The organism is Streptomyces sp. NPDC039736, assembly GCF_055596485.1.
This window is the reverse complement of sequence record NZ_JBVIUQ010000006.1, coordinates 92,190-204,832: the sequence shown is the minus strand read 5'-3', so window position 1 is coordinate 204,832 and position 112,643 is coordinate 92,190. Positions and strand designations below refer to the sequence as shown.

The following is a 112,643-nucleotide window of genomic DNA, read 5'->3' as shown; positions in this document are numbered from 1 at the left end:
GGTGCAGCGGGCGGTGGGCGTCCCCGAGCAGGTGCTCGCCTCGGACCGGGTCCGGGCGGCGCAGACGCTCCTGGACGAGTTGCAGAAGGACCCCTCGGCCGCCGAGGGGCAGGCCGGGTTCACCACGGACGTACGGGGGTCCCTGACCGTGGCGGGGCCCCGGCCGGGGGACGCCCGGCGGGCGCTCCGGCTCAACCGGCAGCCCGACGACCTGCCGACGCACGCGCTGGCCCAGATCGTCTGCACGTACTCCGGCAGCGCGGCCGACGGCGACGGCGGGGCGGTGGAGCTGGGCGGCCCCTCCGAGGACGCGCCCCGCGCCTACCAGTGCACGGCCGCCCTGAAGGCCCGACCGGAGGCGGTGCCGACCCTGGGCGACGTGCGGAGTTCCGCGCCGGCGCCGGGCGCGTCGGCGTCGGGCGCGGAGGTGCCGGGCGCGGCGGCTTCGGGCTGAGCGGACACCCGTGCGGGAGCGGTGCTCCGCGGGGGAGGTGCGGGCCGCCTTCCGGGGAGTCCTGGGCGTACTTCGGAACCGATCCGGACGGGGGGCGCGTCTAGGGGGGCGTGCGTCCAGGTCCGAGCGTCAGCAGTGCCGTCATCCGCTTCCGCGTGGCGGGGAGTGTTCTCCTCCTCGCGCATCTTCTGTTCGTGGCGTGGGTCTGCCTGCGCCCGCTCGACGACGTGCAGTGGGTGACCGCCCCCAACCTCCAGCCGCTGGCCGGCCTGCGGGCCGATCTGGCGCTGGGGCCCGTCGAGGCGGCCCGCCGGATCGGCTCGGGGCTGCTGCTCCTGGCCCCGCTGGGCGTGCTGCTGCCGATGGCGGGCGGGCGGCTGCGGGTCTCGCCGTTCGTGTCCCTGCTGCGGACCGCGGCGGCCGGGGCGCTGCTCTCCCTGGGGATCGAGCTGTGGCAGACCGGGGTGCCAGGCCAGGTCGTGGACGTGGACGCCGTCCTGCTGAACACCGTGGGGGTGGTGCTGGCCCACCTGCTGGTCGTACCGCTCACCCGGGCACGGCTGCGGCGCAGGTGGGAGCGGACTCGTACCCGGGTAGGGGGTGCGACCCCGCCGAAGGAGGAGACGCCCCTGGGGTCGACCCCGAGGATTTCCAGGGTCGGGGTCGCCCCGTAGGGCGATGCCCGGTTCGAGGGGGAGCGCGAGTATTGAGTACATCGGGAGCACATCGGAAGCTCCCCCACCAGAGCCCGTTTGAGCTCGCGAAGGAGCCCGCCATGACCGCACTTGTCCGCCCCCGCGACGGCCGTGTGATCGGCGGAGTGTGCGCAGCGCTGGCCCGGCGCTTCGGCACCTCCGCGACCACGATGCGCGTGATCTTCCTGGCCTCGTGCCTGCTGCCGGGGCCGCAGTTCCTGATCTACCTCGGCCTGTGGATCTTCCTGCCGGGCGAGAAGACGTCCAAGACCGCCTGGTAGCCCGCGGGGCCTTCGCGGTCGCACGCCGGTCCTTTCCCGTCGGTACGACGAAGGGGCGCGCCTCCCGAGGGAGGCGCGCCCCTTGTCGTGTGCCCGGGTGCGGCGGATCAGGCGCCGAGGCCCGGGAGGGCGCCGGTCGGCAGGCCCTGGGTGGGCAGGCCGCCCAGGAGGCCCTTGACCGGGTCCTGGCCCTCGCCGTTCGGCATGACCTGCGGGAGGGCCTTGTCGGCGGTCTGGGGGGCGGTCATCGCGCTCTTGCCGAGCGCTTCCTGGCCTGCCTTCAGAGCCTCGGGGCCGCCGGCCGGGAGCTTGCTGGCCACCTGGTCGACCGGCAGGGCCTGGGTGACGGCGCCCAGCGCGGCGGCCACGTCCGGGGCGGCCGGAACGGCGGCGCCGGCGGTACCGGCGGCAGCGGCGACGAAGGCGGCGCCGAGAGCGGCGGCACCGAGGGTCTTGGCAGCAGACTGCTTCATGGAAAAACGTCCTCAGAAAGGGGGGAATGAGCGGCCCTGCAAGCTAGTCAGAGCTTTCCGCACCCCGCAAACACCTCCAATCGGCCGAGGCTTGATGTTCCCGGCCGATTGTGAAAGGCGTGAGATCGGTTCTTTCCGATGACAGAACCGCTGGTCAGACGGGCTTACCGAAAGAGCCACTCCGACTTCAGTTCGGCATAACCGGGCTTGATGACCTCGCTGATCATGGCGAGTCGTTCATCGAAAGGAATGAAAGCGCTCTTCATCGCATTGACGGTCGTCCACTGCATGTCGTCGAGCGTGTAGCCGAAAGCGTCGATCAGGTGCTCGAACTCGCGGCTCATGCTGGTGCCGGACATCAGACGGTTGTCGGTGTTCACCGTGACCCGGAACTGGAGCTTGCGCAGCAGGCCGAACGGGTGCTCGGCGTACGAGTCGGCCGCCCCGGTCTGGAGGTTGGAGGTGGGGCACATCTCCAGCGGGATGCGCATGTCCCGTACGTACGCGGCCAGCCGTCCGAGCTTCACCGCGCCGGTGGCCGCGTCGACCTCGATGTCGTCGATGATGCGGACGCCGTGGCCCAGGCGGTCGGCGCCGCACCACTGGATGGCCTGCCAGATGGAGGGGAGCCCGAAGGCCTCGCCGGCGTGGATGGTGAAGTGGTTGTTCTCGCGCTTGAGGTACTCGAAGGCGTCGAGGTGGCGGGTGGGGGGGAAGCCCGCCTCGGCGCCCGCGATGTCGAAGCCGACGACGCCGAGGTCCCGGTAGCGGTTGGCGAGTTCGGCGATCTCCAGGGCGCGGGCGGCGTGCCGCATGGCGGTGAGGAGGGCGCCGACGCGGATGCGGTGGCCGTTCTCGCGGGCGCGCTTCTCGCCTTCGCGGAAGCCGTCGTTGACCGCTTCGACGACCTCTTCGAGGGTGAGGCCGGCTTCGAGGTGCTGCTCGGGGGCGTACCGGATCTCCGCGTACACCACGCCGTCCTCGGCGAGGTCCTCGGCGCACTCGGCGGCCACCCGGAAGAGCGCTTCGCGGGTCTGCATGACGGCGCAGGTGTGGGCGAAGGTCTCCAGGTAGCGCTCCAGGGAGCCGGAGTCGGCGGCCTCGCGGAACCAGATGCCGAGCTTGTCGGCCTCGGTCTCGGGGAGGCTGTCGTAACCGGCCTCGCGGGCGAGCTCGACGATCGTGCCGGGGCGCAGGCCGCCGTCGAGGTGGTCGTGCAGCAGCACCTTGGGGGCCCGGCGGATCTGGTCCGGGGTGGGCGTGTGGAGCGGCTGGCCGGGGTTGTGCTGAGTGGTCTGGCTCGTCATTGAGGCACTGTAGCCCCTACGCGCGTAGATGGTGCCGGTCGATACGTAACAGTGACCGTGTGGGAGGGTGGCGAGCCCCTCGGGTTCTGCGACTGTTCTGTCATGACACAGCAAGTCGAGCCGGGCCCGACCGCCCGGCTGGGGCGGGCGGTGGGGCCCGGCGGGTCCCGCGGCCGGGTCGCGGGCGTGGCACTCGTACTGCCCGCCGGGGAACCGGAGTCGACGCGCGGCCCCTCGGCACGGGCCCACGCGTCCGTGCGTTCGCTGGCCCGCGAGGTGGCCCTCGCCGGGGCCGCCGACGGCCTCGTCGCCCATGTGGTGCGCTACCGGGGGCGCGGGTGGAACGGCGGCGACGCCCGGCTGGCGGCGGACGCCGAATGGGCCGTCGCGGAGGTCGTGCGCCGGTACGGGGACGTGCCGGTGTGCCTGACCGGGGTCGGCATGGGCGGCCGGGCGGCACTGCGGGCGGCGGGGGCGGCGGCGGTGAACTCCGTTGCGGCGCTGGCCCCCTGGCTGCCGGCCGGGGACGCGGAACCGGTGCGGCAACTGGCGGGGCGCCGGGTGCTGATCGCGCACGGGACCAACGACGAGCGGGCGGACCCCGAGCTGTCGTTCCGTCTTGCGGAACGGGCGAAGAAGTCGAACCGGGACGTGTGCCGGTTCGAGGTGCACTCGGACGGCCACGGGCTGCGGGAGCACCGGGCAGAGGTGCGGGCGCTGGTCGCGGACTTCGTGCTGGGCTCGCTCTTCGGCCGCCCCTACGCCCGTCCGCTGGCGGACGCGTTGGCGGCGCCCCCGCCGCTGGGCCTGCGGATGCCCCTGGCGACGGGCTTCGGCCAGGGGTAGGCCGCGCGCCCCTGCCGAGGGCTCCGGCCGGGGTGGGCCGCGCGGGCCCGGCGACGGGCTTCGGCCAGGGGTGGGCCGCCCGCCCCTGCCGGGCCGCGGTCCGGTGTGTGCGGCAGGGGCGCCGGGGGCGGGACTTTGGTCCCTCTGGCAACCTCGACACCATGAGCACCAGCGTCGATCGTGTCCGCCCGACCCACTGGGCCTCCTTCGTGCCCGTACTCGCCCTCGTCCTGCTCGCGTTCTCGTGGGGACGGGAGATGCCCGGCCCCGTGGTCGCGCTGCTCGCCGTCTTCCTCGGCGGCGCGGTGCTGGCCGCCGTGCACCACGCGGAGGTGGTGGCGCACCGGGTGGGCGAACCGTTCGGGTCGCTGGTGCTCGCGGTGGCCGTCACCATCATCGAGGTGGCGCTCATCGTCACCCTGATGGCCGACGGCGGCGAGAAGAGTGCCTCGCTGGCCCGCGACACCGTCTTCGCCGCCGTGATGATCACCCTGAACGGCATCGTCGGCATCTCGCTGCTGGTCGGCTCGCTCAAGCGGCGGGTGGCGGTGTTCAACCCGGAGGGGTCCGTGGCCGCCTTCGGGGCCGTCGCCACCCTGGCCGGGCTCAGCCTGGCGCTGCCCACGTTCACGACGAGCACGCCGAAGGCCGAGTTCACCCCCACCCAGTTGGTCTTCGCGGCGATCGCGGCTGTCTTCGTGTACGGACTGTTCGTCGTGACGCAGACCGTCCGCCACCGCGACTACTTCCTGCCCGTGACCCAGCAGGGCGAGGTCATCGACGAGGACGAGCACGCCGATCCGCCGCCCGCGAAGGTGGCGCTGATCAGCCTCGCGCTGCTCGCCGTGTCCCTGGTGGCGGTCGTGGGGCTCGCGAAGGGGGTGTCGCCGACCATCGAGAAGGGCGTGGAGGCGGCCGGGCTCCCGGCGTCCGTGGTGGGTGTGATCATCGCGCTGCTGGTGCTGCTGCCGGAGTCCATCGCGGCGGTGCGCGCCGCCAAGCGGGACCGCGTGCAGACGAGTCTCAACCTCGGGCTCGGATCGGCGATGGCCAGCATCGGGCTGACCATTCCCGCCGTGGCGCTGGCGTCGGTCTGGATGGAGGGGCCGCTGCTGCTCGGGCTCGGGGCGACCCACATGGTGCTGCTGGCGCTGACCGTGGCGGTCGGCACCCTGACCTTCGTGCCCGGGCGGGCGACGCCCCTGCAGGGCGGGGTGCACCTGTCGCTGTTCGCCGCGTACCTGGTGCTGGCCGTCAGTCCGTAGCGGTTCCGCCGACCTCCAGCAGGGGGTTCTGCGGGAGGATGTGGCCCCGGCGGGAGAGCAGGAAGCGTTTGAAGGCGGCCACCGGGGGCGTGTCCGGGTGGCCGTCCAGCCAGGCGACGCCGATCTCGCGGGCCGCGCGCGGGGCCGTCACCGTCAGCTCCACGACCCCGGGGCGGGCCACGGCGGGCGGCGGCAGCAGGGCCACGCCCAGACCCGCCGCGACCAGGCCGCGCAGGGTCTCCGCCTCCTCCCCCTCGAAGGCCACCTTCGGGCGGAAGCCCGCCTGCGCGCACAGGTCGTCGGTGATGCGGCGCAGGCCGTAGCCGGGTTCGAGGGTGACGAAGGTTTCCTCCGCCGCCTCCGCGAGGCGGACGCGCTTGCGGGTGGCGAGGCGGTGGTCGTCGGGCACCACCAGGCGCAGGCGCTGTTCGTCGAGGCGGCGGGCGACCAGGTCGGGGGCCTCGGGGACGGGCGAGGTCAGGCAGAGGTCGAGGTCGCCCGCGCGCAGGCGCTCCAGCATCGCCTCGCCGTAGTTCTGGACGAGCTGGAAGCGGATGTGCGGGTGGTCGGCGCGGAAGGCGCGGATCAGGGCGGGCACGGTCTCCGAGCCCATGGTGTGCAGGAAGCCGAAGGCGACCTTGCCGGTGGTGGCGTCCGCGTCCGCCCGTACCGCGTCCGCCGCCTTCTCCACCTCGGCCAGCGCCCGTTCGACGGCGGTCAGGAAGGTGCGGCCGGCCGGGGTGAGGGAGACCGTGCGGCCCTTGCGGGCGAAGAGGGCGACGTCCAGGTCGGCCTCCAGGCGGACCATCGCCCGGGACAGCGACGACTGGGGCACGCCGAGTTCGTGCGCGGCCCGGGTCACGTGCTCGTGGCGGGCGACCGCCGCGAACTGCGCGAGGCGCGGCGCGAGCACCTGCTGGATGTCTTCTTCGTAACTACTCGGTGACAGCCGACCCTGTGAGCTCTGCTTATGCGGCATGGGATGGATTATCGCCGATCTGTGCATTGGACGCATGAGAAGGCCGAGTCTAGGTTTCAGGCATGCCTTCCGCCAGTACCACGGCGCCCATACCTGTCATTGTGGGCGCCGATTCTCCCGCTGCCTCTGATTCCTCAGTAACCCCTGTGGTGAGTGAACCCGCCGACACCCGGCTCGCGCCCTCCTCCCCCGGCTTCCGGCGGATGAGCTTCGCGCTCTTCGCGGCCGGCATGGCGGCCTTCGCCCTCCTCTACTCCACGCAGGCGCTGCTGCCCGCGATCTCCGCCGGGCTCGGCGTCACCGCCGCGCAGGCGAGCTGGACGGTCTCGGCGGCGACCGGGGCGCTGGCCCTGTTCGTGCTGCCGCTGAGCGCGCTGTCCGAGCGGTTCGGGCGGCGCACGGTGATGACGTACTCCCTGGCGGTGGCCGTCGTCGTGGCGCTGCTCGTGCCGCTGGCGCCGAACGTCGGGTGGCTGATCGCGCTGCGCGCCGTGCAGGGCGCGGCGCTGGCCGGGCTGCCCGCGTCGGCGATGGCCTACCTCGCGGAAGAGGTGCGGCCGAAGGCCCTCGTCGCGGCGATCGGGCTGTTCGTGGCGGGCAACTCCATCGGCGGCATGAGCGGACGCATCGTCACCGGGTGGGTCGCGCAGCTCTGGGGATGGCGGGCGGCGCTCGCCTCCGTCGCGCTGATGGCGCTGGTGTGCGCGGTCGTCTTCCGGCTGCTGCTGCCGAGGGCGCGCAACTTCCGCCCCGGGACGCTGAACCCGAGGGCCCTCGCGCGGACGGTCGGCACCCACCTCTCCGATCCGCTGCTGCGCAGGCTGTACGCGATCGGGGCGCTCTTCATGACCGTCTTCGGCGCGGTCTACACGGTCATCGGGTACCGGCTGGTGGAGGCGCCCTTCAACCTGCCGCAGGGCGTGGTGGGTTCGATCTTCCTCGTCTACCTGGTGGGCACGGTCTCCTCCGCGGCGGCGGGCAAGCTGGTGGCCCGCGCCGGGCGGCGCGGCGCGCTGTACCTGGCGGTGTCCACGACCACGCTCGGGCTGCTGCTGTCCCTCTCCGACTCCCTCGCCGGCGTCCTGTCCGGACTGGTCCTGATCACCGCGGGCTTCTTCGCCGGCCACGCCGTCGCCTCCTCGTCGGTCAGCCACACCGCGAAGACCGGCCGGGCGCAGGCCTCCGCGCTGTACCAGTCGGCGTACTACCTGGGCTCCAGCGTCGGCGGCACCCTCGGCGCGGTCGCGTTCCACGCGGGCGGCTGGCAGGCCACGGTCGCACTCGGCCTGCTGGCGGTCGTCGGGGTCGCGGGGATCACGCTGTACGGGACGCGCTGCGCCCGGGTCGAGCGGCGCTCGCTGATCGTGGCGGCGCGGTCCTGAGCCGCGCCGTTCCGGCCCCCTGGGGCGCTGTCACGAAGCCGTGACACTCCAGCTCCCCTCCCGGTACAACGGATTCGCTTCCCCCGTCGTCTACCGGGCAAGAACCGTGCAGTACGGCACGCACGCGCGTGCTGCACGGCAGGGGAAAGGGAGAAGTCCATGGGGGACTCGAAGAGAACGCGTACCGGGCTGCGCGCCCGTACGGGCATAGCCATGGGGATCACCGCGCTGGTGATCCCCGCGGCGCTGACGGTGGGGGCAGCCGCTCCCGCCCAGGCCGCCGCCTCGTGCACGGCCAAGACCGGGCCGTACCAGAAGCAGGCCGAGAAGTTCCTGAAGCTGAAGGTCGACGGCAAGCAGTCGGCGTCCGACTGCAAGGCGATCCGCAGCTTCCAGCAGAAGAACCGCATCACCCCGGCCATCGGCTACGCGGGCCCGGTGACCTGGCGCGCGATGGACGCGATCACCAAGCAGCGAGCCGCCGCGAAGAACCCGAACGCGGCCGGCAAGTGCCCCACCAACAAGGGGCGCATCGCCTGCGTCGACCTCTCCCGGCAGTTGAGCTGGATCCAGGACGGCAAGAAGGTCGCGTACGGCCCGGTGCCGATCCGTTCGGGGCGCAACGGGTACGAGACGCGGACCGGCCTGAAGAAGGTCTACCTGCGCAGCATCAACCACTACTCCACGCTCTACCACGTGCGGATGCCGTACTCGCAGTTCTTCGACGGGGGCATCGCCTTCCACGCGGTCGGCGTCTCGATGTCAGCGCCGCCCGGTTCGCACGGGTGCGTGAACATGCGCACGGGCGACGCGAAGAAGTACTGGGGCCTGCTGAAGAAGGGCAGCAACGTCTTCGTGTACGGGCGCAAGCCGGGAACCTGAGCCGTTCCGGCCCGACGGGGCGCGGGGCGGGGCGAGTTCGCGGCTTTGCCCCTCCCGTTGTCGGACCCCTCCCGTAAAGTCCACAGCACAGTTCGAACGTGGGTGGACGAGCGGGTGGGGTGGACCCTGTGAGTGATGTCGCGACGCCAGGTGTGGACGCACAACTGGAGGACTACCGGACCGAGTTGACCGGCTTCTGTTACCGGATGCTCGGCTCCGCCTTCGAGGCGGAGGACGCCGTGCAGGACACGATGGTGCGCGCGTGGCGCAGCCAGGACCGTTTCGAGGGCCGCTCCTCGCTGCGCTCCTGGCTGTACCGCATCGCGACGAACGTGTGCCTGGACATGCTGGGCAGCAGCAAGAAGCGGGCGAGGCCGATGGACTTCACCGATCCCAAGCCGCTCGCCCAGGCCCAGTTGAACCCGCACGCGGAGGCGGTCTGGCTGGAGCCGGTGCCGGACGGGCGGGTGATCGGCCCGGCCGCCGACCCGGCGGAGACCGCCGTCGCGCGGGAGTCCGTACGACTGGCCTTCGTGGCGGCGCTGCAGCACCTGCCGCCGAAGCAGCGGGCGGTGCTGATCCTGCGCGAGGTGCTGGCCTGGAAGGCGAGCGAGGTCGCCGAGCTCCTGGAGACGAGCGTCGCCTCGGTGAACTCCGCGCTCCAGCGGGCGCGGGCGACGCTGGCGGAGTCCAAGACGGACGGCGGCGACACCGTCAAGCCGATGGACGAGGAGCAGCAGAAGCTCCTGGAGCGGTACGTGGCGGCCTTCGAGGGCTACGACATGAAGGCCCTGACGGCCCTCCTGCACGAGGACGCCGTGCTCTCCATGCCCCCGTTCGACCTGTGGCTGGTCGGGCCGGCGGACATCACCGGCTTCATGCTCACGCACGGCGCGGCGTGCAACGGCTCGCGGATGCTGGCGACGGTGGCCAACGGCACGCCCGCCTTCGCCCAGTACCACCCGACGCCCGAGGGTCACTTCCTGCCCTGGGCGCTCCAGGTCATCGAGATCTCAGAGGGTCGGATCGCGCACATCAACACGTTCCTGGACACGAAGCGGTGGTTCCCGCTCTTCGACCTCCCGGAGCGGATCGAGGCCGACGGCACTCCCGGGCCGGTCGCCGCTCCCGGGGGGATCTCCGGATTCGAAGCGGCCTTCGCCGCCGCCGCGGCTGCCGGGGGAGCTCCCGGCGCCGGGGCCCCCGGAGCCGGTGCCGGTGCCGGTGCCGGTGCCGGTGCCGGTGCCGGTGCCGGTGACAGTGCCGCTGCCGGTGGTCTCGAAGGCGAGGCCGACAAGTCCGAGTAGGTCGAGCAGCTCGGGGCCGGGGTGCCGCAGGACCAGTCGGCACCCCGCCCTGCGGGCGGCCACCCGCATCCGGGCCAGGGCCTCGACGGCGGCGAGCCCGGGTCCGGTGAGCCCGGAGACGTCGCAGATCAGCTCGGTCTCGCCGGTCCGCAGCAGGCGGGCGCTCAGACGCTCGCACAGGAGCGGGACATCGGCCTTGGTGACGGGACCGACAATCGCCATGGGTTCGTACGTCGCATCTTCCACGGGGGTTAGACCCGGCGGCCCCCCGAAACTCATCGGAAGCGGAGATTCCGGCCGGTGGCGGGGGCCGGGCCCGTTCTCAACCCGTCCAGCGTCCGGACAAGTACGACACCGCGAACACCACCATCAGGGGCGCGGCCAGCGCCACGTACGCCGCCTTCACCCGTGGCCTGCGCACGCTCCACGCGGCGAGCAGCGTCCACAGGGGCCACCACAGGAGGGTGGCCCGGGGGACCGAGGTCAGCCAGAAGGAGGTGGCGAGGGCCCACAGGCTCAGGCCGATGTAGACGGCCTCCGGCCAGCGGCGCAGGGCCACCAGCACCACCAGCAGGGCCAGGCCGGCCAGCAGCGCGACCATCTCCGCCTGCCACATGAAGGCGTAACCCGTGCCGTACGTCCCGTCGAAGGCCGCGTGCCAGGTCGTGTTCCAGGCCTCCCACGGCGGGTGGAAGGTGCGGTACCAGCCGCGCGCCTGGGCGTTCTTCCACGCCATCCAGTCGCCGGTCCGGTGGAAGAGGTAGCCGCTGTAGAGGAGGGCGGGGACGGCCGGCAGGAGGGTCCACGGGAGCGGACGCCAGGCACGGGCCTCGCGGGCCCGCCAGGCGGTGATGAGGAAGTGGACGCCGATGGCCGCCGCGAGGAAGAGGCCGGATATGCGGACGGTGGTGGCGAGGGCGGTCAGGCCTCCGGCCAGCAGCCAGCGCTGCTTCTGCGCCGCCAGCCAGGCGGGCAGCGCGAAGGCCAGGAAGAGGGCCTCGGTGTATCCGGCGGCGAGGAAGACCGCGCACGGGGAGAGCAGGAGGAAGAGGGCAGAGCGCTGCCCCACAACGGAAGCAGTGCTCCCGCGGGGACTGGAACGGCGCTCCGGAACGAGAGCGGCGCTCCGGTGGGCGGCGGAGCCGTGCCCCGGGCCGGGAGCAGCGCCCTCGCGGCCGGTGGACCGCTGCTCCGAGGCGAGAGCGGTGCGCTCGCCCGGCATCCCCAGCCGCGCGATGCGCACCAGCGCCAGCACCGCGACCGCGCCCGCCACGAACGAGATCAGCAGCCCGGCGAGCGTCCAGTCCGGGACGACGACGTGCACTGCCCGCAGCACCAGCGGGAAGCCCGGGAAGAAGGCCTCCCGGTTGTCCCAGCCCTCCGAGCCGGGCCCCTCCCCCGGGCCCGTCCCCTCCGGGAAGTAGCCCTCCTGCGCGATGTGCAGGAAGTGCGTCCAGTCCCACCGGGCCCACTGCGACAGGGCCGAGGGCGCGTCCTTCGCCTCGCTGTCGCCCGGGAAGACCCATGCCACCGCGTACGAAGTGATCCACAGCCCGATCCGCGCGCACAGGTACAGCCACAGCACGTCGCGGTCCGTCCCGTCCAGCCGGGACAACGGCCGCAGCGGCTGCCGCGGCAGCCGCTTCCGCAGTCCCGCGCCGAAGCCCGCCCCCGGGTCCGCGGGCTTCCGCTGGGCCGGTACGGCGGGCTGTTGCGCGGTCCGCCGGGGCGGGGGCGCGACGGTCATGGGCGTACTCCTGCGACGGCGGCGTGCGGTTCGATTGCGCGTACCGCAAGGGAACACGCGTACGTGCGAGTATGCGTTGCAGGGCCGTCAGCCTGAAATGCCGGGGAACGCGCGATGGGGCCGACGCGCTTCCGCACCGGCCCCACCCGTCACTCACTCACTCGCTCACCGCGTTCGCGGTCCCGCCTCAGGCGATGCGGTCCAGCACGATCGGCGCCGGGACGAAGTCCGTGCTCTCGTGCGCGGTCAGCACGCCGCCGTCCAGCGCCTCGATGGCGTACGCGAACTTCTCCGGCGTGTCCGTGTGCAGCGTCATCAGCGGCTGGCCCGCGACGACCTTGTCGCCCGGCTTGGCGTGCAGCTCGATGCCGGCGCCCGCCTGGACCTGGTCCTCCTTGCGGGCCCGGCCCGCGCCGAGACGCCAGGCCGCGACACCCACCGCGTACGCGTCCAGCTTGGTCAGGACACCTGTCGCGGAGGCGTTGATCACGTGCTGCTCGCGGGCCACCGGCAGCGCCGCGTCCGGGTCGCCGCCCTGCGCCTGGATCATGCGCCGCCACACGTCCATCGCGGAACCGTCCCGCAGCGCCTTCTCCGGGTCGGCGTCCGGCAGCCCGGCGGCGGTGAGCATCTCGCGGGCGAGCGCGACCGTCAGCTCGACGACGTCCGCCGGGCCACCGCCCGCGAGGACCTCGACGGACTCCCGTACCTCCAGGGCGTTGCCCGCCGTCAGACCCAGCGGCGTCGCCATGTCCGTCAGCAGCGCGACCGTCTTGACGCCGTGGTCGGTGCCCAGTCCCACCATCGTGGACGCCAGCTCGCGCGCGTCCTCGATGTTCTTCATGAAGGCCCCGGAGCCGACCTTCACGTCGAGCACGAGCGAGCCCGTCCCCTCGGCGATCTTCTTCGACATGATCGAGGAGGCGATCAGCGGAATCGCCTCGACCGTCCCGGTCACGTCCCGCAGCGCGTACAGCTTCTTGTCGGCCGGAGCGAGCCCGTCGCCGGCCGCGCAGATGACCGCGCCCGTCGACTCCAGGACGTCGAGCATCTCGGCGTTGGAGAGCAGCGCGCGCCAGCCCGGGATGGACTCCAGCTTGTCGAGCGTGCCGCCCGTGTGGCCGAGGCCCCGGCCGGAGAGCTGCGGCACGGCCGCGCCGCACGCGGCGACCAGCGGGGCGAGCGGCAGCGTGATCTTGTCGCCGACACCGCCCGTGGAGTGCTTGTCGGCGGTCGGGCGCGACAACTGGTCGAAGTTCATGCGCTCGCCGGACGCGATCATGGCGGCGGTCCAGCGGGCGATCTCGGTGCGGTTCATGCCGTTCAGCAGGATCGCCATGGCCAGCGCGGACATCTGCTCGTCGGCGACCGCGCCGCGCGTGTACGCGTCGATGACCCAGTCGATCTGCTCGGGGCTCAGCTCGCCTCGGTCGCGCTTGGTGCGGATGACGGAGATGACGTCCATGGGTTTCCTTCCGGTGATACGGCTGTACGGCCTCAATCTACGCGCGTCACGCCGGGTGGGAAGCCGACGCAGGCAACAAATTGGCCGGTGGGGGCGGAGGGTGACCGATTGGCCCGGATCGGGTGTTGTGGGGGCCGTCCTCTTGTCCGGAGTGTGGCGCTTGCGGGGAGCCCGTCAAGGGCGCTCCTTCGTCGCGTCGGCTTCGCCGATGTCGCGTGCGCTCCACCCTTGACTGTCTCCCCTCCAGCGCTGGTTTCGTGGTGCGGAGGACGGCCCAGAAATGGCCCCGGAGGAGGCCGGGAAGTGGCCGTTCGCCGTTGCCGGGTGCGAGTGGGTGGATGGGGGCGCCGGGAAGTGGTCCGGGTTGCTCGCTGCCCGTCGGTGGGTGGGTGGGGTGTCGGCTAGTGGTGGCGGGTGCGTGCGCCTGATGCCGCCGGTGGGGGTGCGCCGACTTGAATGGGGCTGCCGGTCTGGGTTTCGCGGGTGCGGGCCGTCGTGGGGCCGGTGCACAAGCTGGTGGCTGAGGTGAGTGGGTGGATTCAAAGGAGAAACGACAGGCGTAGGTGTGCTGGGACATATGCATTGGGCGCATATGTCGCCACCCGCTCTGCCCCCTGCATCCTGGCTCCCGCCGCGTGCAATGTCCCGGAGGACTTGGGGACATACGTCAACAGGGAGCAGCGGATGGGCCGGTTCGTGTGTGCATACGGACGGAAGGTGCCTTTACGGTGCCGGGCCTGGTCCGCGTGGGCAGGTCCGGAGGACGCTTGACGGAGTGGGTTCGCGGGGGTGCGCACCAAAAATGGGACACACGGACGCGGAAGTGTCCTACTTCTAGGACACCTACACCGCATGAACGAACAACGGAGCCGGCTTGCGGGCACATTCCGACCGTGATGGACATGGGACAACGCGATGAGAAGTGTTCCACGTCTGCTGCGCTCCGCGCTGCCTGAGCCGTCCGGCCAGTAACAGGGACCAGTCAGTTCATGAGCGGTTTTGTACACGGGCGTGCGAGTGGAATTGCGGGCGCGTGTCGGCCGCGAATAGGACACATGAGCGCAGATGTGTCCCACTTCTGCGATGCCCCACCGCGCCCCGGCCGTTTCCGCACCGCGCCAGGCACCCCATCAACCACTCCCCCGGTCGCCCTTGTTTGGACGAACGTCCTTCTCCCCTTCGGGGCGTCGAGCGCGGTGGAAGCCAGGAGGCAGAGAGACCGGCTGCGGATATGTGCGCCCAATGCATACGTCCCAGCACACCTATGCCTGTCTTTTCTTCTTTGAATCCACCCACTGACCTCAGCCACCAGCTTGTGCATCGGCCCTACGGCGTGCCGCACCCGCGAAACCCAGACCGGCAGCCCCATTCAAGTCGGCGCACCCCCACCGGCAGCATCAGGTGTACGTACCCGTCACCCATAGCCGACACCCCACCCACCCACCGACGGATACACCCAGTACATCGGCCGTCTCCCGGCGCCCCCACCCACCCACTCGCACCCGGCAACGGCGAACGGCCACTTCCCGGCCTCCTCCGGGGCCATTTCTGGGCCGTCCTCCGCACCACGAAACCAGCGCTGAAGGGGAGACAGTCAAGGGTGGAGCGCACGCGACATCGGCGAAGCCGACGCGACGAAGGAGCGCCCTTGACGGGCTCCCCGCAAGCGCCACACTCCGGACAAGAGGACGGCCCCCACAACACCCGATCCGGGCCAATCGGTCACCGCTCCTCACCCCCGGCCTCCCACGTGTGCCCGCCCTGGTGCCGGGCGAAGAGGCAGCACCCGTCACGCGCGGGAGCGGGCTGGGCCACGTCACAGTCCGGCTGCTCCACCAACTCCACGTCACCATCACCCCACTTGGCCCAGAGCGCATGCCCCCGGTGCAGCGAGTCGACGAGCGCGAAGTGGTCGCCGTCCTCGTGCGCGGCCAGGTCGCACCGCACCCAACCGTCGTGCAACGGCTCACCGCAGCGCACGGAGGCCGCCTTCACCAGTACGTCGGGCAGCTCGACCCGTTCCGTGCAGCGCATCAGACTGCCGGCCGCATCGCACGGGCCGGACGCGTACGCCCCGCGAGGCACCGGGCGCACAGACAGTCCGGGTAGCGGACCGGGTTCTCCAGGATCACCACCGGGTCCCCCTCCCGAACGACGGTGGCGGGCGACCACGTCCGACCCGAGTCCCGGGACACCCGGAGGGTCATCAGGGCCCGGGGTTCGCCGTCCGCACTGTCCTCGCCTGAGTCATTCACGCTCCACGCCTTCATTCTGCTTCCTCTCCGTTTCGACCACCCGAGTCACGGGTGTGGCGGGTGCGGCAGCAAGGCCGAAAAGACCCGCCCAATTGCCGCCGCATTGAGGCGACTTCCGGAAAGCGTGGCAGCCGGACCGCTACCGTGGAACGGGATCCGAGGGATTTCACCACTCAAATCCACACGCCAACTCACCTGGTCAGAGCGGTAGTTCTCGCCAATTCGCGAGATGTTCCACGATTTCGCAGAACGTTCCTTGCACCAGCGGGACGTTCCCCCGCAGACTGAACACAACGCAGAGGGGACAGCAGATGCTCACAGACGTGGAGGCGGGAACGCCCACCCTGTGCCGTCTTCAGCTCGGCAACGAACTCCGCTCCCTGCGGATAGCTCTGGACCTCACGGCCCGCCAGGTGTGCAAGAAGCTCATCTGGAGCCCGTCCAAGCTCTCCCGACTGGAGGCGGGCGACAACACGTCGGTCGAACCGGCGGAAGTCATGGCCCTCTGCGAGATCTACGGGGCCGATCCGGAGCTGCGAGCACAACTCGTCGGGTACGCCACCGTGACCAAGACCAAGAAGGACTGGTGGCAGTCGGCCGAGTACCGGCCGATAATCCGCCCTGGCGCAAAGGCCTATTTCGGCCTGGAGTCAACAGCGATCGCGCTCCAGACATATGAGGCCGAGTACGTTCCTGGCCTACTCCAGACCGAGGCGTACATCCGCGCGATCTACAAGCCGGTGCATGGTGGGCTCTCGGCGCAGGACATGGACAAGCTAGTGACTGTCCGCACGGCCCGGCAGGAAGTGCTGCACCGTAAGAGGCCACCACTCAAGTACACGGCGATTCTCAACGAAGCGGTGCTGCGCCGGGTAATCGGTTCGCCAGAGCTGATGCGCACGCAACTTGCGCACATCGCTGCCATGGTGGAGGCCCACCGCCATGTGCGGGTGCAGGTTGTGCCCTTCACTGCCGGCGTACATCTCGGCATGAACGGGAAGTTCACCGTGCTCCACTTCCCGGAGCGCGCGGCACTCAAGCCACTCGTGTATCTGGAGAACCTCGCAGCCGCCTTGGTGATCCGCCAGGATGAGGCCATCGAGCGGTACGAGGACGCGTTCGCAGACCTCAGCGCGCTGGCCGCAGGGCCGCAGGAATCCCTGGACATGATCAAGACAGCCATCGAGGAGCACAGAACGTGACGATCACCAACGCGGAAACCCTGAACGCCGCCCGCTGGTTCAAGTCCAGCTACAGCAATGACCAGGGTGGCAACTGCGTCGAAGGCGCACGCGTCTGCGCCGAAGCCATGCGCGGCATGCGCTGGTTCAAATCCAGCTACAGCGACAACCAGGGCGGCGACTGCGTCGAAGGCTCCTGCCTCCCCGGCGCAATCGCCATCCGCGACTCCAAGACCCCCGACGGCCCCGCCTTCGTCGTCCACGCCGCCGCCTGGACAGCCTTCATCGCGGGCCTCCCCCACACCCGGTAACACAAAGACGACGAGCCCCGTCCGGCCCGCTGACGCAGGTCGGACGGGGCTCGTCGTTCGTCGGCCGCCGCCGCTCAGGCCAAGTGCTGCGGACCGAACGCGTCCGGCAGCATCTCACCGAGCGTGCGGACCCCCGTGGAGGTCTCCAGCAGCAGCTCCGGCCCACCGAACTCGTACAGCAACTGGCGACAGCGCCCGCACGGCATCAGCGTCTGCCCGGCACCGTCGACACAGGTGAAGTGGGTCAGCCGGCCGCCACCGGTGGCGTGCAGGGCGGAGACGAGGCCGCACTCGGCGCACAGGGAGAGGCCGTAGGAGGCGTTCTCCACGTTGCAGCCGGAGACCGTGCGGCCGTCGTCCACGAGGGCCGCCGCGCCCACCGGGTACTTCGAGTACGGGACGTACGCCCGGGACATCGCGTCCCGGGCCGCCTCCCGCAGCGCTTCCCAGTCGACGCCGTCGACGGCCGTCACTTGCCCTGGCCCTTGCGGTAGCGCATGCCGTCGGCCTTGGGCATCCGCAGCCGCTGCGCGGACAGGGACAGGACCAGGAGCGTCACGACGTACGGGGTCGCGCTCACGAACTCGGTCGGGACCGTGTCCGTGCCCAGGTACCAGACCAGCATGCCCGCCGCGATCACGGCGGAGACGGCGGCCGCGATGTACGCCTTCTTGTACGCCTTCCAGAGGGCCAGGCCCGCCAGGAGGACGACCAGGAGGAGCAGCAGCGCGTGGACGGAGGAGCCGCCGTTGCGGAGCTGGAGCGCGTCGGCGAAGCCGAACAGGCCCGCGCCCATGGCGAGGCCGCCCGGACGCCAGTTGCCGAAGATCATGGCGGCGAGGCCGATGTAGCCGCGGCCGCCGGTCTGGCCCTCGTTGTAGATGTGGGAGGTGACCAGGGACAGGAAGGCGCCGCCGAGGCCCGCCATGCCGCCCGAGACGATCACGGCGATGTACTTGTACTTGTAGACGTTCACGCCGAGGGATTCGGCGGCGATCGGGTTCTCGCCGCAGGAGCGCAGGCGCAGGCCGAAGGAGGTCTTCCAGAGGACCCAGAAGGTCAGGGCGAAGAGGAGGACGGCGACGATCGTCAGCAGCGAGACCTTGGTGACCAGGCCGCCGAGGATGCCCGCGAGGTCCGAGACGAAGAACCAGTGGTGCTTCTCGATCGAGGACAGCCAGTCGGAGAGGCCGGGGACGGTCACCGTGTCGATGCTCTCGGCCGGCGGGGACTGCTTGGGGCTGCCGCCCTTGGCCGCCGCTTCGCCGGTGTTGAACCACAGCTTGGCGAAGTAGGTGGTGAAGCCGAGCGCCAGGATGTTGATCGCGATGCCGGAGATGATGTGGTCGACACCGAAGGTGACCGTGGCGACGGCGTGCAGCAGGCCGCCGAGCATGCCGCCGACGACGCCCGCGAGGACGCCGATCCAGGGGCTGGTCTGCCAGCCCGCCCAGGCGCCGAAGAAGGTGCCGAGGATCATCATGCCTTCGAGGCCGATGTTGACGACGCCCGCGCGCTCCGCCCACAGGCCGCCGAGACCGGCCAGGCCGATCGGAACGGCCATCGAGAGCGCCGCGCCGATCTGGCCGGCGGCGGTGATGTCCTGGGCGCCGGTGACGGCGCGGACGGCGGACAGGGCGACGAGCGCGCCCGCGATGATCAGGAGGACCATCGGGAAGGTGAGGCGGGACGCCGCCGCCTTCACCGGGCCCTGCTTCTTGGGCGCCGGGGTGGAAGTCGCCGTACTCACGCCGACACCTCCTGCTTCTGGGAGTTGTTGGCCTGGGCGGCGAGCTTGGCGCCCACCTGGCGCTGCTGGCGCTTGAGGCCGTAGCGGCGGACCACTTCGTACGCGATGACGACGCACAGGACGATGACGCCCTGGATCACGCCGACGATCTCCTTGTCGTACCCCTCGAATTCGAGCTTGCCGGTGCCACGCTCCAGGAAGCCCCAGAGCAGGGCGCCGAGCGCGATGCCCACCGGGTGGTTGCGGCCGAGGAGGGCGATGGCGATGCCGGTGAAGCCGATGCCGGTGGGGAAGTCGCCGCCGTACTCGTAGGAGTCGTTGAGCAGGGTCGGCATGCCGACCAGGCCCGCGACGACGCCGGAGATGACCATCGAGGTGACGACCATCTTCTTGACGTTGACGCCGCTCGCGTCGGCCGCGGACTCCGAGGCGCCGACCGTGCGCAGGTCGTAGCCGAAGCGGGTGCGGGACAGGATGAACCAGTACGCGACGCCTGCGATCGCGGCGATCACGATGAAGCCCCAGATGGGGTCGGCATCGGGCTGCGTCGGGATCGAGAAGAAGTGCGAGGACTCGGGGAGCGGCTTGGTGGCGACCTTCGTGCCCGCGCTGTCCAGGTGGCCGAGGCGGCCCTGCTGGAGGAGGTAGCCGATGATCGCGGTGGCGATCATGTTGAGCATGATCGTGGAGACGACCTCGGAGACGCCGCGGGTGACCTTCAGGACACCGGCGATGCCCGCCCACATCGCGCCGACGATCATCGCGGTGAGGATGATCAGGGGGATTTGGAGGAAGCCGGGGAGGGTCAGCGCGCCGCCGAGGGCGGCGGCGAAGAAGGCGGCCAGGCGGTACTGGCCGTCGACGCCGATGTTGAAGAGGTTCATGCGGAAGCCGACGGCGACCGCGAGACCTGCCAGGTAGTACGTGGTGGCCTTGTTCAGGATGTAGACCTGGCTGTCGGACTTGACGCCGTAGTCGAACATGATCCCGAAGGCGCTGAACGGCTCCTTGCCGGTGGCGAGCAGCACCACGGCGGTGACCAGGAACGCGGCCACGATCGCGAGCAGCGGGGCCGCGATTCCCAGGAGCAACCGCTCCTTGTCGAACTTCTTCATCGGTCCTCTCCCCCAGTCCGGGGGTGGGTGTCGGGGGCGTCTTCGCGCCCTGCGGCCGCCTCGGCCTGGGCCTGTGCCAGGTCCTCGGCGGAGGCCTCCAGGTGGCCGGTGGCCGCGCCGGTCATGGCGGAGCCCAGTTCCTCCGGGGTGACGGTGGCCGGGTCGGCGTCCGCGACCAGGCGGCCGCGGTACATGACCCGCAGGGTGTCGGAGAGGCCGATCAGCTCGTCCAGGTCGGCGGAGATGAGCAGGACGGCCAGACCCTCGCGGCGGGCCTCGCGGATCTGGTCCCAGATCTGGGCCTGCGCGCCGACGTCCACACCGCGGGTGGGGTGGGCGGCGATGAGCAGCTTGGGCTGGTGGCTCATCTCGCGGCCGACGATCAGCTTCTGCTGGTTGCCGCCGGAGAGGGAGGCCGCGGTGACGTCGATACCGGGGGTGCGGACGTCGTACTCGCGCACGATCCGCTGGGTGTCGGCGCGGGCGGCCTTGAGGTCGAGGATGCCCTTGTTGCTGTTGGGCTTCTCGGTGACGTGGCCGAGGATGCGGTTCTCCCACAGCGGGGACTCCAGGAGGAGGCCGTGCTTGTGGCGGTCCTCGGGGATGTACCCGATGCCGTCCTCGCGCCGCTTGCGGGTGGGGGCCTGCGAGATGTCCTGGCCGTCCAGGGTGATCGCGCCCGCGTCCGGGGTGCGCATGCCCATGATGGCCTCGACCAGCTCGGCCTGGCCGTTGCCCTCGACGCCGGCGATGCCGAGGACCTCGCCCTTGTGGATGGTGAAGGCGATGTCGTCGAGGACCGAGCGGGAGACGCCGTCCGGGTCGACGGCGCTGAGCCTGAGGTCGGAGACGGTGAGCATCGGCGTCGTGGTGACGGTCGACTCGCGGGTCTCCGGCGAGGGCAGCTCGCTGCCGACCATCAGCTCGGCGAGCTGCTTGGGCGTGGTGCTCGCCGGGTCGGCGGTGCCGACGGTGGTACCGCGCCGGATGACGGTGATGTCGTCGGCGACGGAGAGCACCTCGCCCAGCTTGTGCGAGATGAAGATGACGGTGAGGCCCTCGGACTTGAGGTCGCGCAGGTTCTCGAAGAGCGCGTCCACTTCCTGGGGGACCAGAACGGCGGTGGGCTCGTCCAGGATCAGGGTGCGGGCGCCGCGGTAGAGGACCTTGAGGATCTCGATGCGCTGGCGGTCGGCGACGCCGAGGTCCTCGACCATCGCGTCGGGCCGTACGTTCAGGCCGTACGCGTCGGAGATCTCCTGGATCTTGGCGCGGGCCCGGTCGCCGATGCCGTACAGCTTCTCCGAGCCGAGCACGACGTTTTCGAGGACCGTGAGGTAGTCCGCGAGCATGAAGTGCTGGTGCACCATGCCGATGCCGCGGGCGATGGCGTCGCCGGGGGTGTTGAAGGACACCTGCTCGCCGTCGATGGCGATGGTGCCCTCGTCCGGCTTCTGCATCCCGTAGAGGATCTTCATCAGGGTGGACTTGCCCGCGCCGTTCTCGCCCACGAGGGCGTGCACGGTGCCGCGGCGCACGGTGATGGCGATGTCGTGGTTGGCGACGACACCGGGGAACCGCTTGGTGATGCCGCGCAGCTCCACAGCGGGGGTGCTGTCGGCGGCTCGGGATGCGGCGTGGGGACTGCTGGACGCTTTGATGGCGCACTCTCCTAGGCAGGAGGCGAAGAAGCTGAGGCGGGGGGTGCGTACGAAGGACGCTGGACGGCGTGAAGGAGTGTGGCGGAAAACTACCGCGCACCGCGTGTGCTACGCGCGTAGCTACGCCGAATTGTGAAGCAGCCTTGCTCAAAAGTGAAGCGCGGCAGGGTGGCTTCTGGTTGCGGCCGGCGGGGGCGGGGCCGCGCCGGGTACAGGAATCGGGGCCTGAGGAGCCGCGTGCGCGACTCCTCGGGCCCCGTCCTCAAACGGTGGCTCAGAGGGTGGACTTGACCGTGATGGCGCCGTCCACGATCTTCTTCTTCGCCTCGTCCAGCTTGGCCTGGACGTCCTTCAGGTGGTCACCGGTGGTGGTGAGGGTGACGCCGTTCTCCGCGAGGGAGTAGGTCGAGGTGCCCGTCTTCGGCTTGCCGTCCTTGATGGACTTGGCCAGCTCGAAGACACCGGCGTCGACGTTCTTCACGACGGAGGTGAGGATCGACGTCTTGTACTTCGACAGCGACGGGTCCAGGGCCTGGTCGGAGTCGACGCCGATCGCCCAGGCGCCCTTGACGCCCGCGACGGCCTCGATGGCGCCGGCGCCGGAGCCGCCCGCGGCCGCGAAGATCACGTCGATCTTCTTGTCGAGCATGCCGTTGGCCGCGGCCTTGCCCTTGTCGGGGCTGCCGAAGCCGGACAGGTCCGTACCGGTGGTCAGGTACTGGATCTGCACCGAGGCGTCCGGCTTGGTGTCCTTGACGCCCTGCTGGAAGCCGGCGGCGAACTTCTTGATCAGCGGGATGTCGACACCGCCGATGAAGCCGATCTTGCCGTCCTTGGACTTGTTGGCGGCCGCGACGCCCGCCAGGTAGGAGCCCTGCTCCTCGGTGAAGACGATGCTGTTGATGTTCTTCGCCTCGGCGATCGAGTCGACCAGGCCGAAGGTGGTCTTCGGGTGCTTCTTGGCGACCTTGTCCAGGGCGTCCTTGTACGCGAAGCCGACGGCGACGACGGGGTTGAAGCCGCCCTCGGCCAGCGAGGCGAGGCGCTGCTCGCGGTCGGCCGGGGTCTCACCGGTCTTGGCGGTGAGCTCCTTGGTCTCGGCGCCCAGGTCCTTCTTGGCCTTGTCCAGGCCGCGCGCGGCGGAGTCGTTGAACGAGTTGTCACCACGGCCGCCGACGTCGTAGGCCATGCCTATCTTGAGCTTGCCGCCCTCGCTGGAGCCGGAGCCCCCGGTGGACGACTCGCCACACGCGGTGGCGGTGAAAGCGAGGGCCGCAGTGGCGATGCTCGCAGCAGCGATCTTGGATACCCGGCGCACGGGACGCTCCTTCAACCTGACCGAAGCGCCTCTGTCCGGCGCTGGTTTCGCGGCGATCGTAACGCGCGTAGATGCCGGTTAAGGACCCGTTCATGAGTCGTTATCGGATCGTCGCGCGTTCGATTCGCCAGGGTGTGTCGTACATAAGCAAGGTACATACTCACAACGGACATTGCGACCGGAGCTGGAGGAAAGCACAAAGGGCGCCCTCGGTGCACCGAAAGGTGTGCCGGGGCGCCCCGCGCTCGCTGACGAAGCCGAGCCCGTTGTGCCGTGCGCGCTAGCCCTTGGCGTCCATCAGCGCGGCCGCCGTGAAGAGCTCGACGCCGACCGTGATCGCGCTCTCGTCCACGTCGAAGTCGCCGCGGTGCAGGTCGCGCTTGACGGTGTCGCCCGGGGTGCGCACGCCCAGGCGGGCCATGGCGCCGGGGACCTCTTCGAGGTACCAGGAGAAGTCCTCGCCGCCGAGGCTCTGCTCGGTGTCCTCGATGGAGTGCGGACCGAGCCGGGCGGTCATGGCGTTGGCCAGGAGCTCGACGACCGCTCCGTCGTTGACCACGGGCGGGACGCCCCGGATGTAGTTGATCTGGGACTTCGCGCCGTGCAGGTCGGCGATGTCGGCGACGGCCGCGTGGATGAGGTCGGGGGCCTCGCGCCAGGTGTTCAGGTCCAGGCAGCGGACCGTGCCGGCGATCTCGGCGTGCATCGGGATGACGTTGCAGGCGTGGCCGGACTCGATGCGGCCCCAAGTGACGGAGAGCCCGGAGCGGGCGTCCACGCGGCGCGCGATGACCGCGGGGACCTCGGTGGCCACCTTCGCCACGGCCGTCACGAGGTCGGTGGTCAGGTGCGGGCGGGCCGTGTGTCCGCCCGGCCCGTCAAGGGCGATTTCCAGCCGGTCGCAGGCCGACGTGATGGGGCCCACCCGCAGGCCGATGCGCCCCGCGTCGACCTTGGGGTCGCAGTGCACGGCGATCATGCGGCCGACGCCCCGGAGCACGCCCGCCTTGATCGCGTCGGCGGCCCCGCCCGGCAGCACTTCCTCGGCGGGCTGGAACAGCAGCCGTACCGCGCGCGGCAGGCGTCCCCTGCGGTCCAGCTCGGCGAGGACCAGGCCCGCGCCGAGGACGACGGTCGTGTGCACGTCGTGCCCGCAGGCGTGCGCCCGGTCCGGAACGGTGGAGCGGTAGGCCACACCGGTCTTGGCGTCCGGAATCGGGAGCGCGTCGATGTCCGCCCGCATCGCGAGCATCGGCGTCACGCCGTCCCACTCGCCGATGTCGCAGATGAGCCCGGTTCCGCCGGGGAGCACGCGCGGCGTCAGGCCCGCCTTCTCCAGGCGCGCCTTGATGGCGGCGGTGGTGCGGAACTCCTGGTTGCCGAGCTCGGGGTGCATGTGCAGGTCCCGGCGGAAGGCGATCAGTTCGGCACGCAGCGCGTCGGGCAGCGTGCCGGGCAGATCGTCTCCGGCGTCGGGACCGGCTTCGGACACGAGGGAGATCAACTGGTTCACCCCGTCAACGGTAGGCGCAATCGACACCCGATTGCCTACCCATCGGGAAAACTTCAGCCCGATCGGCGTAAGAAAAATGGATGACGAAGGTGTGTCCAGGATGTAAGACGGGTATCAAGCGAGGTTACGTCACGGGCAGCACGCGGAGTTTCCGCACGTCACGGGCGGTCTGGCTCACTCCGGCGAGGAATCCCCGGGCGCGCGGCGAGGCGTCGGCCGCCAGCCATCCGGGATCCACGTCACACACCGCAACTCTCACGTCCGTCCCCACGAGTGCCCTGGGGAGCGTGTGTACGACCGTGGAGGGGAAGCTCAGGATCGTACGCCCGATCGGGCCTCGGCGGGCGATGAGTTCGAGGGGCAGATCGGGGCGGACGATCTCCAGGCCGGTCTCCCGGGCGAGCCGGTGCAGTTTGTCGGTGTTCTCGCGGCGGTGGGCGAAGTAACGGGTGGCGCCGTGGTCGAGGGTGAGCGAGCGGACCGCGCCGATGTAGTGCTCCAGGTCGACCACGCCGGTCTCCACCAGCGAGGTGCCGACCAGGTCGGCGGTGCGGGTGAGGCGGGGCGGGCCGAAGCGGGAGCGGGTCCAGGCCAGCTCGTTGGCGGTGACGGTGATGCCGGGCAGGGCCTCGGTGAGGGGCATCGCGGTGAAGAGTTCCACGGTGCGCCGGGGGCCGGGGGCCAGGCGGCGGCGCGCGGAGGTGGTGACGGGGGCGAGGAGGAGTTCACGGGCCCCGCCGCCGGTGCCGCGCCGGTGCCAGCGCACCAGGCGCTCGCCGCGGGCGAGCTGTCCGGCGAACTCCATGGTGGCGGTGCCGTCGTCGACGACGACCAGGTGCGGGGCCTTGACGAGGGTGAGCAGGAGCTGGACGTACCGGGAGAAGGGGTCGCCGATGACGACCGTTCCGGCCCGTCGCAGGGCGGGGGCGAGCCCTGCGACGGTGCGCAGCGGCGCCCCGGCCCCCTCGCGGGCGTCCTCCCAGCGCACCGCGCAGCCCTCGCCGCGGGCGAGCTCGGCCATCCGGCGGAGCTGGCCGCGGGACATGGGGTCGCGGGGGGAGAGGACGACGACGGTCAGGTCCGCCATGTCGAACGGCTCGGCGGCCGCCCGGGAGACCGCCGGGACGGCGGGCCGGGGGGACGCCTGGCCGGTGGCCCGGCCGGTGGCCCGGGGAGCGGCCTGGGCGGTGGCCTGGGCGTGGGCCCATTCCAGGACGTTCAGGAGCTGGACGGGGCTTTCGACGAAGGCGAGCGTGCCGGGGGTGTGCGGGGCGCCGGTGCTGGGGGTCATGGCCGTCAGACTCCTGCGGGTGCGGGCTGGGGGTCGGTTGCCTCCGCCTGGGCGACGACGCCCGGGACGCGGCGGAGCTTGCGCATGGGGGCGAGCTCGGACTCGTAGACCTTCTTGACGCCGTCGCCGAGGGAGGCCTCGATGGTGCGGATGTCGCGCACGAGGCGGGTGAGGCCGCCGGGCTCGACGGAGGCGGCCTGGTCGGAGCCCCACATGGCGCGGTCGAGGGTGATGTGCCGCTCGACGAAGGCGGCGCCGAGGGCGACGGCGGCGAGGGTGGTCTGGAGGCCGGTCTCGTGGCCGCTGTAGCCGATGGGGACGTTGGGGTACTCGGCCTGGAGGGTGTTGATGACGCGGAGGTTCAGCTCGTCGGCGACGGCGGGGTAGGTGGAGGTGGCGTGGCAGAGCAGGATGTTGGCGCTGCCGAGGACCTCCACGGCGTGCCGGATCTGGGCCGGGGTGGACATGCCGGTGGACAGGATGACCGTGCGGCCGGTGGAGCGCAGCGCGCGCAGCAGCTCGTCGTCGGTGAGGGAGGCGGAGGCGACCTTGTGGGCGGGGACGTCGAACTTCTCCAGGAAGGCGACGGCCTCGGTGTCCCACGGGGAGGCGAACCAGTCGATGCCGCGCTTCTCGCAGTGGGCGTCGATGGCGCGGTACTCGTCCTCGCCGAACTCCACGCGGTGGCGGTAGTCGATGTACGTCATGCGGCCCCAGGGGGTGTCGCGCTCGATGTCCCACTGGTCGCGCGGGGTGCAGATCTCGGGGGTGCGCTTCTGGAACTTCACGGCGTCGCAGCCGGCCTCGGCGGCGGCGTCGATCAGGGCGAGGGCCTTGTCGAGGTCGCCGTTGTGGTTGATGCCGATCTCACCGGTGATGTAGACGGGGTGGCCGGGGCCGGCGGTCTTGCTGCCGAGGGTGCGCAGGCGGGTGGTGTCGCTCATGTGGTGCTTCCTTAAGGGGTGGTGGGGGTGGTGCTCTTGCGTGGGGTGCTGAGGCTCGGGCCAAGGAGCCAGGCGGCGATCTCGCGGAGTGCTCCGCGGCCGCCGGGGGTGGTGGTCACGGCGCGGGCGGCGGCCCGCACGTGGTCGTGGGCGTCGGCCACGGCGACGGGCCAGCCGACGAGGGAGAAGCAGGGGAGGTCGTTGACGTCGTTGCCGACGTAGAGGACCCGGGAGGGGTCGATCTCCTGTTCCGCGCACCACTCCTTGAGCGCGACGTCCTTGCGTTCGACGCCGTGCAGGACGGGGATGCGGAGCTTGCGGGCGCGGGCGGCGACGACGGGGTTGACCTCGGTGGAAAGGGTGAGGAGGGGCAGTCCGCCGGCGCGCAGGGCGGCGATGCCGAGCCCGTCCCCGCGGTGCACGGACACCACCTCGTGCCCGTCCGCGTCGATCCACACCCGGTCGTCGGTCTGGGTGCCGTCGAAGTCCATGACGAGGGCGTCGATGTCGCCGAGCGCGGGGCGCCGGGGCGCGTCGAGCAGGGGCGCGAGGGCGCGGGCGCGGGCCAGGTCGTGCGGGTCGTCGATCTCCAGGACCCGGGCCGCGTCGGTACGGACCAGCTCGGTGCGGCCGAAGAAGCGGTGCCGGTGGGTGCGGAAGCCCGCGACGTCCATGGCGTAGGCGGCTCCGGTCTCCAGGAAGTCCTGGGGACGGTCCTGCCGCCGGGGGCGGTGGGCCTTGTCGTGGTTGACCCCGGTCCCGGTGGCGGCTTCCTCCGGCCCGCTCCCGGCGCCTTCCGGACCGCTTCCGGCACCTTCCGGTCCGCTTCCGGTGCCCTCCGGCCCGCTCCCGCTGCCGGACGGACGCTCGGCGTCCTCCGGTCCGCCCTCCTCCCGCCACACGAACCCGTGGAAGGGGGCCACCGTCACCGCGCTGTCCGCGCCCGCGAGGACCGCCGCCGCCACCCCGTCCACGTCGGCCGCGGTCACGAACGGGCTGGTGCACTGCACCAGGAGCACCACGTCCACGGGGGCCGCCTGCGCGTCCAGCGCGTGCAGCACCGCCGCCTCGCTGGAGGCCGTGTCCCCGGACAGCTCGGTCGGCCGGACCACCACCTCCGCCCCGGCGGCCAGCGCCACCCCGGCGATCTCCTCGTCGTCCGTGGAGACCACGACCTCGGTGACGTGGCGCGCCGCGAGGCAGGCCCGTACCGCACGGACCACCAGGGGCACTCCCCCGACCGGAGCCAGGTTCTTGCCGGGCACTCCCTTGGAGCCGCCCCGGGCGGGGATCACGGCCAGCACCGAGCGTTCCATCACAGCTCTCCCATCCGTCGAATGACCGGTGCGACCCTCTGCACCCCGTGCCGGTACGCCCCCCGCGCCGCCTCCCTGACCGCCTCGCGCACCACTCGCCGCACCCCGGTCGCCTCCGCGCGCGGGGTCTCGTCGAGGCGGTGGCGGGCGAGGATGCCGGGGAGGTATCCGGTGGCGGTGGCGGTGCTGTAGTACGGCGACACCGGCGGCAGCACGGGCCGGGCGAGGAGGGCGTCGATCCGTTCCCGTACGGCGTCGTACGGGTCGCCGTGCGCGGACACCCCGTGCTCCCGCAGCCACTCCTGCGACGCCTGCGGGCGCTGCCCCGCGTCCAGCGCGTCCCAGGAGGTCAGGCAGCCGGAGCCGAGGAAGTGGTGGTTGCCGAGGGGTTCGCGGACGCCGAGGTCGGTGAGGATCGCGGTCGGGATGCCCCGGTGCAGGGACTCCAGGGCGGCGGTGGAGCTGACGGTGACCAGCAGGCCCGTGCGGTCCAGCACCTCGCCCATGTGCCCGTACGCGAGACGGAAGTTGGCGGGCGTGTCGAGGTCCCGTACGAGACGCTGGTAGGGCAGTTCCTCGATGTGGGTGGTGTGCTCGCCGGGCTTGCTGCGCAGCTTGAGGACGACCTCCCGCCCGGGGTGCAGCCGTGCGTGCTGCACGAGCCGCCGCAGCAGGTAGGCCCGGTCCGCGCGCCGTTCCGGCACCGAGGGCTGCGCGGCGAAGACCACCGCGTCGGCGGCTCCGGTGTGGGGCGTGCCGCCGAGGAAGGGGAGCGCGGCGCGGGTGACGGCGGACGCGTCGGCGCCCACCCCTTCGTACACCTGCGTGAACCGCCGCTCGTCATACGGGGAGTTGGCGAGGACGACGTCCGCGCCGTGCCGCAGCAGCAGGCCGTCCGCGAGCTTCTCGTAGACGACGCCCACGTACCCGGTGACGAGCACCGGCCGGCGCTCGTGGCCGGGCCACAGCCGTGCCATGCCGTGCAGCAGCGCCTGTACGGAGCCGCCGACGAGGGCGAGCACGACGACGTCGTACGGTCCCCGCTCGACGGCCGTCAGGAATTCCGCCCCGGTCACCTCGCGCGGCTGCCCCCACTCGACTCCGACTTCGGAGAGCTGACGCGCCGTGGGGGTCGCCCGGCCGCGCAGCAGAAAGCCGTGCAGCTCCGCGTCCGCACACCCCTCGGCGATGCGGCGCGCCGTCAGCGCACCCCATTTCCAACGCGTGTCCGAATCCGCAATTACGGCAACTCGCAGGGAATTCCTCGCACGTGCCGTGCCGGTGAATGTCGCTCTGGTGACTGTGGGCACGACGGACAAGTTAGGGACCGGTTCCACTGGGCGGCCCAACTCGGCTGCAACAAAGGGTTAACAGGAGTCGACGGGCGTGACGCACCCAGAATTCGGGGGCGAATACCCGCGCCCTTCACCGCCCGGACACGGCCGGTTCATCCGGCATCCGCCCCCGCGCCCTAATGTCGCGGCCGTGGTCAAGCTCTCCGTCGTCGTGCCGTTCTACAACGTGCAGACATACGCTCCCGATGCCCTGCGAAGTCTGCGCGCGAACACCCGCGCCGACTTCGAATTCCTCCTCGTCGACGACTGTTCGACGGACGCGACCCCGGAGCTCCTGGCCCGGGCGGAGCGCGACCTCCCCGGGGCGGTGCTGCTCAGACACGAGCGCAACGGCGGCCTGGCGACGGCCCGCAACACGGGCCTGGACGCGGCGCGCGGCGAATACCTGACCTTCCTGGACGGCGACGACTGGCTGGCTCCGGGCTACCTGAGCCAACTCGTCGCCGTCGCCGAGGAGTTGGACTGCGACTTCGTACGGACGGACCACGTGCAGTGCACGGGGCGCACGCGCGTGGTGCAGCGCGTTCCGCACGGGCGGCGCGGCGAGTCGCTCTCGCCGCGGGCGGCGATCCTGCCCGCCGACCGCTCCACGTCGGTGGACTACGCGTACGCCTGGGCGGGCGTCTACCACCGGCGGCTGCTGGACCGCGGGCTGCTGCACTTCACGGACGGGCTGCGCACGGCGGAGGACCGGCCGTGGATCTGGCGGCTGCACCGGGAGGCGCGGTCCTTCGGCGTGGTGGGGCTGCTCGGCGTCTTCTACCGGCGCGGCATCGCGTCCTCCCTGACCCAGATCGGAGACGTACGGCAGCTCGATTTCATCCGCGCATTCGACCAGGTCCTGGAAGAAACGGCACGGGACGTGGACGCGCGCACCCTGCTGCCGAAAGCCGTGCGCACCTACTGCGCGATCATTTCCCACCACTTGGGAAGTGCGGACAACTCAAAAAGGTTCGAACCGGCGGTGGCGAGGAAATTGCGGACAATGAGTGCGGCGGCGCTGCGGAGAATGCCGCAGGGAATTCTGGCGGAGGCGCTGAACGCGATGGACGCGGACCGCGCGTCACGGCTGCGCCGGCTGCGCCGCGGGCTGGGGGCGGCGGCGTGAGCACCGTCCAGCTCTTCCTCGCCTCGACCCTGTACGGCACGGCCACCCTGGCCGCCGCCCTGGACGGCGGCCGCTTCCCGCCCGCCGACCGGCGCATCCTGCTGGCCAGCAACAACGCCCCGACTCCGGAGACCACGCCGCCGTTCACGCAGGCCCCGGGCTTCGAGACGCTCCGGACGCGCTTCGACGACGTACTCGACTGGAACGCGACGATCCGGCCGCTGCATCCGTCCGGGTGGACGCCGCGGCCGGACGACGTGCCGTTGTGGGAACGGCAGTTGAGGGACGTCTGGGGCCTCGGGGACTGTTCGGTCACGCTGGTCCTGGAGTCGGTCCAGGTGGCGCCCGCACAGGCGGTGGCGCAGCTCTTCCCGGACGCGCCGATCGAGGTGTACGCGGACGGGCTGATGAGCTACGGCCCCACCCGCAACAAGCTGGACCCGCTGATTGGGGGGCGGGTGCGGCGGCTGCTGCACCTGGATCTGGTGGCGGGGCTGCGGCCGTTGCTGCTGAGCGAGTTCGGGGTGCCGGCGGAGGTCGTGCCGTCGGCCGACTTCCTGCGGGTGCTGGCGGAACTTCCGTACCCGGACGACGACCTGCCGCCGGACCCGGCTCCGGCGCTGCTCCTCGGGCAGTATCTCGCCGCGCTGGACATCCTCACCGTAGCGGAGGAAGAGGCCCTGCACGTACGGATGCTGCGGGGGGCGGTGGCGCGCGGGCACCGGCGGGTGGTCTTCAAGCCGCACCCGTCGGCCCCGGCGGGCTGGTCGCGCCGGCTGGAGGAGGAGGCGGCGGCGCTCGGCGCGGAGCTGACGGTCTTCGGCTCGCCGCTCCTCGCGGAGGTCCTCTTCCGGCGGCTGCGCCCGGCGCTGGTGGTGGGGTGCTTCTCCACGGCGCTGTTCACCGCGCACGCACTGTACGGGATCCCGGTGGCGCGGGTCGGCACGGACGTACTGCTGGAACGCCTGGCACCGTACGAGAACAGCAACCGTGTCCCGGTGACGCTGGCGGACGCGCTCCTGCCGGATCTGGAGGGGCCCGGGACGCCGCCGCTCGCGGCGCCCGCGCTGGTCGCCGCGGTGGGTTACGCGATGCAGCCGCAGGTCCTCGCGGGGCGGCGGGCGGACGCGGAACGCTACCTCCGCACGGGGCTTTCCCCGCGCACCCGCCGCTACTTCAAGCGGCGGCGGCTGACGGCGCTGGGTCTGCCGGGCGGACTGCCGCGACGGCTGGCGTTCGTCCCGCGCAATCCGACGGTGCGGCGGGTGGCCCGGAGGGTGAGGCGGTTGGCGGCTTGAGGGGGGTGGGTCCGGTGGTGGGTGTGGAGGGGTGGTGGGTGTGGAGATCCGGTGGCCAGTGCGGGGCGGGCAGTGCGGGGCGGGCGGGCCCGGTGGCCGGTGCGGGGCGGCGGGCCCGGTCAGCCCCGTGGCGAGCCCGGGCCTCGGGGTGCGTGTCGCGTCGCGGGGTGCCCCTCCTGGTACCCAGGTACTACGCGGGAATTGGACCCACGGGTTGACGTCCCGGGGGCTGCCGTCGGCCTACCTTCGAATCACTGGCAGCCGGCCCCACCAGCACCCGGACCACCGAAGGGAGTCCCCATGGCCACCCGTATCCCACGCCGCCACCTCGTCATCGCCTTCCTCGCCCTCGCCCTGCACATTCCGCTGACGCAGGCCCTGGACGCCCCGGCCGGTCCGGAAGCGGCGGTGGTCGGCCTCACTCCCTGACGAGCACCCTCCGCCCGTGGGGGTTCGAAACCCCCGAACTATCTGGTCACCGCCGCCCGGCCCCACCGGGCCAGCCGAGCGCGGGCGTCTTGTCCGGCTGACGTCCTGCCCGGCTGAGGGCCGACTCGCCCGGGGCCGGTGCCCCCCCCCGGGGGGCGGTCAGCCCCGGGCCGTCCCGGCCGCGTACCGCTTGAGGTCTTCCTTGCGTACGGCGGCCACCTTGAAGACGCGCTCGTCCGTCGCCGCCCCCGGCCCCTCCAGGACGAGTTCGCGCTCCGCCACCCGGACGTTCGCCGTGCAGCTCCCGGCCGGTGCGGACCAGAGGGGGCGGGCGTCGGGGACGTCCAGGAGGCGGCGGTACGCGAAGAGCACCACGCGACGGTCGGTGAACACCAGGAACCTCCCCCGGACGGACCTGCGCCACAGGGACGCCCGGGACCAGCGCACCGGGACGGCGACCTTGAGCCGCTCCCCCTCCCCCAGCAGCGACCGCACCCGGTCCTCGTCCTTCCAGGACTGTCCGCTCTGCATGGCGATGCCCGCCACGAACACCCCCACCAGCGCAAACCGGCTGTCCCAGTCCGGCCGGTCGGCGTCGAGGATCTCGACGGCGACGAACGGCAGCGTGGCGCAGAGCAGGAACTGCACGAGGCGTGCTTCCACCAGCCGTTCCCAGCGGAACCACAGCAGGTCCGCCCGTCCCGCCGTACGCCACAGCCGGGCGAACACCGCGAGCCACGAGACCGCGAGGAACCCGAGCACGCACAGCGCGGCGACCGGATACGCCCACCGCACCGCGAAGAACAGCAGGACGGCGTAAAGCACCACGTGTCCTGCGAGGAGAACGCCCGCGCGTAAGCCCGGGCGGTCGCCGCCCCGGGCGCTCATACGACAGCGATCCCGACGCGCGGCGCGCGGCGGGTGTCGTCGCCGAGCAGCATCGACGCGAGGAAGAACAGCGCCATCGCGGCCGGGAAGAGGACCGCCCGGTAGTCCGTGGCGAGCGCGCTGAGCGCGGCGCCGAACAGGGCCAGGACGATGACCGCGACGTACAGCGCGCGGCGCGTCCGCCGACTCTCGCGACCGGACCGGCCGGGCGGGCCGGACAGACCCGGGCGACGGGCCCCGCCGGCCCGCCCGACGGGCCCCTGCGACACCGTTCGCCCGTCCGGCGACGTCTTGATGATCATCGGCTGCCCGGTGTGCAGGAGTACGCGGGACGGCAGCACCGCCATGGCCAGCGCAACGGCCGCGAGCACTCCCTGAAGCACCCGGAGGGCCACCGCCCCGTCCCCCAGCACCGTCCCGGCCAGCGCCGTCACCGCTGCGGCACCCGCCACCACCCGGGTCGTCCTTCGTACCGCCACCGCGTTTCGCCCTTCCCGCGCCCCACCCGACTCGTTCGAACTCCCATTCTCCCCTGTCCGGCGGGGCCCCACCGCTGAGCGGATCACGAGGTCCGCTCCCAGTACTCCACGTCTCCGCGCAGCGGGAACGGCACCAGTGCCCGCCGCTCGGGTTCCCCGCCGTCGGTGACGACGACGTACTTGCCGCGCAGGGCCACCGTGCGCCGGTCCGCGCGCCAGAGGCGGGTGAAGGTGTCGGAGCTGCGGCGGTACGTGAAGGCCGTGACCGTGCGATCGGTGAAGGCGAGGTAATGGCCCCCGGCCGGAAGCCCCTTCTCCACGGCCCGTACGGGAATCACCAGCCGCACCCACTCCCCCGTCGCCGCAGTCTCGCGACGGAACCGCAGCTTGATCTCCTCCGGGTCCAACGGGGGCCCCTCGCCGCCCCAGCGCCACCACAGGAAGAGGGCCCCCACCACGGACACGCCGAGGGACACCAGGACCTTCCCCCAGATCACGTCGGGCCCGAGGCGCCAGGCCGTCTGCACCAACAGCGACATCGCCAGCACCGGGAAGAGGGGCTGGGCAGTGCGATAGGCCCGCTTGAGGAACATCACCGGAACTTTCCCCCTCCCCCGCGCGCAACGGCGTCTTCGCTCGGGTTGCCCCGCTGCTCGTGCCCATGCCTGTGCCCGAGCCCGCGCCCGTACCCATGCCCGTGCCCGAGGCCGAGCCCGAGCCCGTGCCCATAAGGACTCGCCCGGTTTCGGATGCGTTGCCGGGCTCAGGTTCGGTGATCCGCCGCGATCACTCGACCGGGTGGCCGCCGCCGTCCCGGAGGACCGCCCCGATCCCTGCCACCACCGCCCGCAGCCCGGCCTCGAAGCCTTCCTCCGCCTCCGCGAAGATCACCGGGCCCGACTGCGCCGCGAGCGGGTACCGCGCGAGCCGTTCCGCCCGGGCGGCGAGGTCGTAGCGGACCGCTTCCGAGTCCACGCCCGGGGCCGGGGCCGGGCCCATCGACTGCTCCTCGATGACGTAGCCGATGGTGTAGCCGTACGCCGTGAACCAGGCCCGGGCCGCCCCGGCCGGCGTGAAGCCCCCGTCGACCAGGGCACGCAGATGGGCCTCCATCGGGGCCGCGTAGGTCAGGTCCGTGAAGTGCGTCCCGCTGTAGACCTTCGCCCCGTCGCGGTAGCGCAAGAGATGGGCGCGCAGGCCGCGCATCGCCAGCAGCAGCGCTTCGTCCCAGGTCAGACCGTCCGTGTGGCCCATGAAGTCGGCCACCATGCGGCGCAGCATCTCCGTGGCCATCTCGTCCAGCAGGGCCTGTTTGTTCTTGAAGTGCCAGTAGAGGGCCGGGGCCTTGACATCGAGCTCCTTGGCGATGAGCCGCAGGGTCAGGCCCTCGAGACCCACCTCGTTCAGCAGCCGCAGAGCCGTGTCGGCGACCCGTTCCCGGTCCAGTTTCGTCGTAGCCACCTTGACAATTTAACAGCGTTAAGCGCACGCTGACGTCCATGCGGCTTAACAGCGTTAAGGAAACGTCGGTTCTCGTCGTCGGCGCCGGCCCCGCAGGGCTCACCCTCGCCTGCGACCTCGTCCGGCGCGGTGTGGACACGCTGGTCGTCGAGCGCGCCGAACACCTCTTCCCGGGATCACGCGGCAAGGGCCTCCAACCCCGCACCCTGGAGGTCTTCGACGACTTGGGGCTCGTCGACGCCGTCCTCGCGGCGAGCGGCCCCGCCCCCATCGGCATGGCCTGGAGTGCGGACGGCTCCCGCCTCGGCCCGTACGACATGTTCGAGCCGACCGAGCGCACCGAGGCCCAGCCGTACGCGGGGCGGCCCCGGCTGATTCCCCAGTGGCGGACACAGGAGATCCTGCACGCGCGGCTCAAGGAACTGGGAGGCGAGATCGAATTCGGCGCGGAGATAAGTGAGTTGACCCAGGACGGCGAGAGTGTCACCGTCCCCCTCCGGGGTGGGCACGGCATCCGCGCCGCCTACCTCGTCGCCGCCGACGGCGGCCGCAGCGCCGTACGCAATGCACTCGGCATCCGCATGACGGGCGAGACCGTGGACCCCGCCCCCGTGCTCGTCGCCGACGTACGCATCCGGCCCGAGGCACTCGACCGCGACAACTGGCACTTCTTCCCGCAGCCGAAGGACGGCCTCCTCACCCTGTGCCACCTGCCCGGCACGGACGACTTCCAACTGATGGCGCAGTTCACGGACGAGGCCGTCACCCCCGACACCTCTCCCGACGGCATACGTCAACTCATCGCCGCACGAAGCCACTTGCGTCCGTACGACGTCACCGACGTGCTCTGGACCTCCGACTTCCGCCCGCGCGCCGCCCTCGCCGACCGCTTCCGTGACGGACGCGCCTTCCTCGTCGGAGACGCCGCGCACATCCATTCCCCGGCGGGCGGCCAGGGCTCAACACCTCCGTGCAGGACGCGTACAACCTCGGCTGGAAGCTCGGACAGGTACTGCGGTACGGAGCCGATCCCGCCCTCCTCGACACGTACGAGCAGGAGCGGCGCCCGGTGGCGGCGCACATGCTCGACCTCAGCACGAAGGTGCACCGGGGAGAGCTGCAGCGGGGCCCCGCCACCCAGCAGTTGGGGCTCGGGTACCGGGGCGGGCCGCTGTCGGCCGGGGCGGCGGGGCTGCTGGAGGCGGGCGACCGGGCACCCGATGCCCTGCTCGCGGGCGGGGGCCGGCTGTTCGACGCGTACCGGGGACCGCACTTCACACTGCTGGCGGCGGGGGCGCCGGCGGGGCTGGACCTGGGTCCGTACACGAGGGAATGGCTGCGGGTCCTGCACACCCCGGGCTTGGCGGCGTACGGCACCGGACTCTTCCTCGTGCGACCGGACGGACATCTGGCCTGGGCGGGGTACGGAGTGGACGGCGAACTGGATTCCTGCCTCGCGCGATGCGCCGCCGTGGCCGAGCGCGCTACCGCGGCGGCCGGTCGCCGGCCGTGAGGATCGGGCGGTCCGCGAGGGTGTCGGCGTCGGCTGCTGTGTCGGCGCGTTCGAGGACGACGACCGGGAGGGTGCGTGTGGTCTGCGCCTGGTAGTCGGCGTAACCGGGGGACACACGCACGATCCTCGCGAAGAGGCGGTCGCGGTGTTCGCCCTCGGCCGGGACGGCGACGGCGCGGAAGGAACTCGTGCCGACCTCCACCTCCACGGCCGGGTGGGCGAGGACGTTGTGGTACCAGGCAGGGTGCCGGTCGGCGCCCAGGTTGGAGCCGGTGACGAGGAGCCGGCCCTCCTCGGTGCGGACGTAACCGAGCGGGACGGTGTGCTGCTTGCCGGACTTCGCGCCGGTGGTGGTGAGGAGGAGCAGGTCGCCGCCCGCGAAGGGGCCGCCCACCTTTCCGCCGTTGGCGCGGAACTCGTCAATGACCCATTGGTTGAAACTCATGCGGTGTCGACAACTCCTGAACAGGTGGGGGTGACTCCGCGGCAGCGGGACGCCGTGAAACAGCGCGGCCGTGCGGCACGGAGTAACGGGGAAGGGGGAGACGGGGTGGTGCGGGGACGCGGAACGGCAGCGTCAGGTGGTGAAGGGTGCGGAGTCTCGGCTCATCGCATGGCCCCCTGTGAGAAAGGTGCCGGCTCGGTCACCGGCCTGCCCACTTCTCTGTGGCCGGGACCGCGCTGCACGACGCCCATTACAGGCCGTCCGGTCCGGAGGTGTCAACAGTGCTCCGCACCAGCCCGGGCCACGGAGAGGACGTCGGTCCCGAACAGGGACACGGCGGGGCAGCGGAGGCAAGGAAAAGGAGGCGCGGGCGGGACCGGGGGAACGAATCCCGCCCGCGCCAGGTGCGCAGAGCCGCAGGTACGGGGGGAACCCCGGCTCGTGCGCGGCCGATGACCAGTCGGCACATTCCCTACAGCGTCACCCGTCCCGAAAACGTCACACCCGGGCCGGAGAAAGCTGTCGGACCGGTGTCGACGCCGTGCGGCGGGCCGGGCCGAGGGAGCCCGCGGGACCGCGGTACGTGTCCTTCGCGCCGGTGCGGTGGTTGCCCTTACCGCCTCCGGAGCCGTTGCCGCGGCCTCCGCCGCTGTCCCCTTCGCCGTGGTTGCCGCCCTTGCCGCCGGTTCCGTTTCCGCCTCCGGAGCCGCTTCCGTTTCCGTGTCCGGGGCCCTGGGCGCCCTCGCCGCTGTCGGGCGGGGAGCCCGCGCCGTCGCCGTCGCCCTTGCCGCCGCCGAGCAGGCGGTCGCAGAAGCGGCTGATGCCGTCGGAGCCCTTGGCCTGGACCTCCAGGTACTGCTTCACGTGATCGGGCATCCGGTTGGCCCGGTAGTCGCGGCACGCCTTGACCGTGCGCTGCCGCCAGTCCTTGGCGGGTTTGCCCTTGTCGCCGGACCCTCGGGAGGTGTCGGGCCGTTCGCCGCCCGAGGGGTTGGAGCCGTCCGCCTCCGCGTCCGTGTCCGGGCCGGTTCCGGTGCCCCGGGAGCCGCCGTCGGATTCCGCGGAGCCGCCCGGGCCGCCGCCGGTGCCGGTGCCGCCGGTGACGGCGGTCCCGCCGTCGGCAGTGCCGCCGTCACCGGGGAGCGGCGGACTGGTCGCTGCCGGGTCGTCGGGGGTGGGAATACGTTCCGGACGGCCGCTCTCGGAGAATTCCGGTTCGGGCATCCTGCGGTCCCCGGAGTCGGGGCTCGCCACCGACACCGACGAGGCGGGCTCCGGTTCCGCGTGGCCGAACAGAAAGGGGCCGGGCAGCACTCCCGTACCGGCGGCGACGGCGACGCCGCCCAGGGCGCCCGCCGCGAACACGGTCACCAGGCCCAGCCGCACCGGCCGCCGCCAGCGGGAACGCCGCCGCGCCGACACCGCACACCGCGACTGCCGGAACGCCGCCAGCGCGGCCGCCTCCCCGGGCAGCTCCCGGCCACCGGAACGGGCATCCGCGCCGAGCCCCGGCCCCTCACCGCCGGCGGACCCGAACCCCGCCCCCGAGCGCAGCCCTTCGAGCGCGGCCGCGAGCTCGGCGGCCCCGGCCATGGAGGTCCCGGTCCCGGACGACCCCGCTCCGGACGCCCCGGTCCCGGACGATTCCGCCCCGGGCGCCCCGGCCCCGGACGACCCCGTTCCGGACGGCCTCGCCCCGGACGCACCCGCTCCCGTACCCGGAGCAGAACCGTCACCGGACCGCTCGCGCGCCGCGCCCGAAGGGCCTCCGTTCGCCGCGTTCTCGTCCGGTTCGCCGCGCAACAGCCGTTCCGCCGCCGCCTCGTCAAGCCACTCGTAGCGCTCGTCGGCCATCACGTTTTCCTCTGCGTCCGCGCGCGTGAATGCGTCACACACGGGCCCTGCGCCAACGTCCCGACGACCGCGCCCGCGGGCCCCGCGTGCCGCCGGTCCCGCTGCGCCGGAACCACGTCCAGCATCTCGTCCGCCGGGCCGTCACCATGGCCGCCACGGTCGTCCCCGTCACCCCGGTCACCCCGGGCGCTCCGCTCGCCCCCACCACCCGGATCGCCCACTCCCCCCAACAGCTCGGCCAGCCGCTTGAGTCCCCTGTGGGCCGCCGTACGCACCGCGCCCGGCCGCTTGCCCAGCGTCTTGGCCGCGCTCTTGGCGTCCAGCCCGACGACCACGCGCAGCACCACGGCCTCCGCCTGGTCCTGCGGCAACTGCGCGATGAGCGCCATGGTGCGGTCGGTGGCGAGGGACTCCATCGCCTCGCCCGCCGTGTCGGAGGCGGCGGGCTCCTCCGCGAGTTCGGTGTCGTCGCCGCCCACGGCCGGTCTGCGGCCCCGCATCCGGATGTGGTCGAGTGCCCGGTTGCGGCCGATGCGCGCGGCCCAGCCCCGGAAACGGTCGGCGTCTCCGTGGAAGCGGTCCAGGTCACGGGCTATCTGAAGCCATGCCTCTGACGTGACGTCCTCGGCGTCCGGTTCGCCGACCAGCGTGCGTATGTAGCCCAACAGCCGTGGATGCACGGCGCGGTACACAGTCCGGAACGCCTGTTCGTTCCCGTCCTGTGCCGCGAGCACCGCGGCGGTCAGCTCCGCGTCGTCCCCCAGCACTATCTCAACCTGTCCCCAGTCGATGCTGGCTGTCCCGAGTGGTGCCGGTCCCCCGGGCTGCACCGCGTGCACCCCGTGCACCACGTGCCCCCGCCCCGGCGCGAATGTGCACGCTACGTCGCCGACGGGCGATAAGTCCATGACTTGTACAACCTGCAACGACTTGCTGACGTACCGAGGTGTGACAGAAAACGCACCGACGGCGCAGTAGGGGGTACGGGCTCGTCGCACAGCCCGTACGGATTGGCGGCCGGGGTCACTCCTGTGGGGGGTGGCGGCCTCGGCCGCCCTTCCGGCACGAGGATCTGTGACCAGGCATGGTGCGAGGCGTGCGGCCTTGCATGACCAAGCGTCCTGGCCGCATCCCGTCTTTCCCGGGCCGATGCGCTGCGCCGTCCCGGATGCCGGCTTCCAGGCACCCTCCGCACGGCGCTGCCCGTAGGGCCGTCGTGTACCCCGGAGTGCGGTGCCGGACGTTGGCGGAGACCTCGACGGGGTTCTCGTCGGTGTCCAGGTCGTTGGTGACCTTGTCCTGGGTTGTGGCCCCAGTCGTGGATACGGAACCGATCGGGGAGGCCGAGGCCCTGCCGAGCAGTCCGCCGCCGAGCACGCACCCGGGCGGGGCCCTGCGGCCCCCGGCGTGATGGTGAACCCGTCCGTGCGGCGCATGTATCCGTCCCGCGTGAAAACGATGTCCTGGCCCTCCCAGGCATCGCCGAGCATCTCCTTCCACATCTGCTGGCGCTCGTACTGGATTTTGAGGACGTTCATCAGGACCTGGTGGACGTGAATGATCACGTTGTCGTCGCCGTCCTTTGTGAGGCACCACGGGCCGTCCTGCTCTTGACCTCGACGACGACCCATTCCAGTTCGATGGCGCAGTCCTCCCAGTGGACGAATTGCCGCTTCATCCCGAGGGCTTCGCTCCGGCGGGCACCCGTTGCCGAGTAGGCGGTTCACAACGGCACATCGCGGGTGCAGAAGTGCGGTGGGCCGCATTCGCGCTTCCCGCACGGCGTCCAAATGCCCCCAAGGAAGGCCGAAGTCTGCGCGTCGTCGAGCGTCAGGAACTTGCGCTGCTGCGACTTGACCTGCCGGTTAGTGGGCGGATTCGCGACCGATGCCGGGTTGGCCGGGATCGGCTTCTTCGTGACCGCAGGCCGAGAGCACCGGACAGGACGGCATGGACGTGCCGGACCGACTTCGCTCCCAGCGGCTTGCCCCGGCTCGCCGGGCAGGGCACTGTCTCCAGCATCTGACAGAGGCCGTCGAGGTCGTTGTCCGTGACGTTCCTGAGTTTCACGGCCTCCAGGTGAGGTTTGATGTCGAGCCGCTTCTCGGGTTCGTAGCCCGATTTTCATGTCTCCTCGATGCGGAACTCCGCGAACCACCTGTCGATCCGGTCCCCGAATGTCATGTCGGAGCGGAAATCCAATCGGAGCGAGAATCCAAGACGTCGGCCTCAAAGTCGACTTTCCACGTGTTGAGCGTCTTAAGGGACTCAGCTTTCGTCGCACACTCGCGGCCGATCCAGAAAAGGATCCGCTTCCCCTGCGACGGGTCGTCACGGAGAGGTGTGCACGCTCCTCGGGCATTCGGTCTGACCCGCCGGGGAATTTCGACCGGCGCACTACCTTGCCCATTCGCCTTCTTGGCCGCTCGCCGCCTTGTGGTTCTCTGCCTGGAGACAGGCTTCCTACGGCGCTTTCCGACCTGGTGCTGCAGCCGCAGTCGGTGTAATACGTATTCGGATTTCTCATTGAACCGGGCACGGGTGGGGACATCATCGTTGCTGAGGTGTGCCACTGGGTGGCGGGCCTGGATGCTCTGCATGCCCGGATCGGCGGCCGCTTCCGTCGCTCGGAGCCGCGCCGACGGGCAGCGGAGTATCCGCGCAGGGCCGCTCGCGCCACTGGAGCGCAAGAACGGCCGGACGCCGACCGAGGAAGCGGGCGAGCCGTTCCCGCACGCTGTGCAGCGGCAGACGAGCAATGCGGGCACCGGGCGGACGAGGGCTTGAGGAGTGGCCCAAAGCCCTCCGGCTGGCACGATCGTCCCGTCCATGGTCCAAGGGCGGCGCGATCGTCCGAACAGCCCGCGGCCGCACAAGACCTGGTCGGGGGGGCCGCGGCCACTTCGGCAATGACAAGCGAGTCCAGGTTCCCTAGCACGACCTGCAGGGCGGAGGAGCCGAACGTGACGCAGGGGTCCTGTCCGTGCAGGTCCGGCGGGACCCGGGGCAGGCCGGAGGCGTGGAGGGCGAGGTGACGCAACGTGGTACCGGTGTTCGAGGGGATGGGAAGAACTCGTTCACCGTGGCGTCCACGCCGGTCGCCCCTGCGGCAGCCAGTTGGGCCAGCACAGTGCCGGTGGCGCTTTCCTCGCAAACCAATTTACCCATACCGGCCAGTTGCGTGGCCGTGGAGCACTTCGGGGACGAATTGTTTTGATAAATGCAGATGGGCATCCGGCGCCGACTCCCAACAATCCATCGGCAGTTCTGATGACTTGCTCCCGTCCCAGCCGGTGCCGCGAAGTCCAATACGTGCACACTGTGCCGAATCGAGCGTTCATTTCAAAAGCATCTGCAAAATCCTATCGACCCTTTGTGATCTTGATCACTGCGGGAGCCCCGCGAATCTGCTGTGATCGACCGTGACCGCGGGGGCACACTCGGTCATGGTGCAATGAGACCACCATGCCCGACTGTCCCCACGCACGCTATGCGCTGCAGCGCGGTGGCCTAAACGGAGAATGCCGCGAACCGACTGACCATCGGCCTGCGACCGCGGCACGCCTGTCCGAATGTGCCGCCTGCAGCGAAATGCAGTAGGAGGACGGGGAACAGTGGTAGCAAGACAGCGCCCGAGTGAACGGCGGCAACGGCTCGGTGCGGAATTGCGCAAGATGCGGGAGCGGGCAGGACTCACCCTCACCGAAGCCGCCGCACGGCACCAGGTGGACAAGACGACGGTGAGCAACACCGAGGCGGCACGATTCGGCGTCAGCGCCGACCGCGTTCGGGTCTGGGCAGCCAACTACGGCCAGCCTCAACGGAGTTACATCGACGCGCTGGCCGGCATCGCGCGAGAACGGCAAGGCCCTCAGTGGTGGCACGAGTTCCAGGGGACGGTGGACAGCCAGTTACTCGATCTGGCGGAACTCGAACACCGGTCCGCAGACCTGTGTTATGTCAACATCACGCACGTTCCCGATCTTCTCCAGCACGAGGACTACGCACGAGCGGTTCACCGGGAAGCGGTCCCGGCCGTCACCCCCGAGGGCACGGAGGCCCTGGTCGCGTTCCGGGAGCGTCGCCGCCGCCTTCTGGATTCAGCGGCGTCACGCCGTCTTGGGTTCCTGGTCCACGAGGCAGCACTCCGCATCGGCTTCGGCGGCCGGAAGACAGCCAGGCGGCAGTTGGAATACCTGCTGGCAGAGTCCGGCCGAGGTCCGGCATCCCTGCGTGTCATCCCCTTCGCCGTCGGCGGGATCCCCAGCGCGGGAAGTTCGTGCCTGTACGCGCGAGGACCGGTGCCGGAGCTGGACACGGTGCAACGGACCGAGCCGACCGGCATGAGCTTTCTGCACAGTGAGGAGCACCTGACTCACTATCACTCCGTGCTCTCCCGGCTGGAGAAGCGCTCCCTGGAACCGGCGGCCTCCCGCGACCTCATCCAGGAGATCCTGCAGGATCTGTGACGCCGGCCTGCGAGGGGCGGCGCCCGGCGCGACGTCGGGCGCTCGCCCCGCCGGTCCTACACGACGTGCGGTTGATCCCTCAGTGCGGCCACCGCTGCGTGATGTCCGCACATGCCGTGGACCGAAGGTCCCGGCGGAGTCGCCGATGAGCACAGCCAGGTGCCCTTCAGCGGGGTCCGGTAAGGGGACCACCGGACCATCGGCCGGGCGAAGGTCTGCCGCAGGCTCATCGCGCCGCAGCCGATGTCACCCCCCACGTAGTTCGGGTTGTACCGCCCGAGCTCAACAGCGGAGACGCCCCGGCCGGCGACCACCGTGTCGGTGAACCCGGGCGCGTTCGCCTCGATCGCCGCGCGCACCAGCGGAAGAGGGTCCCGGGGGTCGCCGTGCGGCACATGGGCGTAGGCCCACACCGGACGTCTGCCGTTGACGATCCGGGACGGGTCGGCAGCTCCGGGGTCGACCACGATGACGTACGGCTGAGCAGCCGGCAGGCCCCGCGCGACCCTGTTCTCCGCCCGGGCGATGTCCTGTGCACTGCCGCCCAGATGGACAGTGGCCGCCTGCGCCAGCCTGCCGTCCTTCCAGGGGATGCCCCCTTCGATGAGGAAGTCGGCCTTTGCCGCTCCGGGACCGTATCGGTACCGGTTCAAACCCCGCAGATAGTTGCGCGGGAGGCGGGCGATGCGGGCCAACTCGCGTGGCGAGACGTCCAACATCGTGACTTTCCGGGTGGCGGGCAACTCGTCCAGGGAGTTGATGCGGACGCCGGTGTGTATCCGGCCGCCCAGACGTTTGACTTCCGCAGCCATGGCGGTTGCGAGGGTCCCCGATCCCCCCTGCGGCACCGGCCAGCCCGTCGTGTGGGCCAGATGCCCCAGGAGCAAGGCAACAGCAGAAGTCGTCGGGGACGGCAGACGCCCCACTCCGTGGGCCGCGACACCGGTCAGCAGCGCCTTGGCCTCGGGAGTGCGCATGCCACCGCCCAGGCGGAGTGCGTATTCCGGCAATCGGGGCGCGAGCACGGAGAGTGCCCGCCACGGCGGCACGGTGCGCATGTCGGACAGCATCAGGCGCACGACGTCGGCCGATCTCTCCATCACCGGCAGCATCAAGCGTCGCCACCGGTGCCCGTCACGCCCCAGCTCGCGGCACGTGGCATCCAGGTCGCGCCAAGCCAGGGCAGCCGGCCTGTCAGGAAACGCGTGGGCGTATGCGGCCGGAGAGTGGGTCATCACGACGCCGTGCGACTGCCAGGGCAGCGACCGCATGAAGGGGGACGCCGGCACCATCGGGTGTACCGCTGCGCAGATGTCGTGCAGGACGTCGGAGTCAAAGAGCGCCTCGCTGCGCAGGCCCCCACCGATGGTCTCGTGAGCTTCGAACACGTCGACCGCGAATCCAGCACGGCCCAAGGTGATGGCTGCCGCAAGACCGTTAGGGCCTGATCCCACCACGACGGCGTCCGTCATTTTGCCCTCTTCCGTCCCGTTCGGAGCTGAAAGGCCAGGCGACAGACGACGAAGTCCGCCCCTGGCCGTCCCGCAGCCTTCAGTGGGTCATGAGCCAGCCGATGCCCCCAACTGCCACCACCCCGGCGACCGTCAGCGCGACGGGGCGCCGACGACGCAGGAGATACCCGAGCAGCGTCGCGGTGAGCAGGACGGCCAGCGTCCCGATCGCACCGCGCAGGAAGCCGTTGCTGTAGCCGAACTCGCCGAAGTGCTGTGTGAGCCATCCGGCCCAGACAAATCTCATACTCCCCATTCCTCATGAAAGACGGCCCACAAGGCCGGACGACTTCCGATCGCAATCGCCCCACCCGTGTCCGCCGAAGCGGCACCGATGGCCACGGCTCATCTGCAACATGCCTCACACCAGCTCGTGCTTCCGGGTTTTTCGGCCATCCTCGGCGGCCACGGCAGCCGCCAGGGGCTCCGCACGCTGCTGGATGCGCCTCCGCAGCCGCTCACGGCACGCACTCGACCAGAGAACCGCACGGTCCAGCGCCCCCGACAGGAAGACGAGGTCGCACGCGACCATGGTCAGCGCGAATCCGGTCAGGCCCATGAACAAGGCGATTGACAGGTGGAAACCGATGGACGCCGTGGCCGCCCAGGGCCTCAGGGCAGGTGCGATCACACCGAGGGGGAAGTACACCAGGAAAGCAATGGTGCCGTAGGTACCGAGAGCGACCAGCAAGTCGTTCTCGTACACCAGGTTCGACCAGCCGGGAAGTTCGAATTCATCGACGCGCATGATGTAGAACAGCGCGGTCCCGTCCTGCCACTGGTCTCCCATGACCTTGAACAGGCCGGAGACCACGTAGACCATGCAGATCTGCACCGCGACCGCGAGGACCCCGAGATTGTGCAGCGGAGTAGTGATCGCTTCCCGCCAGGCGGGCAGGCGTTCCCGCAGCCGTGCCCACGTACCGGTCGAAAGCGCGAAACGCTCGTAACAGCGCGTCAACAGCAGGAAGGGGATGACGATGTAAGCGAGGTTGTCGCCGCCGTCGAGGAGCGCGGGCTGCCGCTGGTAGAGAGACCACAGCAGCACCCAGTGCAGAGCCAGGCCCGCCCGCCCGCCGATCCCCAGGGTGACGGCGAGAGCCGCTGCCGCTCCCAAGTGGAACAGGAACTGGAACCAGCCGTCCGACCCTGACAGCGCGTAAAGACTGAATCCGGAAACCTGCTCCAGGAAATCGGCGTGCGGGAGGCTTCCCTCCGGGCCGAAGAGATAGTTGCGTTCGACGTACTGGCCCACGTAGTACATGAGACCGACGAATCCGAGAAGGGCACGCGTCCCCGAAACCCCGGTCACGGCCTTCGCTTGGAGAGACCAGGAATCCAGAAGCTGTCCGGGTCGTTTCATCGCAGGTCCTTGACGTCGATCCACTTGAAGTCCTTCACCAGAACCTTGCTCTCGGCACTCTGGTCATGCCGCTTGGACCAAGGAGGGAGCTCCTCCACGTACATCCGTATCTGGACCTTCTCCGCACCGCCCGGGCACGCCGTCGGCATTTGATCAAAGGCGTAACGCGTCAAGCTCTTGACGGCCTGTTCCTCGGTCGCCTTCTCGTACGGAAGCTCAGGAAGGGCGGGCTTCTTGTCGTTGGTCTGCTTCTTCCGCAGCCTGTTGAGGAATTCTTCTTGATGTGTGACGTTCTGCAGCCCGTTGGAAATAATGCGTGTCTCGCGCGAAGGGAAGAAGCGCGAGGCCTGAGCCTTCTCGATTCCACGCGCCGTGACATCGAAATAGTCGGACTTCTTGCCGTCCGAACAGACGGCGCGCCCCAGTATTCCTCGGTTGTCCGCTACCGGGTTAGGGGCGAACAGCATCCAGTTCTGAGCGAAATAGGGATCCAGGTAATCGTTTACCGCCTGCCCGTGTTCCAGCTTCAGCGGGTTGAGTGGGGCCTGCGAAAAGGCAGCCAGGGCCATCTGGACGCCCAGGAGGGCGCCGCCGACAGCGAGCGCCACCCTCCTGGTGTTGCGATACATATCAGTCACGCTGGTGCGTCCGCTGTTTTACCGGTCGAAGACGGTGTCGGCGTCAGCCGCCGCGTCCACGTTCGTGGTGTACCCGAAGATCGCACCGTTCGACAGCATCTGGTCGGCGTTGCTCTTCGCGACGACGGCCATGCCCTTGCCGACGGCGGTGGCCTTGTTGGCAGCCTTGGTGGCAGCCTTGCCGACGGCCTTCGCCGCGCCGGCGATGAACATCGGCTGCGCCTTCTCCGGCTGAGCGGCCGAGATCGGGGCGACTGCCTGAGCGGGAACAGCCTGCGCGGTGCCCTGGGTGGCCACGAACAGAGCGATTCCGGCAGTGGCCACACCGGCGGCCGTGCCAATCTTCTTGAAGTTCACGAAAATTCCTTTACGAAATGATGCCTCATGCTGCGCAACCCACCGTGTACAACGCGGCGGATCGTGCGGCTCGAACAGGAAGCAATCAACCTCACGGCCGATGTGCCGGTCAACGGAAATCCCGAGCTGGCCATCCGTTGCAGCTTCCGGAAGGAAAATGGAACCAGGGGTTCCAGCGCAAGGTTTATTCAGCACAGAAAGACGAGGCGAACCTGCCGGAACCGGCGACACGCCAAGGCGGGCGAAATGCGCCTTTCTCGACGTGCTCCCGAGCTGTTCACAATTGGTTCCCACTCAAATGTTGAGCTGCCCTACATCGGGGACGAGTGTGCCGGAGATCACTTCGAGTTCGTCCAGTGATTGCCGCACCTGTGCCACTGATTCCTTCCACGCCGCGCGGCAGCGGATGGGACGAAGCCAAGGACGGTCTGACCGGACGAGGGAGATCGGCATCCTCGATGGCGCATCCTGGCTCGGTTCGACGTGGAAGCGTGAAACCGTGGTCACCGTCGGCGTAGTCAGCGGAAAGGGCTCTTGACCAGAACCCGAGGCGCCTCGCCGGCGCATGCAGATAGGGCTGCGGACCGACGGAGCGAAAACATCGTGGAGCACGGGGTTTCATTCCCCGTGCAGGGCACGGTGCTTGAACGGGCGGAGCAGGGCGAAGGTTTGTGGCTGTACGCCGAGGCCGACGACGGAGGCCGGGCAGTGCGGCAGGTTGAGGTCCGGGGGCAGGACTCGCGTCCGGTGACGGCGGCCTCCTCGGCAGAGGTTCCTCGCTTGCATGATCATGCCGAACCCTCGGCGGTGTCCCGCTGTGAGGCGATGTTCCGCCGTGAACGGCAGTACGGCGTTCTCGCCGAAGGCCCTCTGGACGGCTGGCAGGACCAGCCGCGGGCGGTCGAGATCACCGCGGAGGGGTTCGAGCGGCTCTGGGCTGGAGCACGGTGGGCTCTCGGCGATCCAGCCCGGCTTGGCGGGTTGGGGCTTGCGAAGGTGCCGTCGCGGAGCGCCGCGAAGAGGACGTCGGCCCGGGGCCGGCAAGGCGGAGGAGGGCCTGGGTGTGGCGCTCCGCCCTCTCTGGAATTTTTGTCGCAGGGGACGCGGTCGGCACGTGCGGAGAGGAAGAAGGCCCCCACTGCGTCCACCGTGCACCTGGCCGGTGCTGTGCCCGCCTGCCAGGAACCTGACGCCCAGCATCGCCTTCATGTGCGTCTCGGCCGCCACGCCGCATCCCGGCTCAGGGCCGGTCGGACGGTCACGTGACCGGCGCATGACCAGCGGCAGCCACCCGAAGCTCAGACCCGCCGCGCCCGCCTGGCCGCCGACCTGCGGGCCGCCGCGCGCAGCACCCGCTTCCCCTCCGTCGACTGCACGAAGGCGGCCCGCAGGCCGTCGCCGTTTCCGGCGAGCAGGTCCAGCAGGCGTTCCTGGCGGCGCAGTTCGCCCGTGGCCAGCGGGCCGCCGTCCCGGTCGCCGTCCAGGTAGCGGTGCACGGCGAGGGCCGCCGCCGAGCACTCGCCGGCCCAGACGCGCAGCTCGTCCGCCGCGTACACGCGCGGTACGGACGCGGCGCGGCGCAGCACCGACACCGGCCGGGACGTCTCGTGCGCCACGGCCCGTACGACCAGGGCCGCGGCCGGGCGCAGTCGGCTGAGCCACTCCTCGCCGCCCTCGGCGGCCTCCCAGAGCGGGCGCAGGGCGGCGTCCGCGTCGACGGTCACCCCGTCGACGTACTCCAGCAGGGGCAGACAGCGGTCCAGGCAGGCGAGCGCGCTGACGGCGAGTGCGCGCTCGTCGGCACGGGCGATCCGGTCGGTCAGCTCGACCGTCGGCAGGCTCATGCGTCCTCCTCGGCCCCGTACGGGCTTTCGTCCCCGCCGGCCCTGCGCGGGACGGCTGGGCGTCACGGTACGACGGCGGTCCGGCCCGCTCGACACGGGCCCTCCGCTTGCGACTGCGCGAGAGGGACGAAAGGCGTCACGCCGGGATTTTCCAGGCGGGGAGGGATCTTCTCCGCAGCCGGGCCCGCTTCCGTCGCCGCCCGCCCCCGTCGCCGCGCGGCGGCGGCGACGGCGACGGGGGCGGGCGTTGAGGAAACGTCACCGCGGAGCGGGGCGCTCACCCGTGGCGGAACGTCACTGCCGGCGCTCGAGCCCCAGGACGTCCAGGAAGTACCCGAACAGTTCCTCGGCCAGCGGGTCCGCCTCCGCCTTCAGCACCGTGGTCAACGGCTCCAGCTCGACGGTCCTGCCCGCTTCCGCGGCCCAGGCCACGGCCTTCTCGGCGGCGTCCTCCGCCGACAGGAACAGGTCCTCCAGGAGCAGCCCGTCCGCCTTCAGGTACTCGGCCATCGCCTGCCGGCCCAGGCACGCGAACCACGAACCGCCCTCGGGCGACGCGGCCTCGATGACCACGCAGTCGCTGCCCATCACGAACGCGAACAGCGCTGGCGCCCCGGTGTCCCGGCACACCCCGCGCGCCAGCGCCCCCATGTCGCCCACCTCGGGCTCGCTCGGGCGCTCCCAGACCTGCCAGCCGCCCGCGCGCTCATCGTAGAGCGCCAGATCCTGTCTGACCTCGGCCAATGCATCCAGTTCCGAGAGCGGCCCGGCGTTCTTCCCTACGACGAAGTAACCCCAGAAACCCATGTTTCCCACTCCCCCCACGCGTTGACCTCAAGAGGCTCAAGCCTCACCCGGACTTCGCCGGAACAGCCAGTTGCGCACGTATCCACCACAGTCCTGGCACATTGTGCCCACATGACGGGGGGTCCTGGCCATCCGAGCGCGACTGCGGCCGGAATCACATCGAGGATCCGACCGGAATTGTGCTTCCGGTTCTGCTGGTCGGCGTGCGGTCGACTGGTGGGCCAAGTGGGGCATAGCCGGGCAGAGCGGGCGGATTTGAGGGGTCCTCACCTCACCTTCGCGGCCAGCTCCTTGAAGCCCGTCCAGTCCAGGGCCGGTTTCCGGGGGTCCCAGAGTTTCTGGGCGACCGCCCGCAGCGGCAGCCGCACGCCCCTGGCGACCTGGGCCTGCGTCTGCGCGTTGTGGTAGTCGCACCACACCGCGAGCTGCCCGCCGGTGATCTGCGCGTCGTAGCGCGCCGGGACGGCGTCGGAGTGGCGCAGGACGCGCGGGGTCCACTCGTCGTAGATGCGGCGGCCGGTCGGGTAGCTGAAGGTGTTGGGCTCGCCGAGCACGTAGTAGAGGTACTCGTCGTTGACGTTCAGGACCGTGCGGCCCTCGCGCAGGTACTCCAGCGGCTCGCGCGCGCCGAGCTCCTTGCCCGTCCAGTACGCGACCTCGCGGGACTTCGGGGCGTCGACGGTCCCGCCCGCGAAGTAGCCGTCGTTCCACGCCCGGAGCTGCGACTTGCCCTTGCGCCGGACCGTCGCCGCCCGGTCGTTCAGCCAGCTCGTGGCCAGGTCCTGGACCCGGGCCCGGGGGCCGTGCTTGGCCCGCGCCGCGCGGGTGAGCTGCGGGTACGTCGCCTCCGGGTCGGAGACCGTGAGCGCCCGGTACTCGTCGCCGCCCAGGTGCCAGTACGACCCGGGGAAGAGGTCCGCGTACTCGGCCAGCAGCTCGTCGACGATCTTCGCGGCCTCGGGGTTCGCGATGTCCACCGCGCCCCGCGAGGGCTTCCCGGAGACGCTGCGCAGCTGGAGGCCGGGGTGCGCGGCGATGACCGCGCCCAGGTGGCCCGGCGAGTCGATCTCGGGGACGACGCGGATGTGCCGGGAGGCGGCGAGCGCGACGATGCGGCGGATCTCGGCCTTGGTCAGGCGGTCCTCGGAGACGATCTCGGGGTGCGTGGCGGACTCGATGCGGAAGCCCTGGTCGTCGGAGAAGTGCAGGCCGAACTCGTTCAGCTTCAGGTCGCCCATCTCGCGGATGCGGTCCTCGATCCAGGCGGCGTCGAAGTGCTTGCGGGCCGTGTCGAGGGCGAACCCGCGCTTGGGCTTGGCCGGGGCGTCCCTCAGCACGCCCTCCGCGAGCCCGCCGCCGGAGCGCACGGCCTGCTTGAGCGTGCGGGTGCCGTAGAAGACGCCCGCCTCGTCGCCGCCGGTGATGCGGACCTTTCCGCCGGAGACGGTGACGCGGTACGACTCCGGGGCCCCGGGCGGTCCCGCGGCGGGCATGGCCAGCTCCACGTCGCCGGGCCGGGCGGCGACGCCCTGCGCGTACGGCTTCCCGAGCTCGTCGGCGAGCAGCCTGCCCTCGTCGGCCAGGGCCCTCTCGCTGCCCGCCGCCACGACCACCCTGGTGGTGGCGGTGGGCCGCCAGCCGGGGCCCTCGGCGGCCCGCACGTCCCGGACGAAGGGGATGGTGCGAGGCGGCCCGGTCACCGGACGGGCCCGGGAGGCCGCCGGGGCGGGCGGCTTCGCGTCGTCGCCCACGGAGCCGGGAACGTCCGGCGGGCCCGGCGAGGCGGGGGCGGCCGGGCCGGACGCGGTCGCGGGGGGTCCCGCGGGCTCCGGGGACTGCGGCCAGGCGGCCACCGTGACGGTCGTCGCCCCGGCGATCACCAGGGCCGCCCCGGCCACCAGGGCGCCGCGCGGTGTCCGGCGCGCGGCGCGGTGGGCCGGAGTGCGGTGCGCGCCTGTACGCCCCCCGTGCGCGTCCGGAGCTCCCGCGTCCAGTGGCTCTCGGGAATCGTTCATCCGTGCCCAACTTTCGCTCGTGTCACAAACCGCACCGAACCCACCCGAAAGTACGAGCTTCCGGGGCCTGAACCGTCTATCGCACGCACATAAACCCTCTCGTTCGGATGAAATTCGTGCATTCGTCGGACACTTCTCTCCTGCCGTGGCTAGCGTTGACCGCTCCCGCCACAGGATCCGATCCGGACCGATCCGGCCGGCGGCCGTCGGCCGCCGCCCGCCCAAGGAGTCACGCTGTACCCCTCCGTCTTCCTTACAACGAGCGGCCGTGGCGGCCCGGCACACCCGACCCCCCTGGAGCGGTTCAACGCGGCCCCCGCGCGCACCGCCGAGGCCGCGCTGCTCACCTGCTGCCGCAGCCGCCGGTGGGCCGGGCGGCTCGCCGCACACCGCCCCTACCCCGATCTGGACGCGCTCCTCGCCGCCGCCGACGAGGCCTCGTACGACCTCTCCTCCGCGGAGATCGCCGACGCCCTGGCCTGCGAGACCCCGCCCCGCCCGGCCGCCGACACGCCGCCCGCCGCGCACACCGCGCTGCGGGCCGCGCACGCCGCGTACGAGAGCCGCTTCGGGCACGCCTTCGTGATCTGCCTGGACGGTGTCGCGCCGGGCGAGCAGCTCGACCAGGTGCTCGCCGGAATCCGCTTCCGGCTGGGCAACGAGCCGGACGAGGAGCGGGCCGTGGCCGCCGACGAGCTCCGGCGGCTGGCCCGCGGGCGGCTCGCCCGAACCGTACATGAGGTGCATTTCGACCAGGGCGGGGCGACGGAGGGCCCCGATAGCCCGTCCGTGGCCGTTTGACTGCCTGTTTGATCACACCGGAGGCCCCCGCGCGAGGGAACCGACAACTCGTCGCTACGATGACCGGGGCCGGTGGACCGTACCCGGCCGGGTCTGACCGACAAACCAAGCCGGCCGACCCCAATCCCCGCTCCCGGAGGGTATTTCCGTGCCGGCTGGAACGCTGTATCGCGGCCGGGAAGGCATGTGGTCCTGGGTGGCTCATCGAGTCACCGGCGTCCTCATCTTCTTCTTCCTGTTCGTACACGTCCTCGACACCGCTCTCGTCCGCGTCTCTCCCGAGGCGTACGACGACGTCGTGGCCACCTACAAGACCCCGCTCGTGGCCTGCCTCGAGTACGGCCTTGTCGCCGCCATCCTGTTCCACGCGCTGAACGGCCTTCGGGTCATCGCCGTGGACTTCTGGTCCAAGGGCCCCCGCTACCAGAAGCAGATGCTCTGGACCGTCATGGGCGTCTGGATCGTGCTGATGGTCGGCGCCCTGTACCCCGTGCTCGGTCACGCCGTACGCGAAGTCTTCGGGAGCTGAGTCAAAACATGTCCGCTGAGACCTCTTCCGCAGGCGTCGGCCCCGTCGAGGGCGTCACGCTCTACGACGCCGACAACCCGGCGCCCGTCATCGAGCCCCCGCGTAAGCGCACCTCGAAGACCCCGCGCACCACGCGCACCAACTTCGAGCTGTACGGCTGGCTGTTCATGCGCCTGTCCGGCATCGTGCTCGTCGTCCTCGTCCTCGGCCACCTCCTCATCCAGCTCGTGCTGGACGGCGGTGTCTCGAAGATCGGCTTCGCCTTCGTGGCCGGCCGCTGGGCCTCGCCGTTCTGGCAGGCCTGGGACCTGATCATGCTGTGGCTGGCCATGCTGCACGGGGCCAACGGCCTGCGTACCGTCATCAACGACTACGCGGAGAAGCCGAACACGCGCTTCTGGCTGAAGAACCTGCTGTACACCGCCACGGTGTTCACCGTCCTTCTGGGCACGCTGGTGATCTTCACCTTCGACCCGAACATCCGCTAGGCCCGGGGCTGAGGCAACCAAGATGAAGATTCACAAGTACGACACCGTCATCGTCGGCGCCGGTGGCGCGGGCATGCGCGCGGCCATCGAGTCGACCAAGCGCAGCCGCACCGCCGTCCTGACGAAGCTCTACCCGACGCGTTCCCACACGGGCGCCGCGCAGGGCGGCATGGCCGCCGCGCTGGCGAACGTGGAGGAGGACAACTGGGAGTGGCACACCTTCGACACGATCAAGGGCGGCGACTACCTGGTCGACCAGGACGCCGCCGAGATCCTGGCGAAGGAGGCCATCGACGCGGTCCTCGACCTGGAGAAGATGGGCCTGCCGTTCGGCCGTACGCCCAGCGGCCAGATCGACCAGCGCCGGTTCGGCGGTCACTCCCGCAACCACGGCGAGGCCCCCGTCCGCCGGTCCTGCTACTCGGGCGACCGCACCGGCCACATGATCCTCCAGACCCTCTACCAGAACTGCATCAAGGAGGGTGTGGAGTTCTTCAACGAGTTCTACGTCCTCGATCAGCTCATCGTGGAGGAGGACGGCGTCAAGAAGTCCGCGGGCGTCGTCGCGTACGAGCTGGCCACCGGTGAGATCCACGTCTTCCAGTCCAAGGCGGTCATCTACGCCTCGGGCGGCACCGGCAAGTTCTTCAAGGTGACCTCCAACGCGCACACCCTGACCGGTGACGGCCAGGCCGCGTGCTACCGCCGCGGGCTGCCGCTGGAGGACATGGAGTTCTTCCAGTTCCACCCGACGGGCATCTGGCGCATGGGCATCCTGCTGACGGAGGGCGCCCGCGGTGAGGGCGGCATCCTCCGCAACAAGGACGGCGAGCGCTTCATGGAGAAGTACGCGCCGGTCATGAAGGACCTCGCGTCCCGTGACGTCGTGTCCCGCTCCATCTACACGGAGATCCGTGAGGGCCGCGGCTGCGGTCCCGAGGGCGACCACGTCTACCTCGACCTCACGCACCTCCCGCCGGAGCAGCTCGACGCCAAGCTGCCGGACATCACCGAGTTCGCGCGCACGTACCTGGGCATCGAGCCGTACACGGACCCGATCCCGATCCAGCCGACCGCGCACTACGCCATGGGCGGCATCCCGACCAACGTCGAGGGCGAGGTCCTGGCGGACAACACCACCGTCGTCCCGGGCCTGTACGCCGCCGGCGAGGTCGCCTGCGTCTCGGTGCACGGTGCGAACCGCCTGGGCACCAACTCGCTGCTGGACATCAACGTCTTCGGCAAGCGGGCCGGCATCGCCGCCGCCGAGTACAGCCACGGGAACGACTTCGTCGAGCTGCCGGAGAACCCGGCCCAGCTCGTCGTCGACCAGATCGAGCGGCTGCGCAACTCCACCGGCACCGAGCGCGTGGCCGCGCTCCGCCTGGAGCTGCAGGAGACGATGGACGCCAACGTCATGGTCTTCCGCACCGAGCAGACGATCAAGACGGCCGTCGAGAAGATCGCCGAGCTGCGCGAGCGCTACCTGAACGTGTCCGTCCAGGACAAGGGCAAGCGTTTCAACACCGACCTCCTGGAGGCCGTCGAGCTGGGCAACCTGCTCGACCTGGCCGAGGTCATGGCGGTCTCGGCGCTGGCGCGCAAGGAGTCCCGCGGCGGTCACTACCGCGAGGACTTCCCCACCCGCGACGACGTCAACTTCATGCGCCACACCATGGCGTACCGCGAGGTCGCGGCCGACGGCACCGAGTCGATCCGGCTCGACTACAAGCCGGTCGTCCAGACCCGCTACCAGCCGATGGAGCGTAAGTACTGATGGCTACCCCGACGATGGACAAGGTGGAGAAGGACGGCAAGGGCGCGCCCGAGCCCGGCTTCGCCGACTCTCCGTACATCAAGGTCACCTTCCGGATCCGCCGCTTCAACCCCGAGGTGTCCGAGGACGCCGAGTGGCAGGACTTCGAGGTCGAGATGGACCCGAAGGAGCGTGTCCTCGACGCCCTCCACAAGATCAAGTGGGACCAGGACGGCACGCTGACGTTCCGCCGCTCCTGCGCGCACGGCATCTGCGGTTCGGACGCCATGCGGATCAACGGCAAGAACAGGCTCGCCTGCAAGACGCTGATCAAGGACATCAACCCGCACAAGCCGATCACGGTCGAGGCCATCAAGGGCCTGACGGTCCTCAAGGACCTGGTCGTGGACATGGACCCGTTCTTCCAGGCCTACCGCGACGTGATGCCCTTCCTGATCACCAAGGGCAACGAGCCGACCCGTGAGCGTCTGCAGTCCCCCGAGGACCGCGAGCGCTTCGACGACACCACCAAGTGCATCCTGTGCGCCGCGTGCACGTCCTCGTGCCCGGTGTTCTGGAACGACGGCCAGTACTTCGGCCCGGCGGCGATCGTCAACGCGCACCGCTTCATCTTCGACAGCCGTGACGAGGGCGGCGAGCAGCGGCTCGAGATCCTCAACGACAAGGACGGCGTGTGGCGCTGCCGCACCACGTTCAACTGCACCGACGCGTGCCCGCGCGGCATCGAGGTCACCAAGGCGATCCAGGAAGTGAAGCGTGCGCTGATCACGCGTCGCTACTGATCCCCGGTCGGACACGAGAAGGGCCCCGGCCCCCGGTGATCACCGGGGGCCGGGGCCCTTCTCGTGCTTCCGCGGCCGTCACAGCCGGCTGAGCTCCCACAGACGCCAGACGCCCGTGCCGTCGGAGAGGTACTCCGCGCCGCCCACCTTGCCGTTGCTGAGGATGTAGTCCTTGGTCTGCCACAGCGGGACCAGCGGGACGTCCTTGGCGACGATCTTGTGCATCCTCTTGAAGTCGTCGACGGTGGACCCGCGGTCGGACACGGCCTGGGTCCGGGTGATCAGCTTCTCGATCTCCGGGTTCTCGTAGGCGCTCGCGTTGGAGTTGTTCTTGCCGACGAGGGGCTGGCTGTAGTTGTCCGGGTCGGGGAAGTCGGCGACCCAGCCGACGTTGTACGCGTCGAACCTGGCGCCCTTGTAGTCCTTCTGGAACGCCTCCCACTCGGCCTTCTCGACCAGCTTGACCGAGAAGAGGCCGCCCGCCTCCAACTGCTTCTTCAGCTCCTGGGCCTCGGCCCGGGACGAATCGCTGGCGAAGTAGCCGAGGGTGAAGGAGACCGGGGCCGTCAGGCCGGCCTCCTCCAGCGCCGCCTTCGCCCGCTTCGCGTTGGGCCGGGAGGTGACGTCGAAGAAGGGGGTGCTGTGGCCGACGATGCCCTTGGGGATGGCGTCGTACAGCGGCTCGACCGTGTTGTGGAAGACGTCCTGCGCCAGCTTCGGCCGGTCGATGAGGAGGGCGACGGCCCGGCGCACGTTCACGTCGTGGAACTTCGACTTCTCGCGCACGTTGAAGACCATGTTGCGGGTCTCGGTGGCGTCGACCTCGCTGATGCGCACGTTGGCCTCGCCGGGCTTGAGCTTGGCGAGCATCTCCGGGGGGAGCTGGCGATAGGTGAGGTCGATCTCCTTGGCCTCCCAGGCGGCCTGGAGGTCCGTGGACGCGTCGTAGTAGTGCACGTCGATGGGGCGGCCGGTCTTGGCCACCGACCCCTTGTAGGCCGTGTTGGGACGCAGCCGCGCGATCTCGCCGTTCTTGTACTCCGCCATCGCGTACGGTCCCGAGCCGTCGACGGCGCCGCCCTTGCGCTCCTTGTCGGCCGGGTACTTGGTGCTGTCCACGATGGACCCGGCGCCGGAGGCGACCTTGAACGGGAAGGTGGAGTCGCCGGACAGCAGGTTGAACGTGATCTTCTGCCCCTCGACGGTCACCGACTTCAGCGAGGACAGCAGCGAGCGCGGGCCGACGTCCATGCCGTTGCGCAGGATGCGGTCGAAGCTGAACTTCACGTCCGCCGGAGTGAGCGGCTTGCCGTTGGCGAAGGTGAGGTCGGTGCGCAGCTCGCAGGCGTACGTGGTGAGCTTCGCCCCGACGAATCCGCAGCTCTTGGCCGCGTCCGGGGTCGGCGTCACCGAACCGGTCTTGAGGGTGAGCAGCGACTGGAAGACGTTGCTGTACAGGGCCCAGGAACCGGCGTCGTACGCGTAGGCCGGGTCCAGTGACGACGAGGCGTCCGTCGTGCCGATCCGGATCGCGGGGCCCTGGTCGCCGTCCGAGGGGAGGAGCATCCACCCCCCCACCGCTGCGGCTGCCACGACCACGACCGTCGCCCCGACCCGCAGGCGCACGGAACCCATCAACCGCATTGTCTTGCTCTCCTTGCACTACCCCCACCCAGGGGCAGACGGAAAACCAACACGCCCTACCCCACGATTCATTCACCTAATCACACGAATTAGAGCGACGGAAGGGGCGAATCTTTCGCAAGTGGTCACAGATGCAGGACAACTCGTCGTGATGGGACAGTCGGACGGGCAGGTCGGCGGGTCGGCGGGTCGGCGGAACGGCGGGTCGGCGGGTGTCCGTTCAGGCCTCGTGGGAGGCCAGCCGGACGACGGTGATGTCGGAGCGGGCGCCGACCCGGACCGGCGGGCCCCAGGCGCCCGCGCCCCGGGTGACGTAGAGCTGGGTGTCGCCGTACCGCTCCAGGCCCGCGACGGTGGGGTTGGCGAGGGCGGCGACGAGGTTGCCGGGCCAGAGCTGGCCGCCGTGGGTGTGCCCGGAGAGCTGGAGGCCGACCCCGTGGCGCACGGCCTCGTGGATCTGGACGGGCTGGTGGGCCAGGAGGACCGAGGCGCGGGAGCGGTCGCGGTCGCCGAGCGCCCTGGCGAAGTCCGGCCCCTGGCCGAAGGCTTCGCCGCCCACGTCGTTGACCCCGGCGAGGTCGAAGCCGGCGATCTCGACGCGGTCGTTCTCCAGCGGGTGCAGGCCGAGTTCGCGGAGGCGGGCCAGCCAGGGGGCGGCGCCCGCGTAGTACTCGTGGTTGCCGGTGACGAAGAACTGGCCGTGCCTGGCCCGGAGTCGGCGCAGGGGTTCGGCGGCGTCCCTGAGGTCCTCGACGGTGCCGTCGACCAGGTCGCCGACGACGGCGATCAGGTCGGGCTGGGTCGCGTTGACGGCGTCGACGACGCGCTGGGTGTGGGCGCGGCCGAGGACGGGCCCGAGGTGGATGTCGCTGACGACGGCGATCCGGAAGCCGTGGGCGGCGCGGGGAAGCCGGCGGAGGGGGACGGTGACGTGGGTGGTGCGGGGGCCCTTCAGCACGGACCGGGTGCCGTACGCGACGGTGCCCAGGGCGGCCGCCGATGCGGTGCCGGCGAGCGCCCGGGAGACGACGAGCCGCCGCCCGGGCGCACCGGCCTCCGGGCGGGGCGGTGCGGCCCCGGACGCGGCCTCCTCCCGGTGAACCGGAGCGGCGGCGTGCGGCTCTTGGGCCCGGGGGGCCGTCGCGGCGGCGCCGTGCGGCTCGCGGGCCCGGCGGCGGAGCAGGAGCGGGCGCAGGAGCTCGGCGGCCAGCAGCGCCAGGGTCAGATAGAGCAGGACCGCCAGCCACAGGTAGCCCGGCCAGGCCAGGACCTGCTGGAGCCGGAAGGGGAACCCGGCGCGGCCGGAGACGAACGCGGAGACCGAGAGGAGGGGCAGCACGGTGAGCGCCGCCGCACCGGCGCGCCGGACCCGCCGGCCCCGCGCGCCCGGCGGCGCCGTGTCGCGGACCACGCGTTTCCAGACGTACCAGTGCACCGCCCCCAGCAGCAGAAACAGGCACAGGACGAACACAACGACCACGACGACCCTCACCAGGTGTGCCGGATTCTGCCGGACGAACCCTCAAAATACCCGTGAGCACGATCATGGGACCGGCCGGGCGACGACACCCGGCCCGGGACGCAAGCCCCGCCGAGTCCCCTACGCAGGAGTCCGCGAACCTTGACCACGTTCACACTCCGCCCCCCTGTGCGCGCCAGCGAGGCGGTGGCCGCCGGACGGCAGCGGGAGCGAATACGCGTCGCGGCTGTCGCCGTCGGCTGTGTCGCCGTATGCCTGCTGATCGGGCTCCAGCGGTTCCGCCAGCTCCAACTCGGGGGGTTCGACCTGGGGTTGTTCGACCAGGCGATAAGGGCCTACGCGCGTTTCGAGCTGCCCCGGTCGCTGATAAAGAGCGTGCATCACGGATTTCCGCCGGAATTCTCCCTGCTGGGGGATCATTTCTCGCCGGTCCTCGCGCTCGCGGCCCCGTTCTACTGGCTCTGGGACGATCCCCGGGTGCTGCTTCTCGTGCAGTCCCTGCTCTTCGGCGCGGGAGTTCCGGTCGTGGCCCGGCTGGTGCGCCGGGAATGCGGGAAGGCGGTCGGTCCGCGTGCGCTCTCCTGGCTCGTGCTGGGATTCTGTCTGGTGTACGGGTGCGGGGCCGCGCTCTTCTACGCGAGCCGCGCCGGTTTCCACGAAGTCGCCTTTGCCGTACCGCTGTTCCTGCTGCTCTTCGAGCGGGCGCGGGCGCGGGCGTACGGGCGGGCGACGGCGGCGGCCCTGCTGCTGTGCCTGACCAAGGAGGACCTCGGGCTGTCCGTCGGGATCTTCGGCGCGGTGCTCGCGCTGCGGGCGCACCGCGCCGGGGACCGGGCGGGGGCGCGGGCCGGCGGGGCCCTGCTGGTGCTCGGGCCGCTGGCGTCGCTGGCGGCGATCGTGGTCGTCATCCCGGCGATGGGCGGGGACGCCCGGTTCTACTGGCAGTACAGCGAGCTGGGGGCGAGCGCGAGCGAGGCGCTCGTCCATGTCGTCCTGCACCCGCTGGACACCCTGCGGGCGGCGCTCACCCCGTCGGCGAAGGCCCTGCTCCTGCTGTGGACGTTCGGCTCGCTGCTCTTCCTGCCGCTGCGGTCCGCGCTTACCCTGTGCGCCCTGCCGCTGCTCGCCGAGCGCGTCTTCTCGGACAACGGGAACCACTGGCAGGCCCTGCACCACTACGGCGCTTTCGTCTGGCCGATCCTGGTCGCCGCGTCGATCGAGACGACGGGGAGAATAGCCCGCGGGTGGGAGAGGGAAAGGGCCGCAGCGGCGGCGAAATGGGCCGCCGGTCTCGCCGCCGGAATCACCCTCTTCGGTGTCCTGATATCGGGTTCCTGGCACATCGTGCTGCCCAGTCACTGGCAGCGTGACGCCCATCAGGAGGCGGCGCTGACCGCCGTGGGGAGAATTCCCGACGGAGTGACCGTCGAGGCCGACAACAATCTCGCCCCGCGCCTGACCCGGCGTACCCGCGTGATGATTCTCGACCTCCTGCCGAGAAACGCGGAATGGGTCCTCCTGGACACCACGAGAAAGGCGTTCCCGTTCCCCGACGCACAGGCCCAGAAGGACCGGCTGCGGCTGCTCCGCGCGTCCGGTTACACCGTCGCGTACGAGTCCCGGGGCGTCGTCCTGCTGCGTCGCGCCTCCCCCGGCGTCGTCGTGCCGGGCAGCGTCGAGCAGGGGCGCGGCGACCTGCCGGGGCACGACACGGCGGACATCAGGGTGTTCGGCTGACTCACCGGGCGCCGGTGGCCTTTTCCCGCCGCAGCGCGCGCACCGAACGGAACCCGATCGCGCCGATGCCCGTCCCCAGAAGGAAAGACGTCACGGCGAGCAGCAGATGGACCCAGAAGTACGCCGTCGGGTCACCCGCGTCGTCGAAGGCGAGGCCGCTCCCGTCCGCGACGAGGTTCTTGACGAAAGTGATCCAGATGAACCAGCTCCACACCCCGAAGGCGAGCAGGAACCAGGAGAGGGTGCGGTTGAGCTTCATGGGTCCAGTATCGCCGTCCACGGCGACGGCCGAGGTGAGGGGGGATGGGCTGTCCCGGCGGAGCTTGCGGCGGGTCCGGCGCACGGTGGCCGTGTCCACAGGCGCGCACGGTACGTTCACGTCCGTGTCTGCCGTGAAAAGGACCGCTGTCGCGGTCGTCTCCGCCGCCCTGCTGGCCCCCGCGCTGCTCCTCGCTCCCGCGGCCCAGGCCGCCCCGGACCCGAAGTCCGACGACAAGCCGAAGCCCCCGGCGCGGATGTCCTCGGTCGGCGGCGAGCGGCTGGGCAGAGCGGGCGTCCAGGTCAACCTCGGCCCCGGGGTGCCGGTGCTGCCCCAGGGACTGTCCGCCCGGTCGTGGATCGTCGCGGACGCGCAGACCGGCGAGGTGCTCGCCGCGCAGAACGCGCACTGGCGGCTCGCCCCGGCGTCCACCCTGAAGATGCTCTTCGCGGACACGGTGCTGCCCAGGCTGCCCAAGGACCAGGTCTACCAGGTGAAGCCGACGGACCTGGAGGGGCTGGGGGCGGGCGGCAGCGCGGTCGGGGTGAAGGAGAACCACACGTACAAGGTCCACGACCTGTGGCTCGGCGTGTTCCTGCGGTCCGGCAACGACGCCGTCCGGGTCCTGTCCTCGCTGAACGGCGGCGTCGCCAAGACCGTCGACGACATGAACGCGCACGCCCGCGACCTCCAGGCGGTCGACACCACCGTCGTCTCGCCGGACGGATACGACGCGCCGCGCCAGGTCTCCAGCGCGTACGACCTCACGCTGATCGCGCGGTCCGGCATGCAGAAGAAGGACTTCCGGGAGTACGCCGCGACGGTGCGGGCGGACTTCCCCGGTGAGCAGGGCGAGGACGGCAGGCGCGGCTCGTTCCGGATCGAGACCACCAACCGGCTGATGACCGGCCAGGGCGGGGTCACCCCCTACCCCGGCATCGCGGGCGTCAAGAACGGCAACACCACCCACGCCGGCGCCACCTTCACCGGGGTCGCCCAGCGCGGCGAGCGGGTGCTGCTGGTCACCGTGATGAACCCGCAGTCGGGCGAGAGCCAGGCGGTCTACCGGGAGACGGCCAGGCTGCTCGACTGGGGCTTCCAGGCGGCCGGGAAGGTCAAGCCGGTCGGCGAGCTGGTCGCCCCGAAGAACGTGGACACCGGCGCGCAGGCCGCTCCCCCGGCGCCGAAGGCCAAGCAGCCGCCGACCCGGCTGGCCGCCGCCGAGGAGACCTCCAGCGGGGCCGGCATCGCGCTCGCGGTGGCGGGCGCGGCGCTGATGGTGCTCGCCGGCGCGGTGTTCCTGGTCAACCGGAAGTGGCCGGTGCCGGCGCTGGCCCGTCGCCGCCAGGACTGACGCCGGCGGGTTCGACGCCGCTGCGGGCGGGGCCGTCGGCGTGCGGCGCCGCCGTCCAGGCGGCGCAGCACAGCATCAGCTTCGCCGTGAAGTTGATCCACAGCAGCAGGGCGACGGGGACGCCGAAGGCGCCGTACATGCTCTTGGAGGCGACGCCGCTCATGTAGCCGCCCAGCAGCATCTTCAGGAGTTCGAAGCCGACCGCGCCGATGAGCGCCGCCACGACGAGCCGGCGGCGCTCCGGCTGCACGCCGGGCAGCAGCGTCAGGACGTACAGCAGGAGCAGGAAGTCCGCGCAGACGGCGACCAGCAGGGCGGCGATCCGCAGCAGGACGCCGCCCGCGCCGTCCTCCGGGATGCCGACCGCGCGGGCCGTCCAGCCGACCGCGGACGAGCCCACGGTGGAGGCGGCCAGCGAGCCGAGACCGGTGAGGCCGAGACCCGCGAGGACCACGGCGTCCTTGGCCTTGCGCAGGACCGGGTTGCCCTCGTCGACGTCCTCCAGGTCCCACACCACGCGCAGGCACTCGCGCATCGAGCCGACCCAGCCGATGCCGGTGAAGAGCAGCAGCGCACCGGCGACGAGGCCGACGGTTCCGGCGTTGTCGATCAGGGCGTCGATGTTGAGCTGGTCGGAGATGCCGGGGACCTGCTCGGCGATGCTCTTCTTGATCTGGGCGATCTGTTCCGGGGTGAGCACCGCGGCGCTGATCGCGGCGCCGACCGTGATCAGCGGGAACAGCGCGAGGAAGCTGATGAAGGTGATCGCCGCGGCGAGCCTGCTCCACTTCGCCCGGTCCAGGGTCTCGTACGTGCGCCAGACGTGGGTGCCCATCAGGCGCGTGATCCACGGCCCGATCACCGGGAGGTTCTTCAGCCAGTCCATGATCTTTGTGTACCCGCCTGCTCTCAGTTACGGAAAACCAGTGTGCGGGTACCCCAAAACCGCAGGCAGGTCGCCAACGCCATGCCGACGAGTGAACCGGGGACGGTGTCGGCGCGCGGGGAGGTGAGGCCGACGGCGGCGAAGGAGCCGAGCTCGGCGAGGTCCGGCGGGCGCGGGCTCACAGCTCGGCGACCGCCAGCGCGTACAGCACCGTCCAGACCAGGCCGGTCAGGAGCAGGCCGCGGTCGCGCAGGACGACGTCCTCGGGGGCCCCGGCGGCGCCCCGGTCGGCGAAGACGGCGTACCGGAGGATGCCGGCGATGTAGGCGATCATGGACAGTTCGCGCCAGGGGAGGAGGCCGCCGTGGGCGGCGCCGCCGCGTTCCATGGCCCACAGGCAGTAGCCGAGCAGGGTGACGCCGGCCGCGAGCTGCCAGACGAAGCGCAGGTAGCCGGTGGTGTATTCGCCGATCAGGGCGCGGGTGCTGCCCCTGTGCGGGGTGTCGGCGAGCTGGACGGCCTCGGAGTAGCGCTTGGCGGCGACCATGAACAGCGCGCCGAAGCCGGTGGTGATGAGGAACCAGCGGGAGAGCGGGATGCCGAGCGCGATGCCGCCGATCATGGCGCGCATCAGGAAGCCGCTGGTGACGACGGTCAGGTCGAGCACGAGGACGTGCTTGAGGCGCAGGCAGTACGCCATCTGCATCACGACGTAGCCGGTGAGCAGGGCGGCGGTGGGCGGGTTGCAGAGGAGGGCGGCGGCGGTGGGCGCGGAGACCGCCAGGAGCGTGCCGACGGCGTGGGCGAGGGGGACGGGGACCTGTCCGGCGGCGACGGGACGGCGGCACTTGACGGGGTGGGCGCGGTCGGCCTCGACGTCGAGGGCGTCGTTGATCAGGTAGACGGCGGAGGCGGCGGCGGTGAACAGGACGAAGACGATGCCGAGCTGGATCGCCGAGCGGGCGGAGAGCAGCTCTCCCGCGGCGGCCGGGGCGGCCACCACCAGGCCGTTCTTGATCCACTGCCGGGGGCGGGCGGTGCGCAGCAGGCCCAGCGGGAGGGCGAGCGGGCGCCGGGCGCCGCGCTGCGGCGGGAGGGCGGGGGCGGCGCGGCGGCCCCGCTGTTTCTCCAGGAGCGGGATGACGGTGCGGTCAGCCACGGAGGGCCTCCCGCAGCGGGCCCGCGGTGGGGCGTGCGGCGGGGCGTGCGGCGGGGCGTGCGGTCCACCTCGGCGGGCCCGCGGCACGGGAGATCCCCTTCAGCGGGTCCGCGGCGGCGCGGGCGGCCGCCCTGGCCGTCAGCCACCTCGCGCCGAGCCCGGCGGTGAGGCCGCCGAGGGCCGCGCCCGCGGCGACGTCGCTGGGGTAGTGCACGCCGACGACCAGGCGGGAGACGCACATCGCGGCGGCCAGCGGCGGGACGACCTGCCGGCCGAACGGGCCGAGCGCGCCGAGGGCGACGGCCGCGGCGGCCGCCGAGGTGGCGTGCGAGCTGGGGAAGGAGTGCCGGCCCAGGGTCCGCACCAGGGGCCGGCGTCCCGGGAGTTCGGGGCGCGGGCGGCGCACGGCGCGCTTGACCCCCATGCTGGCCAGGTGGGCGGCGCCGATCAGTGCCGTACCGCGCAGCCAGGCGCCGCGCCGGTCGCGGTCCAGGCCCGCGCCGAGGAGTCCGGCGGCCAGCCACAGCGCGCCGTGCTCGCCGCTGAGGGACAGGGCGCGGGCGGCGGCGGCCACGCGCGGGTCCGTACCGCAGTCGCGCAGCGCGGACAGCAGACGGTGCTCCACTTCTCGCATGGTCATCCCCAGACATCGGTGCGCGTGGCCCGGAGGGGCGCACATCAGAGGAGACTCTTGTCGGGAAAACACCCCTATGCACGGCATTCCGCGGTGACACTCGGTCAACCACCCATTCCGCCGAAACGGTGCATATCTCCGCCAGTGCCCGCGTAGGGGGCTATAACGTCACGCCCATGGCTGACCACACCACGCTCTCCGTCGACTCCTTCGCCTCCGTGACCGGCTGGGGGCGCACCGCCCCCACGACCGCCCTGGTGGTGCGTCCGCGCACCTACGAGCAGGCCGCGGCGGCGGTACGGGGCTGCGGGGCACGCGGCTCGATCGCCCGGGGCCTCGGCCGGGCGTACGGGGACGCGGCGCAGAACGCGGGCGGCTCGGTCCTGGACATGACCGGCCTGAACCGCATCCGCAGCGTCGACGCGGACGCCGGGATCGTGGTGTGCGACGCCGGGGTGAGCCTGCACCGGCTGATGGAGGTGCTGCTGCCGCTCGGCTGGTTCGTGCCGGTGAGCCCGGGCACCCGTTACGTCACCGTCGGCGGGGCGATCGGCGCGGACGTCCACGGCAAGAACCACCATGTCTCCGGCGGCTTCTCCCGGCACGTGCGCTCGCTGCGCCTCCTGCTCGCGGACGGCGAGGTGCACGAGGTCCGCCCCGGCACCGACCTCTTCGACGCGACCGCCGGCGGCATGGGCCTGACCGGTGTCATCCTCTCCGCGAAGATCCAACTGCTGCCCGTCGAGACCTCGTTGATGTCGGTGGACACCGAGCGCGCCGCCGACCTCGACGACCTGATGACCCGGCTCACCGAGACCGACCACCTCTACCGGTACTCCGTCGCCTGGATCGACCTGCTGGCCCGCGGCGCGGCCATGGGCCGCTCCGTCCTCACCCGCGGCGACCACGCCCCGCTGGACGAGCTGCCGCCGCGCGCCCGCCGCCACCCGCTGGCCTTCCGTCCCGGCCGGCTCCCGGGAGCGCCGTCGTTCGTGCCCGAGGGGCTGCTGGGCAGGAAGTCCGTCGGCCTCTTCAACGAGCTCTGGTACCGGCGGGCCCCCCGCTCCCGGACCGGCGAGCTCCAGCGCATCCCGGCCTTCTTCCACCCCCTGGACGGCGTCCCGCACTGGAACCGGATCTACGGCCGCGGCGGCTTCGTCCAGTACCAGTTCGTCGTCCCGCACGGGCAGGAGGAGGCCCTGCGCCGGATCGTCGGCCGGATCTCCCGGCGCGGCTGCCCGTCCTTCCTCGCCGTGCTCAAGCGCTTCGGCGCCAGCGACCCGGGCTGGCTGTCCTTCCCGGTGCCCGGCTGGACGCTCGCCCTGGACATCCCGGCGCACCTGCCCCGGCTGGGCGCCTTCCTCGACGGGCTGGACGAGGAGGTCTGCGCCGCCGGCGGCCGCCTCTACCTCGCCAAGGACTCCCGGGTGCGCCCCGAGACGCTCGCCGCGATGTACCCGGAGCTGGACCGCTTCCGCGCCCTGCGCGCCGCACTCGACCCGCACGGGGTCTTCACCTCGGACCTCTCCCGCCGCCTCTCCCTCTGACCCGTTCCAGGAGCCCCACCATGAAGGACGCCTTCGGCGCCCCGCAGTCCCTGCTCGTCCTCGGCGGCACGTCCGAGATCGCGCTCGCCACCGCCCGCCGCCTCATCGCCCGCCGCACCCGCACGGTGTGGCTGGCGGGCCGCCCCTCCCCCGCGCTGGACGCCGCCGCGCACCGGCTTCGCGGCCTGGGCGCAGAGGTCCGCACGGTCCCCTTCGACGCCCTGGACAGCGCCGCGCACGAGGAGGTGCTGGGCAAGGTCTTCACCGAGGGCGACATCGACATGGTGCTCGTCGCCTTCGGGCTGCTCGGCGACCAGACCCACGACGAGGCCGAGCCGATGGCCGCCGTCCGGGTCGCCCAGACCAACTACACCGGCGCGGTCTCCGCCGGTCTGGTCTGCGCGAACGCCCTGCAGAGCCAGGGCCACGGCTCGCTGGTCGTGCTGTCCTCGGTCGCGGGCGAGCGGGCCCGGCGGGCGAACTTCATCTACGGCTCCAGCAAGGCGGGCCTGGACGCGTTCACCCAGGGCCTCGGGGACGCGCTGCACGGGACGGGGGTGCACGTCATGGTCGTACGCCCCGGATTCGTACGGACGAAGATGACCGAGGGCATGGCGGAGGCCCCCCTCGCGACGACGCCGGAGGCCGTGGCGCGGGCCATCGAGACGGGGCTGCGCAGGCGTGCGGAGGTGGTGTGGGTGCCGGGGGCGCTGCGCGCGGTGATGTCGGCGCTGCGGCACGTGCCGCGTCCGCTGTTCCGGCGGCTGCCGGTGTAGTGCCGGGCCGCCGGCGCGGGGCCCTAGTGGAGGGCGGGCGCGTCGTGGGGCAGGCCCTGCGGGGGGACCTCGCCCGCCGCGCCGCCGCCGAAGGCGTAGTCGCACAGCTTGCGCCAGACGCCGTCCGCGCCCTGCTCGTACAGGGCGAAGGATTCGCAGGACCACTCGGCGGCGTACGTGGACAGCTCCTCGTACGCCCGGTCCATGCCCTCCTCGGTGATGCCGTGGGCGACCGTCACGTGCGGGTGGTAGGGGAACTGGAGCTCGCGCACCAGCGGCCCCGACGTGTCCCGCACCCGCTTCTGGAGCCACGCGCACGCGGACGCGCCCTCGACGACCTTCACGAAGACCACCGGCGACAGCGGCCGGAAGGTGCCCGTGCCCGCGAGCCGCATGGGGAACGGCTGCACGGACGCCGCGACCGACGCCAGGTGCGCCTCCACCGCCGGCAGGAGTCCGGCGTCGATCCCGGTCGGCGGCAGCAGCGTGACGTGGGTAGGGATGCCATGAGCGGCAGGGTCCCCGAAGGCCGCGCGCCGCTCCTGGAGCAGGCTGCCGTACGGCTCCGGGACCGCGATCGAAACGCCGAGCGTTACGGTCCCCACGTCGTTCTCCTCAGTCGTCGGTGCGAGTTCGGTGCCCGCCGGTGCCGGCGGGCGGGGGCGGCTGCGCGAACGAAGCCGTCGCAGTGCAGTGTGGCGGGCGCGCGGCCCGGGGGCCAGAGTCCAAGGTCCGGGGCCTGCGGGACATGCGTCCGCCACCGCTGCGAACGTGACGAATCAGTGCTTTGCGGGCAGGAAGCCGATCCGGTCGTAGGCCTGGGCGAGGGTCTCGGCGGCGACCGCGCGGGCCTTCTCGGCGCCCTTGGCGAGGATCGAGTCCAGCGTCTCCGGGTCGTCCAGGTAGGCCTGGGTGCGCTCCCTGAACGGCGTGACGAACTCCACCATCTGCTCGGCGAGGTCGGTCTTGAGCGCGCCGTACATCTTGCCCTCGTACTCCTTCTCCAGCTCGGCGACCGGCCTGCCGGTGAGGGTGGAGGAGATGCTGAGGAGGTTGGAGACGCCGGGCTTGCCGACCGGGTCGAAGCGGATCACCGTGTCGGTGTCGGTGACGGCGCTCCTGACCTTCTTCGCGGTGGCCTTCGGCTCGTCCAGGAGGTTGATGAGGCCCTTGGGCGTGGACGCCGACTTGCTCATCTTGACGGTGGGGTCCTGGAGGTCGTAGATCTTCGCCGTCTCCTTGAGGATGTACGGCTCCGGGACGGTGAAGGTCTCGCCGAGGCGGGCGTTGAAGCGCTCCGCGAGGTCGCGGGTCAGCTCGATGTGCTGGCGCTGGTCCTCGCCGACGGGGACCTGGTTGGCCTGGTAGAGCAGGATGTCGGCGACCTGCAGGACGGGGTACGTGAAGAGGCCGACGGTGGTGCGGTCGGAGCCCTGCTTGGCGGACTTGTCCTTGAACTGGGTCATCCGGGACGCCTCGCCGAAGCCGGTGAGGCAGTTCATCACCCAGCCGAGCTGCGCGTGCTCGGGCACATGGGACTGCACGAAGAGGGTGCAGCGGTCCGGGTCGAGGCCCGCGGCCAGGAGCTGGGCGGCGGCGAGGCGGGTGTTGGCGCGCAGCGCGGCGGGGTCCTGCGGGATGGTGATGGCGTGCAGGTCCACGACCATGTAGAAGGCGTCGTGCGTCTCCTGCAACGCCACCCACTGGCGCACGGCGCCGAGGTAGTTGCCGAGGTGGAACGAGCCTGCGGTGGGCTGGATGCCGGAGAGCACACGGGGTCGAGAGGCCATGTTCATCATTCTCTCAGGTGGCGGACCCGATCCCGCCGGGTGGTCGCGCCGCGCGTCTCGCGGCCTCGGGGGGCCGCCGGGGGCCGCCGGGGCGCCGGGCCGGCTCGTCGGCGTGGGAACGACGGTTCGAGCGGAGGAGGCGCGGCGGGCGGCAAGGTTTCCGGGGCCGCGCCGTGACCGACGATAGAAAGGGGCGCCGTCCGCACCTCGCGCGGGACGGCCGTATCCGCACCCGACGATCGGAGTTCCCGTGTCGACAACGGAGGCCACCACGAACACCACGGACGCCACCGCCACGACCGCCACCGCGGCGGCCATCGCCTCGGCGGAGGCGCACAGTGCGCACAACTACCACCCGCTGCCCGTCGTCGTCGCCTCGGCGCAGGGCGCGTGGATGACGGACGTCGAGGGGCGCCGCTTCCTCGACATGCTCGCCGGATACTCGGCGCTCAACTTCGGGCACGGCAACCGCCGGCTGCTCGACGCGGCGAAGGCCCAGCTCGAAAGGGTGACGCTGACCTCGCGGGCCTTCCACCACGACCGGTTCGCCGCGTTCTGCGACGAGCTGGCGGACCTGTGCGGCATGGAGATGGTGCTGCCGATGAACACTGGCGCGGAGGCCGTCGAGACCGCCGTGAAGACCGCCCGCAAGTGGGGCTACCGGGTCAAGGGCGTGCCGGACGGGCGGGCCAGGATCGTCGTCGCCTCGGACAACTTCCACGGCCGTACGACGACGATCGTCAGCTTCTCCACGGACCCCGAGGCGCGCGCGGACTACGGCCCGTACACGCCGGGCTTCGACATCGTGCCGTACGGGGACCTGGCGGCGCTGGCCGAGGCGGTCACCGACGACACGGTGGCGGTGCTGCTGGAGCCGATCCAGGGCGAGGCGGGGGTGCTGGTGCCGCCGCCGGGCTACCTGGCGGGGGTGCGGGAGCTGACGACGGCCCGCAACGTGCTGTTCGTCGCGGACGAGATCCAGTCGGGGCTGGGCAGGACCGGGAAGACCTTCGCCTGTGAGCACGAGGGCGTGGTGCCCGACGTGTACGTCCTGGGCAAGGCGCTCGGCGGCGGGGTGGTGCCGGTGTCGGCGGTGGTGTCGTCGCGGGCCGTGCTCGGGGTGTTCAGGGCGGGCGAGCACGGTTCGACGTTCGGCGGCAATCCCCTGGCGTGCGCCGTGGCCCTCGAAGTCGTCGCGATGCTGCGCACCGGCGAGTACCAGCGGCGGGCCGCCGAACTGGGCGATCACCTGCACCGCGAGCTGAACCTGCTGGCCGGCGGGGGCGCGGTGCGGGCGGTGCGCGGGCGCGGGCTGTGGGCGGGCGTCGACATCGACCCGGCGCTGGGCACCGGCCGGGAGATCTCGGAGCGGCTGATGGAACGCGGGGTGCTGGTGAAGGACACCCACGGGTCGACCATCCGGATCGCGCCGCCGCTGGTGATCGGCAAGGAGGAGCTGGACTGGGGGCTGGACCAACTGCGGGCGGTGCTCGGCGGATAGCGCGCGTCAGAGGATGACGTGGGGCAGGAAGCGGGCGTACTCGTCCGTGACCAGCCCCGCGGACTCCCGGATGCCGAGCCCCGCGGCCTCGTCCTCGACGACCCAGGCGCCGAGCACGGTGCGGTTGCCGTCGAAGTCGGGGAGCGGGGCGAGCTCCTGGTAGCAGACCTTCTCGGAGGTGGCGGGCGGCGGCGCGGAGCCCGGCTCGTGGACGGTGACTCCGGCGCCCTCCCTGCCCAGCAGCGGCTTGGCGACGTAGCCCGTCTCCCGCGCCAGTTCGCGGGGGCCGTCGAGGTGGGCGGCGAGGAGGTTGGGGTGGCCGGGGTAGAGCTCCCAGAGGACGGCCAGGAGCGCCTTGTTGGACAGCAGCATCTTCCAGGCGGGCTCGATCCAGCAGGTGGTGCCGGTGCCGCCGCCGTTGTCGAGGGTGGCCAGCACGTGCGGGCCGAAGCGGTCGGTGGCCAGCCACTCCCACGGGTAGAGCTTGAAGCAGCTGCGGATGAAGCGGAGCTTCTCGTCCACGAAGCGGCGGGAGAGGCGGTCCCAGCCGATCTGCTCGACGGAGATCGCCTCGGTGCGGATGCCGGCCTGCTCGGCGGTCTCGCGCAGGTACGCGACCGTCATCAGGTCCTCGCCGAGCTCGTCGCCGTCGGAGTGGGCGAAGTGCAGCGGGCCGGGCGGCAGGAGGCGGGCCTGCTTCCTCCAGGCGTCGACGAGGCGCTCGTGCAGGGAGTTCCACTGGTCGGCGCCGGGGAACAGCTCCTCCATCCAGAACCACTGCGGGCTCGCGGCCTCGACCAGGGAGGTGGGGGTGTCGGCGTTGTACTCCAGCAGCTTGGCGGGGCCGGCGCCGTCGTAGCGGAGGTCGAAGCGGCCGTAGAGGGAGGGCAGTTCGGCGCGGCGGCGCCAGGACTCGGCGACCAGCTCCGCGAGCCGGGGGTCGGTGATGCCGAGGTCGGCGAAGCGGTCGGTCTCGACGATGTGGGCGGCGGCGGCGAGGCACATGGCGTGCAGCTCCTCGACGACCTCTTCGAGGGCTTCGACCTCGGGGAGGGTGAAGGAGTAGTACGCGCTCTCGTCCCAGTAGGGGCGGAGGGTGTCGTCGGGGTAGCGGGTCAGGGGGTAGATGACGCCCTGCTCCTCGACGATGCGCTGCCAGTCGGGGCGGGGGGTGGTGGTGTGACGTTGCATGGCGGGGCCTTCGACGGGGGCGGGGCGGGGGTGGCGGCGGGCCCCGTCGCCCGAGGGGGCCGGGGGAAGGGGCGGGCGGCCCCGCCGCCCAGGCGGGCGGGGGGCGGCCCGGAGGGCGGGTCAGCCGCCGCCGGAGCCCGAGCAGCCGAAGCCGCCGCGGTCGACGGCCTGCTTGTCGAAGCTGCCGCCGGACACGCGCTGGTTGCTGACGCTGCCGCCGTAGTAGTACGCGCCGTGGCGGGCGGCGGTCCCGCTGCCGCCCTTGCCGTCGTCGTCGTCGCACTCGTAGCTGGGCAGCTCCTTGTGCGTGACCGGGTCGACGCAGCGCCGGTCCGGTTCGTCACCGCAGGAGGTGAGGGTCAGGGCGAGCACGCCCATGCCGCCGAGCACCACCGTGCTGGACCTCAGTCGTCGCCGTCGCCCTGCCGCTGCCATGCCCGGCCCACTCCCCCGTGTTCGATACCGCACGCCTGACTGTCTCGGATCGTCGACAGACTAGAGGGCTGCGGGGCCGGGAGGAACGGCGGAGCCGGGACCGGGGGGATTTGCCCCGGTGGGGGTGGGTGGCGGCACGGACACAAGGGATGGTTTATCCTTCACCTATGCGCGGGCTCTTCACCCCGCCTCCTCATGCCGCCCCGGCCGGTCTCCCCCGTCCGGCCGGGGCTTCTGCTTCCCGCCGTTTCTGCCGTTTCTGCCGTTTCTGCCGTTCCCGCCGCGCCCGTACGCGTCGTGCGCGCACTCCTTGCGCACGTGTCCTTCGCGCGGCCGGGTGATCCTCGGGCCCCGGCGGTGCCCCCCGGGGGCCGGGCCTCGTTGCAGACGGCGTGAACACCACGGCAAGCCCCTCCCACATACTGCAGGTCCCGATCCGAACCGACCGCGGCGCCGCCCGGCGCCCGCTGCCCGGCGTCGTGGCCTCGTGCCGCACCGAGGGCACCACGCTGAGCATCGCCGTACAGGGTGAGATCGACCACTTCACGGTGGCCCCGCTGAGCGCGCTGCTCACGTCGGCGGCGGCGTTCGGGCACACCCGGCTGGTGGTCGACGCGTCCCGGGTGACGTTCTGCGACTCCGGTTTCCTGAACGCGCTGCTGGCCTGGCGGCGGGGCGGCCGCCGACTGGTCCTCGCGGCGGCGTCCGCGGCGGTGAAACGGCTGCTGGCCGCCACCCGGAGCGGGAAACTCCTGGCGCAGGAGGCCCGGAGGTGAGCCGGGACTGAGCCCCCCTCCCGTACCGCCCGCCCGCACCGCGGCCTCCGCACCCGTACCCGGTCGTACGGGTCCGGGGGCCGCCCCGTGCGCGGTCACCGGCGCAGGGTGGCCGCCATCAGGTGGGTCTCCAGCGGGAGCGTGGTGACGGAGTCCAACTGGAAGCCCGCCTTCTCCAGCAGCGTGCGGTAGGCGTCCTCGTCGCGTTCGCGGCCGCCGCCGAGGACCACCAGCATGTGCATGTTGTAGCCCTGCGCCAGGGACGAACCGGTGCCCCGCGTCAGCAGGCGTTCGACCACCACCAGCCGGCCGCCCGGCGCCATGGCCGAACGGCAGTGGGCCAGGATGCGCAGGCACGCCTCGTCGTCGAAGCAGTGCAGGATGCGCGACAGCAGGTAGACGTCGCCCCCCTGCGGCACTCCCTCGAAGAAGTCGCCCGGCACCAGCGTGACGCGGTCCCCGTGCTCCGAGGCGATCGGCCGGTCCGCCGTCTCCGCGATGACGTGCGGCGCGTCGAAGAGCACCGCGCGCGGCTCCGGGCAGGACTTCAGGATCTCGTGCAGCAGCGCCCCGTGCCCGCCCGCGACGTCGACGATCAGCCGGGCCCCGGAGAAGTCGTGCACCTCGGGGACCTGAGCGAAGAACGGCGTGCCCGCGACCATGGCCCGCTCGTAGGTGAGGGAGAGGTCGGGGTGCTGGTTGAGGTAGCGGAACAGGTCGCTCCCGTACACCTCGGTGAAGGCCGAACCCCCCGTCCTCAGCGAGTGGTCGAGCGCGCCCCACGCCCGGTAGAAGTGCGAGCCGTAGATCCGCACGTGGTCGCGCATGGAGTCCTGCGTCCCGGTGCGCAGCAGCTCGCCGACCGGGGTCAGCGCGTATCCGGCGGGGTCCTCGCCGCTCACCACGTCCAGGCTCTCCAGGAACAGCAGGAGCCGCCCCAGGGCGTCGGGGTCGGTGCCCGTCCGGTTCGCGAGTTCGACGGCCGGGGCCCGGCCGGCCGCCGCGATGGCGTCGACGAGGCCCGACTCGGCGGCCAGGTAGATCGCCTGGGTCTTCCAGAAACCGGCCATCAGCTCGATGAGCCGTCGCCCGGCGGTGTCCGGCGCGGCCTGCTGCGCCTGCCGCGTCCGGTCCGGCGCGGTGTGCTGCGTCTGGTCCGGCGCGGTGTGCTGCGTCTGGTCCGGCGCGGTGTGCTGCGCGTTTTCCGGCACGGTCATGCCCCCACTCCCTGGTCGGTTGCCCGGACGCCCTGGATCAGCCGGGCCAGTTCCGGTTTCTGGATCTTGCGGGTGGACGTGCGCGGCAGGTCTTCGAACCGGAACTGGCGCACCGGCGCCATCGTCGGCAGGTCGCTGGTCGCCCGCTGCCAGCGCGCCGCGTCGAGCGGGTTCTCGTCGACGGTGGCGACGACGGGGACCGGTTCGCCGTCCGCCCCGGGCACCAGGACCACCTCGCGCAGTTCCTCCAGGCGGCTCATCAGCAGGTCCTCCACCGCCAGGCTGCTCTCCAGGTCGCCGATCCGGTCGACCTCGCGGTCCAGCAGGTGCAGCAGGCCCCAGCGGTCGCGGCGGCCCATGTCGCCCACCCGCCACCATCCGTCGTGCAATTGCTCCGCGTACCGCTGGTCCTCGCCGAGATAGGTGAGGATGCGCGTCCTGCTGCGCACTTCGAGGTGGCCGGCGCGCCCGCCGCGCAGCCGCTTCCCGGCGTCGTCGACCACCCGCAGCGAGATGAAGCCGGGCAGCGGCAGCCCCACGCAGCGGCCGTTCATCCTGGCCGCCGAGCGCCGGGTGTACCAGCGGCCGGCCATCGGGCCGATCTCCGACTGGCCGTAGAACTGGACGAACAGCGGGCGGGTGCGCCGGGAGGCGCCGAGCATGCGCTGGATGGTCCGGGGGTGCATCGCGTCGAAGGTCGCACCGAAGACCCGTACGCCGGCGAGCGGTTCGCCCGGGGCGTCGGCCAGCGCTTCCCAGTCGACGTAGGTGTTGGGGTGGGTCTCGATGTAGCCGGGCCGTTCGCGCGCGAACAGCGGGCCGATCCGGCTCGGGTCGGGGTCGACGGCGATCAGCATCGGGTTGCCGTGGCTGAGGAACATGGCCAGGCCCTGGTAGAAGCGCGAGTGCACGAACGTCATGCACAGCGCCGCCTTCTCCTTGCCGCGGATCGGCCAGGACACGACCTTCTGCGGAACCAGCCGGTGCCAGCCCGCCTCGGGGCAGTGCACCGCCAGCTTGGGGACGCCGGTGGTTCCCGAGCTGTGCGTGATCAGCGAGGGCTGGCGCGGGTGCAGGAAGACGGGCGGCCGCTTCGGGGCGCCCCGGTGGTCGGCCAGCCGCACGACGGGAGCGGACGGCGGCGCGTCCCCTTCGGGAGCGGGCCCGGTCGCGCCGGCTGCGCGGGACGCGCCCTCCGCCGGTGTGCCGGTCGTCAGCAGGACCGCTCGTACGGATGCCGGTGCGAGCACCGCCCCCAGGGGGCCGGCGAGGGTCGTCGCGTCGGTCAGCAGCCACGGCCCGTCGAGCCGGTCGAGCAGCGTCCGTACGACCGGGGCCTCCAGGGCGGGCGACAGGAGGGCGGGGACCGCGCCGATCCGCGCGGCGGCGCAGGCGTGCAGCGCGATGTCGAAGTTGTCCTTCTTGTACAGCGCGACCCGTTCGGTGGGCCGCACGCCCGCGGCCCAGAGCCGGGCGGCCAGTTCGTCCGTCTGCTCGGCGAGCTGCCCGACGGTGAAGCGCGTGCCGAGCTCGGGGGCGTACTGAAGGGGCTGGTCGAGCGTGACCGGTGTGGTGGCGTCGTGGCCGGCGGCGGCGTGGAAGAGGTCGCCGATGTAGAAGCCGTTCCCGCGTGTGACCCGGCGCAGCAGTGCGTGCACTGGTCCTCCTGATTTCCCGTTCGTCGCGTGGGGGTGGGTGGGCGAGCGTGGCGTGAGGTGGGTGCGGTGCGCGGCTCAGGGCCGGGGGGCGAGGTCCGAGGCGTCCGGGAGTCCGGCCGTGCGGCCGTACAGCCAGGCGAGGTGCGTCGGGTCCTGGGTGGCGCGCATCCGCTGGTCGCGGTCCGTGCATTCCGGCCCGTCGGGCAGGTGGAACTCCTCGGCGAGGCGCCTGGCCCGCCGGTGCACCTCGGCGGTGCGGGGCAGCCGCAGGCTCTCGTACTGCCGCACCGCCTCCTGCGGCGCGCCGGGGCGGGCGTCGAGACAGCCGACCAGTGTGGTGACGTCCTCCAGCGCCTGGTTGGCCCCCTGGGAGAGGTAGGGGAGGGTGGGGTGCGCGGCGTCGCCCAGCAGCACCACCCGGCCCGTGGCGTAACGGTCGGGGATGTCCCGGTCGTACAGCCCCCAGCGGGTGACCGAGGAGGCCGAGGTCACCACCCGGCGCACCTCTTCGTGCCAGCGGCCGAACGCCGCCCCGAGGTCCTCGGGGCCGCCGCCGGGGCTCTCCTCGGGGCTGACGCCGACGGCGCTGAAGTGCACGGTGCGCCCGCCCGCCACCGGGTAGTAGGTGACGTGCCGTCCGGGACCCAGCCAGAACATCACCCGCGGGTCGTCGCGGAAGGACGGCACGACGGAGGCCGGGACCAGCCCCCGGTGCACGGCGTACCCGGCGTACCGGGGGGCGTCGCGCACCACGGACCGCCGGACGACGGAGTGGACGCCGTCCGCCCCGATCACCAGGTCGGCGTCGGCCATGGTGCCGTCCGTGAAGTGCAGCCGGACCGCGTCCGGGCGCTCCTCCACCCGGGCGCAGGCCCGGCCCAGTTCGACCGCGCTGGCCGGCAGCAGGGAGGTCAGGCACCGGTGCAGGTCGGCCCGGTGGATCAGGTAGTACGGAGCGCCGTACAGCTCCTCGCACCTGTCGCCCAGCGGGGTGCGGGCGATGGGCGCGCCGTCGGCCCAGCTCCGGGTCTCGATCGCCCGGGCGCGCACGCCGGTGGCGGCCAGGGAGTCCCGGAGGCCGAGGCCGTGCAGCACCCGGACGCCGTTGGGCGAGAGCTGGATGCCCGCGCCGACGGCGACCAGCCGCGGCGCCCGTTCGAAGACGCGGCAGTCGACGCCCCGGTCGCGCAGGAGGGCCGCGACGGTCAGGCCCGCCACGCCCGCGCCGACGACGGCGATGCGGATGTCTCGGTCAACCATGCGCGTCCTCTCGGATGGGTGCCTGTACGGGCGCGTGCGGCTCGTACGGCTCGTACGGGAAGGGCTCGGGGACAGCCTTCCAGGGGCCGTTCGAGAGCGAGCAGCAGAAACGTTCGAGAGGAGCCCGGCCAGGGCGTTCGCGGGGGCCCGTGCCGCGGTGCGCCGGGAAACGACCGAGGGCCCGCCGGTGTGCGGCGGGCCCTCGGGGGCGGCTGGGCCCGTCGGCGTGCGACGGGTCCGGGCGTTACAGCGCCTTCTGCTGGTCCTGCTCGATGCGCCGGGGGGACAGCCGGGCGATCGGCAGCAGCATGAGGAAGGTGATCACCGCCAGCAGCCCGAAGGCGAGCCGGTAGTCGCCCGTGATGTCGCGCAGGCCGCCGACGAGCACCGGCCCCACCGCCGCGCAGCCGTACCCGACGAAGAACGCCATCGCGCTGAACCGCCCGGCCTGGACCGCGTCCCGGCTGGCGGAGACCGGCAGGGTCAGCACCAGCGTGAAGAGTCCGCCGTGGCCGATGCCCATCGCGAGGATCCAGATCCAGGCGCCCGTGCCGGGGCTGAAGGCGAAGCCCAGGAAGCCGATCGCGGTCAGCACGCTGGTGGCGGCGAGGCCCGTCCTCTTGTCGGCGCGCTCTCCGAGGAGGGCCGGGACGCCGAGCATGGCGACCACCTGGATGGAGATCATCACGGTCAGCATGACACCCGCGTTGGCCTCGCTGACACCGCCGGAGTCGTGCAACAGCGGTGCGATCCAGGCCAGTTCGCAGTAGTAGAGAGCCGAGTTGGCGGCCGACAGCGCGGTGATGCGCCAGGCGAGGGAGCTGCGCCAGGGCAGACCGCTGGTGGCGGGGCCCTTGGGCCCGGCCACGTGCTCCAGGCCCAGCGAACGCCGGGCGGCCGTCCACATCACGATGCCGATCACGGCCAGCACCGCCCACGAGGCCAGGGCGCCCGGCCAGGACCCGAGCGCCTGGGCGAGCGGGGCGCTGGCGCCGGCCGCGACCGCGCCGCCGAGGCCGAGGCCCGCCGTGTAGATGCCGGTCACCAGTCCGGCGCGGGCCGCGAAGCGGGTCTTGACGACGGCGGGCAGCAGGGTCTGCGCGATGGCGATGCCCGCGCCCACCACGGCGGCGGCGCACAACTGGAGCCAAGCCGCCTCGCCGAGCCCGCGCACCGCGGTCGCGAGGCCGACCACGAACAGGCCCGCCAGCACGCCCCGCTGGAGGCCCCAGCGGCGGCCGATCGAGGCCGCCAGCGGGGCGCAGGCGCCCATGGCCAGCGTCGGAACGGTGGTCAGCAGCGCGACCCCGGTGGCGGACAGGTCGAGGTCCGTGCGGATCCGGTCCACCAGCGGCGACACGGCGGCGATGGCCGGCCGGAGGTTGGCCGCGGCCACGAACAGGGCGAGGGCCGCGAGTCCGAGCGCGACGCGCGCGTCGGCGGCCGGAGCGGGTCCCGGTCGCGCGTCGGCGGCCGCGCGGTCGCCGGCGCCGGGCGCCTGCGGTCCGCCGAGTCGTAAACGGTCATCTGTGTCCGCCATGTCAGTCCACCTCTTCGGCAATCTCGGATATTCCTTGTCCTGGTTATAGCAGAATCACGGACATCGGATGTCGGAGATTGCTAGAGTGCTCGTCATGAAGCTCTCCAACGGGGTCGAGTGGGGCCTGCACTGCTGCGTCTCGATCAGCCAGAGCGACGGCCCGGTGTCCGCCGCCCGGCTCGCCGAGCTGCACGGTGTTCCGCCCTCCTACCTGGCCAAACACCTTCAGGCCCTGTCCCGGGCCGGGATCGTGCGCTCCACCCCGGGGCCGGTCGGGGGCTATGCCTTCACCCGGCCGGCCGCCGAGGTCAGCGTGCTCCAGGTGGTGCAGGCCGTCGACGGTCCCGAACCCGCCTTCCGGTGCACGGAGATCCGCAGGCGCGGGCCGCTGGCGCTGTCCCCGGAGAGGTGCGAGAAGCCGTGCGCGGTCTCCCGGGCCATGGCCACCGCCGAGACCGCCTGGCGGGAAGCGCTGGCCGGGATCTCCGTCGCCGATCTGGCCGGCCGGATAGACCAGGACAGCTCGGGCACGGCCATGCGCGATCTGCGGTCCTGGCTGGCCGGCGCCCCCTAGGCCCGGCGGCCGGCGCCCGGGCCGTCGTGCAGGACGGCCCACGGGCGGCCCCGCGTCACCCGCGAACCCCCCACACACGAGGAGCAGCAGCCCATGAGCGTTCACGGCTACCGCACGCCGTCACGCGCGAACCTGCCCCGTCCCGCCGCCCCGCGCTCCTGCGAGGAGCCGCCCGGTTCCGCCGTGGAGGCGGTCCCGGTCGACCTGTTGCTCCCGGCCGGCCACGGGCGGTCCGGCCGCGGGGCCGCGGGCCCGGTGGCCGGGGCCGGCCAGGGCGACGGGCGTCCGGTGGTCGTGCACCGCGGGACGATGCGGGTGATCGTCGGGGCGGCCGTCCTGTACGCCGCACGCGCCCGGGGCGCGCGCACCGTGGACGTGCGCTTCTTCGACGGTTCGCTGGAGGAGGCGCTGACGATGGCCGCGGAGTCCGCCCTCGCCCTCCCCGCCGTCACCACGCCCGCCCAGCGCGCCGCCGAGGCGGCCCGGCTGCTGCGCGCCCACCCGCAGTGGTCGGACCGGGCCGTCGCCGCGGCCGCGGGCGTCTCGCCCAAGACCGTCGCCGCCCAGCGCGCCCGGCTCCGCGGGACGGCCGCCGCCCCGCAGAAGCGCATCGGGCTCGACGGCAGGGCGCGCCCGCTCAGCAGTGCCGAGGGGCGCGCGCTCGCCGGGCGGCTGCTGCTCGACGCCCCGGGCGCCTCGCTCCGCGAGATAGCGTCCAGGGCCGGGATCTCACCGGCCACCGTCCGCGACGTGCGGGAGCGGCTGAAGCGGGGTGAGAATCCGGTCCCGCCCGGCTGCGCGCCCTCGGCGGCGCAGGTCAGGTCCCGCCCGAGTGGGAGTTGAGGATGGCCAGTTGCAGGTCCTGGAGGTCGCGGCCCGGTTCGATGCCGATCTCCTCCACCAGCCGGGCGCGCAGCCGGCTGAACACCTCCAGCGCCAGCGCGCGACGCCCGACGAGGGCCAGCGCCCGCATGTACTGGCCGTGCAGTCCCTCGTGCAGGGGGAACTCGCTGGTGAGCGCGGCCAGATCGGCGATCGCCAACTGGTGCAGCCCGGTCCGCAGCCGCGCCTCGGCCAGCGTCTCCATGGCGCCCAGCCGCCACTCGTCGAAGAGCCGCCGCCGGGTCTCCAGGACCGGCCCCTCCGGCACGTCCGCGAAGACCGAACCCCGCCACAGCGACAACGCGCCGTCGAGCAGGTGGATCGCCCGGTCGTCCTCGCCCGCCTCGACCGCCCTGCGCCCGAGATCCGAGAGCCGCCGGAAATCCTGCCAGTCCAGTGTTCCCGCAGCGCTTTTGTAGCTGTAACCTCCCGGTCGTGTCACCAGTATTTCCTGCGCGGTCTCCGCCAGGCTGAGCCCGGTGAGCTTCGCCAGCGTCTTACGGCAGTTCAGGATGTACGTCTGCAAGGTACGGAGTCCACTCGCGGGGGGATTCTCACCCCAGATCTCGCGCATCAGCACGGAAACCGGAACCACGAAATCCGCACTCACGGCGAGAGTGGCCAGCACCGTACGTATCTTCGGGGCGACAGGGGCGCTTTCAGCGGATTCTCCGATTCCGATGTAGAGCGGGCCGAGAACCCCGCATCGCAGTCCCCGGTCCGGGGAGCCGGCGGCGCCGATCCCAGTGTTGAGCGTCTGACCTGGTGAGAACGTGGAAGTGTACAAGGCATCCTCCATCGAGGGCCGCTGCGACTGTAAGCGACACACGAGGGAGAATCATGCATCAGATGCGGCCCGACGGCGGGGCTCTCCCCGAATAGCAGCCAAAATTCGACCTGTTGGCCAATTCGCTTCCCCGCGCCGCGACCGAATCCAGTCGGAGCCGCCGGACGGCGTCCCGCCCCGCCGCATTCCGCGGTCAACCGGAGAACTTCCGCAGTTGCACAGGGAAGCCCCTGAACGCCTCTCCTGGCACTTCTAAACCTATTCCCAGCAAATAGCCGAGAACAGCTCCTGGCACGGGCTCTCGACAGTTTCGTAGACCATTTCTCGAATACCGCTTGGGAAGCTGCTCGCTGTTCGGTCCGACCCATACCCCCGCTCCCCCCGACCGTGCACCCAGCAAGGAGTGTCAGATGACAGGAACCGCATTACCGGGTACCTCGTTGCGCATGGCCAGGCTGGCCGGGCACGGCGACGGCAACCTGCTGCTCGTGCCCCTGGACCATTCCGTCTCCGACGGCCCGATCGCCTCGGTCGAGGGCTTCCACCAACTGGTACGGGACGTCGTCGCGGGTGGCGCGGACGGGCTGGTCGTGCACAAGGGACGGGCCCGGCTGCTCGACCCGCTGCTGTTCTCCACCTGCTCGCTGCTGGTCCACCTCAGCGCCAGCACCGCCCACGGGCCCGACGTCGACGCGAAGGTGCTGGTCGGCGACGTCGAGGACGCCGTACGGCTGGGCGCCGACGCGGTCAGCGTGCACGTCAACATCGGCTCCGACACCGAGTCCGCACAGCTCTCGGACCTCGGGACGGTGGCGGCGGCCTGCGACCGGTGGGGCATGCCGCTGCTCGCCATGATCTACCCGCGCGGGCCCCGGCTGACCCGGCCGCCCTCCCCCGAACTGGTCGCGCACGTGGTGAACGTCGCCGCCGACCTCGGCGCCGACCTCGTCAAGACCGTATTCGTCGGGCCCGTCGAGCGGATGGCCGAAGTGGTCGCCGCCTCGCCCCTGCCGGTCCTGGTGGCCGGCGGCGCGGACCAGCGGCAGAGCCTGGCCGAATTCGCCGGTACCGCGATGGCCGCGGGCTGCCGGGGACTGGCCGTGGGCCGCCGGGTGTTCGCCTCGGCCTCGCCCCGGCAGACCGTGCGCGAACTGTCCGCCATCGTGCACGGCCGGCCCGCCGACGCCGAGGCCGTGGGCTTCCCGGCCCCGGTCGCGCACTCCTCCTCCACCCCTTCCTCCGCATTGGCAGGTGCCCTGTGAAGCTCAGCTGGATAGACATCCGCACCATCGGTTCCGCGAAGGACGCCGTCGTCCAGGAGGCCCTGCACGCGGGCGTGCACGGCATCCTCAGCGACCGCGTCGAGGACCTGGCCCCCCTTCCGCCGTCGGTGAAGCGCGTCCTCTTCCCCCAGGGGCAGGCGCTGCCCGAGGACTTCGGCGCGGCCGACGTGGTGATCGTCGACCCCGCCAAGCACGGCGAGCCCGCCGAACTCGCGCTGCTGCACCCGGACGTGGAATTCGGCCGGTTCACGGAGATCGTCGACGCGGAGACCCTGGAGGAGGCCTGCGCGTCGGGCCGCCAGGAGAAGTGGAGCGTGCTGCTCTTCCGCGACCCCACCAAGATTCCGCTGGAGATCGTCATCGCGGCCGCCGCCCGCGCGACCGGCAGCCTGATCACCGTGGCGCAGGACGTCGAGGAGGCCGAGATCATCTTCGGTGTGCTCGAACTCGGCTCGGACGGCGTCCTGATGGCGCCCGCCCGGGTGGGCGACGCGACCGCGCTGCGGCAGGCGGCCGAGACCGGCGTGCCCGACCTCGAACTGGTCGAGCTGGAGGTCACCGCCACCGCGCACGTGGGCATGGGCGAGCGGGCCTGCGTGGACACCGCGACGTACTTCCGCAAGGACGAGGGCATCCTGGTCGGCTCGCACTCCAAGGGCATGATCCTGTGCGTCAGCGAGACGCACCCGCTGCCCTACATGCCGACCCGCCCCTTCCGGGTCAACGCCGGCGCCATCCACTCGTACACCCTGGCCAAGGACGAGCGGACCAACTACCTCAGCGAGCTGAAGGCGGGCAGCAAGATCACGGCGGTGGACATCCACGGGAAGACCCGGCTGGTCACGGTGGGCCGGGTGAAGATCGAGACCCGCCCGCTGCTGTCCATCGACGCGGTCGGCCGCGACGGCCGCACGGCCAACCTGATCCTCCAGGACGACTGGCACGTCCGGGTGCTGGGCCCCGGCGGCACCGTGCTGAACAGCACCGAGCTGAAGCCCGGTGACAAGGTGCTCGGCTATCTCCCGGTGGCGGACCGGCACGTCGGTTACCCCATCGAGGAGTTCTGCCTGGAGAAGTAGCCGGGAGCGGCCCGTCGGCCGGAACTCGCGTCCCGGCCCGGCGCGCCCCCTGCTCCGGTACGTCCCCGCAGCGGCCCGAGCCCGCGGGGCGGAGGACCACAGCCAACGGGCCCGTGCGGCCATGAACTCCCCTGGAGACATCCGTGAGCGTCAGACGGCTCACCGTGTGCATCGTCGGTGCGGGACCGCGCGGACTGTCGGTGCTGGAAAGGTTCTGTGCCCACGAACGGAAGTCCGCCTCGCACCCGGCGGTGACGGTTCACGTCGTGGACCCGGCCCGCCCGGGCGCGGGCCGGGTGTGGCGGACGGGTCAGCCGCGCCAGCTGCTGATGAACACGGTCGCCTCGCAGGTGACCGTGTTCACCGACGGGTCCGTCGACATGGCGGGCCCGGTGGAGGCCGGCCCCAGCCTCCACGAGTGGGCGCGCGAACTGGCCGCCCTCACCCCCGTGGAGGAGCTGCTCGGCGGCCACGACGACGCCACCCTGGCCGAGGCCCGGGCCCTGGGCGCCGACTCGTACCCCACCCGGGCCTTCTACGGGTGCTACCTGGAGGAGATGTTCCGCCGGGTGGTCTGCGGCGCGCCCGCCCACCTGGAGGTGCGGGTGCACCGCTCGACCGCCGTCTCCCTGGCGGACGAGACGCCGGGCTCCGGAGGCGCGCAGAGCCTGCTGCTCGCCGACGGCACCCGGCTGGCCGGGCTCGACGCGGTCGTGCTCGCGCTCGGCCACGTCCGCGCGGAGGAGCCGGGCGCCCCCGACCCGCGCGCCGCCGCGCTCGGCCTGGCCCACTTCCCGCCGGCCAACCCCGCCGACCTCGACCTGTCCGGCATCGCGCCCGGCACCCCCGTCCTGCTGCGCGGGCTCGGCCTGAACTTCTTCGACCACATGGCGCTGTTCACCCTCGGCCGGGGCGGCGCCTTCAGCCGCCGCCCGCACGGGCTGCGGTACCACCCCTCGGGGCTCGAACCGCGGCTCTACGCCGGTTCGCGGCGCGGGGTCCCGTACCACGCGCGCGGGGAGAACGAGAAGGGCGTGGACGGGCGCCACACCCCGCTGCTGCTCACCCCCGAGCGCATCGCCGAACTGACCGGCCGGCACCGCGAGGGCCCCGGCCTGTCGTTCCTCCGGACGCTGTGGCCCCTGATCGCCCGCGAGGTCGAATGCGTCTACTACGGAACGCTGCTCGCCTCCCGCGGCCGGGCGGCCGAACGGGACGCCTTCGTGACGGCGTACCTGGCGGGCGGCGACGACACGGACCGGGGCGGGGTGCTGGAACGTTTCGGCATCGGCCCGGCCGACCGGTGGTGCTGGGAGCGGACCGCGTCCCCGCACCCCCGGCACGGCTTCACCGGGCCCGACGGGCACCGCCGCTGGCTGCTGGAGCACCTGGCCCAGGACGTGCGCCGGGCCAGGGCGGGCAATGTGAGCGATCCGCACAAGGCCGCCCTGGACGTGCTGCGCGACCTGCGCAACGAGATCCGGCTCGTGGTGGACCACGGCGGGCTCGACGGCCTGTCGCACCGGGACGACCTCGACGGCTGGTACACCGGCCTGAACGCGTTCCTCTCGATCGGCCCGCCCGCCTCCCGCATCGAGGAGATGGCGGCCCTGATCGAGGCGGGCGTGCTCGACGTCGTCGGCCCCGGCCTGGAGGTCGACATCGACGAGGCGGACGCCGCGTTCGTCGCCCGCTCCCCGCTGGTCGCCGGCCGGCCGGTGCGCGCCCACGTGCTGATCGAGGCCCGGCTGCCGGTGACGGACCTGCGCCGTACCGCCGATCCGCTGTTGCGCGACCTGCTGCGCAGCGGGCAGTGCCGGTCCTACCGCATCCCCGCCGGCCGGGCGCCGGAGGGCTACGAGACCGGTGGCCTCGAAGTCACCCGTCGCCCGTACCGCCTGGTGGACGCGCTGGGCCGGGCGCACCCGCGGCGCTTCGCCTTCGGCGTGCCCACGGAGGCCGTGCACTGGGTCACCGCCGCCGGGGCGCGGCCCGGCGTCAACTCGGTCACCCTGGGGGACGCCGACGCGATAGCCCACGCCGTCGCCTCGCTCACTCCGGCCGCCGCCCCCCGGCTGCCCGCGTACGAGGACCCCGGCGTCCGCTGCCCCTCCGACGACCGGCTCACCGAGGTGACGGCATGACCAGACCCCCCGCACCCCCGCCCGGCGCCCCCGGCGCCCCCGGCGCCGACGAGCTGCTCGACTGCGGGCTGCTGTCCCCCGTCCGGGCCGGCACCCCCGTCGAAGCGCTGGTCTGCGACTCCGCCTGGCTCCAGGCGATGCTCGACGCGGAGGCCGCGCTGGCCCGCGCCCAGGCCAGGACCGGCTTCCTGCCCGCCGCCGCGGCCGAGGCGATCACCGCGGCGGCGCGGGCCGACCGGATCGACCTGCTCGCGGTCGCCCGGGGCGCCCGGGAGACCGCCAACCCCGTGGTGGGGCTGGTGGCGGCGCTCACCGCCGCGGTCCGCCGGGACGACCCGGCGGCGGCCGAGTACGTCCACCGGGGCTCCACCAGCCAGGACGTGCTGGACACCGGGGCGATGCTCGTCGCCCGCCGGGCGCTGCGCCTGATCGGCGACGACCTGGACCGGGCGGCCGACGCCCTCGCGGCGCTCGCCGCCGACCACCGCGACACCCCCATGGCCGGCCGCACGCTGGCCCTGCACGCCGTGCCGACGACGTTCGGGCTGAAGGCCGCGGGCTGGCTGGAACTCGTCAGCGAGGCCGCGGGGCGGGTGGCGCGGCTGCGCGACGGGCTGCCGTTCTCGCTGGGCGGCGCGGCGGGCACGCTCGCCGGGTACTTCGGCGACCGCACGGACCGGGGCGACCCGGTCGTCCTCCTCGACCGGCTCCTCGACGCCTACGCGGCGGAGACCGGGCTCGCCCGGCCGGTGCTGCCCTGGCACGTGCTGCGCACCCCCGTGGCCGATCTGGCCGCCGTGCTCGCGTTCACCGCCGGGGCGCTCGGGAAGATCGCGGTGGATGTGCAGTCACTGGCCCGCACGGAGGTGGCGGAAGTCGCCGAGCCGGCCGTGGAGGGGCGCGGCGCCTCCTCCGCGATGCCGCACAAACGCAATCCCGTCCTGTCGACGCTGATCCGCAGCGCGGCGCTCCAAGTGCCCGTCCTGGCCACGGGGTTGACCCAGTGCCTGGTGTCGGAGGACGAGCGGTCGGCGGGCGCCTGGCACGCGGAGTGGCAACCGCTGCGCGAGTGCCTGCGGCTGACCGGAGGCGCCGCCCGCACCGCCGTGGAGCTCACGGCGGGGCTGGAGGTGGACGCCGCCCGGATGCGGGCCAACCTCGACCTCACGGACGGCCGGATCGTCTCGGAGTCGGTCGCGGTGGCGCTCACCCCGCTGCTCGGCAGGCAGGCGGCGAAGGAACTGCTGACCCGGGCCGCGTTCACCGCCGGCCACGAGGGCCGGACGCTGGGCGAGGTGCTCGGCGAACTGCCCGAACTGGACGGGGTGCTGCCGAAGGAGCGGTGGGAGGCGCTGCTCGATCCGGCACGTGCCACCGGGGTCGCGGGAGCGCTGGTGGACGGCGCGCTCGCCCGGCGCCGCCCGGCGGCCCGGTGAACCGGGCCGCCGGTCCCGTGGACCGAACCCGCGACACCCCCATCGGGCCTGCCGCCCCCACGGGCCGGGCCCCCGCCCCCCATCGCGAGGAGTGTTCCGTGCCCATGTCCCTTGTTCCGCTGCACCGGCGGATACGGCTGGAGCGCAGCGGTCTCGCCCTGCGCTTCGCCCTGATCATCGGCGACCGCCGGCTGGCCGACGCCCACCAGGTGTCCTGCGAGCACGACACGGTGACGGTGGCCTTCCCCGAGGTGCGCGTCACCGTCACCCTCACCGGCTCGGCGACGGAGTGGGGCGTGCTGGTCGCGCTGCGGCTGCGCACGAGCCCCGGGGCGCTGCCGGGCCCGGCGCCGTACGCCGCCGACCGGGTGCTCACCGGCCGGGCGGGCGGCCCCGAACAGCGGGAGGCCCTGCTGCGCGAGATCCTCGCCGCCCGGGGCCCGCACTCCGCCGGGCGTCCGGCGGCACGGACGGGCCTGACCCCCTTCCACGTCCTGGCGGCGGCGGTCTGAGCGCGGCACGCGTGGGCGCGGCACGCGGCCGGGCGGTGCGTCCGGCCTGCGGTCCGCTCGCGCGTACGCCCTGCCGTTCAGGCCGCGCGGGCGGCGGGGGCGGGAGGCGGGACGGGGTCCTCGAACCGCTTCACCCCGGGCACCAGCAGGCACAGCAGACTGGACAGCGCGACCACCACGCCGCCCGCCACCAGGGTGACGGTGGTGCCCAGCAGTGCCACCAGGGGCCCGACGAGCGCGTATCCGACCGGGAGCAGCGCGTAGGCGCCCAACTGGTCCAGCGCGAAGACCTTGCCCAGCACCGCGTCGGGGAAGGCCCGCTGGAGCGCGGAGACCCAGTAGACGAAGTACAGCTCGACCACGAAGCCGCCGAGTGCGAAGCAGACCACCACGGCGGGCAGCGGGAAGGGGGCCGCGAGGCTCAGCGGCACCAGCGCGTACCCGGTGAGCGCGACGACCGAGACGGTGCCGCGCGACGCCGGCCGCCAGCGGCCCGCGAGCACGATGGCCGGCAGCGCCCCGATGCCCATCGCCGACAGCACCACGCCGTACGCGAAGTCACCGCCCAGCTCCTCGCGCGCCACGATCGGCAGCAGGGTGAGCGCGGTGGCCGAACCCGCGAACAGGTGCAGGCAGACCGTCCCCATCATGGCCATCACCCAGGGCCTGCGGCGGATCGCCCGCAGCCCCTCCGCCGCCTCCGCGAGCACTGAGGCGCGGCCCTTCGCGTCGCGCCGTTCGTCGGGTATCCGCGCCACGACCAGCGCGCCCAGCGCGAAGACGCCGCTGACCACCAGCAGTGCGGTGCGCGTGCCGATCAGCGCCACCGCGGTGACGCCGAGCATCGCGCCCAGCACGGCGGAACCGCGCTGGACGGCGGAGACCAGCGCGTTCCCGCGCTCCAGCAGCGCCGCCGGAAGCAGGTTGGGCACCAGGGAGCGCGACGCGGGACGCGACAGCGCCTCGCCCGCGCCGACCAGCGCGGTGATCACCGGCAGCGCGCCGAGCGGCAACCGGGTCAGCAGCAGTCCGGCGGCGAGCAGCAGCACCGCGCGGAAGCAGTCCGCGCCGATGAGGATGCGAGTGCGCCGCAGCCGGTCGGCGATCACCCCGCCGATCAGCAGGCACAGCACGAGGGCGACCGCCCGGCCGCCCAGCACCAGACCGACGCCGCTCGCGCCGCCGCCCCGTTCGAGGACGTACAGGCTGAGCGCCACGGGCAGCACCTGGTCGCCGACCGCGCCGGTCGCCTGGCTCGCCCACAGGCGCAGGAAGCGCGGGTGGTGCCGCAGCTTCCCGGCGCCGGCGCCGGGCGCTCCGGAAGCACCGGACGCGCCGGACGCGTCATCGGCCGTACCGGAAGCGCCGCCGCCCGTGCCGGAGGCGGCGGGAGGGCCGCCGTCCGCGTGCGGCGTCCCTCCGGCCGTCCCCGGCACTCCCCCGCTCCCGTCCGCCGCGGTGCGGTCCGGGCGCGCGGTGTCCTCGGTCATGGTTCTCCTTCTGCGTCTGTCTATGCGGGTGGTACCGGGACCAGCAGTCCCATCGCGACGAGGGCGGCCGTCACCTTCCGGGCGACCTCCTCGCCGAGTTCGGCGACGAGCCTGCTCTCGTCGAGGGCCGGGTCGTACCGCAGCGTCTCCAGGACGGGGGCGACGGGCCGGGGCAGCCGGACCCGGCGCGGTCCCACCAGGAGTTCGACGCCGTCCGCGGACTCGCCGCGGAGCCGGAAGTGGACGCCCTCGCGCAGCCGGTGGCCGGCGGCCGGGCCGCCGGGCAGCACCGGAACCGGTTCGGGCGTCTGCTCCCTGAAGGCCTTCCTGCGTACGTCCCACAGCAGTTCCCGCGGGTCGTCGCCGCGCGCGAACTCCCCGAGGCGCTCGACGGCCCGGCCGAGGAACGCACGGGCCTGCTCGGGGTCCTCGGCCCAGTCGTCGGGTTCGACACCGGCCCGCAGCCACTCGTCCTCGGCGGCCCGGCGCACCAGTTCGGCGAGCAGGTCGTGCCGGGTCAGCCGGGTGACGGCGACGGTGAGGTGGATGGACAGCGTGTCCAGGGCCACCGGCGAGTGCATGGTGCCGCGCGGCAGGTAGAGGGTGTCCCCCGGGCGCAGCGTCAGGTCGTCGAGCGGTTCGGAGGCGGCGCGCAGTTCCGCGCGGCGGTGCTCGGGGATGTCGAACCAGGCCTGCGCGGGCAGCGGGTCGCGGACCGGCCGGGTGCGCAGGACCCAGCGCTTCTCGCCCGCCACCTGGAGGACCAGGACGTCCTGGATGTCGAAGTGCAGGTCCACGCCCTGGGAGCCGGGCGGGGTGAGGAAGGCGTTGATCTTGACCGGGTGCCCGAGCTCGGCGGACAACGCGTGGGCGAAGCGCCGCAGCGGCGCGTGGAAGCGGTGCAGCGAGCGGACGATGAGGGTCTGTCCCGCGGCCAGCCCGGCCCGGATCGCGTCGGTGTGCGGAAACGGCGGGGCGCCGGGGGCGTCGCCTGACTCCGGAACCGCCCCCGTGTCGACGGGGCACTCGACGCCGTCGCGCACCAGCCGCAGGGACGACAGCCGCATGCCGCCCGAGAGCAGGTCCTCCAGCGCGTCCGGGGAGAACAGGTCGGTGAAGCCCTCGGCCAGTTTCTCGGCACGGGTGTGCAGATGGTGATTCCCGAAGACCGCCTTGCGGAATTCGTGCGGGGTGACGGCGACGCAGCGTTTCAGGGCCATGGCGATCTCCTGCCGGTCTCGGCGCGGGCGGACCAGGGGGCGGGTTGGGGCGTGCGGGGTACGGGTCTCGGGGGGGGCGGCCCGGAGCCCGGGTTTCAGCGCAGGGCGGCCGGCCGCGGGTGCGCGAAGTCCGACGGCAGGAGCGGGCCGGCCTCCCGCGGGACGCCGGCGGCGAGCAGGTACACGGCGAACTCCTCGTCCGGGTCGACGCCGAGGAGCCGCTCGACCGCGCTGTCCTCGAAGGCCACCGTCTGGAAGGGGCCCAGTCCGAGCGCGGTCGCGGCCAGCGCGAACGTCTGCCCGTAGTGTCCGGCGTCGTACATCCACAGCCGGTAGGCGCGCGGGTGCCGGTACTTCCACGCCAGCCGGTTCGCCACGGCGGTGGTGAAAATGGTGAACGCCCCACGGTACGACGCCTCTTGGCGGTACGTCAGCTCCTCGACCTGTTCCCGGCGCACATCGGCGTCGAGGAGTTCCAGGACGTGCCGGGCGGCGGAGTAGTGGTAGAGGCCGGGGGCGACGCCGGTCACGTTGTGCGCGACGAGGTACGCCTCCACCTCGTGCCGTCCGCCCGCGGAGGAGCTGACCCGGGCCTGCTGCACGCCGAAGGGACCGCCGTCGAGGAACCGGTGCGGGCCGAAGCCGTGGAACAGCAGGGTGCTCAACTGGTCGATGCCGACCGGGTCCTCGGTGAAGAGCCGATGGGTGCGGCGCGCGGCGAAGACGTCGTCGACCGTGCCGTGCAGCGGCAGCGGCCGCCGGGGCAGCGGCACGACGGGACGGCCGGGGTACTCCTTGAACGCGTCGGGCATGCCGCCCTCGGCCACGATCTCCCCGGCCACCTCTCCCCTGCGGGGGGACTCGACCAGGTAGTCCGCGTCGCGGCCTTCGACGTGGAAGCGCTCGGCGACGCCGCCCCAGCGCTCCCAGAGCGGCGCGGGCCGCACTTCGGAATCGGCCGGAACCAGGAGGCCGATGGCGGTCAACTTGTCCAGTGCGGCGCGCAGTTGGGGGACGTTCTCCTCGCCGAACGCGGCGGCGAGTTCGTCCGCTCCGACGCCTTCGCCGGCCCGCTCCAGGATCTCGCGCAGCTCGGGTGAGAGCCGGACCCACTGGCGGCGCCCGGGCACGCCGACCTCCAGGCCCTCGGGGACCCAGCGGCAGATCAGTTGCGCGCGACGGCGAATCTTCAACGTCTTTCCCTCTCGCGGGGAGCGGTGCCCGGCGTTACCGTGAAGCCAGCGGTATCTGCACATGCGTGTGCACGAGCGCACGGGCGGGTCGCTGCCGCCGCGCGCTCACCACGATGTCCGACTGCGATGCACTGCTCGCACCGCAGCCGGACATCTGTGTTTCCCCTGAGCGCTTCACCCGAAGGTGGCCTCAGGCGGGCACCCTCAGGTGCTCGGGTGGTGCAGCAGCACCACGGCGTCCTCGATGATCTCGATGTCAAAGGCCATTGTTGTCACCTCCTTCTTTCCTTTGTCGATTCGGTCCGGATTTCCCTTTTCAGGGCCTCCCGTTCCGCTGCCAGAACATTAGGACAAGGAATTGACGGCCAACAAGGGCCACTCTCCCATCTGGCAGGAATACTCCCCCACTTCACCGATCAGCCTCACAAAGCACCAGGTCAGCAGCCTGTGTGCGGGAATCACACCCCCCGGCCGGTTTCCGAAAACCGACTCCACTTACCCCATGAACAGACCTTGACCGAACCTCGACAGGGACCCCCTAGAATGCCCCCATGATTTCCCGGGAATCCCCCGCACGGCGGGCCGGAAGTCCGTGAATTCATTCCGGGCCGCCGCGATTGGCCCATGATCCGGTCGCCGGATTGCACCGTGCCGCCGGCCTCACCGGTCCCCTAGCCTGACGGTCATGAGCGAGAACGACAGCACGCCGAACGCCCCCCACGTCCCCGAGCACACGCCCCGGATGAACTGGACGGACCACGCCCCCGACGTCTTCAGGGCGATGCGCCAACTGGACAAGGCCGCCGGGAAGCACCTGGACCCGGTGCTCGCGGAACTCGTGAAGATCCGCGCCTCGCAGCTCAACCACTGCGCCTTCTGCCTGGACATGCACACCAAGGACGCCCTGGCGGCGGGCGAGCGGGTGGAGCGGATCGTGCAGCTCTCCGCCTGGGAGGAGTCGCGGCACTTCTACACGGCGAAGGAGATCGCGGCGATCGAGCTGACGGAGGCGATCACGGTCCTGACGGACGGGTTCGTGCCGGACGAGGTGTACGAGCGGGCGGCGAAGCACTTCGACGAGGTGGAGCTGGCCCACCTGATCGCGGCGGTCAACACGATCAACGCGTGGAACCGGTTCGCGGTGTCCACGCGGATGGTGCCGGGCCACTACGAGCCGGGATCGCACTGACCGGACGGGCCCGCCCCCGGCGACAGCGCGCCGGGGGCGGGTCCGCACGCGGGGGCGGGGCCCCGAGCGGCCCGCCCCGGTGCGCCGTCCGGGGCCCGGGATTTCAGCCGAGCGAGGGCCAGACCGGGCCTTCTTCGGTCCAGACGACGCCCTTGTTGCGGCACAGGCAGAAGGGGTGGCCGGCCGGGTCGGTGTAGATCCGCCAGCCGTAGCCCTCGGGGCCGATGAAGTCCTGCCGCAGCGTCGCGCCGAGGTCCAGGACGCGGCGCTGCTCGGCCTCGATGTCGTCCACCTCGAAGTCGAGGTGGAACTGCTTGGGGTGCTCGTCGTCGGGCCACTGCGGAGCCCGGTGGCCGTCCACCCGGATGAACGCCAGCTCGATCTCGCCGAACCGGATGCCGGCCCACTCCTCGGAGCTGTCCTCCTTCACCGGACGCCCCGTCACCTCGGAGTAGAACGCGGCCAGCTTCATCGTGTCCGGGCAGTCGATGATGAAATCAGTCAGTCGTAGCATCCCGCGATCCTGCCACGGGACCTCGTCCGCGTACACGTCCGTCTGCCGGGCGGCGGCGGTCACTCGGGAAGCCAGGCGCGCCAGGTGGACTCGTTGGCGGCGACCCACTTCTCCGCCGCCTCCTCGGGGGAGAGCTTCTGGTCGGCGATCATCAGGGAGACCTGGTTCTGCTGCTCCGCGTTCCACTTGAAGTTCTTGAGGAAGGCCGCGGCCCTGCCGCCCTTCTTCGCGAAGTCGGCGTTCATGTACTTCGCGAGCGGAGTGGTCGGGTAGGCGCAGTCGATGTCCTGCGGAGCCTTCGCCGCGCACTCCTGCGAGTACGCGGGGAGCTGGACCTCCACCATCGGGACCTGCTCGAACAGCCACTGGGGCTGGTACCAATAGGTCAGGAAGGGCTTCTTCTCCTTCGCGAAGCGCTGGATCTGGGTGATCTGGGCGGCCTCGGAACCGGAGAAGACGACCTGGTAGTCGAGTTTCAGGTTGTCGACGAGGGCCTTGTCGTTGGTGACGTAGGACGGGGAGCCGTCCAGCAGTTGGCCCTTGCCGCCGCTCTCCGGGGTCTTGAAGTACGAGGCGTACTTGTTGAGGTTGCGCCAGTCCGTGACGTCCGGGTGCGCGTCGGCGAAGTACTTGGGGACGAACCAGCCGATGTGGCCGGTCACCCCGACGCCGCCCGCCGGGACGATGGTCTTCTTCTCCTTGACGTAGCGGGCCTCCTGTTCCGGGTGGCCCCAGTCCTCCATGATCATGTCGACCCGGCCCTGGCTGAGGGCGTCCCACGCGGGGACCTCGTCGACCTGGACGGTGTCGACGCGGTAGCCGAGTTCGCGTTCCAGGATCAGCTTGGCGACGGCGACGTCCGCCTGGGCGCCGACCCAGGACTGGACGGAGAGGGTGACCGTCCTCGCGCCCGCCGCGTTCGCGTACGGGGACGCCTGCTGGGTCATGTCGGCCGCGCCGCAGCCGGTGAGGAGCAGTGCGCCGAGACCGAGCGCGGTGGCCTTGACTGCCGTACGACGGTTCATCACGCGTCCTCCTTGCGGGCGGCCCGCGAGGGCTGGGTCACCCGGTCGAGCATCAAACCGAGGCAGACGATGGCCGCGCCCGCCTTGAGGCCGGTGGCCAGGTCGCCCTGGGCGAGGCCGAACACCACGTCGTAACCGAGGGCGCCGCCGCCGACCAGGCCGCCGATGATGACGACGGCGAGGACCAGGACGACGCCCTGGTTCACGGCGAGGAGCAGGGACGGCCGGGCGAGCGGCAGTTGGACCTGGCGGAGCTGCTGGCCGCCGGTCGCGCCGAGCGAGCGCGCGGCTTCCAGGGCCGCCGGGGAGACCTGCTGGAGGCCCTGGGTGGTGATGCGCACGACGGCCGGCAGCGCGTAGACGACGGCGGCCACCGCGGCCGGGGCGCGGCCCACGCCGAACAGGGCGACGACGGGGATGAGGTAGACGAACTGCGGCATCGTCTGCATCACGTCCAGGACCGGGCGCAGCACGCGCTCCAGGCGGCGGCTGCGGGCCGCCGCGACGCCGATCGCGAAGCCGATGACCAGGGTGACGGCGACGGCCGCGAGGACCTGGGAGAGCGTGTCCATGGACGGCTTCCACACGCCCAGGACGCCGATCGCGGCCGTCGCGAGCGTCGCGGTCAGCGCCGACTTCCAGGTGCCGATCAGCCAGGCGAGGGCGGCGACCAGGAACAGGACCGCGTACCAGGGCAGGGCAGTGAGGCCCGAGCGGATCGGGTCGAGGACCCAGGAGGTGAAGTGGCCGGCCCAGTCGGCGGTGCCGCCGATGACGGGGACGCCCGAGTAGAGGTGGTCGGTCATCCAGCCGACGGCCCTGTTGACGGTTGGAGCGATCTCGACGGACCAGCCCTCGGGCCACAGGAGCGAGCCCGCGAGCCGGCCGGCGACGGCGACGGCCGCGGCGACGGCGAGGCCGAGGGCCGCCGGGAGCCAGGACCGGCCCGCCCCGCGCTCGCCGGAGCCGGCGGCCGCAGTGACCCGGTCGAGGACGATCGCGATCAGGACGATCGGGAGACCGGCGGCCAGCGCCTGGCCGACGTCGACGGAGGCGAGCGCCTGGTAGACGCGGTCGCCGAGACCTGCGGCGCCGATGACGGACGCGATGACGGCCATGGACAGCGCCATCATGATCGTCTGGTTGAGGCCGAGCAGGAGCTGCTTGCGGGCGAGGGGGAGGCGGGCGGTGAGGAGGCGCTGGCGGGCGGTCGCGCCGAGGGACTCGACCGCTTCCAGGACGCCCTTGTCGGCGTCGCGCAGGCCGAGCGCGGTGAGCCGGGCCATCGGCGGAGCCGCGTACACGACGGTCGCCAGGACGGCGGCCGGGACGCCGATGCCGAAGACCAGCACCACGGGGAGGAGGTACGCGAAGGCCGGAAGCACCTGCATGGTGTCCAGGACCGGCCGCAGGACGCGGAACGTGCGGTCCGAGAGACCGGCGGCGAGGCCCAGGAACGCGCCCAGGAGCACCGAGGCGGCGACGGCGACGGCCATCAGCGCGAGGGTCTGCATGGTCGGCACCCACATGCCGAGCAGCCCGCAGGCGGCCAGCGACACGAGGGTGCCGGCCGCGAGCCGCACCCCGGCGGCACGCCAGGCGATCAGCGCGGCGACGGCGGTGGTGCCGGCCCAGCCGAGGGCGAGGAGGACCAGGTAGACGGCCCGGACGCAGAGGACGACCGCGTGGGAGACGTGGCCGAAGAAGTACAGGAAGAGGGGGTGGCCGTCGCGGTTGTCGATGATCCAGTCGCTGACCTCGCCCAGGGGTGCGGTGAGGTCGACGGTGAGGGGGGCCGGCCAGGTGCCGGACGCCCAGCGGGCGTGCAGCACGGGGACCGCGACGGCGGCGAGCACGAGGAGCACGCCGAGCTTGCGGAGGGCGGGCCGGCGGGCCAGGCGCTCCCGCAGGCCGGCCCGCTGCCCGCGGGGCTTCGGCGGGGCGGAGGCGGTGGTCACGGCACTCACGCGGTCACCTCGCCGGTACGGGGGCGGACGGCGCCGGGCCGGGCGGCACGGGCCCCCGGGCGGCGGGCGGCGCGGCGGTCCGCGCGGGGCGCGGGGAACGTACTGGCGTACCTCATCAGGCGGTCACCGCCAGGGTTCCGGCGACCACCGCGAGGAGGCAGGCCCGGTCGACGACGCCCAGGAGGCGGCCGTCGGACATCACGCGGGCCGTGGGCTCGCCCGTGCGGACCAGGGCCTCGATGGCCTGGGAGACGGGGGCGGACGGGGACACCGCCGGGCCGGACTCGGCGTCGCCCGCCTGCGGGGCGCGCATCGCGGAGGCGACGGTGAGGACCTGCTCGCGGGGCACGTCGCGGACGAAGTCCCGCACGTAGTCGTCGGCCGGGGAGCCGACGATCTCCTCGGGCGTGCCGAGCTGGACGATCTCGCCGTCCCGCATCAGGGCGATGCGGTCGCCCAGCCGCAGGGCCTCGTTGAGGTCGTGGGTGATGAAGACCATCGTGCGGCCCTCCTCCTCATGGAGGCGGACGACCTCCTCCTGCATGTCGCGCCGGATGAGCGGGTCCAGCGCGCTGAACGGCTCGTCGAACAGCAGGACCTCGGGGTCGACCGCGAGCGCGCGGGCCAGGCCGACGCGCTGCTGCTGGCCGCCGGAGAGCTGGCCGGGGCGGCGGTCCTCCAGCCCGTCCAGGCCGACCTTGCCGACGACCTCGGCGGCCCTGGCGCGCCGTTCGGCCCTGCCCACGCCCTGCACTTCCAGCCCGTACGCGACGTTGTCGAGGACCGTGCGGTGCGGCAGCAGCCCGAAGTGCTGGAAGACCATGGCGGCGCGGTGCCTGCGGAGTTCGCGCAGCCGGCTCCTGTCCATGGACAGGACGTCCTCGCCGTCGATGGCGAGGCTGCCGGAGGTGGGCTCGACGAGCCGGGTCAGACAGCGCACGAGCGTCGACTTCCCGGAGCCGGACAGCCCCATGACGACGAAGACCTCGCCCTTCCGCACGTCGAAGGAGACGTCGCGGACGGCGGCGGTGCAGCCGGTGCGTTCGCGCAGTTCGGCGACGGAGAGACCGGTGAGGTCCTGGTCGCCGGGGATCCTGTCGGCCTTGGGGCCGAAGACCTTCCAGAGGTTCCGTACGGAGAAGACGTGCTCGGCGGCGTCGCTCGGGGGCTCGGTGGTCGTCATGGCGGGAGTCGTCCTCATTACGCGGCACCTCCGGAGATGGTCGGTTGCTGCTGCGCGGCGTCGGCCAGCAGCAGCTCTGCGCACTTCTCGCCGACCATCAGGACGCCGATCATCGGGTTGACGGCGGTCATGGTCGGGAAGACGGACGCGTCGGCGATGCGGATGCCGTCGAGTCCCTTGATCCTCAAGTCGGGCGTGACGACGGCGAGCCGGTCGTCCGCCGCGCCCATCCGGCAGGTGCCGGCCGGGTGGTAGACCGTGTGCGCGACCTTGCGCGCGTACTCGCTCAGCTCTTCGTCGGAGGTGATCTCCGGGCCCGGGCAGACCTCGCGCTTCAACCACCCCGCCAGCGGCGCGGACTTGGCGATCTCGCGGGCGATCCTGATGCCGTCGACGAGGGTGCGGCCGTCGTAGTCGTCCGCGTCGGTGAAGTACCGGAAGTCGAGGGCGGGCTTCACGGCCGGGTCGGCGCTGGTGAGGTAGAGGCGGCCGCGGCTGCGCGGCTTGGGGATGTTGGGGGTCATCGACACGCCGTGCGCGGGGCGTTCGTAGCCGAGCCGCTCCGGGTTGTCGGTGAACGGGATCTGGTAGAAGTGGAACATCAGGTCCGGGCCCGCGTGCCCGGGGTCCCGCCGCACGAACAGTCCCGCGTCCGAGTCCATCGCCGAGTTCTCGGGGATCGGCCCGTGGGTCTCCCACACGATGACCGACTCGGGGTGGTCGAGGAGGTTCTCGCCGACGCCGGGGAGGTCGACGGCGACGGGTATGCCGAGCGCTTCGAGGTCGGCGGCCGGGCCGATCCCGGAGTGCATCAGCAGCCGCGGCGTGTCCACCGCACCGGCGCAGACCAGGACTTCGCGCTTCGCCCGTACGAGGACCTCCTCGCCGCTCCCGGTGCGGACGCGGACGCCGCGCGCCCGGGTGCCGTCGAGCTCCAGCCCGTACGCCCAGGTCTCCAGCATGAGGTGCAGGTTCGGGCGGTCCAGGAAGGGGTGGAGGTAGGCCACCGACGCCGACGAGCGCTTGTTGTCCTCGGGGTGGTAGGCGAGGTCGAAGAAACCGACGCCGTCGTCGAAGGGCTCCTTGTTGAAGCTCTCGACGCGGGGGACGCCGAGGGCGTCCTGGGCGGCGTCGACGAAGTCGCGGGCGATGGCGTTGCGGTCCGCCTCGTCGACCGGGACGATGTTGTTGCGCAGCTTGGCGAAGTACGGGTCCATGGCGGCGGCCCCCCATCCTTCGGCGCCGTTGGCCTCCCACTCGTCCCAGTCGCTGGGCAGCGGCTTGAACGCGATCAGCGTGTTGTGCGAGGAGCACCCGCCGAGGACGCGGGCCCGGCTGTGCCGGATGTGGGAGTTGCCGCGGGGCTGCTCGGTGGTGGGGTAGTCGTAGTCCAGCTCACCTCCCAGCAGGCCCATCCAGCGGCGCAGGGTGAGGACTTCGGGGCGGTCCACGTCGGAGGGGCCGCCCTCGATGACGGCGACGCGGACGGCGGGGTCCTCGGTCAGACGGGAGGCGATCACGGATCCGGCGGTGCCGCCGCCGATGACGACGTAGTCGTATTCGTGGATGGGCTCGGGCATGTGGTGCTGCTCCTCTTCTGGCGAAGGTTCTGTCGCGTAATGGGTACGGGGCGACGCATGGGCCGCCGCACGGGCTGCCGCACGGGGCTGTGCTCGATCTGCGGCTCGGGCGCGCGGGCGCTCTTTCCGTACCCCGTCAGGGGCGCGGGGCTGTACTTGACCTGCGGCTCCGCCGCGCGGGCGCTCTTTCCGTACCCCGTCAGGGGCGCGGGGAACTGCGCGACCAGCCACGACGCACCCGCACGGAACCGTTTGACTGCCCCGCGGGTTCAGGTGAAAGGGCGGGGCTGGGGACCTGCCTTTCCGGTACGGACGGTGCCGGGCCCCTGCTGGACGGCCGTCCGGAACAGGGCCCGGCCGGGGCCGGAAGCGGGAGGGGCCGCCCCCCTCGCCCCCTCGGGGCGGCCCCGTCGCCCAAGGGAACGGGGCGGCTGCGAAGCCCGAGGGGGGCGAAGGGGAAGTGACGGGGCGGCAGGACCCGCCGAGCCCGGACCCGGGATCAGCCGGAGAACCAGCGGACCGGCGCCGGATTCAAGTTCTGATAAACGTGCTTGGACTCCCGGTACTCCGCCAACCCGGCCGGCCCCAGCTCCCGTCCCACCCCCGACTTCCCGAATCCCCCCCACTCCGCCTGCGGCAGATACGGGTGGAAGTCGTTGATCCACACCGTCCCGTGCCGCAGCTTCGCCGCCACCCGCCGCGCCCGCCCGGCGTCGGCGGTCCACACCCCGCCCGCGAGCCCGTACTCGGTGTCGTTGGCGAGGGCGATCGCCTCCGCCTCCGTGCTGAAGCCCTCCACGGTGAGGATCGGCCCGAAGGTCTCCTCCCGTACGACCCGCATCGCCCGGTGGCAGCCGTCCAGGACGGTCGGCCGGTAGAAGTACCCCTCGTACCCGTCCCCCTCGGGCCGCCACCCGCCGGCCCGCAGCACGGCGCCCTCCTCCAGCGCGGCGGCGACGTAGTACTCGGTCTTCTCCAACTGCGCGGCGGACACCAGCGGTCCGCACTCGACGCCCTTCTCGGTCCCCCGCCCGATCCGGATCCGGTCGGCCCGCCGCGCCAGCTCGGCGACGAACCGTTCCCGCACGGACTCCTCCACGATGAGCCGCGACCCGGCGGAACAGACCTGCCCGCTGTGGATGAAGGCGGCGTTCAGCGCCTGGTCGACCGCCGTGTCGAAGCCCTCCTCCGTCGCGCACGCGTCCGCGAAGACGACGTTCGGGTTCTTCCCGCCCAGCTCCAGGGCGACCTTCTTGACGGTCTCGGCGGCGGCCTGCATGACCTTCGTACCGCTCACCAGTCCACCCGTGAACGACACCAGGTCCACCTCCGGGTGCTCGGCCATCCGCGCCCCGACCGAGGCCCCGGGCCCGGTGACAACGTTCGCCACCCCTGCCGGCAGCCCCGCCTCCACCAGCAGCGCGACGAGCGCGACGGTGGTCATGGGGGTGATCTCGCTCGGCTTGACGACGAACGTGTTGCCGGCCGCCAGCGCGGGCGCGATCTTCCAACTCGCCTGCAAGAGCGGGTAGTTCCACGGCGTGATCAGCGCGCACACGCCCACCGGCTCGTGCACCACGACGCTGTGGATCTCGGCGGACCCGGCGTCCACGACGCGTCCGGCCCCCTCCCCGACCACCAGGTCGGCGAAGTACCGGAAGGCGTCCGTGACGCAGTCGATGTCGACGCGCCCCTCCTCCACGGTCTTTCCGGCGTCCCGCGCCTCCAGCCGCCCCAGCTCCTCGCGGTCCCGCTGGAGGAGGTCGGCGACCCGGCGCAGCAGCGCGGCACGCTCGGCGGTGGGCGTCTGCGGCCAGACGCCCTGCCCGCCCGCGAAGGCCTCGCTCGCGGCGGCGACCGCTGCGTCGACGTCCTCCGCGCCGCCCTCGGCGACCACGGCGAACGGCTTCGCGTCCGCGGGGTCGAGGATCTCGCGCGTGGCGCCGGAGAGGGCTGCCCGCCACTCCCCGCCCACATGGATGGTCTTTTCTGCCGACACGACGCTTTCGCCTTCCGTTACCGAAAGGACCAGAGGGCTGGTCCCTGCCAGTCCAGGAGCACTGGCGGCGGGACCCCTCCCCCGGGCGGCCGAAAGCATGCCGTTTACCCGGCCGAAAGTGCCATGAGTCACTTTCGGCCGGGCCGGAAGTCCTGATCGGGCGCGGACGCGACCCGGGCGGTACAGGGCCCGTCGGGGCCGGAAGCCGCCCCTCCCCTCAGCGTCCCCCGGCGGCCGCCGCCTCCTTCGTCAGGATCAGTGCCTCGTACAGACCCAGTTGGGGCTCGGCCTTGCGCAGCGCCTTGATGGCCTGCACGGAGTCCGCCTCGGCCTTCACCCCGGCCGCTTCGATGCGTTCCCGGGCCCACCGCCCGCGCATCTCGGCCTGCGGGGTCTCGGGCGCACCGGCCACGAGCGCGACGGCCCGCTCCAGCCCCGGCCGCTCGGCGTCATCGGCCCCGGTGGCGTCGAGGGCGTCCCTCAGCAGCCCGAGCAGGGCGTCGCGGTCGCTGAGCGCGATGACGTGCAGCTCGCGCTTGTCGAAGAGTGCGGCCATGGGAGTACCCCCGATTGGATGAATGCGGTCACCCCCCTGCTTCCACGGCCGGGACCCCGCCAACCCACACTTGATCGTTTCCTGAGCAACCGGACGGCCGCGGCGCCGCCTACGGCGTGTCCCGCACGGGCTCGAAATGGCGCAGGGCCGCCTCCAGGGTGTTCCGCTGCCGGGGCCACTCCCCGGCCGGGCCGACCACCGCGAACGCGTAACGCCTGCCGTCGGCGGCGGGGAAGACCCGCTGGACGAGGGTGAGCCGGCGGCCCGTGCGCAGGCTGTCGTACGAGTGGACGAGCTCGGCGGCGGCCTTGGTGGTGGGGTGCAGGGAGTGCACTTCGAAGCGCGGGTAGTGGCGCTGGGCGGCGACCGTGACGCGCAGGGCGCGGGTCGCGCTCATACGGGAGTCCGGCAGGGGCCAGAACTGGAGGAAGCGGCTGTACGGGGACGAGGGCGAGCGGTAGTAGACGGAGGCTCCCACGTCCCGCCGCCAGCCGCTGGGCACGGCGAGGGTCACCCCGGAGGCGTCCCGGACGACCGCGAAGTCGGCGGGGAGGGCGGGGAGGGAGGGCCCGGGAGACGCACCGGTGGCTCGCGCCGGTGAACCGGGCCCCGGCGCCGCCCGGGGAGCCGGAGGCGGCTGCGGGGCCCCGGCCGGCCGGTCCTGGACGAGCCATCCCGTACCGATCCCGATCACCAGGCCGAGCACCACCAGAAGAACGTTGACCGGGGTGAGCCGCAGCCGCGGCCCGGCCTTCCCGGTACTGAACGCCGAACGGACCGCCGGGCCACCGGAGTCGCCCGCCTCCCCCACCGGGCCCGGGTGCGTGCGTTCATCGTCCTGCACCATGCCCCGCTCCCCCTCGGCCGTCTGAACTCCCCTGCGGACGGAGGGTCATGGTAGATCCGCCGACCGTGATCGGGACAGCTCGTGCCCGGCGTCAGTACGAGGGGACCGCGTCGTCCTCGAAGTCGTCGGCGGGGGTGTCCTGGACCTGGAGGCCCGCCACCCACAGCGGCATCATCCAGAGCAGGACGAACACGCCGACGAGCAGCGGGGCGACGTACGCCCTGGTCAGTTGGCCGTCGGAGGCCCAGGCCGCCAGCCAGAGCCCGGCGGCCGCGCCGATGACCAGCGCACCCGTCATCCGGTGCGCCGTCGCGCGGGCCCGCTCGCGTTCCATGAGCTGGCGCTCGTCCAGGGCGCGGGCGCGGAGTTCGAAGAGCCCGGCGGTGGCGCCGTTGAGGACGCCGGCGGCCAGGCACCAGAGGAGGGTGACGGGAATCAGGGCGAAGACGGCCCACCGCTGGTCGTACGCGAACACCTGCACGACGAGGGCGACATCGGCCACGGTCAGGGTCACGCTCGCGGCGACGGCGGCCCGGCGGCGGCCCTTCGTGGCGCTGAGGACGCGGCCCCTGGGGTCGTTCATCAGGGCCCGCATGCGCCGGTCGTATCCCGTCATCCTCTTGCTGGCGGTCGCGTTCATGACTGTGCCTTCCTCCCGTAGACCTCGTGCGTGAGCGAGCCGAACGGCTCCAGCGAGAACAGCGCCTCAACCGGCAGTTCGAAGAACGCGGCGACCCTCAGGGCCAGGTCGAGGCTGGGGTTGTACTGCCCGCGCTCGATGTAGCCGATGGTCTGGTAGTGGACGCCGACCGCTTCGGCGAGGGCCTGCCGAGAGACTTTCCGCTCGGCCCGCACCACGGCGATTCTGTTGTGCACCTGCTCGCTCATGTATAAGAAGTACTACATTCGAGCGCAGGTGCACAACAGCTACGAGTGCCGGAACGCACGAGAAAGCCCCCGGCGGTCGGACCGCCGGGGGCTTTTCGGGAGGGTTGCCCGAAGGTGTCTCAGATCAGGCCGAGCTCGCGCACCGCGTCGCGCTCTTCCTTGAGCTCCTGGACCGAGGCGTCGATCCGGGCGCGGGAGAAGTCGTTGATCTCCAGGCCCTGGACGATCTCGTACTTGCCGTCCTTGCAGGTGACCGGGAAGGAGGAGATGAGGCCCTCGGGGACGCCGTAGGAGCCGTCCGACGGGATGCCCATCGAGGTCCAGTCGCCCGCGGCCGTGCCGTTGACCCAGGTGTGGACGTGGTCGATGGCGGCGTTGGCGGCCGAGGCCGCCGAGGACGCGCCCCGGGCCTCGATGATCGCCGCGCCGCGCTTGGCGACGGTCGGGATGAAGGTGTCGGCCAGCCACTGCTCGTCGTTGACGACCTCGGCGGCGTTCTTCCCCGCGACCTCCGCGTGGAAGATGTCCGGGTACTGGGTGGCGGAGTGGTTGCCCCAGATCGTGAGCTTCTTCAGCTCGGAGACCGGGGTGCCGGTCTTCTTCGAGAGCTGCGAGAGCGCGCGGTTGTGGTCCAGGCGGGTCATCGCGGTGAAGCGCTCCGCGGGCACGTCCGGGGCGGCGGCCTGCGCGATCAGGGCGTTGGTGTTGGCCGGGTTGCCGACGACCAGGACGCGGATGTCGTCCGCGGCGTTGTCGTTGATGGCCTTGCCCTGCGGCTTGAAGATGCCGCCGTTGGCCGAGAGCAGGTCGCCGCGCTCCATGCCCTTGGTGCGGGGGCGGGCGCCGACGAGGAGGGCGACGTTCGCGCCGTCGAAGCCGACGTTCGGGTCGTCCGTGATCTCGATGCCCTGGAGCAGCGGGAAGGCGCAGTCGTCGAGCTCCATGGCGGTGCCCTCAGCGGCCTTCAGGCCCTGCGGGATCTCCAGGAGACGCAGCTTGACCGGCACGTCCTGGCCGAGCAGGTGACCGGAGGCGATGCGGAAGAGCAGCGCGTAGCCGATCTGTCCGGCCGCGCCGGTGACGGTGACATTCACGGGAGTGCGGGTCATGGCGGTCTCCGTAAGGCAAGCGAAGTGGCGGGGGGTCCCTGCCCCTGGTGTGCGGGATATCTCGATGTGGAGAGATGTCCGGCGCCAGGCTATCGCGCCTCGGACGGGCCGTATCCCCGGGCCCGTGTGGGACGGGGCACACCCCGTGGGCGTACGGGCCCCGGCGCACGCGTGCGTACGAGAACGGCGGGAACGCCGACGGCCGCCCGCGCAGAGGGGGGAAGCGCGGACGGCCGTCTCGGGTGGCATCACCCGTGGGGGGGATGACGTCCGCCTGCCCCGGGGGACGGCGGACATGCGCCCTGTTCCAGAATTTTCTACTCGGCGGTGGTGCAGCCCTTCTTGCCGGTCTTCAGCGTCGCGCAGGCGCGCGCCTCGTCCGCCGTGGCCGCCTCGACCATGGCGGTGTACGCGTCGGTGGCCGCCGCGCCGACCACGCCGTTGCGGCCGGCCGCCGAGGTGTCGGAGGAGACCGTCACCTTGTCGCCGCCGCCCGCTCCGGTGATACGGGCCCAGGCCGCGCCGCAGGTCTTGCTGTAGCGGACCTCGATGCGGGCCGCGCCGACCGTGCCGCGCGCGGACGTGACGGCGTACTCGCCGCCGCAGCCCATCGCCTCGGGGTCCTTGCCGTCGCAGGCCTTGCCGCTGCACTTCACGCCGGCGGGCAGCTTCGGAGCGGGCTCCTTGGTCTGCGAGACCGCCGGGGTGTCGCCCGCAGTCGGCTTCTTGTCCTTGTCGTCGCCGCCGGTCAGCAGCACCGCGGCCACGATGACCAGCAGCGCGCCGACGACGCCCGCCAGGAACATCGTCAGCTTGCGGCGCTGACGCCGGCGGTCCGGCGCCGAGTTCGGCGGCGGCGTGCCGGGACGCCCGGGACCGGGCGGCCCCGAGGGACGGTCGTAACCGCCCGCGCCGCCCGAAGCGGAACGCGCCGAAGGGGCCGAGGACGCCGTCGAGGCGGACGGGCTGTTGTAGCTCTGGCCCTGGCTGAAGCCACGCTCGAAGTCACTCGCGTAACCGCGCTCGTGCTCCGGGCTGCCCGGCGCGGGACGGCTCGGCGCGGTGCGCCCGGCAGCCGAGGGCCCTTGGCCGGTACGGGCCGCCGGACCCGACCCGGTGCGCGCCGCGAGCTCGCTCGGGATCTTCAGGTTCGTCGTCATGTCGAACGCGTCGGTGTTCGGCCGGGCCGCACGACGCTGCTGGCCGGTGTCGGTCAGCGCCGGGTCCGACGCCCGGCCGGGGCCGGAAGCGGAACCCGGACGCGCCGATCCCGGACGTGCCGGCGGCGTCGAGGTGGTGCCCGCCTTGCGCGACTTGGCGTTCTGCGACGCGGGCGCGCCGAACTCGCCCAGGGCGGCCCGCGCCTGGGAGATCCGGATGGCCTCCATCGTCATGTCGTGGCGCATCTCGGAGCGGCTCCAGGCGCGCTCCGCGAGCTCCCACATGGTGGTGAGGTGCACGGGGTTGGTCCCGGTCACCTCGGAGAGCGCGACGACCGCGCCCTTGGGCGCGAGCAGCCGTCCATTGAGATAGCGCTCCCAGGACGTCTTGCTGTACCCGGTGCGGTCCGCGACCGCGGCCACGCTCAGACCGCTGCGGTCGACGAGCCGACGCAACTGGTTCGCGAACTCCCTGACCTGCGGGTCGAGTCCCTCCGGCAGCGCTTTCCAACGAGGCATAGCTTCCCCCTTGTCCCCCCGTACGTTCCTGAATTGCCCCGCGCTCTTGTTCCGGCCCCCTGCTCTTGCCCCTTCGATCCTGGCGTACCCAGAGGGATGCGCAGAGCCAGGATGTCAGTTCCTGGGGCGGGAGCGCACGGGAGCACATCGGAAGTCGGGCGCACCCCATTGCGCGCTCCCGTTCCGATCGCCCGTACCAGTGTCCCACCGATGCTGTGTGCGGATTGCCCGAGCCCCGGCCTTCCCGCACGACGGTCCACTATGTCCAGACAAGTCAGTTCTTCAACTGTCTTGCGGCATCTTTCCCCGAAACAAGATCTTTCTCATGCCCTGTCCCGGCACACCGGATCCCAAGACGCCTCCCAACGTCGGAATGGTTCCCTCCAGTTGTGTAAGTCGATCTTTGGCCGACCGGCCGGTGAAACACTCCGGCGCGCCTCCCGCCGAGGGCTCCAGACAGGCCCGCACGCCCGCCGGATCGCGGGGCGCGAGCATGGGCGTGACGACCCAATGTGTGGCATCCCCCACATCCACAGCCTCCGCCCGCATGGCCTTCGGGGCGGTTTTCAGCGCTTTGTCGCCTTCGTCGGCGGGAGGCGGATGGAGCGCCACCCGGTCCCCGGCCTTCAGGAACGACGCCCGCACCCACACCGCCCGGCACACGCTGCTGTACCGGATCTCCAGCCGCTGCCCGTTCCGCGCCGTCCGCTCGGCCAGGGACTTCACCGCCCCCGACTGCCCGCACCCCATCCCCTTGGGCGTGCGCCCCACGCACCGCTCGCCCAGGCACCCGGCCTCCGCGGTGCCCGCCCGGCCCGGCCCCACCGGCGCGCCCGCTTCCCCCTGCGGGCCGCCGGCGCCGAGCAGCCCGAGGCCGAGCACCCCGAGGGCCACGGCCGCGGCCCCGACGAGCGCGCCGGCCGCCATCAGGGCGTACGGCTGCCACTTCCTCCGCCGTACGGGCCGCGTGCCCGTGGACACGGGTGCGGGCGCGGGCTCCGGTGCGGCCCCCGACCGGCCGCTCCAGGACGCGTCCGCCAGTTCCCACAGCGCCAGCAGCCGGGCGGGCGGCTCTCCCGCGACCGTGCACAAAGCCTCCACGGCCCGCCTCGGCACCGGCTTCCGGCCGTTGAGGTAGCGCTCCCAGGAGGACTTGCTGTACGGCGTACGCGTCGCCAGCGCGGCCAGGCTCAGCCCCGTACCGGCCCGCAGCGCACGCAGTTCCGCCGCCAGGTGGTCACGGGCCCCGCCCGCGACCGGTGCCGTTTCCTCACCGCTCATCGGCGCAGCTCCCGCCAGGTGTGCTCGCCGACCAGACCGTCCGGCACCAGTCCGCGCTCCTGCTGGAAGGCGCGGGCCGCCTCCTTGGCGGCGGGACCGTAGAGACCGTCGACCGCGCCCGCGTCGAAGCCGTGCGCGGTGAGCAGGCACTGCGCCTCGACGACGTCCCGCCCCCGGGCGCCGGGCATCAGCAGGTTCTCCCGGGTGACGCTGTGCCCGGCATACCGCCCGCCGTCCTTGCGGCCGTCCGCGCAGGAGTACGTCCTCCCCTCCTCGTAGGCGTACGTCACCGGCCCCCCGGGGCCGCCCGTCGACGTGCGGGCGAGGGCGAGGGCGTACCCGGCGGCGAAGGCGGCCAGCAGCGCGCAGCCGAGGGCGGCGAGCAGCAGGGGGCGCGGCCGGCGGGCGGGGCGTCCGGCCGCCGGGGGGTGCGGAGGCGGCTCGTCCGGGCGGGGGCGGGCCCCCGCGCCGGGGCCGCCGCACCGCTCGCGGGCGGCGACGTCGTACAGGACGAGAAGGCGGGTGGGGTCGCTGCCGCAGACCCGGGCCAGTTCCTCGACGGCCTCGCGCGGCGGCGGCACGCGCCCGTTGAGGTAGCGCTCCCAGGAGGAACGGCTGCTGGCGGTCTTCGCCTCCAGCGCGGCCAGGCTCAGGCCGCTGTGGTCCTTGAGCCTGCGGAGCTGGACGACCAGTTGGCGGTCGCGTTCGCCCAGCCCGGACGGCAGTGTCTTCCAACGCGCCATGCCTCACCCCGTACGCGTGCGTCCGTGCTCTCCGTGCTTTCGCGGCGGGCCCCGGACTCCCGACGCGGACAGTCCTACCCGCGGCGGTCCCCGCTCATGATGCGAAGGGGCGTCAGGGGGGCTCCCGGAGACGACTGTGGCCCGTTTCCTCCCGCACGGGGAAAGAAACGGGCCACACCATGGCCTGCCGGGCCCGCCGGGCCGGCCGGGGGTCAGCGCACCGTGAAGCGCACCGCCTCCTCCAGGACCGGGATCGTGAACCACGGCTTGGGCTGCGTCATCATCGCCAGCAGCATGATCACCAGACCGAGCGTCCCGTACGTCAGGATGTCCGTGAACCGGGAACGGACCGCGAGCATGCCCACGCCCGGCAGCACCCAGCGGAAGACGGCCCCGGTGACCAGGGCGAGCCCGACCAGCACCGTGCCCAGCCGGAAGCCCATGCCGAACGCGTCGACCGCGACCAGCAGCAGCCCGACCGCCGTCAGGCCCAGCACGGTCACCAGCGGCCACTGCCGCACCGGCGCCGGGGCGTCCCGGTCGGCGGCCCGGCCGCCGCCCTCGGGGCGGGCGGTGTCCCGGGTGAGGAGGGGGAAGCGCCGGGTGGTGCGCACCGGGCCGTCGGGGCCCGGAGCGCTGACGACGCCCTTGGCATGGGGCTCGGCCGCGGATCCGGGTCCGCTGCCGGGCCCGCTGCCGGGTTCGGGCACGGGCTCGGGTTCGCGTTCGGACGCGGGCTCGGCGGACCGCGTCGCCCCGTCCTGGGCCGCCCCGGCCGACGCGGCGGCGGCCCGCGCCTTCCCGCCCTGGACCGCCCCGGCCGACGCGGTCCCGCCCGGTGCGGTCCCGCCGTTCGGCTCGTCGTGGTCGTCGGCCTGCCCGCCCATGGCTTCGCTCCCTCTTCGTCCCGTACGGTTCCGGCTCAGCCCGCGTCGGGGCCGGCTGCGCGCTCGGCCGCCTCAACGACGTTGACCAGCAACTGGGCACGGGTCATCGGGCCCACGCCGCCCGGGTTGGGGGCGACCCAGCCCGCGACCTCGGCGACACCGGGGTGCACGTCGCCGACGATCTTGCCGTTCTCGTCCCGGCTGACGCCGACGTCCAGGACGGCCGCGCCCGGCTTGACGTCCTCGGGCTTGATCAGGTGCGGGACACCGGCGGCGGCCACGACGATATCGGCCTGACGCAGGTGGTGGGAGAGGTCACGGGTGCCGGTGTGGCACTGGGTGACCGTGGCGTTCTCGGACTTGCGGGTGAGCACCAGCGGCATCGGCCGGCCGATGGTGATGCCCCGGCCGACGACCACGACGTGGGCCCCGGCGATCTCGACGCCGTGGTGACGCAGCAACTGCACGATGCCGTACGGGGTGCAGGGCAGCGGGCCGGTCTCGCCGATGACGAGCCGGCCCAGGCTCATCGGGTGCAGGCCGTCGGCGTCCTTGGCCGGGTCCATCAGCTCCAGGACGCGGTTGGTGTCGATGCCCTCGGGAAGCGGGAGTTGGACGATGTAGCCGGTGCAGGCGGGGTCCTCGTTGAGTTCCCGTACGACGGCCTCGATCTCCTCCTGGGTGGCCGTGGCGGGGAGTTCGCGCTGGATGGAGGCGATGCCGACCTCGGCACAGTCGCGGTGCTTGCCCGCGACGTACCACTTGGAGCCGGGGTCGTCGCCGACCAGCAGGGTGCCGAGCCCGGGGACGACCCCCCGGCTGATCAGGGCCGCCACGCGGCCGGTGAGTTCGGACTTGATCGCGGCTGCGGTGGCCTTGCCGTCGAGAATCTGGGCGGTCATGTGCCCATCCTCGCGGATGCGGGGAGGAGGTTCCAATCAGTGCCCGCGCGGGCGGGGGTGCGCCCGGTCACCGGGATCGTCACCGGCCGGGATCAAACGTTGCACTTGCACAACGCCTCCCACTGCTGGCTGGACAAGAACAAGCCACTGATACGACGATGTGGCGCGCAGTTCGCGGTGGCGCAGGGGGGCAGACCGCTCGTTTTCCGTACCCGTTCCTCCGCCCGGGCCGCACAGTCCCCAGCACGACAACGGAGGAATCGCACGTGAGCTTCGGCGACCCCAACAACCCCTACGGCCAGCCCCAGGGCCAGCCGCCGCAGCCCCCGCAGGGCCAGCCCGGCTACGGCTACCCCGCCCAGCCGCCCCAGGGGCAGCCCGGCTACGACTACCCGCAGCAGCCGCAGGGCCAGCCCGGTTACGGCTACCCGCAGCAGGCCCCGCAGGGCGTCCCGCCGCAGCAGGGCTACGGCTACCCGCCCCAGCAGCCGGGCGGCACCCTCCAGGCCAACAACGGCTACATCAACGTCGGAGGGCTCGGCACCGTCGAAATCGCCACCATGGGTCGCCGCCTGGGCGCGCGTGCGCTGGACGCGGTGGCGTACGGCATCCTCTACGGCATCTTCACCGCCGTCGGCATCGCGGGCATCTTCGGCGCCTCGAAGAGCATCGAGTCCTGCGGCTCCTACACGGACCCGGGCTACCAGAGCTGTGTGAACGACATCAGCGGTGGTTTCGTCGCGGCCTTCTTCGCCGCCATCGCCGTGTTCGCCCTCATCGCGCTGCTCTACGAGTGGCTGATGGTCTCCATCTGGGGCGCGACGCTCGGCAAGATGGTCCTGGGCGTCAAGGTCGTCAAGGAGAACACCGGCCAGGCCCCCGGCCTGGGTGCGGGCTTCATCCGCTGGATCCTCCCGATGGTCGGCTCGCTCTTCTGCGGCCTCGGCACGCTGCTGGTCTACCTCTCCCCCTTCTTCGACAACTCGGGCAAGCTCCAGGGCTGGCACGACCGCGCGGGCGGCACGATCGTCATCAAGAAGTAGCCACGGACCACGGCGCGGCGAAGGCCGCCGACTCCCCCCTCAGCGAGGGGAGTCGGCGGCCTTCTTCGCGTGCGGTACCGGCGCGGGTCAGTGGAAGAAGTGGCGCGTGCCGGTGAAGTACATCGTCACGCCCGCCTTCTTCGCGGCCTCCACCACCAGCTCGTCACGGACCGAACCGCCCGGCTGGACCACGGCCCTGACGCCCGCGTCCAGCAGGATCTCCAGGCCGTCGGGGAAGGGGAAGAACGCGTCGGACGCGGCGTACGCACCGCGCGCCCGCTCCTCGCCCGCCCGCTCGACCGCCAGCTTCGCGGAGTCGACGCGGTTGACCTGACCCATGCCGACGCCGACCGACGCGCCGTCCTTGGCGAGCAGGATCGCGTTGGACTTCACCGCGCGGGATGCCTTCCAGGCGAAGGAGAGCTCCGCGAGCTCCGCCTCGGACAGCGCCTCACCGGCGGCCAGCGTCCAGTTCGCCGGGTCGTCGCCCTCGGCCTGGAGCCGGTCGGTGACCTGGAGGAGGGCGCCCCCGTCGATCGGCTTGACCTCGACCCGGGCGGAGGGCGCGCCCGCGCAGCGCAGCACGCGGATGTTCTTCTTGCGGGCCAGGACCTCGACGGCGCCGTCCTCGTAGTCCGGCGCGACGACGACCTCGGTGAAGATCTCCGCGACCTGCTCGGCCATGGCGACGGAGACCGGGCGGTTGACGGCGATCACGCCGCCGAACGCGGACAGCGGGTCGCAGGCGTGCGCCTTGCGGTGCGCCTCGGCGACGTCCGCGCCGATCGCGATGCCGCACGGGTTGGCGTGCTTGATGATCGCCACGCAGGGCTCGGCGTGGTCGTACGCGGCACGGCGGGCGGCGTCCGTGTCGGTGAAGTTGTTGTACGACATCTCCTTGCCGTGCAACTGCTCCGCCTCGGCGAGGCCGCCGGTGCCGTCGACGTAGCGGGCGGCGCCCTGGTGCGGGTTCTCGCCGTAGCGCAGGACGTTCTTGCGGGTGTACGTCTGGCCGACGAAGGCCGGGAAGCCGCTGTCGTCCGCCGCGCCGTGCTCGTCGGCGGCTCCGCCGCCGGTCCCGGCGAACCAGTTCGCCACCGCCACGTCGTACGCCGCCGTGTGCTGGAAGGCCTCGGCCGCCAGGCGCCTGCGGGCGGTGAGGTCGAAGCCGCCGTCCCCGACCGCCGCGAGGACGTCCGCGTACCGCTCGGGGCTGGTGACGACCGCGACCGAGGGGTGGTTCTTGGCGGCGGCGCGGACCATGGACGGGCCGCCGATGTCGATCTGCTCGACGCACTCGTCGTCGCTCGCGCCCGAGGCGACGGTCTGCGTGAACGGGTAGAGGTTCACGACGACCAGGTCGAAGGGCTCGACGCCCAGCTCGGCGAGCTGGCTGCGGTGGTCCGCCAGGCGCAGGTCGGCCAGGATGCCCGCGTGCACGCGCGGGTGCAGGGTCTTGACGCGGCCGTCCAGGCACTCGGGGAAGCCGGTCAGCTCCTCGACCTTGGTGACCGGGACACCGGCGGCGGCGATCTTCGCGGCGGTGGAGCCGGTCGACACCAGCTCGACGCCGGCCTCGTGCAGGCCCCGCGCCAGCTCCTCCAGGCCGGTCTTGTCGTAGACGCTGACAAGAGCGCGCTTGATGGGCTTCTTGTTGATGGAGTTGGCCGGGTTAACCGAGTTCACCGACATGAACCTTTCGTCCCTCTATGCGGTAGCCGTTGCGGGCGAGACGCCCCACGACCTCGACGAGCAGCATGCGCTCGACTTCCTTGATCCGCTCGTGGAGAGCGGCTTCGTCGTCTTCGTTCCGGACCTCGACCACGCCCTGGGCGATGATCGGGCCGGTGTCGACGCC

Annotated in this window: 101 protein-coding genes and 4 pseudogenes (2 of these 105 cut by a window edge); 36 read left to right on the top strand and 69 right to left on the bottom strand. The window is 72.0% G+C overall.

Translation table 11 applies throughout. The annotated features are described in order from the left end of the window. The 3 genes from ACZ56L_RS20360 to ACZ56L_RS20350 form a co-directional block, all read left to right on the top strand. Positions 1–454 carry the 3' portion of a hypothetical protein gene (locus tag ACZ56L_RS20360; protein WP_345228774.1) on the top strand. It extends 224 nt beyond the left edge of the window, so only the last 454 of its 678 coding nucleotides appear in the window; the start codon falls outside the window, past its left edge; it ends in the stop codon at positions 452–454. Between the two features lie 110 nt (positions 455–564). After that, the gene (locus ACZ56L_RS20355; protein ID WP_345228775.1) at positions 565–1,128 is read left to right on the top strand and encodes a VanZ family protein; all 564 of its coding nucleotides are present in this window, start codon (positions 565–567) and stop codon (positions 1,126–1,128) included. 101 nt (positions 1,129–1,229) lie between these two features. After that, positions 1,230–1,430, top strand: coding sequence for a PspC domain-containing protein (locus ACZ56L_RS20350; RefSeq protein ID WP_345228776.1), 201 nt, complete (start codon positions 1,230–1,232; stop codon positions 1,428–1,430). Positions 1,431–1,537: 107 nt separating this feature from the next. On the opposite strand, the gene ACZ56L_RS20345 is transcribed toward ACZ56L_RS20350, so the two are convergent. Continuing rightward, on the bottom strand, positions 1,538–1,903 hold the full coding sequence (locus ACZ56L_RS20345) for an ATP-binding protein (RefSeq protein WP_345228777.1): 366 nt from the start codon (positions 1,901–1,903) through the stop codon (positions 1,538–1,540). A gap of 164 nt (positions 1,904–2,067) precedes the next feature. Next, positions 2,068–3,210: an adenosine deaminase gene (locus ACZ56L_RS20340; protein ID WP_401756549.1), complete on the bottom strand. Its 1,143-nt coding sequence runs from the start codon at positions 3,208–3,210 to the stop codon at positions 2,068–2,070. A gap of 102 nt (positions 3,211–3,312) precedes the next feature. Between ACZ56L_RS20340 and ACZ56L_RS20335 the strand changes: the two genes are divergently transcribed. Together ACZ56L_RS20335 and ACZ56L_RS20330 are read left to right on the top strand one after the other, a co-directional pair. Continuing rightward, positions 3,313–4,056: an alpha/beta hydrolase gene (locus ACZ56L_RS20335; RefSeq protein ID WP_345228779.1), complete on the top strand. Its 744-nt coding sequence runs from the start codon at positions 3,313–3,315 to the stop codon at positions 4,054–4,056. A gap of 161 nt (positions 4,057–4,217) precedes the next feature. Next, on the top strand, positions 4,218–5,321 hold the full coding sequence (locus tag ACZ56L_RS20330; RefSeq protein ID WP_345228780.1) for a calcium:cation antiporter: 1,104 nt from the start codon (positions 4,218–4,220) through the stop codon (positions 5,319–5,321). On the opposite strand, the gene ACZ56L_RS20325 is transcribed toward ACZ56L_RS20330, so the two are convergent. Further along, positions 5,311–6,300: a LysR family transcriptional regulator gene (locus ACZ56L_RS20325; protein ID WP_345228781.1), complete on the bottom strand. Its 990-nt coding sequence runs from the start codon at positions 6,298–6,300 to the stop codon at positions 5,311–5,313. The two genes, ACZ56L_RS20330 and ACZ56L_RS20325, sit on opposite strands and share 11 nt — an antisense overlap. Before the next feature lie 203 nt (positions 6,301–6,503). On the opposite strand from ACZ56L_RS20325, the gene ACZ56L_RS20320 reads away from it, so the two are divergent. From ACZ56L_RS20320 to ACZ56L_RS20310, 3 genes and pseudogenes are all read left to right on the top strand, one after another. After that, positions 6,504–7,682, top strand: coding sequence for an MFS transporter (locus tag ACZ56L_RS20320; protein WP_471065714.1), 1,179 nt, complete (start codon positions 6,504–6,506; stop codon positions 7,680–7,682). A gap of 159 nt (positions 7,683–7,841) precedes the next feature. Next, positions 7,842–8,564, top strand: a complete 723-nt coding sequence (locus ACZ56L_RS20315; RefSeq protein WP_345228783.1) for a L,D-transpeptidase family protein — start codon at positions 7,842–7,844, stop codon at positions 8,562–8,564. Positions 8,565–8,692: 128 nt separating this feature from the next. Beyond that, positions 8,693–9,667: pseudogene (locus tag ACZ56L_RS20310) on the top strand (sigma-70 family RNA polymerase sigma factor); the annotation flags it as partial. On the opposite strand, the gene ACZ56L_RS20305 reads toward ACZ56L_RS20310, so the two are convergent. From ACZ56L_RS20305 to ACZ56L_RS20290, 4 genes are all read right to left on the bottom strand, one after another. Further along, the gene (locus tag ACZ56L_RS20305) at positions 9,578–10,093 is read right to left on the bottom strand and encodes an STAS domain-containing protein (protein WP_471065425.1); all 516 of its coding nucleotides are present in this window, start codon (positions 10,091–10,093) and stop codon (positions 9,578–9,580) included. The pseudogene ACZ56L_RS20310 and the gene ACZ56L_RS20305 overlap by 90 nt on opposite strands. A gap of 100 nt (positions 10,094–10,193) precedes the next feature. Beyond that, positions 10,194–11,618 (bottom strand): mannosyltransferase family protein, encoded by a 1,425-nt coding sequence (locus tag ACZ56L_RS20300; protein WP_471065423.1) that lies wholly within the window; start codon positions 11,616–11,618, stop codon positions 10,194–10,196. A 187-nt stretch (positions 11,619–11,805) separates the two neighbouring features. Next, complete coding sequence (locus tag ACZ56L_RS20295; RefSeq protein ID WP_345228786.1) at positions 11,806–13,083, bottom strand: thymidine phosphorylase; 1,278 nt, start codon at positions 13,081–13,083, stop codon at positions 11,806–11,808. A gap of 1,722 nt (positions 13,084–14,805) precedes the next feature. After that, positions 14,806–15,117: a hypothetical protein gene (locus tag ACZ56L_RS20290; protein WP_471065421.1), complete on the bottom strand. Its 312-nt coding sequence runs from the start codon at positions 15,115–15,117 to the stop codon at positions 14,806–14,808. Between the two features lie 532 nt (positions 15,118–15,649). Between ACZ56L_RS20290 and ACZ56L_RS20285 the strand changes: the two genes are divergently transcribed. Beyond that, on the top strand, positions 15,650–16,540 hold the full coding sequence (locus ACZ56L_RS20285; RefSeq protein ID WP_468686285.1) for a helix-turn-helix domain-containing protein: 891 nt from the start codon (positions 15,650–15,652) through the stop codon (positions 16,538–16,540). Continuing rightward, on the top strand, positions 16,537–16,830 hold the full coding sequence (locus ACZ56L_RS20280) for a DUF397 domain-containing protein (protein ID WP_471065419.1): 294 nt from the start codon (positions 16,537–16,539) through the stop codon (positions 16,828–16,830). Before ACZ56L_RS20285 ends, ACZ56L_RS20280 begins: the two co-directional genes overlap by 4 nt. A gap of 74 nt (positions 16,831–16,904) precedes the next feature. Here ACZ56L_RS20280 and ACZ56L_RS20275 read toward each other — a convergent pair whose 3' ends face one another. From ACZ56L_RS20275 to ACZ56L_RS20230, 10 genes are all read right to left on the bottom strand, one after another. Then, positions 16,905–17,303: a cytidine deaminase gene (locus ACZ56L_RS20275; protein WP_345228790.1), complete on the bottom strand. Its 399-nt coding sequence runs from the start codon at positions 17,301–17,303 to the stop codon at positions 16,905–16,907. Beyond that, complete coding sequence (locus ACZ56L_RS20270) at positions 17,300–18,580, bottom strand: ABC transporter permease (RefSeq protein WP_401756565.1); 1,281 nt, start codon at positions 18,578–18,580, stop codon at positions 17,300–17,302. Before ACZ56L_RS20270 ends, ACZ56L_RS20275 begins: the two co-directional genes overlap by 4 nt. Then, entirely contained in the window at positions 18,577–19,695 is a 1,119-nt protein-coding gene (locus ACZ56L_RS20265) for an ABC transporter permease (RefSeq protein WP_345228791.1), read from the bottom strand. Before ACZ56L_RS20265 ends, ACZ56L_RS20270 begins: the two co-directional genes overlap by 4 nt. Continuing rightward, positions 19,692–21,356, bottom strand: a complete 1,665-nt coding sequence (locus tag ACZ56L_RS20260) for an ABC transporter ATP-binding protein (protein ID WP_380837330.1) — start codon at positions 21,354–21,356, stop codon at positions 19,692–19,694. Before ACZ56L_RS20260 ends, ACZ56L_RS20265 begins: the two co-directional genes overlap by 4 nt. Before the next feature lie 274 nt (positions 21,357–21,630). Beyond that, positions 21,631–22,674, bottom strand: a complete 1,044-nt coding sequence (locus tag ACZ56L_RS20255) for a BMP family lipoprotein (protein ID WP_345228793.1) — start codon at positions 22,672–22,674, stop codon at positions 21,631–21,633. 280 nt (positions 22,675–22,954) lie between these two features. Then, positions 22,955–24,178 carry an amidohydrolase gene (locus tag ACZ56L_RS20250; protein WP_401757019.1) on the bottom strand — a complete coding sequence of 408 codons (1,224 nt, stop codon included), beginning with the start codon at positions 24,176–24,178 and terminating at the stop codon, positions 22,955–22,957. A 133-nt stretch (positions 24,179–24,311) separates the two neighbouring features. After that, on the bottom strand, positions 24,312–25,478 hold the full coding sequence (locus ACZ56L_RS20245; protein ID WP_471065416.1) for a hypothetical protein: 1,167 nt from the start codon (positions 25,476–25,478) through the stop codon (positions 24,312–24,314). A 5-nt stretch (positions 25,479–25,483) separates the two neighbouring features. Continuing rightward, positions 25,484–26,422, bottom strand: coding sequence for an N-acetylneuraminate synthase family protein (locus ACZ56L_RS20240; RefSeq protein WP_471065414.1), 939 nt, complete (start codon positions 26,420–26,422; stop codon positions 25,484–25,486). A gap of 11 nt (positions 26,423–26,433) precedes the next feature. Beyond that, entirely contained in the window at positions 26,434–27,738 is a 1,305-nt protein-coding gene (locus ACZ56L_RS20235; protein WP_471065412.1) for a cytidylyltransferase domain-containing protein, read from the bottom strand. Beyond that, the gene (locus tag ACZ56L_RS20230) at positions 27,738–29,048 is read right to left on the bottom strand and encodes a DUF6716 putative glycosyltransferase (protein ID WP_380837250.1); all 1,311 of its coding nucleotides are present in this window, start codon (positions 29,046–29,048) and stop codon (positions 27,738–27,740) included. The genes ACZ56L_RS20235 and ACZ56L_RS20230 overlap by 1 nt, the downstream gene beginning before the upstream one ends. 175 nt (positions 29,049–29,223) lie before the next feature. On the opposite strand from ACZ56L_RS20230, the gene ACZ56L_RS20225 reads away from it, so the two are divergent. The 3 genes from ACZ56L_RS20225 (at position 29,224) to ACZ56L_RS20215 (ending at position 31,928) form a co-directional block, all read left to right on the top strand. Further along, positions 29,224–30,201, top strand: a complete 978-nt coding sequence (locus ACZ56L_RS20225; protein ID WP_471065410.1) for a glycosyltransferase family 2 protein — start codon at positions 29,224–29,226, stop codon at positions 30,199–30,201. Beyond that, on the top strand, positions 30,198–31,499 hold the full coding sequence (locus tag ACZ56L_RS20220; RefSeq protein ID WP_471065408.1) for a polysialyltransferase family glycosyltransferase: 1,302 nt from the start codon (positions 30,198–30,200) through the stop codon (positions 31,497–31,499). The genes ACZ56L_RS20225 and ACZ56L_RS20220 overlap by 4 nt, the downstream gene beginning before the upstream one ends. A gap of 300 nt (positions 31,500–31,799) precedes the next feature. Beyond that, positions 31,800–31,928 (top strand): hypothetical protein, encoded by a 129-nt coding sequence (locus ACZ56L_RS20215; RefSeq protein ID WP_468686291.1) that lies wholly within the window; start codon positions 31,800–31,802, stop codon positions 31,926–31,928. A 159-nt stretch (positions 31,929–32,087) separates the two neighbouring features. Here ACZ56L_RS20215 and ACZ56L_RS20210 read toward each other — a convergent pair whose 3' ends face one another. The 4 genes from ACZ56L_RS20210 to ACZ56L_RS20195 form a co-directional block, all read right to left on the bottom strand. Beyond that, on the bottom strand, positions 32,088–32,753 hold the full coding sequence (locus tag ACZ56L_RS20210) for a hypothetical protein (protein ID WP_471065405.1): 666 nt from the start codon (positions 32,751–32,753) through the stop codon (positions 32,088–32,090). Between the two features lie 59 nt (positions 32,754–32,812). Next, positions 32,813–33,268, bottom strand: a complete 456-nt coding sequence (locus ACZ56L_RS20205; RefSeq protein WP_471065403.1) for a hypothetical protein — start codon at positions 33,266–33,268, stop codon at positions 32,813–32,815. A gap of 110 nt (positions 33,269–33,378) precedes the next feature. Beyond that, positions 33,379–33,888 (bottom strand): hypothetical protein, encoded by a 510-nt coding sequence (locus tag ACZ56L_RS20200; protein WP_471065401.1) that lies wholly within the window; start codon positions 33,886–33,888, stop codon positions 33,379–33,381. Between the two features lie 193 nt (positions 33,889–34,081). Then, positions 34,082–34,765 (bottom strand): TetR/AcrR family transcriptional regulator C-terminal domain-containing protein, encoded by a 684-nt coding sequence (locus tag ACZ56L_RS20195; protein WP_471065712.1) that lies wholly within the window; start codon positions 34,763–34,765, stop codon positions 34,082–34,084. A gap of 29 nt (positions 34,766–34,794) precedes the next feature. Between ACZ56L_RS20195 and ACZ56L_RS20190 the strand changes: the two are divergent. Further along, positions 34,795–36,269, top strand: a pseudogene (locus tag ACZ56L_RS20190) (FAD-dependent monooxygenase). Positions 36,270–36,276: 7 nt separating this feature from the next. On the opposite strand, the pseudogene ACZ56L_RS20185 reads toward ACZ56L_RS20190, so the two are convergent. The 3 genes and pseudogenes from ACZ56L_RS20185 to ACZ56L_RS20175 all read right to left on the bottom strand — a co-directional run. Next, positions 36,277–36,714 (bottom strand): annotated as a pseudogene (locus ACZ56L_RS20185) (nitroreductase family deazaflavin-dependent oxidoreductase); the annotation flags it as partial. Positions 36,715–37,212: 498 nt separating this feature from the next. Beyond that, the gene (locus ACZ56L_RS20180) at positions 37,213–38,568 is read right to left on the bottom strand and encodes a hypothetical protein (protein ID WP_471065399.1); all 1,356 of its coding nucleotides are present in this window, start codon (positions 38,566–38,568) and stop codon (positions 37,213–37,215) included. Then, complete coding sequence (locus ACZ56L_RS20175) at positions 38,568–39,335, bottom strand: RNA polymerase sigma factor (protein ID WP_471065397.1); 768 nt, start codon at positions 39,333–39,335, stop codon at positions 38,568–38,570. The genes ACZ56L_RS20180 and ACZ56L_RS20175 overlap by 1 nt, the downstream gene beginning before the upstream one ends. 2,805 nt (positions 39,336–42,140) lie before the next feature. Between ACZ56L_RS20175 and ACZ56L_RS20170 the strand changes: the two genes are divergently transcribed. Continuing rightward, a complete protein-coding gene (locus ACZ56L_RS20170; RefSeq protein WP_471065395.1) occupies positions 42,141–43,037 on the top strand; it encodes a Scr1 family TA system antitoxin-like transcriptional regulator in 897 nt (298 codons plus the stop codon). Positions 43,038–43,093: 56 nt separating this feature from the next. Here ACZ56L_RS20170 and ACZ56L_RS20165 read toward each other — a convergent pair whose 3' ends face one another. The 5 genes from ACZ56L_RS20165 to ACZ56L_RS20145 all read right to left on the bottom strand — a co-directional run bounded on the left by ACZ56L_RS20165 (position 43,094) and on the right by ACZ56L_RS20145 (position 46,906). After that, the gene (locus ACZ56L_RS20165) at positions 43,094–44,509 is read right to left on the bottom strand and encodes a phytoene desaturase family protein (RefSeq protein WP_471065393.1); all 1,416 of its coding nucleotides are present in this window, start codon (positions 44,507–44,509) and stop codon (positions 43,094–43,096) included. A 79-nt stretch (positions 44,510–44,588) separates the two neighbouring features. Further along, on the bottom strand, positions 44,589–44,795 hold the full coding sequence (locus tag ACZ56L_RS20160) for a hypothetical protein (protein WP_471065391.1): 207 nt from the start codon (positions 44,793–44,795) through the stop codon (positions 44,589–44,591). 114 nt (positions 44,796–44,909) lie between these two features. Next, positions 44,910–45,911, bottom strand: coding sequence for an HTTM domain-containing protein (locus ACZ56L_RS20155; protein WP_471065389.1), 1,002 nt, complete (start codon positions 45,909–45,911; stop codon positions 44,910–44,912). Then, positions 45,908–46,540: a DUF5819 family protein gene (locus tag ACZ56L_RS20150; protein WP_471065387.1), complete on the bottom strand. Its 633-nt coding sequence runs from the start codon at positions 46,538–46,540 to the stop codon at positions 45,908–45,910. The genes ACZ56L_RS20155 and ACZ56L_RS20150 overlap by 4 nt, the downstream gene beginning before the upstream one ends. Before the next feature lie 27 nt (positions 46,541–46,567). Next, positions 46,568–46,906: a hypothetical protein gene (locus ACZ56L_RS20145; RefSeq protein WP_471065385.1), complete on the bottom strand. Its 339-nt coding sequence runs from the start codon at positions 46,904–46,906 to the stop codon at positions 46,568–46,570. Positions 46,907–46,933: 27 nt separating this feature from the next. Between ACZ56L_RS20145 and ACZ56L_RS20140 the strand changes: the two genes are divergently transcribed. Then, positions 46,934–47,266, top strand: a complete 333-nt coding sequence (locus tag ACZ56L_RS20140) for a hypothetical protein (RefSeq protein ID WP_471065383.1) — start codon at positions 46,934–46,936, stop codon at positions 47,264–47,266. 938 nt (positions 47,267–48,204) lie between these two features. Here the strand turns inward: ACZ56L_RS20140 and ACZ56L_RS20135 are convergent. The 3 genes from ACZ56L_RS20135 to ACZ56L_RS20125 form a co-directional block, all read right to left on the bottom strand. Beyond that, positions 48,205–48,750 carry a hypothetical protein gene (locus ACZ56L_RS20135; protein WP_345228804.1) on the bottom strand — a complete coding sequence of 182 codons (546 nt, stop codon included), beginning with the start codon at positions 48,748–48,750 and terminating at the stop codon, positions 48,205–48,207. Positions 48,751–49,044: 294 nt separating this feature from the next. Then, the gene (locus ACZ56L_RS20130; RefSeq protein WP_345228805.1) at positions 49,045–49,557 is read right to left on the bottom strand and encodes a hypothetical protein; all 513 of its coding nucleotides are present in this window, start codon (positions 49,555–49,557) and stop codon (positions 49,045–49,047) included. A gap of 266 nt (positions 49,558–49,823) precedes the next feature. Beyond that, positions 49,824–51,572, bottom strand: a complete 1,749-nt coding sequence (locus ACZ56L_RS20125) for a beta-N-acetylhexosaminidase (RefSeq protein WP_471065380.1) — start codon at positions 51,570–51,572, stop codon at positions 49,824–49,826. A 234-nt stretch (positions 51,573–51,806) separates the two neighbouring features. Between ACZ56L_RS20125 and ACZ56L_RS20120 the strand changes: the two genes are divergently transcribed. From ACZ56L_RS20120 to ACZ56L_RS20100, 5 genes are all read left to right on the top strand, one after another. Beyond that, on the top strand, positions 51,807–52,373 hold the full coding sequence (locus tag ACZ56L_RS20120; protein ID WP_380837333.1) for a 2-oxo-4-hydroxy-4-carboxy-5-ureidoimidazoline decarboxylase: 567 nt from the start codon (positions 51,807–51,809) through the stop codon (positions 52,371–52,373). Between the two features lie 148 nt (positions 52,374–52,521). Further along, positions 52,522–52,902 (top strand): succinate dehydrogenase, cytochrome b556 subunit, encoded by a 381-nt coding sequence (gene sdhC, locus ACZ56L_RS20115; protein ID WP_345228808.1) that lies wholly within the window; start codon positions 52,522–52,524, stop codon positions 52,900–52,902. A gap of 8 nt (positions 52,903–52,910) precedes the next feature. Next, complete coding sequence (locus ACZ56L_RS20110; protein ID WP_345228809.1) at positions 52,911–53,390, top strand: succinate dehydrogenase hydrophobic membrane anchor subunit; 480 nt, start codon at positions 52,911–52,913, stop codon at positions 53,388–53,390. Positions 53,391–53,412: 22 nt separating this feature from the next. After that, positions 53,413–55,167, top strand: coding sequence for a succinate dehydrogenase flavoprotein subunit (gene sdhA, locus ACZ56L_RS20105; RefSeq protein ID WP_345228810.1), 1,755 nt, complete (start codon positions 53,413–53,415; stop codon positions 55,165–55,167). Then, positions 55,167–55,949 carry a succinate dehydrogenase iron-sulfur subunit gene (locus ACZ56L_RS20100; RefSeq protein ID WP_345228811.1) on the top strand — a complete coding sequence of 261 codons (783 nt, stop codon included), beginning with the start codon at positions 55,167–55,169 and terminating at the stop codon, positions 55,947–55,949. Before sdhA ends, ACZ56L_RS20100 begins: the two co-directional genes overlap by 1 nt. A 78-nt stretch (positions 55,950–56,027) precedes the next feature. On the opposite strand, the gene ACZ56L_RS20095 is transcribed toward ACZ56L_RS20100, so the two are convergent. Both ACZ56L_RS20095 and ACZ56L_RS20090 read right to left on the bottom strand, forming a co-directional pair. Then, complete coding sequence (locus ACZ56L_RS20095) at positions 56,028–57,584, bottom strand: ABC transporter substrate-binding protein (RefSeq protein ID WP_345228812.1); 1,557 nt, start codon at positions 57,582–57,584, stop codon at positions 56,028–56,030. A 229-nt stretch (positions 57,585–57,813) separates the two neighbouring features. Further along, positions 57,814–59,085 carry a metallophosphoesterase gene (locus ACZ56L_RS20090; protein WP_471065377.1) on the bottom strand — a complete coding sequence of 424 codons (1,272 nt, stop codon included), beginning with the start codon at positions 59,083–59,085 and terminating at the stop codon, positions 57,814–57,816. Positions 59,086–59,214: 129 nt separating this feature from the next. On the opposite strand from ACZ56L_RS20090, the gene ACZ56L_RS20085 reads away from it, so the two are divergent. Then, positions 59,215–60,810 carry a DUF2079 domain-containing protein gene (locus ACZ56L_RS20085; protein WP_471065375.1) on the top strand — a complete coding sequence of 532 codons (1,596 nt, stop codon included), beginning with the start codon at positions 59,215–59,217 and terminating at the stop codon, positions 60,808–60,810. A gap of 1 nt (position 60,811) precedes the next feature. Here the strand turns inward: ACZ56L_RS20085 and ACZ56L_RS20080 are convergent, their stop codons facing one another. Beyond that, positions 60,812–61,069, bottom strand: a complete 258-nt coding sequence (locus ACZ56L_RS20080; RefSeq protein ID WP_345228815.1) for an SCO4848 family membrane protein — start codon at positions 61,067–61,069, stop codon at positions 60,812–60,814. Positions 61,070–61,193: 124 nt separating this feature from the next. Between ACZ56L_RS20080 and ACZ56L_RS20075 the strand changes: the two genes are divergently transcribed. Continuing rightward, positions 61,194–62,423 carry a D-alanyl-D-alanine carboxypeptidase family protein gene (locus ACZ56L_RS20075; protein ID WP_471065372.1) on the top strand — a complete coding sequence of 410 codons (1,230 nt, stop codon included), beginning with the start codon at positions 61,194–61,196 and terminating at the stop codon, positions 62,421–62,423. Here the strand turns inward: ACZ56L_RS20075 and ACZ56L_RS20070 are convergent. From ACZ56L_RS20070 to ACZ56L_RS20055, 4 genes and pseudogenes are all read right to left on the bottom strand, one after another. Beyond that, positions 62,374–63,309 (bottom strand): YihY/virulence factor BrkB family protein, encoded by a 936-nt coding sequence (locus ACZ56L_RS20070; RefSeq protein WP_345228818.1) that lies wholly within the window; start codon positions 63,307–63,309, stop codon positions 62,374–62,376. The two genes, ACZ56L_RS20075 and ACZ56L_RS20070, sit on opposite strands and share 50 nt — an antisense overlap. 23 nt (positions 63,310–63,332) lie before the next feature. Continuing rightward, a pseudogene (locus ACZ56L_RS20065) lies at positions 63,333–63,455 on the bottom strand (GtrA family protein); the annotation flags it as partial. 32 nt (positions 63,456–63,487) lie between these two features. Further along, positions 63,488–64,441 (bottom strand): decaprenyl-phosphate phosphoribosyltransferase, encoded by a 954-nt coding sequence (locus tag ACZ56L_RS20060; RefSeq protein ID WP_471065710.1) that lies wholly within the window; start codon positions 64,439–64,441, stop codon positions 63,488–63,490. A 19-nt stretch (positions 64,442–64,460) separates the two neighbouring features. Further along, positions 64,461–65,093, bottom strand: a complete 633-nt coding sequence (locus ACZ56L_RS20055) for a phosphatase PAP2 family protein (protein WP_468691771.1) — start codon at positions 65,091–65,093, stop codon at positions 64,461–64,463. 185 nt (positions 65,094–65,278) lie between these two features. Here ACZ56L_RS20055 and ACZ56L_RS20050 point away from each other — a divergent pair, with 185 nt between their 5' ends. Together ACZ56L_RS20050 and ACZ56L_RS20045 are read left to right on the top strand one after the other, a co-directional pair. Continuing rightward, positions 65,279–66,649, top strand: coding sequence for an FAD-binding oxidoreductase (locus ACZ56L_RS20050; protein WP_401756600.1), 1,371 nt, complete (start codon positions 65,279–65,281; stop codon positions 66,647–66,649). Positions 66,650–66,669: 20 nt separating this feature from the next. Next, the gene (locus ACZ56L_RS20045; protein ID WP_345228821.1) at positions 66,670–67,425 is read left to right on the top strand and encodes a decaprenylphospho-beta-D-erythro-pentofuranosid-2-ulose 2-reductase; all 756 of its coding nucleotides are present in this window, start codon (positions 66,670–66,672) and stop codon (positions 67,423–67,425) included. A gap of 23 nt (positions 67,426–67,448) precedes the next feature. On the opposite strand, the gene ACZ56L_RS20040 is transcribed toward ACZ56L_RS20045, so the two are convergent. Both ACZ56L_RS20040 and trpS read right to left on the bottom strand, forming a co-directional pair. Continuing rightward, complete coding sequence (locus tag ACZ56L_RS20040) at positions 67,449–68,030, bottom strand: 2'-5' RNA ligase family protein (protein ID WP_471065367.1); 582 nt, start codon at positions 68,028–68,030, stop codon at positions 67,449–67,451. 174 nt (positions 68,031–68,204) lie between these two features. Then, the gene (trpS, locus tag ACZ56L_RS20035; protein ID WP_345228823.1) at positions 68,205–69,215 is read right to left on the bottom strand and encodes a tryptophan--tRNA ligase; all 1,011 of its coding nucleotides are present in this window, start codon (positions 69,213–69,215) and stop codon (positions 68,205–68,207) included. Between the two features lie 250 nt (positions 69,216–69,465). Between trpS and rocD the strand changes: the two genes are divergently transcribed. After that, positions 69,466–70,716, top strand: a complete 1,251-nt coding sequence (gene rocD, locus ACZ56L_RS20030; protein WP_468691763.1) for an ornithine--oxo-acid transaminase — start codon at positions 69,466–69,468, stop codon at positions 70,714–70,716. Between the two features lie 6 nt (positions 70,717–70,722). Here the strand turns inward: rocD and ACZ56L_RS20025 are convergent, their stop codons facing one another. Next, complete coding sequence (locus ACZ56L_RS20025; RefSeq protein WP_401756606.1) at positions 70,723–71,907, bottom strand: glutathionylspermidine synthase family protein; 1,185 nt, start codon at positions 71,905–71,907, stop codon at positions 70,723–70,725. Positions 71,908–72,027: 120 nt separating this feature from the next. After that, a complete protein-coding gene (locus ACZ56L_RS20020; protein WP_345228825.1) occupies positions 72,028–72,342 on the bottom strand; it encodes a hypothetical protein in 315 nt (104 codons plus the stop codon). 392 nt (positions 72,343–72,734) lie between these two features. Between ACZ56L_RS20020 and ACZ56L_RS20015 the strand changes: the two genes are divergently transcribed. Beyond that, on the top strand, positions 72,735–73,118 hold the full coding sequence (locus tag ACZ56L_RS20015; protein WP_468691759.1) for an STAS domain-containing protein: 384 nt from the start codon (positions 72,735–72,737) through the stop codon (positions 73,116–73,118). Positions 73,119–73,213: 95 nt separating this feature from the next. Here ACZ56L_RS20015 and ACZ56L_RS20010 read toward each other — a convergent pair whose 3' ends face one another. The 4 genes from ACZ56L_RS20010 to ACZ56L_RS19995 all read right to left on the bottom strand — a co-directional run bounded on the left by ACZ56L_RS20010 (position 73,214) and on the right by ACZ56L_RS19995 (position 78,793). Then, on the bottom strand, positions 73,214–74,335 hold the full coding sequence (locus ACZ56L_RS20010; protein ID WP_471065364.1) for a methyltransferase: 1,122 nt from the start codon (positions 74,333–74,335) through the stop codon (positions 73,214–73,216). Further along, positions 74,332–75,993 carry a class I adenylate-forming enzyme family protein gene (locus ACZ56L_RS20005; protein ID WP_468691755.1) on the bottom strand — a complete coding sequence of 554 codons (1,662 nt, stop codon included), beginning with the start codon at positions 75,991–75,993 and terminating at the stop codon, positions 74,332–74,334. The genes ACZ56L_RS20010 and ACZ56L_RS20005 overlap by 4 nt, the downstream gene beginning before the upstream one ends. A gap of 75 nt (positions 75,994–76,068) precedes the next feature. Continuing rightward, positions 76,069–77,253 (bottom strand): FAD-dependent monooxygenase, encoded by a 1,185-nt coding sequence (locus ACZ56L_RS20000; protein WP_468691753.1) that lies wholly within the window; start codon positions 77,251–77,253, stop codon positions 76,069–76,071. Positions 77,254–77,497: 244 nt separating this feature from the next. Beyond that, positions 77,498–78,793, bottom strand: coding sequence for an MFS transporter (locus ACZ56L_RS19995; RefSeq protein ID WP_471065362.1), 1,296 nt, complete (start codon positions 78,791–78,793; stop codon positions 77,498–77,500). A 94-nt stretch (positions 78,794–78,887) separates the two neighbouring features. Between ACZ56L_RS19995 and ACZ56L_RS19990 the strand changes: the two genes are divergently transcribed. Continuing rightward, positions 78,888–79,367, top strand: a complete 480-nt coding sequence (locus tag ACZ56L_RS19990) for an RrF2 family transcriptional regulator (protein WP_345228831.1) — start codon at positions 78,888–78,890, stop codon at positions 79,365–79,367. 93 nt (positions 79,368–79,460) lie between these two features. Beyond that, on the top strand, positions 79,461–80,210 hold the full coding sequence (locus ACZ56L_RS19985) for a winged helix-turn-helix domain-containing protein (RefSeq protein ID WP_468691749.1): 750 nt from the start codon (positions 79,461–79,463) through the stop codon (positions 80,208–80,210). Here the strand turns inward: ACZ56L_RS19985 and ACZ56L_RS19980 are convergent. After that, a complete protein-coding gene (locus ACZ56L_RS19980) occupies positions 80,185–80,775 on the bottom strand; it encodes an AfsR/SARP family transcriptional regulator (RefSeq protein ID WP_401756619.1) in 591 nt (196 codons plus the stop codon). The two genes, ACZ56L_RS19985 and ACZ56L_RS19980, sit on opposite strands and share 26 nt — an antisense overlap. 671 nt (positions 80,776–81,446) lie before the next feature. Between ACZ56L_RS19980 and ACZ56L_RS19975 the strand changes: the two genes are divergently transcribed. The 5 genes from ACZ56L_RS19975 (at position 81,447) to ACZ56L_RS19955 (ending at position 87,490) form a co-directional block, all read left to right on the top strand. Beyond that, entirely contained in the window at positions 81,447–82,298 is an 852-nt protein-coding gene (locus ACZ56L_RS19975) for a 2-amino-3,7-dideoxy-D-threo-hept-6-ulosonate synthase (RefSeq protein ID WP_345228834.1), read from the top strand. Further along, complete coding sequence (locus ACZ56L_RS19970) at positions 82,295–83,398, top strand: 3-dehydroquinate synthase II (protein WP_345228835.1); 1,104 nt, start codon at positions 82,295–82,297, stop codon at positions 83,396–83,398. Before ACZ56L_RS19975 ends, ACZ56L_RS19970 begins: the two co-directional genes overlap by 4 nt. Before the next feature lie 143 nt (positions 83,399–83,541). After that, on the top strand, positions 83,542–85,542 hold the full coding sequence (locus ACZ56L_RS19965; protein ID WP_471065358.1) for an FAD/NAD(P)-binding protein: 2,001 nt from the start codon (positions 83,542–83,544) through the stop codon (positions 85,540–85,542). Beyond that, entirely contained in the window at positions 85,539–86,978 is a 1,440-nt protein-coding gene (locus tag ACZ56L_RS19960; protein WP_471065356.1) for a nitrosuccinate lyase, read from the top strand. Before ACZ56L_RS19965 ends, ACZ56L_RS19960 begins: the two co-directional genes overlap by 4 nt. A gap of 104 nt (positions 86,979–87,082) precedes the next feature. Further along, complete coding sequence (locus ACZ56L_RS19955; RefSeq protein WP_345228838.1) at positions 87,083–87,490, top strand: hypothetical protein; 408 nt, start codon at positions 87,083–87,085, stop codon at positions 87,488–87,490. Positions 87,491–87,567: 77 nt separating this feature from the next. Here the strand turns inward: ACZ56L_RS19955 and ACZ56L_RS19950 are convergent, their stop codons facing one another. The 3 genes from ACZ56L_RS19950 to ACZ56L_RS19940 form a co-directional block, all read right to left on the bottom strand. Next, positions 87,568–88,980, bottom strand: coding sequence for an MFS transporter (locus ACZ56L_RS19950; RefSeq protein WP_468691739.1), 1,413 nt, complete (start codon positions 88,978–88,980; stop codon positions 87,568–87,570). 20 nt (positions 88,981–89,000) lie between these two features. Further along, entirely contained in the window at positions 89,001–90,200 is a 1,200-nt protein-coding gene (locus ACZ56L_RS19945) for a cupin domain-containing protein (protein WP_471065353.1), read from the bottom strand. 95 nt (positions 90,201–90,295) lie between these two features. Continuing rightward, a complete protein-coding gene (locus ACZ56L_RS19940) occupies positions 90,296–91,393 on the bottom strand; it encodes a SagB/ThcOx family dehydrogenase (RefSeq protein WP_468691736.1) in 1,098 nt (365 codons plus the stop codon). A 685-nt stretch (positions 91,394–92,078) separates the two neighbouring features. Between ACZ56L_RS19940 and ACZ56L_RS19935 the strand changes: the two genes are divergently transcribed. Beyond that, entirely contained in the window at positions 92,079–92,582 is a 504-nt protein-coding gene (locus tag ACZ56L_RS19935) for a carboxymuconolactone decarboxylase family protein (RefSeq protein ID WP_380837265.1), read from the top strand. A gap of 103 nt (positions 92,583–92,685) precedes the next feature. Here ACZ56L_RS19935 and ACZ56L_RS19930 read toward each other — a convergent pair whose 3' ends face one another. The 16 genes from ACZ56L_RS19930 to ACZ56L_RS19855 all read right to left on the bottom strand — a co-directional run bounded on the left by ACZ56L_RS19930 (position 92,686) and on the right by ACZ56L_RS19855 (position 109,742). Beyond that, positions 92,686–93,096, bottom strand: a complete 411-nt coding sequence (locus ACZ56L_RS19930; RefSeq protein ID WP_345228842.1) for a VOC family protein — start codon at positions 93,094–93,096, stop codon at positions 92,686–92,688. A 59-nt stretch (positions 93,097–93,155) separates the two neighbouring features. After that, positions 93,156–94,121, bottom strand: coding sequence for an ABC transporter substrate-binding protein (locus ACZ56L_RS19925; RefSeq protein WP_471065350.1), 966 nt, complete (start codon positions 94,119–94,121; stop codon positions 93,156–93,158). Next, positions 94,121–96,088, bottom strand: a complete 1,968-nt coding sequence (locus ACZ56L_RS19920) for an ABC transporter permease (RefSeq protein WP_471065348.1) — start codon at positions 96,086–96,088, stop codon at positions 94,121–94,123. Before ACZ56L_RS19920 ends, ACZ56L_RS19925 begins: the two co-directional genes overlap by 1 nt. 115 nt (positions 96,089–96,203) lie before the next feature. Beyond that, positions 96,204–97,271, bottom strand: a complete 1,068-nt coding sequence (locus ACZ56L_RS19915) for a quaternary amine ABC transporter ATP-binding protein (protein WP_471065346.1) — start codon at positions 97,269–97,271, stop codon at positions 96,204–96,206. 17 nt (positions 97,272–97,288) lie between these two features. Then, positions 97,289–98,851, bottom strand: coding sequence for a GMC family oxidoreductase (locus ACZ56L_RS19910; RefSeq protein WP_401756634.1), 1,563 nt, complete (start codon positions 98,849–98,851; stop codon positions 97,289–97,291). A 499-nt stretch (positions 98,852–99,350) separates the two neighbouring features. Continuing rightward, on the bottom strand, positions 99,351–100,850 hold the full coding sequence (locus ACZ56L_RS19905) for an aldehyde dehydrogenase family protein (RefSeq protein WP_471065344.1): 1,500 nt from the start codon (positions 100,848–100,850) through the stop codon (positions 99,351–99,353). 217 nt (positions 100,851–101,067) lie between these two features. Beyond that, entirely contained in the window at positions 101,068–101,406 is a 339-nt protein-coding gene (locus tag ACZ56L_RS19900) for a hypothetical protein (RefSeq protein ID WP_471065342.1), read from the bottom strand. A 109-nt stretch (positions 101,407–101,515) separates the two neighbouring features. Further along, on the bottom strand, positions 101,516–102,253 hold the full coding sequence (locus ACZ56L_RS19895; RefSeq protein WP_471065340.1) for a hypothetical protein: 738 nt from the start codon (positions 102,251–102,253) through the stop codon (positions 101,516–101,518). A gap of 91 nt (positions 102,254–102,344) precedes the next feature. Then, positions 102,345–102,893, bottom strand: coding sequence for a hypothetical protein (locus ACZ56L_RS19890; RefSeq protein ID WP_345228848.1), 549 nt, complete (start codon positions 102,891–102,893; stop codon positions 102,345–102,347). Further along, positions 102,890–103,141 (bottom strand): helix-turn-helix transcriptional regulator, encoded by a 252-nt coding sequence (locus tag ACZ56L_RS19885; protein ID WP_345228849.1) that lies wholly within the window; start codon positions 103,139–103,141, stop codon positions 102,890–102,892. The genes ACZ56L_RS19890 and ACZ56L_RS19885 overlap by 4 nt, the downstream gene beginning before the upstream one ends. A 119-nt stretch (positions 103,142–103,260) precedes the next feature. Beyond that, a complete protein-coding gene (locus tag ACZ56L_RS19880) occupies positions 103,261–104,250 on the bottom strand; it encodes a malate dehydrogenase (RefSeq protein ID WP_185028179.1) in 990 nt (329 codons plus the stop codon). 317 nt (positions 104,251–104,567) lie between these two features. Beyond that, positions 104,568–105,929, bottom strand: a complete 1,362-nt coding sequence (locus tag ACZ56L_RS19875) for a helix-turn-helix domain-containing protein (protein ID WP_471065337.1) — start codon at positions 105,927–105,929, stop codon at positions 104,568–104,570. Between the two features lie 282 nt (positions 105,930–106,211). Then, on the bottom strand, positions 106,212–107,210 hold the full coding sequence (locus ACZ56L_RS19870; protein WP_471065335.1) for a helix-turn-helix domain-containing protein: 999 nt from the start codon (positions 107,208–107,210) through the stop codon (positions 106,212–106,214). Then, the gene (locus tag ACZ56L_RS19865; protein ID WP_468691722.1) at positions 107,207–107,953 is read right to left on the bottom strand and encodes a helix-turn-helix domain-containing protein; all 747 of its coding nucleotides are present in this window, start codon (positions 107,951–107,953) and stop codon (positions 107,207–107,209) included. Before ACZ56L_RS19865 ends, ACZ56L_RS19870 begins: the two co-directional genes overlap by 4 nt. A gap of 212 nt (positions 107,954–108,165) precedes the next feature. After that, a complete protein-coding gene (locus tag ACZ56L_RS19860) occupies positions 108,166–108,840 on the bottom strand; it encodes a DUF3017 domain-containing protein (protein WP_471065333.1) in 675 nt (224 codons plus the stop codon). Between the two features lie 35 nt (positions 108,841–108,875). After that, a complete protein-coding gene (locus ACZ56L_RS19855; RefSeq protein ID WP_345228854.1) occupies positions 108,876–109,742 on the bottom strand; it encodes a bifunctional methylenetetrahydrofolate dehydrogenase/methenyltetrahydrofolate cyclohydrolase in 867 nt (288 codons plus the stop codon). Between the two features lie 266 nt (positions 109,743–110,008). On the opposite strand from ACZ56L_RS19855, the gene ACZ56L_RS19850 reads away from it, so the two are divergent. Then, positions 110,009–110,785: an RDD family protein gene (locus ACZ56L_RS19850; protein WP_471065330.1), complete on the top strand. Its 777-nt coding sequence runs from the start codon at positions 110,009–110,011 to the stop codon at positions 110,783–110,785. A gap of 87 nt (positions 110,786–110,872) precedes the next feature. Here ACZ56L_RS19850 and purH read toward each other — a convergent pair whose 3' ends face one another. Both purH and purN read right to left on the bottom strand, forming a co-directional pair. Continuing rightward, positions 110,873–112,477 carry a bifunctional phosphoribosylaminoimidazolecarboxamide formyltransferase/IMP cyclohydrolase gene (gene purH / locus ACZ56L_RS19845; RefSeq protein ID WP_468691715.1) on the bottom strand — a complete coding sequence of 535 codons (1,605 nt, stop codon included), beginning with the start codon at positions 112,475–112,477 and terminating at the stop codon, positions 110,873–110,875. Continuing rightward, positions 112,458–112,643 carry the end of a phosphoribosylglycinamide formyltransferase gene (purN, locus tag ACZ56L_RS19840; RefSeq protein ID WP_468691713.1) on the bottom strand. The gene runs 480 nt beyond the window's last position, so 186 of the gene's 666 nt are visible here — the last part of the coding sequence; its start codon lies off the right edge, out of view; the stop codon is at positions 112,458–112,460. The genes purH and purN overlap by 20 nt, the downstream gene beginning before the upstream one ends.

Coding starts and splice junctions, on each gene's coding strand:
- ACZ56L_RS19855 (WP_345228854.1), bottom strand. CDS start 109,742: ATGACCGCCCAGATTCTCGACGGCAAGGCCACCGCAGCCGCGATCAAG.
- ACZ56L_RS20025 (WP_401756606.1), bottom strand. CDS start 71,907: ATGCAACGTCACACCACCACCCCCCGCCCCGACTGGCAGCGCATCGTC.
- ACZ56L_RS20315 (WP_345228783.1), top strand. CDS start 7,842: ATGGGGGACTCGAAGAGAACGCGTACCGGGCTGCGCGCCCGTACGGGC.
- ACZ56L_RS20140 (WP_471065383.1), top strand. CDS start 46,934: ATGCTGCGCAACCCACCGTGTACAACGCGGCGGATCGTGCGGCTCGAA.
- ACZ56L_RS19945 (WP_471065353.1), bottom strand. CDS start 90,200: ATGGCCCTGAAACGCTGCGTCGCCGTCACCCCGCACGAATTCCGCAAG.
- ACZ56L_RS19960 (WP_471065356.1), top strand. CDS start 85,539: ATGACCAGACCCCCCGCACCCCCGCCCGGCGCCCCCGGCGCCCCCGGC.
- ACZ56L_RS20125 (WP_471065380.1), bottom strand. CDS start 51,572: ATGAACGATTCCCGAGAGCCACTGGACGCGGGAGCTCCGGACGCGCAC.
- ACZ56L_RS20170 (WP_471065395.1), top strand. CDS start 42,141: ATGTGCCGCCTGCAGCGAAATGCAGTAGGAGGACGGGGAACAGTGGTA.
- ACZ56L_RS20095 (WP_345228812.1), bottom strand. CDS start 57,584: ATGGGTTCCGTGCGCCTGCGGGTCGGGGCGACGGTCGTGGTCGTGGCA.
- ACZ56L_RS20135 (WP_345228804.1), bottom strand. CDS start 48,750: ATGAGCCTGCCGACGGTCGAGCTGACCGACCGGATCGCCCGTGCCGAC.
- ACZ56L_RS19885 (WP_345228849.1), bottom strand. CDS start 103,141: ATGAGCGAGCAGGTGCACAACAGAATCGCCGTGGTGCGGGCCGAGCGG.
- ACZ56L_RS20345 (WP_345228777.1), bottom strand. CDS start 1,903: ATGAAGCAGTCTGCTGCCAAGACCCTCGGTGCCGCCGCTCTCGGCGCC.
- ACZ56L_RS20200 (WP_471065401.1), bottom strand. CDS start 33,888: ATGTTCCTCAAGCGGGCCTATCGCACTGCCCAGCCCCTCTTCCCGGTG.
- ACZ56L_RS20080 (WP_345228815.1), bottom strand. CDS start 61,069: ATGAAGCTCAACCGCACCCTCTCCTGGTTCCTGCTCGCCTTCGGGGTG.
- ACZ56L_RS19990 (WP_345228831.1), top strand. CDS start 78,888: ATGAAGCTCTCCAACGGGGTCGAGTGGGGCCTGCACTGCTGCGTCTCG.
- ACZ56L_RS19900 (WP_471065342.1), bottom strand. CDS start 101,406: ATGGCCGCACTCTTCGACAAGCGCGAGCTGCACGTCATCGCGCTCAGC.
- ACZ56L_RS20050 (WP_401756600.1), top strand. CDS start 65,279: ATGGCTGACCACACCACGCTCTCCGTCGACTCCTTCGCCTCCGTGACC.
- ACZ56L_RS19915 (WP_471065346.1), bottom strand. CDS start 97,271: ATGACGACCACCGAGCCCCCGAGCGACGCCGCCGAGCACGTCTTCTCC.
- ACZ56L_RS20150 (WP_471065387.1), bottom strand. CDS start 46,540: ATGTATCGCAACACCAGGAGGGTGGCGCTCGCTGTCGGCGGCGCCCTC.
- ACZ56L_RS19975 (WP_345228834.1), top strand. CDS start 81,447: ATGACAGGAACCGCATTACCGGGTACCTCGTTGCGCATGGCCAGGCTG.
- ACZ56L_RS19935 (WP_380837265.1), top strand. CDS start 92,079: ATGAGCGAGAACGACAGCACGCCGAACGCCCCCCACGTCCCCGAGCAC.
- ACZ56L_RS19925 (WP_471065350.1), bottom strand. CDS start 94,121: ATGAACCGTCGTACGGCAGTCAAGGCCACCGCGCTCGGTCTCGGCGCA.
- ACZ56L_RS20155 (WP_471065389.1), bottom strand. CDS start 45,911: ATGAAACGACCCGGACAGCTTCTGGATTCCTGGTCTCTCCAAGCGAAG.
- ACZ56L_RS20045 (WP_345228821.1), top strand. CDS start 66,670: ATGAAGGACGCCTTCGGCGCCCCGCAGTCCCTGCTCGTCCTCGGCGGC.
- ACZ56L_RS19860 (WP_471065333.1), bottom strand. CDS start 108,840: ATGGGCGGGCAGGCCGACGACCACGACGAGCCGAACGGCGGGACCGCA.
- ACZ56L_RS20295 (WP_345228786.1), bottom strand. CDS start 13,083: ATGGACGTCATCTCCGTCATCCGCACCAAGCGCGACCGAGGCGAGCTG.
- ACZ56L_RS20350 (WP_345228776.1), top strand. CDS start 1,230: ATGACCGCACTTGTCCGCCCCCGCGACGGCCGTGTGATCGGCGGAGTG.
- ACZ56L_RS20160 (WP_471065391.1), bottom strand. CDS start 44,795: ATGAGATTTGTCTGGGCCGGATGGCTCACACAGCACTTCGGCGAGTTC.
- ACZ56L_RS19985 (WP_468691749.1), top strand. CDS start 79,461: ATGAGCGTTCACGGCTACCGCACGCCGTCACGCGCGAACCTGCCCCGT.
- ACZ56L_RS20130 (WP_345228805.1), bottom strand. CDS start 49,557: ATGGGTTTCTGGGGTTACTTCGTCGTAGGGAAGAACGCCGGGCCGCTC.
- ACZ56L_RS20335 (WP_345228779.1), top strand. CDS start 3,313: ATGACACAGCAAGTCGAGCCGGGCCCGACCGCCCGGCTGGGGCGGGCG.
- ACZ56L_RS19895 (WP_471065340.1), bottom strand. CDS start 102,253: ATGGTGCAGGACGATGAACGCACGCACCCGGGCCCGGTGGGGGAGGCG.
- ACZ56L_RS20320 (WP_471065714.1), top strand. CDS start 6,504: ATGAGCTTCGCGCTCTTCGCGGCCGGCATGGCGGCCTTCGCCCTCCTC.
- ACZ56L_RS20100 (WP_345228811.1), top strand. CDS start 55,167: ATGGCTACCCCGACGATGGACAAGGTGGAGAAGGACGGCAAGGGCGCG.
- ACZ56L_RS20325 (WP_345228781.1), bottom strand. CDS start 6,300: ATGCCGCATAAGCAGAGCTCACAGGGTCGGCTGTCACCGAGTAGTTAC.
- purH (WP_468691715.1), bottom strand. CDS start 112,477: ATGTCGGTGAACTCGGTTAACCCGGCCAACTCCATCAACAAGAAGCCC.
- ACZ56L_RS19880 (WP_185028179.1), bottom strand. CDS start 104,250: ATGACCCGCACTCCCGTGAATGTCACCGTCACCGGCGCGGCCGGACAG.
- ACZ56L_RS19910 (WP_401756634.1), bottom strand. CDS start 98,851: ATGCCCGAGCCCATCCACGAATACGACTACGTCGTCATCGGCGGCGGC.
- ACZ56L_RS20340 (WP_401756549.1), bottom strand. CDS start 3,210: ATGACGAGCCAGACCACTCAGCACAACCCCGGCCAGCCGCTCCACACG.
- ACZ56L_RS19875 (WP_471065337.1), bottom strand. CDS start 105,929: ATGCCTCGTTGGAAAGCGCTGCCGGAGGGACTCGACCCGCAGGTCAGG.
- ACZ56L_RS20000 (WP_468691753.1), bottom strand. CDS start 77,253: ATGGTTGACCGAGACATCCGCATCGCCGTCGTCGGCGCGGGCGTGGCG.
- ACZ56L_RS20240 (WP_471065414.1), bottom strand. CDS start 26,422: ATGAGCGACACCACCCGCCTGCGCACCCTCGGCAGCAAGACCGCCGGC.
- ACZ56L_RS19865 (WP_468691722.1), bottom strand. CDS start 107,953: ATGGCGCGTTGGAAGACACTGCCGTCCGGGCTGGGCGAACGCGACCGC.
- ACZ56L_RS20110 (WP_345228809.1), top strand. CDS start 52,911: ATGTCCGCTGAGACCTCTTCCGCAGGCGTCGGCCCCGTCGAGGGCGTC.
- ACZ56L_RS20070 (WP_345228818.1), bottom strand. CDS start 63,309: ATGGACTGGCTGAAGAACCTCCCGGTGATCGGGCCGTGGATCACGCGC.
- ACZ56L_RS19930 (WP_345228842.1), bottom strand. CDS start 93,096: ATGCTACGACTGACTGATTTCATCATCGACTGCCCGGACACGATGAAG.
- ACZ56L_RS19995 (WP_471065362.1), bottom strand. CDS start 78,793: ATGGCGGACACAGATGACCGTTTACGACTCGGCGGACCGCAGGCGCCC.
- ACZ56L_RS20180 (WP_471065399.1), bottom strand. CDS start 38,568: ATGGCCGACGAGCGCTACGAGTGGCTTGACGAGGCGGCGGCGGAACGG.
- ACZ56L_RS20290 (WP_471065421.1), bottom strand. CDS start 15,117: ATGCGCTGCACGGAACGGGTCGAGCTGCCCGACGTACTGGTGAAGGCG.
- ACZ56L_RS20010 (WP_471065364.1), bottom strand. CDS start 74,335: ATGACCGTGCCGGAAAACGCGCAGCACACCGCGCCGGACCAGACGCAG.
- ACZ56L_RS20330 (WP_345228780.1), top strand. CDS start 4,218: ATGAGCACCAGCGTCGATCGTGTCCGCCCGACCCACTGGGCCTCCTTC.
- ACZ56L_RS20215 (WP_468686291.1), top strand. CDS start 31,800: ATGGCCACCCGTATCCCACGCCGCCACCTCGTCATCGCCTTCCTCGCC.
- ACZ56L_RS19890 (WP_345228848.1), bottom strand. CDS start 102,893: ATGAACGCGACCGCCAGCAAGAGGATGACGGGATACGACCGGCGCATG.
- ACZ56L_RS19950 (WP_468691739.1), bottom strand. CDS start 88,980: ATGACCGAGGACACCGCGCGCCCGGACCGCACCGCGGCGGACGGGAGC.
- sdhA (WP_345228810.1), top strand. CDS start 53,413: ATGAAGATTCACAAGTACGACACCGTCATCGTCGGCGCCGGTGGCGCG.
- ACZ56L_RS20285 (WP_468686285.1), top strand. CDS start 15,650: ATGCTCACAGACGTGGAGGCGGGAACGCCCACCCTGTGCCGTCTTCAG.
- ACZ56L_RS20165 (WP_471065393.1), bottom strand. CDS start 44,509: ATGACGGACGCCGTCGTGGTGGGATCAGGCCCTAACGGTCTTGCGGCA.
- ACZ56L_RS20265 (WP_345228791.1), bottom strand. CDS start 19,695: ATGAAGAAGTTCGACAAGGAGCGGTTGCTCCTGGGAATCGCGGCCCCG.
- ACZ56L_RS20300 (WP_471065423.1), bottom strand. CDS start 11,618: ATGACCGTCGCGCCCCCGCCCCGGCGGACCGCGCAACAGCCCGCCGTA.
- ACZ56L_RS20235 (WP_471065412.1), bottom strand. CDS start 27,738: ATGGAACGCTCGGTGCTGGCCGTGATCCCCGCCCGGGGCGGCTCCAAG.
- ACZ56L_RS20305 (WP_471065425.1), bottom strand. CDS start 10,093: ATGGCGATTGTCGGTCCCGTCACCAAGGCCGATGTCCCGCTCCTGTGC.
- trpS (WP_345228823.1), bottom strand. CDS start 69,215: ATGGCCTCTCGACCCCGTGTGCTCTCCGGCATCCAGCCCACCGCAGGC.
- ACZ56L_RS19870 (WP_471065335.1), bottom strand. CDS start 107,210: ATGAGCGGTGAGGAAACGGCACCGGTCGCGGGCGGGGCCCGTGACCAC.
- ACZ56L_RS19955 (WP_345228838.1), top strand. CDS start 87,083: ATGTCCCTTGTTCCGCTGCACCGGCGGATACGGCTGGAGCGCAGCGGT.
- ACZ56L_RS20020 (WP_345228825.1), bottom strand. CDS start 72,342: ATGGCAGCGGCAGGGCGACGGCGACGACTGAGGTCCAGCACGGTGGTG.
- ACZ56L_RS20245 (WP_471065416.1), bottom strand. CDS start 25,478: ATGACCCCCAGCACCGGCGCCCCGCACACCCCCGGCACGCTCGCCTTC.